Here is a 113,903-nt window from a genome sequence, read left to right on the forward strand (position 1 = left end):
TGATCGGGCGGCTGAAGGACGCGGGGGTGGTGGTCATCCCGTCGATCGGGGCCCGGCGGCACGCCGAGAAGGTGGCCGCGTGGGGCGCCGACGCGGTGATCGTGCAGGGCGGCGAGGGCGGCGGTCACACCGGGGACGTGGCCACGACGGTGCTGCTGCCGCAGGTCGTGGACGCCGTGGACATCCCGGTGATCGCGGCGGGCGGCTTCAGCGACGGGCGCGGCCTGGTCGCGGCCCTGTCGTACGGGGCCGCGGGCATCGCCATGGGCACCCGTTTCCTGCTGACCTCGGACTCCACCGTCCCGGACACCGTGAAGGCCGAGTACCTGAAGGCCACGGTCAAGGACGTCACCGTCACCACGGCCGTCGACGGGCTGCCGCACCGCATGCTCCGTACGGAGCTGGTCGACTCGCTGGAGCGGGCGGGCCGTACGCGGGCGCTGGTCCGGGCGGTGCGGCACGCGGCCGGCTTCCGGAAGCTGTCCGGCCTGAGCTGGTCGCAGATGGTCCGCGACGGGCTCGCGATGAAACACGGCAAGGACCTGTCCTGGAGCCAGGTCCTGCTCGCCGCGAACACCCCCATGCTCCTCAAGGCGTCCATGGTCGAGGGCCGTACGGACCTCGGCGTCATGGCATCGGGCCAGGTCGCGGGGGTGATAGACGATCTCCCGTCCTGCGCGGAGCTCGTCTCCCGCGTCATGGCCGAGGCACAACAGGCACTCGAAGCACTCGAAGCACTCGAAGCACTGCACATGCTCCGCACCCTGCCACCACCAGGGTGATCCCCCTTCTCCGTCACAGGAGTTGCCCATATGAGCCGTGCCCGCATCCGTCTGGCGAGAGCGGCGGCCGCCGCCGCTCTCGCCATCGGGATCCTGCCCGCCTCCGCGTACGCGGCGACGGCACCCGGAGCCGGGGTCAGTGCCCGGCACCACCAGCAGCAGGCCGAAACGATTCGCCAGATCCCCCTCCAGGGCGCCGTCAACCTCCGGGACCTCGGCGGCTACCGCACCTGGACCGGCGGCCAGGTCCGCCAGGGCCTGGTCTACCGCTCCGACGCACTGAGCAAGCTGACCGACGCAGACGTCACCACCGTCGCCGGTCTCGGCCTCAAGAAGGTCGTCGATTTCCGCATTCCGATGGAGCTCCAGTACGACGGCGCCGACCGGCTGCCCGCTGGCCTCTCCCCCACCGCACGCCCGGTCAGTGACCTCGGCCTCTACGGAACCCTCGTCGGCGCGATCGGCAGCGGCGATCCCGTGGTCCAGGAGCAGATGCTCGGCGGCGGCCGCGCCGAGGCCTACATGCGCGACATCTACCGCACCTTCGTGAGCAGCCCCGAGAACCGGGCGCAGTTCGCGGCGACCCTGCGGGAGATCGCCGACGGCCGGCAGGGCCCGGTCCTGTACCACTGCACGTCCGGCAAGGACCGGACCGGCTGGATGAGTTACGTCCTGCTGCGCGCCCTGGCCGTCCCCGAGGACACCGCGGAGCGCGACTACCTGGCGTCGAACACCTTCCGCGCCGCCTACGACGCCCGGGTGCGGGCGGGCCTGAAGCAGTCGGGCCGGATGCAGAACCCGGACCTGCTGATCCCGCTCCAGGAGGTCCGCCAGGACTACCTGGACTCGGCGACGGCCCAGCTGGAGGCCGACTACGGCAGCTTCTTCGGCTACCTGACGCAGGGCCTCGGCCTGGACCTGCGGACGCTGGCGAAGCTGCAGGACCGGATGGTCCGGTAGCGGGGGCGCCTGCCCCGGAGCGCACGATGCCGGGCAGCACGATGCCGGGCAGCGCGTCCTGCGCTGCCCGGCATCGTCGTGCCTGTGTCCTGCGGTGTGGCCGGTCAGACCGTCCGGCGGCGGCCCTGGCCACCGGAGCCGACCCTGCTGCGCGCGGAGGCCGCTGCCGCGCCACCGCCGGCGCCGCCCGTCCCGCGCCGGCTGCGCTCGCCGGTGCCGGTGGCCGCGCCACCGCCGCCCTGGCCGCCGCGACGGGCCTGGCCCGACCCGGAGGCCGCCGGGGCCTGCCCGGAGGCGCCCCCGCCGGAGCGGCGGGCACGGCCGCCGTTCGCCGGAGCGCTGCCCGTGGCGGCACCGGTGCGCGGTCCGCCCGAGCGGCGGCGCGAGCCGGAGCCCGTACCGGAGCCGGAGCGCTGCTTGGGCGCGGTCGGCTGCGGAACCTCCAGCACCACCGGGATGCCCGAGGGCTCCTTGGCGCCGGTCAGCCGGGCCAGTTCCTCGTCGGAGGACTTGATCTGCGCGGTGCGCGGGGAGATCCCGGCGTCCGACATCAGACGGGTCATGTCCCGCTTCTGGTCGGGGAGGACCAGGGTGACCACGCTGCCGGACTCACCGGCACGGGCGGTACGGCCGCCGCGGTGCAGGTAGTCCTTGTGGTCGCTGGGCGGGTCCACGTTGACCACGAGGTCGAGGTCGTCGATGTGGATGCCGCGCGCCGCAACGTTGGTGGCGACCAGCGCGGTGACCTCGCCCGTCTTGAACCAGTCCAGGGTGCGGTTGCGCTGCGGCTGGGAGCGGCCGCCGTGCAGGCCGGAGGCGCGCACGCCGTCGGCGAGCAGCTTCTTGACCATGCGGTCGACCCCGCGCTTGGTGTCGACGAACATGATCACCCGGCCGTCGCGAGCGGCTATGCGCGTCGCCACGGCCTTCTTGTCGGTCTCGTCCATGACGTACAGGACGTGGTGCTCCATGGTGGTGACCGCACCGGCCGACGGGTCGACGGAGTGGCCGACCGGGTCGGTCAGGAACATCTTGACGAGCTTGTCGATGTTCTTGTCCAGCGTCGCGGAGAACAGCATCCGCTGGCCGCCGGCCTCGACCTGCTTGAGCAGCGCCGTGACCTGCGGCATGAAGCCCATGTCGGTCATCTGGTCGGCCTCGTCGAGGACGGTGATCGAGACCTGCGAGAGGTCGGCGTCACCGCGGTCGATGAGGTCCTTCAGACGGCCGGGGGTGGCGACGAGCACCTCGGCGCCGCGGCGCAGGGCGCCCGACTGCCGGTTGATCGACATGCCGCCGACGACGGTCGCGATGCGCAGGTTGACAGCCGTGGCGTACGGGGCCAGCGCGTCGGTGACCTGCTGCGCGAGCTCACGGGTGGGTACGAGGACCAGCGCGAGCGGCGCCTTCGGCTGCGCGCGGCGGCCGGCAGTACGGGCCAGCAGCGCCAGGCCGAAGGCCAGCGTCTTGCCGGAGCCGGTGCGGCCGCGGCCGAGCAGGTCACGGCCGGCGAGCGAGTTCGGCAGCGTCGCGGCCTGGATCGGGAACGGCTCGGTGACGCCCTGGGCGGCGAGGGTCTTCAGCAGCGCCTCGGGCATGTCCATGTCGCCGAACGACTCGACCGGCGGCAGCGCCGGGGCGATCGGCTCGGGCATGGTGAATTCCTGGGGCCGGGCAACGGGCGCGGACTTCTGCCGTCCCGCGCCAGACTTCGGACGCCCCTGGGCCGCACCTCGACCCCGGGTGGGGCGGCGGCTGGGTCGTGCGGAGCTGGAGCTGGTCATGCGAGAAAGCCCTCCTGAAACCGGCAGGTAAAACAAAGGTCGAAACAGCAGACAAGCCGGGGCCCGCACCTCGCGGTGCGGACCCCGGCATGCTGAAGAACTTAGGCGGGGATGATGTTCTCCGCCTGGGGGCCCTTCTGGCCCTGGGTGACGTCGAAGGACACGCGCTGGCCCTCCTGGAGCTCACGGAAGCCCTGGGTGGCGATGTTCGAGTAGTGGGCGAAGACGTCCGGGCCGCCACCGTCCTGCTCGATGAAGCCGAAGCCCTTTTCCGAGTTGAACCACTTCACGGTGCCAAGTGCCATTTTAAATCTCCTGAATAGGCGGCAAAGGGCCCCATCCGGAGATTCCGGCAAAACAATAAAAGCGCCTGCGGAGCATTCCCGTCAGGCGCACATAAAGTTCATGGGTACCACAACTGCAACGAGCTCTAAGCTAGCACACCTCGCTGCGGGGAGTCCCGGGGCGAGGGGTGTGACCTGCACCCTCCGGCCCGTCGGCGGGGGTCCCGCCGGTGGCGCCGCGGGGCGGTCCGGGAGGCCGCAGGCCCGGTCCCCCTTGGGCCGTGGGCGGCCCGGTCCCGTCCGGACGCCCGCCCCGACCCCGGCGGCCCGATCCGCCCTGGGCGAAAAGATTCACCCCTACGGGTCGGACCGGGCCGGCCGGCGGGCGGCGGAAGTCCCTGGCGGTGGCCCGGCTGCCGGGCGTCCTGCGCGAGCCCGGCATACCGCGGGCTCCCTCCCTGCTCCCCTCGTGAGCGGTACCGCCGCTACAGCCGCTCGATGATCGTGACGTTGGCCTGGCCGCCGCCCTCGCACATGGTCTGCAGGCCGTAGCGGCCGCCGGTGCGTTCCAGTTCGTGCAGGAGGGTGGTCATCAGCTTCACCCCGGTCGCGCCCAGCGGGTGGCCCAGGGCGATCGCGCCACCGTTGACGTTGACCCGCTCCGGATCGGCGCCGGTCTCCTTCAGCCAGGCCAGCACCACCGGGGCGAAGGCCTCGTTGATCTCCACCAGGTCGATGTCGGCCAGCGACATGCCGGTCTTCTTCAGCGCGTACGCCGTGGCCGGGATCGGCGCGGACAGCATGCGGATCGGGTCCTCGCCGCGGACCGAGAGGTGGTGGATGCGGGCGCGCGGCCGCAGGCCGTGTTCCCGTACCGCCCGCTCGGAGGCGATCAGCATGGCCGCCGCTCCGTCCGAGACCTGGGAGGAGACGGCCGCGGTGATGGTGCCGCCCTCGACGACGGGCTTGAGGGTGGCCATCTTCTCCAGGGTCGTGTCCCGCCGCGGGCCCTCGTCGACGCTCACGTCGCCGTAGGCCACCGTCTCGCGGGCGAAGCGGCCCTCGTCGATGGCGCGGATCGCCCGCCGGTGGGAGCGGAGCGCGAACTCCTCCATGTCCTGCCGGGTGATCCCCCACTTCTGCGCGATGAGCTGCGCGCCGTGGAACTGGTTCACCGGGGCGTCCCCGTACCGGGCCCGCCAGCCCGCCGAGCCCGCGTACGGCCCCTCCGTGAGGCCGAGCGGCTCCGCCGCCTGCCGCGAGGCGAAGGCGATCGGGATCATCGACATGTTCTGGGTGCCGCCCGCGACCACGAGGTCCTGGGTGCCGGACAGGACGCCCTGCGCCGCGAAGTGCACCGCCTGCTGCGAGGACCCGCACTGGCGGTCGATGGTGACCCCGGGCACCTCCTCGGGCAGGCCGGCCGCCAGCCAGGCCGTCCGGGCGATGTCCCCCGCCTGCGGCCCCACCGTGTCGAGGCAGCCGAACACCACGTCCTCCACGGCGGCCGGGTCCGCCCCGGACCGCTCGATCAGTGCCTTCAGGACGTGTGCGCCCAGGTCGGCGGGGTGGACGGCGGCCAGGCCGCCCTTGCGCCGCCCCACGGGGGTGCGTACCGCATCGACTATGTAGGCCTCGGGCATCGGGACTCCTCAGACGGTCGGGTCTGTCACGTGGGGCGCAGGGCGATCCCGTCCAGCACCATCGACAGGTACTGGCGGGCGATCTCTTCGGGGCTGTGCTGTCCGCCCGGCCGGTACCAGGACGCCGCCACCCACACCGTGTCGCGCACGAAGCGGTAGGTGAGGCGGATGTCGAGGTCGGCGCGGAAGACCTTGGCGGCGACCCCCCGCTCCAGCGTCCCCAGCCAGGCCTTCTCGAACTTCTGCTGCGAGTCGGACAGGTAGTGGAAGCGGGGCTGGGCGGAGAGGGTGCGGGACTCCTTCTGGTAGATGGCGACGGCGGCGCGGTGCCGGTCGATCTCCCGGAAGGACTCGGTGACGAGGGCCTCGATGGTCTCCCTGGGGCCGAGGCCCGCGGCGAGGACGGTGTCGTACCCGTCCCACAGCTCGGTCAGGAAGGCCGAGAGGATCTCGTCGAGCATCGATTCCTTGGAATCGAAGTGGTAGTAGAGGCTGCCGGCGAGCATTCCGGCGGCATCGGCGATCTTGCGGACGGTGGTGGCGTTGTAGCCCTGTGCGGCGAAGACCTCGGCGGCGGTGTCGAGGAGTTCACGACGCCGTTCGGGGGAGGCCGTCACCTGTGGCTTCTTCTGGGATGTCGGCTTGTTCGTTGGCACGCGTCCATTCTCGGCCTACGCGTGCTGGCTGCTGACCGACACCGTCTCGCCGGTCATGTACGACGAGTAGGCGCTGGCCAGGAAGACGATGACGTTGGCGACCTCCCATGGCTCGGCGTACCGGCCGAAGGCCTCGCGGGCGGTGAGTTCGGCCAGGAGCTCCTCGCTGGTGACCTTCACCAGATGCGGGTGCATGGCCAGGCTCGGGGCGACCGCGTTGACGCGTACGCCGAACTCGGCGGCCTCCAGGGCCGCGCAGCGGGTCAGTGCCATCACCCCGGCCTTGGCGGCGGCGTAGTGGGCCTGGCCGGTCTGGGCGCGCCACCCGATGACGGAGGCGTTGTTGACGATCACTCCGCCGCCGCCGGAGGCCTTGAGGGCGCGGAGGGCGGCGCGGGTGCAGCGGAAGGTGCCGTTCAGGGTGACGTCGAGGACGCGGGACCACTGGGCGTCGGTCATGTCGACGAGGGCTGCGGTGCCGCCGAGGCCGGCGTTGTTGACGACGATGTCGAGGCGGCCGTGGGTCTGCTCGGCGAGCGCGAAGAGGGCCTGGACCTGGTCCTCGTCGGTGACGTCGCAGGGCAGGGAGGTGACGCGGTCCGCGCCGAACTCGGCGGCGAGCGTCTCCTCGGTCTCCTTCAGGCGGCGGGCGTGGGCGTCGCCGATGACGACGGCGGCGCCCTCTTCGAGGAGGCGGCGGGCGGTGGCTCCGCCGATCCCGGCCCCGGCGGCGGCGGTGACGACGGCGGTGCGGCCCTTCAGCAGTCCATGCCCGGGGACATAGTCGGGGGTGTTCACGCCCGTACCTCCTTGGGAAGGCCGAGGATCCGCTCGGCGATGAGGGTGCGCTGGATCTCGTCCGAGCCCGCGTAGACGGTGTCGGCGCGGGCCCGTAGCCACCCCCGGACCTCGGTGCGGAACTCCTCGACGCTGCTCATGGCCGTACGTTAACCTACCAAACACTTGTTAGGGAAGCTTCGCCCGTGAAGGATGGCAGCCGCATGCCCGACGACCGCACGCCCGACGACACACCCGTGCTCCACGAGCGCCGCGGCCCGGTCGCGTACGTGACCATGAACCGCCCCCGCTATCGCAATGCGCAGAACAGCGCCATGACGTACGCGCTGGACGACGCCTTCTACCGGGCCGCCGAGGACCCCGCGGTGAAGGTGATCGTCCTGGCCGGGGCCGGTGACCACTTCTCCGCGGGCCACGACATCGGCACCCCGCAGCGCGACGCCCACCTGCCCTTCGAGCGGCGGGCCGGCCTGTGGTGGGACCACACCGGGCGGCCGGGCGCCGAGTCCCGCTTCGCGCGCGAGTCGGAGGTGTACCTGGGGATGTGCCGGCGCTGGCGCGAGCTGCCCAAGCCGGTGATCGCCTCGGTGCGCGGGGCATGCGTGGCGGGCGGCCTGATGCTGGCCTGGGTCTGCGACCTGATCGTGGCGAGCGAGGACGCCTTCTTCGCCGACCCGGTCGTACGGATGGGCATCCCGGGGGTCGAGTACTTCGCGCACCCGTGGGCGATGCCGCCGCGGATCGCGAAGGAGTTCCTCTACACCGGCGACCGGATGTCCGCCCGGCGCGCGTACGAGGTCGGCATGGTCAACCGGGTCGTGGGGGCGGACGTGCTGGAGGCCGAGACCGAACGCCTCGCCCTGCGGATCGCCGAGATGCCGGCCTTCGGACTGGCGCTGGCCAAGCGGGCCGTCAACCAGGCCGAGGACCTCCAGGGCCTGCACACCGGAATGGACTCGGTGTTCGGCCTGCACCACCTCGCGCACGCGCACAACGCGGAGACCGCGGCGGACTCGCTCGGCGGGATGGACATATCCGCCATGAAGGAGGCGAACACCTGATGGACCCGACGATGAACCTGACCCAGACGGCCGAGGTGGAGGAGTTCCGGGCCGAGGCACGGGACTGGCTGGCCCGCCGGGTCCCCTCCTCCCCCCTCCCCTCCCTGGAGACGGCGGAGGGCTTCGCGGCGCACCGGGAGTGGGAGGCGCAGCTGCACGCGGACCGGTGGTCGGTGGTGTCGTGGCCCGAGGAGTACGGGGGCCGGGGCGCGGACATCGTGAAGTGGCTGGTCTTCGAGGAGGAGTACTGGGCGGCGGGCGCGCCCGGCCGGGTCTCCCAGAACGGCATCAACCTCCTCGCGCCGACCCTCTTCGACCACGCGAGCCCGCAGCAGCGGGCGCGGGTGCTGCCGTCGATGGCGAGCGGCGAGGTGATCTGGGCGCAGGCCTGGTCGGAGCCCGAGTCGGGGTCCGACCTGGCCTCGCTGAAGTCGCGGGCACGGCGGACGGACGGCGGCTGGCTGCTGTCCGGCCAGAAGACCTGGTCCTCACGGGCCGCCTTCGCGGACCGCGCCTTCGGGATCTTCCGCACCGACCCGGACACCCCGAAACCGCACCAGGGGCTGACGTACCTGATGTTCGACCTGCGGGCGCCGGGCGTGACGGTGCGGCCGATCGGTCGCCTCGACGGCAAGCCGGCCTTCGCGGAGCTCTTCCTGGACCGGGTCTTCGTCCCGGACGAGGACGTCATCGGGGAGCCCGGGGAGGGCTGGAGGATCGCCATGTCGACGACCGGGAATGAGCGCGGGCTGACCCTGCGCTCCCCCGGCCGGTTCCTGGCGGCGGCCGACCGGCTCGTCGGGCTGTGGCACGGGCACGGCGACCCGTCCGACACCGCGCTGCGCGACCGGGTGGCGGACGCGGTGGTCGGGGCCCGCGCCTACGAGCTGTTCACCTGGGCGAACGCCTCCCGCTTCGCGGCGGGGGAGACGATCGGCGCCGAGTCCAGCCTGAACAAGGTGTTCTGGTCGGAGTACGACATCGCCCTGCACGAGACGGCGCTGGACCTGCTGGGCCCGGACGCGGAGCTCGCGGACGGCGAGTGGGCCGAGCCGTGGGTGTTCTCCCTCGCCGGGCCGATCTACGCGGGGACGAACGAGATCCAGCGCGACATCATCGCCGAGCGGCTGCTCGGCCTCCCGAAGGGCCGCCGCTGATGCGTTTCCTGCTGACCGACGAACAGTCGGACTTCGCCCGGACGCTGCGCTCCCTGCTGGGTTCGGCGCAGGTCCCGGCGGCGGTACGGGCCTGGGCGGACGGCGACGCCGGGCCCGGGCGGGCGCTGTGGTCCCGGCTCGCGGCGACGGGTCTGTTCGCGCTGGCCGTGCCGGAGGCCCACGAGGGGGCGGGCCTGCTCCCGCTGGAGCTGTCCCTCGGCCTCGTGGAGCTGGGCCGGGCCGGGGTGCCGGGGCCGGTGGTGGAGAGCGCAGCCGCCTGCGTGCTGCTGTCGGAGCTGGCGGACGAGTCGCTCGCCAAGCGGTTCCTGCCGGGGCTGGCCCTGGGCGAGGCCTCGGCCACGCTGACCCTGCCGGGCGGGAGTCCGTACGCGCCGGACGCGGACGCGGCCACGTACTGCTTCACGGTGTCGCAGGCGGGCGTACTGCGGCTGGCGGGCGCCCCGGCCGGGCCGCTCAGGTCGACCGACCCCGCGCGCCGGCTGTCCCTCCCGCCGGCCGACGGGGGTGAACTGCTCGCGGAGGGCCCGGAGGTGACCCGGGCGGCCGGAGTTGCCGGGCGGTGGGCCCGGCTGCTGACGGCCGCCCAGTGCCTGGGCGTCGGTGAGGCGCTGCTGGCCCGGACGGTGGAGTACGCGAAGCAGCGCACGCAGTTCGGGACGCCGATCGGGTCCTTCCAGGCCGTGAAGCACCGGCTGGCGGACACCCTGCTCGCCCTGGAGTTCGCCCGGCCGCTGGTGTGGGCGGCGGCGCTGTCCCCGGGGCCGGGCGAGGTGGCGGCGGCGAAACTGGCGGCCGGCGAGGCGTCCTACCGGGCGGCGATGACGGCGCTCCAGCTCCACGGTGCGGTGGGCTACACCGAGGAGCTGGACCTGTCCCTGTGGCTGCGCAAGGCCCGGCCGCTGCGCGATGCCTGGGGTACGCCGTCGGCCTGCCGGGCCGAGGTCCTGCGGTCGCTCACACCACGGCGACGCTGAGGCTCACGACGTACTGCTCCTCGACGATGCCGTCCGGGAAGAGCGGGCCGAGCAGTTCCCGCTCCCCCTCGAGGTACGCGCGGGTCCGGACCTCGCCCAGGACCAGGAAGGCGGAGTGGCTGGCCAGGTTGGCGAGGTGATCGTCCAGCGTGATGCGCCGCGACCACGTCACCGACCGGGTGGCGAAATCACCGAGCCCCTCGGGCAGGGTGCGGCAGGGCTGGCCCTCGACCTCGAAGAAGGCCCGGAGCCGCTCCTCCTGTCCGGCGATCCACGGGACGGTGGCGTCCGTGTCGTTCCACCAGATCGCGAGCGCGCCGCCGGGGCGCAGCACCCGCCGGGCCTCGGGCACGGAGCGCGCCGGGTCGGTCCAGTGCCAGGCCTGGGCGTAGGTGAGCAGGTCGACGGAGCCGGTGGCCAGCGGCAGCCGGTCCCCGTCGCCGCGCACGATCGGGATGCCGGGGTGCGTCCGGCGGAATTCGGCGGCCATCCCGTCCCCGGGCTCCACCGCGACGACCTCGGCCCCGCGCTCGTGCAGGAGCGTGGTGGCGATCCCGGTCCCGGCTCCTACATCGGCCACCCGGGCCCCGGCGAGCGGCCGGCCGGTGAGGGACTCGACGGCGTCGAAGAGGGCCGGGGGGTAGCTGGGGCGGTGGGCCGCGTACAGAGCGGCTGCTGCGTCGAAGGAACGGGCACGTGTGGTCATGCGCCCATTCTTTTCGATCACGCAATCGGCAACAAGATCGCGGTACTTGCACCGTGCGGAGAGCGACCGTGGAGGGCTGCTCCTGCACGGTCGAGCGGCCGCGGCCCTCAGGGCCGGCGGCGCAGGGAGATCCGTACGACGAGGGCGGTCTGGAGCAGGATCAGAGCCCCGGTGCCGAGGGCCGGCCAGCGCGGCCGGTCCGGGCGTCCGCCGAGGGACCAGGCCGGTCCGTCGGGGTCCACGGTCACCTTCAGCCGGGCGCCGACCGGGAGGTCCGTCGCGACGGGGCCGGGCAGGTCCCGGCCCGCCTCCGTGCGCAGCCGGAGCGAGGGGGCCGGCGCCCCGCCGTCCTCCACCATCTTCCGCTCGGCGACGACCGCCAGCTCCTCGCGGCCGCGGTCGTGGAGGGTGTGCCGGTCCCAGGTGATCCCGCCGGCCACCGCGATCGCGACCGCGAGGAGCGCGACGGAGGTGCGGGCGACGAACTCGGCGTCGGTCCCGTGCGGTACGGCGGCGCCGACGACGAAGACGGCCAGCAGGACCGGGACCCAGGCGCCCTCGGGGCCCTGCAGGAACCAGATGGCACCGAACTCCACTGCCAGGAGCAGGCAGTTGCGCAGCACCGCGCCCGGCAGTCTCCGTATCAGTTCAGCCATGGACACATCATGCCTGGGAGGCCGGCGGGATCACCCCCCGGACCCCCGCCACCCAGGCCCCCGCCGCCCGCAGCGCGGCGGCGCCCGCCGGGAGGGGCAGGCCCAGGAAGCCGTGGAAGACGCCCGGGTGGATCTGGACCGTGCAGTCGACCCCGGCAGCCGCCAGCCGACGGGCGTACGCGAGGCCCTCGTCGCGCAGCACGTCGCAGTCCGCGAGGACGATGAGCGCGGGCGGCCGGCCGGCCAGGTCGGGGGCGCGCAGCGGCGAGACATACGGGTGTTCCGGGTCGCCGCCGTACTGGTCCCAGTACCAGGCCATGTGGGCGGCGGTGTGGAAGTAGCCCTCGGCGTACCTCTCCACGGAGGCGGATTCCATCAAGGCGTCCAGCGGCGGATAGAACAGCAGCTGTCCCGCGACGAGCCCGGGCGCGCGCAGGGCGGTCACGGCCGCGAGATTGCCACCGCTGGAGTCCCCCGCGAGCACCACGCGGCCGGGGGCGCAGCCGAGCGCGCGGGCCCGGTTCCGGGCCCAGAGCAGTACGGTCAGCGCGTCGTCGGGGGCCGCCGGCCAGGGGTGCTCCGGGGCGAGCCGGTAGTCCACCGAGACGACCACCGCGCCCGCGGCCACGGCCAGGGAGCGGCAGGTCGCGTCGTGGGTGTCCAGGCCGCACATCACCCAGCCGCCGCCGTGCAGGAAGACGACCAGCGGCCGGCCCTCCGGGCCGGGGGCGGGGGCGGGGGCGGGATCGTAGATCCGGACCGGGACCCCGCCCGCGACGGTGTCGGACACCGAGGCCATGGCCGGGCCCGCGCGGCCGGCCCCGGAGGCCGCCGCCGCCCGCAGGGCCTGCGTGTCGCCCGGCCCGGGGAAGGCCGCCGTCATCACGTCGCACAGCCGCCTGGCCTCCGGCGACAGCGGGTCCGTCGTCGAAAGGTCGCTCATGCCGCCGTCATCCCCCCGTCCACGGTGAACTCGGTGCCCGTCATGTACGAGGACGCGTCCGAGCAGAGGAAGAGGACGAGCTCCCCGACCTCCTCCGGGCGGCCCATCCGTCCCAGCGGCACGTGCGACCAGTCCCGGCCCGCGACCGCCTCGGCCACCATCGGGGTGTCGATGGCCCCCGGGTGCACCGAGTTGACCCGGATCCGGTCCCGGGCGAGGTCGAGGGCCGCCGACCGGGTCAGTCCGCGCAGCCCGAACTTGGTGGATCCGTAGGCCGCGTGGCCCGGTATCCCGACCAGTCCGGCGGTGGAGGAGATGTTGACGATCGAGCCGCCCCCGCCCGCCCGCAGCACCGGCGCCACCGCCTGGATGCCGAGGAACGGGCCGAGCAGGTTGACCCGCAGGAGTGCCTCGAAGTCCTCCAGCCGCTGCTCCTCCACGTGGGCCGTGCGCCACAGGGCCGCGTTGTTGACCAGCGCCGAGACCGTTCCGAAGGCGCGGACCGCCTGCTCCACGACCGTCGCCCAGCCCGCCGGGTCGGCCACGTCGTGGCGTACGTAGAGCCCCTGGTCGCCGAGTTCGGCGGCCACCGCCCGGCCCTCGTCCTCCCGTACGTCGGTGACGACGACCCGGGCTCCCGCCGCCGCGCACAGCCGGGCCCCGGCGGCGCCCTGGCCGCGCCCGGCGCCGGTGATCACGACGACCTTGCCGTCGAGCTGCTTCCCCATGGCTCAGCCCTCCAGGGCGCGGAAGTGCGGGATGACCTTCTCGCCCCACTGGCGGATGGTCTCCATGCACGCCTCCTGGGGGACGGTGCCCATCTGGATCAGGCACATCACCTCGTCGACGCCGATCTCGCGCAGCTGCTCGACGTAGGCGATGGCGGTCTCGGCGCTGCCGTACGCGTGCTCGGCGTTGTAGGTGCCGGTGTCGACGGGGCGGACGGGGATGCGGGCCTCGTGCAGCTTGGCGACGAGCTCCTCCCGGCCGCGTGCCAGGGCCGCCACATGGGTCTCGGCGCTCTCCTCCTCCGTGTACCCGGCCGGCTCGGGGCCGTTGCCGTACCAGTGGGCGATGGACTCGGCGAAGAAGCGCTGCCCGCGGGTGCCGAGGCGCAGGGCGCGCTCGGCGTCGTCGAGGACGATGGTCGGGCAGAGGGCGGAGAGATGGTCGTTGGGCTCGGCCCCGACCAGGCGCTCACCGCTGCGTGCCGCGATGGCCCCGTCGTAGACCTTCCGCATGGCGCGTACGTCGTCGGCGCCCGCGAAGCCCATCACCAGGGCCCCGATGCCGAGTTCGGCGGCCAGTTCGAGGGTGTCGTGCCTGGAGCAGGCCATGAACAGCGGCGGGTGCGGATCCTGGACCGGGCGGGGCAGGATCGCGCCGGGGCCGATGTCGATGGAGCCGTGCCATTCGAAGGTCTCCTCCTTCCAGGCCGAGGAGAAGATCCGCAGCGCCTCCTCCATCTGCGGGTAGGTGTCCTCGGGCCTGACCCCGTACATGGACATCTCCTGGCGGGTGGCGCCGCGACCGGCGCCGATGTCGACGCGCCCCCCGGAGAGGACGTCGAGCATGGCCGCGCGCTCGGCGACGCGCACCGGGTGCTGGTAGCCGAAGGGCATGGTGACGACGCCGTGGCCGATGCGGATCCTGCTGGTGCGGGCGGCGACCCAGGTCAGGAAGATCTCCGAGGCGCTCATGTGCGCGTACCGGGTCAGGGAGTGGTGCTCTACGGCCCAGATCCGGTCGAAGCCCATCTCCTCGGCATGGACGGCCTGTTCGACGCAGTCGTGGATGACCTGGCGTTCGCGTTCGGGGGTGGGGTCGGCGAGCTGCGCCTCGAAGATCATCGAGAACTTCACGGTGAGATCCCTCCGTCCGGTGTTTCGTGCCGGCGTTCAGAAGTGGAGTACTTCTAATAGGAATACTTCTAGCAGGCATACCCTTCAGGGGGAAGGGTTGCTGCGGGGACCGGTCGTAGACTGCGCTGCGTGGCAGACGAGACGAACAAGCGCGCGCTCCCCGCGACCAGCTGGGCGGTACTCGGGCTGCTCTCCTTCGGGGAGGAGCTCTCCGGTTACGACCTGAAGAAGTGGTCGGACCGGTCGCTGCGGTTCTTCTACTGGAGCCCGTCGTTCAGCCAGATCTACAGCGAGCTCAAGCGCCTGGAGAAGGCGGGCTACGCCTCCTCGCGGACGGTCGCCCAGGACACCGGGACGCGCGACAAGCGGGTGTACCGGATCACGGACGAAGGCATGACGGCCGTGCGGACATGGGCCCGCGAGGCCCCTGTCGACCCTCCCGTCCTCAAGCACGGGCCGATGCTGCGGCTGTGGCTGGGCCACCTGCTGGAGCCGGAGCAGATGCGTGAAGTCCTGGTCCAGCATCAGGAGTTCACGGAGATGATGCGCCGGCGCGCGGTGGCCGACGCGGAGGGCGCGAAGGACGAGAGCGCCTGGGCGTACCCGACGCTCACCCTCAAGTGGGCGGAGCGGTACTACGCCTCCGAGCGCGACCTCGCTGCCGCCATGCTCGACGACATCGACGCGCTGGCCGCCGGGCGGGGCGAGAGCGAGCCGCGCGGCACGCTCCCGTAGGACCGCCGGAAGTACAGCAGCGGCGGCGCGTCGTCGCGGTGCACGGTCTGGGCCGGTGACCCGGCCCAGCGCGATGTCGTGGTCCCCGCCGTCCAGTACGCAGCTGCACGGCGGCATCGGCATCACCTGGGAGCACCAGGCGCACGCGTTCTTCAAGCGCGCCCACGGCTCCGCCCTCCTGCTCGGCGCACCGGCCACGCACCGAGCCCGGCTGGCAGCCGATCCGGGTTTCACCGAGACGGGCTGACAGGCCGGCGCGCTCCCGTACGCTCGCCGCATGACGGGCAGTGCGATCAACCTCCGCAAGGTCGAGGAGACGGCTCCGGCGCTCGTGAGCCTCTACAAGAGCGCCGGGGTCTCCTTGCGCAAGTACGGCATGGAGGGCGGACGGGCCGCGGTCTACCTGGTCCTGGACTACTCCGGGTCGATGAAGCCGTACTACGCGGACGGCAGCGTGCAGGCCCTCGCGGACCGGGTGCTGGGGCTGTCCGCGCACCTGGACGACGACGCCCGCGTACCGGTGGTCTTCTTCTCCACCGAGGTCGACGCGGTGGAGGAGATCTCCCTGGCCGGACATGAGGGCCGGGTCACCGAGATCGCCTCGCGGCTGGGCCACATGGGCAAGACGGCCTACCACGCGGCGATGGACGCGGTCATCGACCACTACCTGGACTCGGGGTCAACCTCCCCCGCCCTGGTCGTCTTCCAGACCGACGGCGGGCCGATCAACAAGCTCGCGGCGGAAAAGTACCTGTGCAAGGCGGCCCGGCTGCCGCTCTTCTGGCAGTTCGTCGGCTTCGGCAACACGCGCAGCACGCAGTTCGACTTCCTGCGCCGGCTGGACGAACTGCCCGTTCCGGCGAAGCGGGCCGTGGACAACGCGGGCTACTTCCACGCGGGAGCGGACCCCCGCACCGTGCCGGACGGCGAACTCTACGACCGCCTGGTCGGGGATTTCCCGGCCTGGCTGGCTGCGGCGCGAGGTGCGGGCATCGTGCGCGCCTGACCGGCGACCACCGGGGCCACGCGCTTTGATGGGACGCATGACGACGAACAACTGGGCAGCGTTCGAGAAGGCGGAGCCGGAGTTCGCGGCAGCCGTCCAGGCCCGCTTCGCGCAGTACCCCCATCATGTCCTGGCCACCCTCCGCAAGGACGGCTCCCCCCGGGTGACGGGCCTGAATGTCGACATCCGGGGCGGGGAGCTGTGGCTCGGCATGATGGCGGGCTCCATGAAGGCAAGGGACCTCCAGCACGACCCGCGCTTCGCCCTGCACACCAACCCGGGCGAGGGCGAGAGCATGCCGGACGGGGACGTACGGATCTCCGGGCGCGCGGTGGAGCAGGTGGACCCGCCCGAACTGCACCGGTACGCGGAGGAGACCGACACCCCGCACCCGTTCCACCTCTTCCACGCCGACCTGACGGAGGTCGTCCGCGTCGAGGTGGAGGGCGACGACCTGGTGATCCGCACATGGACCCCGGCACACGGCATCCGCACCCTGCGCCGCGGCGACGACGACGAACCGCCCCGCGAGGACCCGGCCGAATAGTCCCCCTCGCCTAGGTCGTCTCTTTCGGATCTTGCCGGGCCCGCGTCGCCCGGCAAGATCCGAAAGAGACGGCCTAAGCCTGCGGCTTCTTGTCCTTCCGGGCGAGGACGGTCGGGTCGACGTCCACCCAGTTGCGGTCGATGTTGAGGGTGATGCCGCCGTAGGTGGCGTTGTGGTCGCCGCGGAACTGGTGGGCGCGGCGTCGGCCGGCCCACTTGGCGGTGCCCTTCTTCAGGCCCATCTCGGTGTCGGCGACCGAGGCCGAGAGGTTCCAGCGGGCGGCCCAGAGCACGTCCGGCATGACCTGCGGGGCCTGGTGGTAGTGGGCGCTCAGCGCCTTGACCCCCGAGCTCACGGAGACGTAGGCGGCGGAGCGGAAGCCCAGCTCGTGCAGGCGCTGCGTCCAGGCGGTCAGGTAGGCGACGACCGGGGCGTCCCAGGTGGCACGGTCCGAGTAGTTCTCCACGTCGTTGTAGAGCACCGTGCCCCGTGGCAGCCCCAGCGACCGGGCCGCGGCCACCGCGCCCTCGGCGGCCTCCAGGCCCTGCCCGTCGGCCTCGGAGGGGTCGGCGGACAGGCCGGTGCCGGCGTGGTGCCAGGGCTGCGGGCCCACCCAGATGGGCATCAGGTGCCAGCCCGCGGCGGCCTGCCGTTCGACCCAGCGGGCGGTGAGCCGCGGCTGGGCGCAGGCACGGGCCCGGCCGCCGATGTAGACGCCGACCGCGCCGAAGGGGGAACGGGCCCGCCAGGTGTCCATGGCCTTCTGGGTGGGCGCGGTGCAGGCGTCGAAGCCCTCGCCCTTGAAGGGTTCCTGTGGGCTACGGGGCTTCGGGCCGCCGGCGGTCGGCACGGCGACGGCGGGGGCCGGTGCGGGCGGGGGCGCCACGGCGCGCGCCTGCGCCAGTACCCGGCGTACGGCGTCGGGCGTGGCCCCGTAGGAGAGGGTGGCCATGACCGCGGGCCGGCGCAGGGCGTAGCGCAGCTCGTTGCTGTCGGAGCGGGGCGGGGCCTCGCGCAGCGCGCTCCAGGAGTCCACGGCGACGGTCGGGATGTCGGCGCGCTCCGGGGCTCCGTCGAGGGGTTCGAGATGCAGGGTGTCGGCGCGGCGGGCGACGGCGCGGCCGGTGCATTCGGCCTGGGTTCCGGCGTGGCCGAGGTACAGGGTGGGCAGGTCCAGGCGCACGCAGGCGTCGGGGTACCGGTCGAGGTCGACGATCCGCCAGCCGGCGGGGAGGGTCACGCGCAGCCCGCGGTAGTCGACGCGGGTGGGGGGCGGCCGGTCGTCCGCGGCGGCGGGCTGGAGGGGAAGGAGCAGGGCGGCGGCGAGCAGGCCGCTCAGCAGGGTTCGGACGGGAGCCATGATCCAGATGGGTACCAGACGCGGGCCGCCGTGAACTTCGCATGCGCCGATCGCAGTTGGCCCGTACGGCCCAGCCGGGTCCGGGCCGGCCCGTCGGGGTGCGTCACCTGCACGAGTGATGCGCTCCCGGGCCCGTCACGGCGGGCGACGGGCGGGCGACGGGCCCCCTTCCGCGGGCGAGTAGGGTCGAGGGGCGGCCGAAGCCAGTTGCGTTGGCTTCGGCCGCCCCTTTTTCCCCTCCCGGTCAGGCCGTACGGCGGCGCAGCCACCAGGTGCAGAACCCGGCCAGCAGGCCGGAGAGGGCGAGGAAGATCCCGGTCTCGATCCACTGGAAGGTCCAGTAGCGGTCGGCGGGCTGGTACTCGACCTCGATGTGAAGGTCCGAGGTGGCGAAGCAGCCGAAGGGGTCCGCCCTGGGATCGGCGCAGCCCTTGACCCCCCGGACCTCGTTGCCGGCCGGGTCGAGCACCGCACCCGGGTCGGACACGACCCAGACGCCGGGCTTGAGGACCCCGACCCGCAGATAGGTGTCGTCTCCGGAGCCCATCAGCTGGACGTGGTTCCCGTTCCAGCCCTCCGCCGGCGCGCCGGACGATCCGTCGCTTCCGATCGGCGCCATGACGAGGGAGCTGAGCGCGACCTCGGCGCGCTCCGGCGTCATGTAGTGCGGGCGGATCGCGAAGGGTACGAGGATCTGGACCGCGAGGAAGGCGACGAGGGTCGCGGCCATCGCGGGCACGGTGCGCCGGATCAGGAGTCCGGCGCAGGCGCCGAGGGTGAAGGCGAACGCCGCGTAGCCGAGGGGGACGATCGCCCGTCCGCTGAACATGAGGGCGGTGAACCGGTCCAGGTTGACCCGGTCGACGGGGCTCGCCCACCAGGTCACCAGGAGGCTGAGCAGCCCGGTGACGGCGACGGCGGTCAGGCCGACGCCCGCGAGCTTGACCAGGAGCCAGTGGCCTCGGGTGATGCTCTGGTTCCAGATGAGCCGGTGGGTGCCGGTCTCCAGTTCACGGGCGATCAGCGGGGCGCCCCAGAAGAGTCCGATGATGCCGGGGACGGCGAGCAGCAGGCTCGTGACGTAGTAGGTCAGGGTCCGGTACTCGACGACCAGCGCGCTCCGGGCCCTCTCACAGTCACCCTGGCAGTCGGCGACGGTGCTGTCGTAGAGGTCACGCATCTGGAGGCCGGTGACCGCGAGGAATATCGCGAGCGCGGCCAGGACGGCGAGCGCGGCGAGGGTCTGGACGCGGTACTGGCGCCAGGTCAGCCAGATCATCGCTGGTTCTCCCCGGTGGGTCGGAGGCCGGAGCCGGGCCTGGCCTGGCTCATGTAGGTGAGGACGAGGTCCTCCAGGTTGAGCTGCTCCAGAATCCAGGAGGCATCCTGGACCGCCTGGTCGGAGCGCACGATGAAGGTGCTCTGCCGCTCGGTGTGGGTCTCCAGGACGACCTGCATGCCCTGGGGCAGGGTGGCCGCCTCGCGCCGGGCGGTGATCAGCCGGAAGTGGGTGGAGAGCAGGTCGTCGACGTCGCCGGCGATCTGGACCCGGGAGGCGACCAGCGAGATGAGGTGGTCGCAGACCCGTTCCAGGTCGGAGACCAGGTGCGAGGAGAGCACGACGGTGGTCCCGTGCTCGGCCACGACCTCCATCAGGCTCTGCAGGAACTCCCGCCGGGCCAGCGGGTCCAGGGCGGCGACGGGCTCGTCGAGGATCAAGAGCTCAGGCCGTTTGGCCACGGCGACGGTCAGGGCCACCTGGGCGCGCTGGCCGCCCGAGAGCTTGCCCGCCTTCTGGGTGGGGTCCAGGCCGAGCTGCCGGATCCGGTCCGCCGCCAGCTGTGCGTCCCAGCCCGGGTTGAGCCGGGCGCCGAGGCGCAGGTGATCGGCGATGGACAGGCCCGCGTAGGTGGGGGTGTCCTGGGCGACGAAACCGACCTTGGCCAGCTGCCCGGGGCCGGACGCGGGGCGGCCGCCGAGCACCTCGATGGTGCCGGAGGTCGGGCCGATCAGCCCGCAGGCCAGCTGTAACAGGGTCGACTTGCCGGCCCCGTTGGGCCCGACCAGGCCGACGACCCGCCCTGACGGCACGCTCAGGGTGCAGTCGCTCAGCGCCTCTTTGCGGCCGTACCGCTTGCCCAGGGCGCGGGCTTCCAATATGGCGGTCATTTCTCCTCTTCGGTGTGCGTGTCCGTGCCGGTGCGGGCGCGGAAGGTGCTCAGGAACAGGGCCTCGATGCTCTCCTCGCCAAGCCCGGCGGCTCGCGCCCTGTCGAGCCACAGCTGCAACTCCCGCCGCAGCGGCTCGTGTTCGGCGATCGAGTCGTCGCCGAGCGTTCCGGAGATGAACGTGCCGACGCCGGGCTTCTTCGCGACCAGGCCCTCGTACTCCAGCTCCCTGTACGCCTTGAGCACGGTGTTGGGATTGATCGCGACGCCGGCCGCGACGTCCTTGACCGTCGGCAGCCGGTCCCCCTCGGACAGCAGCCCGAGCCGCAGGGCCTGACGCACCTGGTGGACGAGCTGCATGTACGGGGCGACGCCGGAACGGGCATCGAGGTGAAACTCGATCACTGTCCTCCTCTATTCATCTAGCTTCCTAGCACTATAGGACTATGCACATCCGATCACTGTCAAGCGAGTGGACGTCAACACGGCTGCGAGCAGCCCGAATTGATGACGGAGCGGACTGAGTACGCGTACTCAGGCAGATGTCGGTACCTCTGGGTAGCGTCGCGACTGTCCGGCGAACGGACGACACGACAACCTGGGGGACGACATGAAGAAGCGCACGACCGCCCTGGCGGCCCTGGCCCCGGCTCTCGCACTGGTCCTGGCGGCGAGCCCGGCCCAGGCCGCGCCGACGGGCGAGGTCATCGGCTACCCGGGCCCCGACGGCCTGATCTGGATCGCCGACCAGGCCGGTTCCAGCGGCTTCGTCTCGGGCGGCCTCTCCGAGCGACTGGACACGTTCATCACGTTCGGCTGCGCCGACGGCGGGAGCATCGAGGTGTCGTTCCGGCTCCAGGAGCACCCGGACCGCGACCCGGCCCCCTTCACGGTCGACTGCCCCGGCACGGACCCGACGGTCGTCACGGTCCCCCTCGGCACCGGCATCCACGGCGGATTCACCGCGTGGGTGACGGCCTCGACCCCGACCACCCGCTGGGGCGCCACGGTCACCCAGCCCGAGTAGCCCCGAACACACCGCAGCGACTTGAAGCCGGCTCCGTCGCATAGCGTGGAGTCGACGGAGCGGGCTTCAGGCGTGGGAGGCATGGTGAGCGGCGGCGAGTGGACCAGTAGGTCGATGCCGTATCTGACCGCCCGGCCGCCGGGCGCAGCGGACGCGTGGACGGAGGAGGCCGCGGAAGCCGGGCGGCGGGGCAGTCAGCGCATCCTGCATGCCGGAGAGGTGGTGGCCCCCGCCCGCGTCGCCCTCATGCTCGGGCTGGCGGCCGGAAGTACGGTCGTGACGCGACGCAGGCTCATCGAACTCGACGCCGAGCCGACGGAGTTGACCGACACGTACTACCCCCGGGACATCGCCGTCGGCACGGCTCTCACCGGCGCGGCGAAGATCCGCGGCGGCGCCGTGACGCTGCTGGCCGCCTTGGGGCACGTCGGCGCGCGGGTCGTGGAGGACGTGACGGCGCAGATCCCGCGCGAAGAGGAACGTGAGCGACTGCGTCTCGGGGCGGGTGAACCGGTCCTGCGCCTGACCCGCACCACCTACGACGCCACGGACCGCCCCATCCAGGCGGACGTGATGCTCATGCCGGCCGGACGCCAACAGTTGCGCTACGAGATCAGGCTCGGCCCTTCACAGCCCGGATGAACGGAGCCCATACGGCGGCGGGGAAGACCAGGACCGGGCCGACGGCCCCGAGCTTGGTGTCGCGGACCGGGACGAGGTCGGGGAGGTCGTCGGAGACCTCGACGCAGTTCCCACCCTCGGCGTTGGTGTAGGAGGACGTTCGCCAGGACAGACCGTTCACGTCTGCGCGCATCTCGCGTGCTCCTCTGCCACCGACTCGATCAAGGTCAGGGACACCTCCGGCGACAGTGCGGCAGCCCTGGCAAGATCGTAAGACTTCCAGTGGCGCCGAACCAGTGCCGGACAGTCGAGCAACTGCCCTGCATGAGGACCCTCGGTGTACGCCACATCGGGTGCATCACTGAACTGCATGATCCTCACGGACGCGTCCAGGACACCATGGGCTCCGGCGGAGAACGGAACCACCTGCATCGTGATCCGGTGGGCACGAATGCACGACGAGATGTGGCGCAGCTGAGCAGCCATCACAGCAGGCCCTCCAACTGCCGTCCGCAACACTGCCTCGTGCAGGACAACCCATACCTCAGGGGTCTCTGGATCAATCAGGAGCCGTGCGCGTTCAACACGTTCCGAAATGAGGGCATCGACGTGCTCCGCCAGAGCCGTGGGGCTGGCTGCTCGAATGAGGGCCCGTGCATAGTCCGCCGTCTGGAGCAGTCCAGGAACCAGTGTGGAGCCGTAGTCGAAGATGGCCGTCGCCAATCGTTCCAGCTCGGCGGCCTCCGCGAAGTACTCGACATGCTTGGACTTGAACGCTTTGGCCAGGCGAGTGAAGTAGTCACCGGTGCCGAACACCCCGTCGATCACCTCCGCGATCTCCGGCCGCAGCCGCCGCGTACCGCACTCCATCTGCCCGACGTACGCGCCGCTCGTGAAGATCCGCTCGCCCAGACCCTCCTGGGTCAGCCCGGCCGCTTCCCGGTGGCGCCGCAGCTCCTCGCGAGCGAACTCCTCCGGCGTCTGCGCCCCGCGCAGATCCTTCTGCTTGGCCACCAGCCAACTCCCCGCTTCCGCAGTGCCCTCGCTCCGCGAAAAGCGTAGTCCCGGCCGCACCGACGGTTCAGCGGAACGCATTGATACGACTACCCAACGCCACAGCGCCCGCCACCCCTGGTCGGGGACGTGGCGGGCGCTGTGTCGGAGTACCGCACACCGTTGTACGGACCGTATGAGGGGTCCCGCCCCTTCGCGGGGGCGGGGGTGCCGAGGGTGTTGTTACACCATCAGCGAGCGGTCCGTCGGCTTGACCGGGTACGGGAGGGCACTGCTGCCGGTCAGGAAGCGGTCCACGCCGCGGGCGGCCGAGCGGCCTTCCGCGATGGCCCAGACGATCAGCGACTGGCCGCGGCCCGCGTCGCCGGCGACGAAGACGCCGTCCACGTTGGTCGCGTAGGAGGCGTCGCGGTCGATGTTGCCGCGGGCGTCCATCTCCAGGCCGAACTGCTGGGTGAGACCGTTCTCCTGGTCGGTGCCCGTGAAGCCCATCGCCAGGGTGACCAGCTGCGCGGGGAGGACGCGCTCGGTGCCGGCCTTCTGGACGAGCTTGCCGTCCTCGAAGGCGACCTCGATCAGGTGCAGGGCCTGGACGTTGCCGTCCTCGTCGCCCTCGAAGTGGGTGGTGGAGACGGAGTAGACCCGCTCGCCGCCCTCCTCGTGGGCCGAGGTGACCTTGTAGAGCATCGGGAAGGTCGGCCAGGGCTGGTTGGCGTTCCGGTCCTCGCCCGGCTTGGGCATGATCTCCAGCTGCGTGACGGAGGCCGCGCCCTGGCGGTGGGCGGTGCCCACGCAGTCCGCGCCGGTGTCGCCGCCGCCGATGACGACCACGTGCTTGCCCTCGGCCGTGATGGGGGGCGCCATGAAGTCGCCCTCCTGGACCTTGTTGGCGAGCGGCAGGTACTCCATCGCGAAGTGGATGCCGTTCAGCTCGCGGCCCGGGACCGGCAGGTCGCGGGAGACGGTCGCGCCCGCCGCGATGACCACCGCGTCGAACCGCTTGCGCAGGTCGGTGGCGGTGATGTCGCGGCCGACCTCGATGCCGGTGCGGAACTTGGTGCCCTCCGCGCGCATCTGCTCGATGCGGCGGTTGATGTGCACCTTCTCCATCTTGAACTCGGGGATGCCGTAGCGCAGCAGGCCGCCGATGCGGTCGGCGCGCTCGTACACGACCACGGTGTGGCCGGCCCGGGTCAGCTGCTGGGCGGCGGCGAGGCCCGCCGGACCGGAGCCGATGACGGCGGCGGTCTTGCCGGACAGCCGCTCCGGCGCCTGCGGGGTGACGTCGCCGTTGTCCCACGCCTTGTCGATGATCGAGACTTCGACGTTCTTGATGGTGACGGCGGGCTGGTTGATGCCGAGCACGCACGCCGACTCGCACGGGGCCGGGCACAGCCGCCCGGTGAACTCCGGGAAGTTGTTCGTCGCGTGCAGGCGCTCCGAGGCGGCGGTCCAGTCCTCGCGGTACGAGAAGTCGTTCCACTCCGGGATCAGGTTCCCGAGCGGGCACCCGTTGTGGCAGAACGGGATGCCGCAGTCCATGCAGCGGCCGGCCTGCTTGCTGATGATCGGGAGCAGCGAGCCCGGAACGTAGACCTCGTTCCAGTCCTTCAGCCGATCGGCGACGGGACGGGAGCAGGCGGTCTCGCGCGGGGTGGTGAGGAAGCCCTTCGGGTCAGCCATGGGTCGCCGCCTCCATCATCTTCTCCGTGGTCTCGGATTCCGAGAGTCCGGCGAGCTCAGCGGCGTCCTTGGCGGCGAGCACTGCCTTGTACGTGGTGGGGATGATCTTGCTGAAGCGGTCCACCGCGACGGACCAGTCAGCCAGGAGCTTCGCGGCCACGGTCGAGCCGGTCTCCTCCTCGTGGCGGCGCACCACATCGTGCAGCCACTGCTTGTCGGTGTCGGACAGGGCCTCCACGGCGCCCGTGTTGCCGACGTTGACGTTGTGCGGGTCGAGGTCGATGACGTACGCGACGCCGCCCGACATACCGGCCGCGAAGTTGCGGCCCGTCTCGCCCAGGACGACCGCCTGGCCGCCGGTCATGTACTCGCAGCCGTGGTCGCCCACGCCCTCCGAAACGACCAGCGCACCCGAGTTGCGGACGCAGAAGCGCTCGCCGGTGCGGCCGCGCAGGAACATCTCGCCGCCGGTGGCTCCGTAGCCGATGGTGTTGCCGGCGATGGTGGAGTACTCGGCGAGGTGGTCGGCGCCGCGGTCCGGGCGGACCACGATGCGGCCACCGGAGAGGCCCTTGCCGACGTAGTCGTTGGCGTCGCCCTCCAGCCGGAGGGTGATGCCCTTCGGCACGAAGGCGCCGAAGGACTGGCCGGCGCTGCCCGTGAAGGTCAGGTCGATGGTGTTGTCGGGCAGGCCCGCGCCACCGAACTTCTTCGTGACGTGGTGGCCGAGCATGGTGCCCACGGTCCGGTTGATGTTGCGGATCGAGACCTGGGCGCGGACGGGCAGGGCCGCCTCGGCGGAGTCCGCGTTCAGCGCGTCGGCCGCGAGCTCGACGAGCTCGTTGTCGAGGGCCTTCTCCAGACCGTGGTCCTGCTCGATCAGGGCGTGGCGGACCGCGCCCTCGGGCAGCTCCGGCACGTAGAAGAGCGGCTCCAGGTCGAGACCCTGCGCCTTCCAGTGCGTGACGGCCTTGGTGGTGTCGAGGAGCTCGGCGTGGCCGACGGCCTCCTCGATCGTGCGGAAGCCCAGCTCGGCGAGGATCTCGCGCACCTCCTCCGCGATGTACTCGAAGAAGTTGACGACGAACTCGGGCTTGCCGGAGAAGCGACTCCGCAGGACCGGGTTCTGGGTGGCGATGCCGACCGGGCAGGTGTCCAGGTGGCAGACGCGCATCATGACGCAGCCGGAGACGACGAGCGGCGCGGTCGCGAAACCGAACTCCTCGGCGCCGAGCAGCGCAGCGATGACCACGTCGCGGCCGGTCTTGAGCTGGCCGTCCGTCTGGACCACGATGCGGTCGCGCAGCCCGTTGAGCAGCAGGGTCTGCTGGGTCTCGGCGAGGCCGAGCTCCCAGGGGCCGCCCGCGTGCTTGAGCGAGGTGAGCGGGGAGGCGCCCGTTCCGCCGTCGTGGCCGGAGATGAGGACGACGTCCGCGTGGGCCTTGGAGACACCGGCCGCGACCGTACCCACGCCGACCTCGGAGACCAGCTTCACGTGGATGCGGGCGACCGGGTTGGCGTTCTTGAGGTCGTGGATCAGCTGAGCCAGGTCCTCGATGGAGTAGATGTCGTGGTGCGGCGGCGGGGAGATCAGGCCGACGCCCGGGGTGGAGTGCCGGGTCTTGGCGACCCACGGGTAGACCTTGTGGCCGGGCAGCTGGCCGCCCTCGCCGGGCTTCGCGCCCTGCGCCATCTTGATCTGGATGTCGTCCGCGTTGACCAGGTACTCCGAGGTCACACCGAAGCGGCCGGAGGCGACCTGCTTGATGGAGGAGCGGCGCGCCGGGTCGTACAGGCGGTCCGGGTCCTCGCCGCCCTCACCGGTGTTGGACTTGGCGCCCAGCTGGTTCATGGCGATGGCGAGGGTCTCGTGCGCCTCCTTGGAGATGGAGCCGTACGACATGGCGCCGGTGGAGAAGCGCTTGACGATGTCGGCGACCGACTCGACCTCGTCGATGGAGATGGCTTCGCGCTCCGACTTGAAGCCGAACAGGCCGCGGAGCGTCATCAGGCGTTCGGACTGCTCGTTCACCCGGGCCGTGTACTGCTTGAAGATGTCGTACCGGCGGTTGCGGGTGGCGTGCTGGAGGCGGAAGACCGTCTCCGGGTCGAACAGGTGCGGCTCGCCCTCGCGGCGCCACTGGTACTCGCCGCCGATCTCCAGCGCGCGGTGCGTGGCCGCGATGCCGGAGACGGGGTACGCCTTGGCGTGGCGCGCGGCCACCTCCTTGGCGATGACGTCCAGGCCGGCGCCGCCGATCTTGGTGGCGGTGCCGTTGAAGTAGGTCTCGACGAACTCGTCGTTCAGGCCGACGGCCTCGAAGACCTGGGCGCCGCGGTAGGAGGCGACGGTGGAGATGCCCATCTTGGACATGACCTTCAGAACGCCCTTGCCGAGCGCGTAGATCAGGTTCTTGATGGCCTGCTCCGGCTCCAGGCCGGACAGGAAGGTACCGGCGCGCAGCAGGTCCTCGACGGACTCCATGGCGAGGTACGGGTTGACCGCGGCGGCGCCGTAGCCGATGAGCAGGGCGACGTGGTGGACCTCGCGGACGTCACCGGCCTCGACCAGCAGACCCACCTGGGTGCGCTGCTTGGTGGCGATGAGGTGGTGGTGCACGGCGGAGGTGAGCAGCAGCGACGGGATCGGCGCGTGCTCGGCGTCCGAGTGACGGTCCGAGAGGACGATCAGGCGGGCGCCGTTGGCGATGGCCGCGTCGGCCTCGGCGCGGATCTCCTCGATGCGGGCGGCCAGGGCCTCGCCGCCGCCGGAGACCCGGTAGAGGCCGGAGAGCGTGGCGGCCTTCATGCCGGGCATGTCGCCGTCGGCGTTGATGTGGATGAGCTTGGCCAGCTCGTCGTTGTCGATCACCGGGAAGGGCAGGGTGACGCTGCGGCAGGACGCGGCGGTCGACTCCAGCAGGTTGCCCTGCGGGCCGAGCGAGGACAGCAGCGAGGTGACGAGCTCCTCGCGGATGGCGTCCAGCGGCGGGTTGGTGACCTGCGCGAAGAGCTGGGTGAAGTAGTCGAAGAGCAGCCGGGGGCGCTCGGACAGGGCCGCGATCGGGGAGTCCGTACCCATGGAGCCGAGCGGCTCGCCGGCGGTACGGGCCATCGGCGCGAGGATGACGCGCAGCTCTTCCTCGGTGTAGCCGAAGGTCTGCTGGCGGCGGGTGACCGAGGCGTGGGTGTGCACGATGTGCTCACGCTCGGGCAGGTCCGACAGCTCGATCTCGCCGGTCTCCAGCCATTCGGCGTACGGAGCGGCGCCGGCCAGCTCGTTCTTGATCTCGTCGTCCTCGATGATCCGCTTCTGGGCGGTGTCGACGAGGAACATCTTGCCGGGCTGCAGGCGGCCCTTGCGGACGACCTTGGCCGGGTCGATGTCGAGCACGCCGACCTCGGAGCCGAGGACGACGAGGCCGTCGTCGGTGACCCAGTAGCGGCCGGGGCGCAGACCGTTGCGGTCGAGGACCGCGCCGACCTGGACGCCGTCGGTGAAGGTGACGCAGGCCGGGCCGTCCCAGGGCTCCATCTGGGTGGAGTGGTACTTGTAGAACGCGCGGCGGGCCGGGTCCATGGAGGTGTGGTTCTCCCACGCCTCCGGGATCATCATCAGCACGCTGTGCGGGAGCGAGCGGCCGCCGAGGTGGAGCAGCTCCAGGACCTCGTCGAAGGAGGCCGAGTCGGAAGCGTCCGGGGTGCAGATCGGGAAGATCCGGTCCAGGACGCCGTCACCGAAGGCCTCGGAGGCCAGCTGGGACTCGCGGGCCTTCATCCAGTTGCGGTTGCCCTTGACCGTGTTGATCTCGCCGTTGTGCGCGACGAAACGGTACGGGTGGGCGAGCGGCCACGACGGGAAGGTGTTCGTCGAGAAGCGCGAGTGGACCAGGGCGACGGCCGAGGCGAAGCGGCGGTCGGAGAGGTCGGGGAAGAAGGGCTCCAGCTGGCCGGTGGTCAGCATGCCCTTGTAGACGATGGTGCGGGCGGAGAGCGACGGGAAGTACACGCCGGCCTCGCGCTCGGCGCGCTTGCGCAGCACGAAGGCCTTGCGGTCCAGCTCGATGCCCGTGCTTCCGTTGCTGACGAACAGCTGCGAGAAGGCCGGCATGGTGGCGCGGGCGCCGTTGCCGAGCAGGTCCGGGGTGACCGGGACCTCGCGCCAGCCGAGGACCGTGAGGTTCTCCTCGGCGGCGATGGCCTCGATCTGCTCCACGGCGACGGCCTGTGCGGTGCCGTCGGCGGGGAGGAAGGCGATGCCGACGGCGTAGCCGCCGGCCTCGGGGAGCTCGAAGCCGGCCACCTCGCGCAGGAACGCGTCGGGGACCTGGCTGAGGATTCCGGCGCCGTCGCCCGAGTCCGGCTCGGAGCCGGTCGCGCCGCGGTGCTCGAGGTTCCGCAATACGGTCAGTGCCTGCTCAACGAGCGTGTGGGTGGCCTCGCCGGTGAGGTTCGCCACGAATCCGACGCCACAGGCGTCCTTCTCGTTGCGCGGGTCGTACATGCCCTGCTGGGCGGGGCGACCGTCCATGGGCGACCAGGCGGTGGTGCTGGGGCCGGTCGCGGAGTGCGTGGATGCGGAACGCATCGGCTCTCCCGTCGTCGTCGTGGCATATGTGCATAGCCGAGGGACGACGTTGGCCCTCTGCGAAATTTCGTGCAGATTACATGATGACGACAATCCCGAGAAGCGGATACGTCATTCCAGCATGCGGACACTGCACGGGGCAGGAAGAGGGGACTTTCGCGGCGCTCCACGAGGTGGCGCGGGGCGGAGGTCCCGGTGCAGGGCGGGCATCGTTGCCCGGAGTCCTGGTCTGATGCCCGGCGGACACAGGATCGAAACCGCCGAGTAATGAACTATTTATGTGGTGCTCTGCATAGTGTCTCACTCCAGCCGCGGTCAGCCTATGGCTCCACCGATCCAGGTTCCCAGGATGTACGTCACACCCGCGGCCGCGCCACCCAGCGCCAGCTGACGCAGGCCGCTGTACCACCAGGACCGCGCGGTGACCCGGGAGACGACCGCCCCGCAGGCGAAGAGCCCGGCCAGCGCGAGCAGCACCGCGGGCCACAGCGCCGTGGCGCCGAGCAGGTACGGCAGCACGGGGAGCAGCGCGCCCAGTGCGAACGAGCCGAAGGACGAGACCGCGGCGACGAGCGGCGAGGGCAGGTCGTCCGGATCGATGCCGAGCTCCTCGCGGGCGTGGATCTCCAGCGCCTGCTCGGGGTCGCGCGACAGCTGCATGGCGACCTCGCGGGCGAGCGGCGGCTCGACGCCGCGGGAGACGTAGAGCTCGGCGAGCTCCTCCATCTCGTCGACCGGATGCTTGCGCAACTGCTGTCGCTCCACATCCAGTTCGGCGAGGACCAGTTCGCGCTGCGAGGCGACGGAGGTGTATTCGCCGGCCGCCATCGAGAAGGCGCCGGCCGCGAGCCCCGCGAGCCCGGTGATGACCACGGTCTGCGGGGCGACGGCGCCGCCCGCCACGCCGGTCATCAGGGCGAGGTTGGAGACGAGCCCGTCCATGGCACCGAAGACGGCCGGTCGCAGCCATCCGCCGTTGACGTCCCGGTGGGTGTGGTTGTCGCGGTGGGCGGTGTGCAGCGGTGCTTCGATGTCGATGATGGACATGCGTGAAATCTCCCCAAATATGCGAACGGACGCCAGGACGCGCGCCGCTCCCCCTGAACACCTCGAAACTACGCACGATTTCTGTCGCCCGCCAGCAAGGAAGGCCGTACTTACCTGGGCTTTTACGGGTCGGCGACCGGGTGACGAGGGTGCGCGCGGGGTGTTTCGCGACAGGCGACAAACCACATGCCATGGCACAAATCCCCCAAGGGCTCATGATGAGCCCCATCCAATGTGGGAGAGGCGCGCCATGGAGCCGATGAAGCTGATTGCATGCAATCCGCAGGTCCTCCTCGAACGGGCCAGGGGCGCTCTTCTCGGACTCGCCGTGGGTGATGCGCTGGGCGCCCCCGCGGAGAACATGAAGCCGTCGGAGATCCGGGCGAAATGGGGCCGCATCGAGGGTTTCGTGTCGGAGGACCCGGCAGGCACGGACGACACCGAGTACGCGATCTTCTCGGGGCTGCTGCTGGCCCGCCACGGCTCGGCGCTCACCGTCTCCCACGTGGAACGGGCCTGGCACCACTGGATCGCCGATCTCGACGAAGGCCCGTTCCGCGGCGCCGGATTCTCGGAGCGCGGCACCCTGGAGAACCTCCGCAGGGGCCTGGCCGCACCCATCTCGGCCCAGCACCGGCACGCGTGGTCGGACGGTCTCGCCATGCGGGCGGCGCCGTTCGGCGTCTTCGCCGCGGGCCGGCCGGCGGAGGCCGCCCGGCTGGTCGCCATCGACGGCTCGGTCAGCCACGACGGCGAGGGCATCTACGGCGGCCAGGCGGTGGCCGCGGGCGTGGCGGCGGCCATGGCGGGCGGCTCCCCCGCCTCGGTGGTCTCGGCGGCCCTGTCCGTCATCCCGTCCGACTCGTGGACGGCCCGCTCCCTGCGCCGGGCGGTCACCGCCGCCCCGCGGGGCGAACGGGCGGTGCGCTCGGCGGTGGTCATCGGCGGCTACCCGTGGACGGACCTCGCCCCCGAGGCGGTGGGCCTGGCCTTCGGCGCCTTCGCCGCGTGCCGGGGGGACTTCCCGTCCTCCGTCCTCACCGCCGTGAACATGGGCCGCGACGCCGACACCACGGCCGCGGTGGCGGGCGCGCTGGCCGGTGCGCTGTCGGGCGCGGCCGCGATCCCCGCCGCCTGGTCCTCGGCCATCGGCCCCGTCCGCGGCAGCTGCCTCCCCTCGATGCGGGGCTATCACGTCCTGGACATCGCGGACCTCCTCACCCCCGAATGCGAGGCCCCCCGATGACCCTCTCCCCGGACGACCTGACCACGACTGCGCCGACCACCCACGAACCGGCTCCGGCCGGCCGGGCCCCGGCCGGAGCGGAACGAGGGATCGGCAACCCGGCCGGTACGGGGCCGGCGGAACCGAGGGCCGCAGACCTGGCCCCGGCCGGGCAGGACCCGGCCGGGCCGCCGTCGGCCCTGCGGCCGGTCGGTCCGGTACGCCTCCCGGCGGACCCGGCTCCGGCCAGGGCGGAGCGCGGACTCGAGGGCGCGACCACCGCTACGGGTCCGCCTCCGGCGAAGCCGGGGGCGGGAGACGGGAGCCCGGACCCCGGGGGGCCGGGCCCCGCCGGGGCACTGCCCGGCACGCCGGCGACGAGCCCGATCCCGGGTCCGGTGCCCGCGCCGGATTCGGCGGAGCGGGAGTCCAGGAGCCCCGCCGCGGGTGCGGGGCGGGACAGGGCGGCGGCCATCGCCGCCCTCGCCGCCACCGACCCGGGATCCCGCATCGTGATCCGTACCGGCCAGGCGGTCCCGGCCCGGGCAGGGACCGGGGTCGGGGTCGGGACGGGGACCGGCACCCGGGCCCAGGTCGCCGCCAGGGCCGAGGCCGAGGTCACGACCCGGGCCGGGGAGGAGTCTGCCGAGCGCCCCGCAGGGGTCCCGGCCGGGACCCGGCGGATCGAGGGCCTCCTCCTCGGGCTCGCCGCGGGCGACGCGGCCGGCTGGCCCGCCGCCCGCCACCGCGCCAGCCGGATGCCCGAGTGGACCCGCCGCCTCACCCGCGAGCTCGACACCTTCGCCGAGCAGAACGCCACCACCACCCTCCCCGTCCCCATCGCCCTCAACCAGCCCCCCGAACCGCTCCGCCTCGGCCCCTCCGACGACGCCGAATGGGCGGCCTTCGTCGCCGAGTCCGTGCTCACCGCCGCCGGGGTGCTGCTCAGCGACCTCTCCCGCTCCCGCCGCATGCGCGCCGCCATCGACCTCGCCTGGAACGCCCTGGCCTCCGAGGTCGCCGCGGCAGCGGAACGCGCGCCCGAGGTCGAGTCCGCCGTCCTGCCCCTGCGCGCCCGGATCTCCGTACGCGCCGGCCTCGGCAATCTCGCCACCGGCCTGCGCCCGCCCGCCACCGGCCACGACAACCCGCACTACTTCGACGACGCCGCCTGCGTCCGGGCCTGCGTCCTCGCCGTCGTGCACCCCGGCGACGCCCGGGCGGCGGCCGACCTCGCCGAGTTCGACGCCCGCTACACGCAGGACGGCGACGGGGTCCACGGAGCCCGCGCCATGGCCGCCGCCATCGCCACCGCCCTGAGCGCCGCCGGCGCCGACGACGCCGTCGACGCCGCCGTGGACGCCGCCCTCGCCCAGCTCCCCGAGACCACCGAGATCGGCCGCAACGCCCGCCACGCCGTCCGGCTCGCCCGCACCCACAAGGGCGGCGGCGCCTTCGCCATCGTCCCCACCCTCGAACACGAGATCGTGGACCACGTCTACAGCTACGGGATCGCCGCCGCCGAGACCGTCCCCGTGGCCCTCGCCCTCGCCACCGCCGCCCGCGGCAGGATGACCGAAGCCGTCCCGGCCGCCGCCTGCCTGTCCCGCGTCGCGGACTCCGCCCCCGCCCTGGCCGGCGCGCTGACCGGCGCGCTCGGCGGCGGCGACTCGATCCCCGCCGCCTGGCGCGAGGCCTGCCGCACCCTCTCCGGCTGCGCCCTCCCCCGCCTCGCCGGCACCGACCTCGTGGAACTCGCCGCGCTCCTCGCGGCCACGGAACTCACCTCACCCAAGGGATGATTCGGACATGACGCTCACGTTGGAGGACCGGGCCCGCGGCGCTCTCGTCGGGGCCGCCGTCGGCGACGCGCTCGGCGGCCCGGTGGAGGGCTGGACCCCGGACCAGATCGTGGAACGGCACGGCGGCCGCGTGCACGGCATCGTCGGCCCCTGGCACGAGAACTGGCGCACGGCCCGCCCCATCGCGCCGTACCACAAGGGCGACGGACACGTCACCGACGACACCTTGATGACGCACGCGCTGGTCCGCGTCTACGAGACCGTACGGGACCACCTCGACGCCTACGCCATCGCCGAGCACCTGGTCCCCGACCTCATGTCCACGCCCCGCTGGATCCCCGAACTGGAGGCCGAGGCACTGCCGTTGCAGCGGATCTTCCTCGCGGAGAAGTGGATCGTGACCCGGCTGCACTACGCGCACGCCGACCCCCGCGAGGCCGGCAGCGGCAACATCGTGAACTGTGGCGCGGCGATGTACATGGCGCCGGTGGGCATCGCCAACGCGGGCAACCCGGCGGGTGCGTACGCGGAGGCGCTGGACATCGCCGGTGCGCACCAGTCCTCGTACGGGCGGGAGGCGGCGGGCGTGTTCGCGGCGGCGGTGGCGGCCGCATGCGTGCCGGGGGCGACGGCCGCCTCGGTGGTGGACACGGCCCTGTCGCTGGCCAAGGACGGCACGCGCGCCGCGATCGCCGCCGTCCGCGAAGTCGCCTCCGCGCACCGGGACTTCGAGTCGGCGCTGGCTCCACTGCGGGCGGCGGTGGCCCCGTACGACTCCGTCGGCCCGGACTACCGCGCCCCCTCCCTCGACGCCCGCCGCCCGTCCCGCCTCCACGCGATCGAGGAACTCCCGGTCGCGCTGGGCATGCTGCTCGTCGCCGACGGGCGGTACGAGACCGCGGTGCTCGGCGCGGTCAACTACGGCCGGGACTGCGACTCCATCGCCACCATGGCGGGCGCGATCGCCGGGGCCCTGGGCGGCGAGGCCGTGGTCCCCGCCGCATGGGCCAAGCAGGTTGCCGAGGCCAGCCGCCTCGACCTGCACGCCCCGGCCGTGGCGCTGGCCGCGGTGGCCCGGGAGATCTTCGCACTCGACCGGTCCCGCCGCCGCTCCCACGAGTCGGCCTTCACCGCGATCGCGGCGGACCGGTGACGGGCGGCGCCGGGTCCGCCCCGGCCGCTCCCGCGCACCCGCCGGAATCCCTCGACGCCCCCGGCCCGGCCCGGCACCGCTCCCCGCGGGAGCGTGGGGCGGGCCCGGAGTCCGGACCGGCGTGCGGGCTCCTGCGGCTGACCTGGGCCCAGCCCGAGGACCTCGTCGGGCACGAGCTGCGCCAGGCCGCCGAGGACGGCCGGGACCCGGCCGGCGCCCTGCGGACCTGGCTCGCGGCGGGCGGCCGCCCCGCCCCCGAACGCGCCGGATCCTCCCCCGCCCCGGCCCCGCCGGGACTCCGCGCCCTGGCCAACCGCCTCCTCGACGACCTGGCGCAGCTCCCGCCTCCCTCCCCCACCGACGAACCCCAGTCCTGGCCGGACATCACCACGGCCTGCCGAACCGGCCACGTGCCACCCCGCGCAGCGGGAGCACCGCCCGCCGGACAGGAACCCCACCCACGAACCGGACCGGAAGCCGCACCGCACACCGGCCCGCAGGCCGCACCGCGAACCGGGCCGGAGGCCGCCCTGCGGACCCGGCTGGAAGCCGCCTGGCTGGGGCGGGCCGTCGGGTGTCTGCTCGGGAAGCCCGTCGAGAAGCTGCCGCTGTCCGGCATCCGCACACTCGCCCGCGCCGCCGGCAACTGGCCGCTGGACGACTGGTTCACCGCACGCGGCGTCCCACCGGAGGTGCTGGCCGCGTACCCCTGGAACCGCCGCTCCGCGCCCACCTCCCTCGCCGAGAACATCGACGGCATGCCCGAGGACGACGACCTCAACTACCCGCTCCTCGGACTGCTCCTGCTCCAGCGGCACGGCAAGCGCTTCACCACCGCCGACGTGGCCCGCCTCTGGCTCGACGAGCTGCCCGCCGGGCGTACCTTCACCGCCGAACGGATCGCCTACCGCAATCTGCTCCTCGGGCTGGAGCCGCCCGCCACCGCCACCCACCACAACCCCTTCCGCGAGTGGATCGGCGCCCTCATCCGCGCCGACGTCCACGGCTGGACCAACCCCGGCGACCCGGCCGCCGCCGCGGCCCAGGCCTACCGGGACGCCGCCCTGACCCACACCGGCAACGGCGTCTACGCCGCCCTCCTCGTCGCCGCCGCCACCGCCGAGGCGGCCACCGGACGGGCGGACGTCCACACCGCGCTCCGGGCCGGACTGGCCGTCGTACCGCCCCGCTCCCGCCTCGCCGAAGCCGTCCGCTTCGGGATCCGCACGGCCGGGCGGGAAACGGACTTCGAACTCGTCGTCGACCGGCTGCACGCCCGCTACGGGCACTACCACTGGGTCCACGCCGTCCCGAACACCGCCCTGATCGCCGCCGCCCTCACCCACGCCGACGGGGACTTCACCCACTCCGTCTGCCGTGCGGTGTCCGGCGGCTGGGACACCGACTCCAACGGGGCCACCGCCGGCGCCCTCGCCGGGCTCCTCGCCGGCTCCCCGGAACGGATCCCGCACCGCTGGACCGCCCCCCTCAAGAACCGCCTCGCCACCACCGTCCCCGGATTCGACGGCATCGGCTTCGACACCCTCGCCCACCTCACCGCACAGGAGGCAGCACGCTCATGACGGCCATCGCCGTGCTCGGCAGTACGAACATGGACCTCGTCGCCTACGTCCCCAAGGCCCCCCGCCTCGGGGAGACCGTCACCGGGCGCGCCTTCCGCACGGTCCCCGGCGGCAAGGGGGCCAACCAGGCCGTGGCCGCCGCCCGCTCCGGCGGAAAGGTGGTGATGATCGGCGCGGTCGGGGCCGACGAGTTCGGCGTACGGCTGCGCTCCGCGCTCACCGCGGCCGGCGTCGAGACGGCGTCCCTGCGCACCGTGGAGGGCGCCAGCGGCACCGCCCACATCACCGTGGACGACGAGGGCGGCAACAGCATCATCGTCATCCCCGGCGCGAACGCGGCCGTCACCGGCCTGGAGGCGGGGGACGAGGCCCGGATCACCGCCGCCCGCTCCCTCCTCCTGCAGCTGGAGCTGCCGATGCCCGCCGTCCTCGCCGGGGCCCGCGCCGCCCGCGCGCACGGCGTCCGTACGGTGCTCACCCCCGCCCCCGCCCAGCCGCTCCCCGCCGAACTCCTCGCCGCCACCGACCTCCTCGTCCCGAACGAGCACGAGGCGGCGGCCCTCACCGGGCTCACCGACCCCCTCCAGGCCGCCGAGGCGCTGCTGGCCGACGTGCCCGAGGTGGTGATCACCCTCGGCGCGGCCGGGGTGCTGTACGCCGCCCGCGACCGGGATCCGCTGACCGTGCCCGCGCCCCGGGTCCGGGCCGTGGACACCACCGCCGCCGGGGACACCTTCGTCGGCGCCCTCGCCGTCGCCCTGGGCGAGGGCCGGCCGATGCCCGTGGCCCTGCGCTGGGCCTCGGCGGCGGCCGCGCTGTCCGTGCAGCGTCCGGGGGCCCAGGACTCGATGCCGACCCGCGCCGAGACCGACGCCTTCGCCGCGGCGCAGCCCGGAGCCGCCTCGTGACGACCACCGGGCCGCTGGAAGGGCTCCGCGTGCTCGACCTCGCCACCCTCTTCGCCGGTCCGCTGGCCGCCACCCTGCTCGGGGACTTCGGGGCCGAGGTCGTCAAGGTCGAACACCCCGGCCGCCCCGACCCCTCCCGCGGGCACGGCCCCGCCAAGGACGGCATCGGCCTGTGGTGGAAGCTGCTCGGCCGGAACAAGCGGACGACGACCCTGGACCTGTCCACCCCGGGCGGCCGGGACACCCTGCTGCGCCTGGCCGCCACCGCCGACGTGGTCATCGAGAACTTCCGCCCCGGCACCCTGGAGAAGTGGGGGCTGGGCTGGCCCGAGCTGTCCGCCGCGAACCCGCGTCTGGTCCTGGCCCGTGTCACGGCCTTCGGCCAGCACGGCCCGTACGCGCACCGCCCGGGCTTCGGCACCCTCGCCGAGGCGATGAGCGGTTTTGCCGCGATCACCGGGGAGCCGGACGGGCCGCCGACCCTGCCGCCCTTCGGGCTCGCCGACTCGATCGCCGCGCTGACCTGCGCGTACGCGGTGATGACGGCCCTCGCCGGCCGGGACCGCACCGGGCACGGACAGGTCGTCGACCTGGCCATCGTCGAGCCGATCCTCACCGTGCTGGGCCCGCACCCGCTCTGGTACGACCAGCTCGGCTACGTCCAGCCCCGTACGGGCAACCGCTCCACCAACAACGCCCCCCGCAACACCTACCGCAGTGCCGACGGGCGCTGGCTGGCGGTCTCCGCCTCCGCGCAGTCCATCGCCGAGCGGGTCATGCGGCTGGTCGGCCGCCCCGAGCTGATCGCCGAGCCCTGGTTCGCGACGGGCGACGGGCGGGCCCGGCACGCGGACGTGCTGGACGAGGCGGTCGGCGGCTGGATCGCCCGGCACAAGGCCGACGAGGTGATCTCCGTGTTCGAGGACGCCGAGGCGGCCGTCGCCCAGGTCTACGACGTCCGGGACGTGATGGCCGATCCGCAGTTCGCGGCCCTCGACACGGTCACCGAGGTCGAGGATCCGGAGCTGGGCCCGCTGCGTATGCAGAACATCCTGTTCCGGCTCTCCGGGACCCCCGGCGGGATCCGCTGGGCGGGCCGCCCGCACGGCGCGGACACCGAGGAGGTCCTGGGCGAGCTCGGGCTCACCGACGCCGAGATCACCGCACTGCGGACGGAGGGGGCCCTGTGATCCTGACCTGGCTGTACGCGCCCGGAGACCGCCCGGAGGTCGTCGCCAAGGCCCTCGGCTGCGGGGCGGACGCCGTCATCATCGACCTGGAGGACGCCGTACCGGCCTCGCGCAAGGAGTACGCCCGCGCCGCGACCGCCGATCTGCTCGCCGAGCGGCCCCCGCTGCCCGTCCACGTCCGTGTCAACGCTCTCGACTCCCCCTGGGGCGGCGCGGACCTCACCGCGCTGGGCCGACTGCACGGCCTCGCCGGGCTGCGACTGCCCAAGATCAACGCCCCGGCACAGATCACCGCCGTCGCGGACCGCACCGGCGGCGTGAGCCTGCACGCCCTGCTCGAATCGGCCGTGGGCGTGGAACGGGCGTACGAGATCGCCCGCGCGCACCCCGCCCTGCGCGGGCTCTCCCTGGGCGAGGCGGACCTGCGGGCCGACCTGGCCGTCAGCGCGGAGACGGGCCTGGACTGGTGCCGCTCCCGGGTGGTGGTCGCGGCCCGCGCGGCGGGGCTGGCGCCCCCGGCGCAGTCGGTGTTCCCCGACATCCGGGACCTGGAGGCGCTGGCCGTCTCCTGCGTCCGGGGCCGCTCCCTGGGCTTCCTCGGCCGGGCGGCAATCCACCCGCGCCAGCTCCCGGTGATCGAGCGGGCCTACCTGCCGGCGCCCGAGGAGGTCAGCGCCGCCGTGGAGGTGCTGAGCGCGGCCCGGGCCACCCCGGGGGCGCTGGCCCTGCCCGACGGGCGGTTCGTGGATCCGGCGGTGGTGGCCGCGGCGCACCGCACGCTGGCGCTCGCGGCGCGCAAGGCCGTCCACTGAACCCGGCGCCGCCGGCCGGCGGCGGGTTCGGGCGGCGGAACGACGAAGAGGGGGCGCCGCGGTCTGCGCGGCACCCCCTCATGGACCGTGCGGTCAGCGCTTGCCGGCCTCCGGGGCCTCGGCCTCGGCCGGGGCGTCCTTCGTGAGGACGGGCGCCTTGGTCTCGGCCTGCTCCGGCTTCGCCGCGTCGGTGGACCCGGCGGCGGCGTCCGCGGGCTCGGCGCCGACGGCGGTGTCCGCGTCGGCCGGAGCCGCCTTGTCACCGTCCTTGGCGCCGGAGCCGTCCCGGTCCGGTTCGACGATCTCCTCGCGGCCCGGCCGCAGCTTCGCCGACAGCACCAGGTAGACGACCGCCAGGACGAAGACGACGATCGAGGTCCAGACGTTCAGGCGCAGGCCCAGGATGTGGTGGGCCTCGTCGACGCGCATGTACTCGATCCAGACGCGGCCCAGGCAGTAGGCGGCGACGTACAGGGCGAAGGCCCGTCCGTGACCGAGCTTGAAGCGGCGGTCGGCCCAGATCACCAGGAACGCGACACCGACGCACCACAGCGACTCGTACAGGAAGGTCGGGTGGTAGGTGCCGGCGTCCCGGTTCGGGCCCGCGGAGATCTCCACCGCCCACGGCAGGTCGGTGGCCCGGCCGTACAGCTCCTGGTTGAACCAGTTGCCCCAGCGTCCGCAGGCCTGGGCCAGCGCGATGCCGGGGGCCAGGGCGTCGGCCCAGGCCGGCAGCGGGATCCCGCGCAGGCGGCAGCCGATCCAGGCACCGACCGCGCCGAGCGCGATGGCGCCCCAGATGCCGAGTCCGCCCTCCCAGATCTTGAGGGCGTCGACCCAGTTGCGGCCCTCGCCGAAGTAGAGCTGGTAGTCGGTGATCACGTGGTAGAGGCGACCACCGACCAGGCCGAAGGGCACGGCCCACACGGCGATGTCCGCGACCGTGCCCGGCTTTCCACCGCGCGCGATCCACCGCTTGTTGCCGAGCCAGACGGCGACGAAGACGCCGATGATGATGCAGAACGCGTAGCCGCGGAGCGGGATCGGTCCGAGATGGATCACGCCGGTCGACGGACTGGGGATGTAAGCAATGTCCATGGCAGACATGACGCTACCTTGCCGGGCGGTACCAACGGCAACCCGCCCGGCAAGACGAAACCAAATCCACACATGGCGCGGGCGCCGGTCAGTCCTGCGAGGACCCGTTCGACGAGCCACCGGTGGACCGGTTCGAGGCCGTTCCGGACGATCCGCCGGAGCCCGTCCGCGACGCGGACGGTGAGGCCTTGGCCCCGTTCTTCCCTCCGGATCCGGGTGTCGCGCTGCCCGACGGTGACGGCTTCACGACCCCGCCCGCGGCTTCCACCTGCTCCTTCAGCTTCTGCGGGGTCACCGGGTTGGCCTGGTCGGAGAAGATGTCCTTGCCGTTCAGCAGCACGGTGGGCGTGCCCCGGAACTTTCCGGCCCTGAAGGCCTCCTGCGACTTGCCCACCCAGCTGTTGTGGGTGCCGTCCTCGACGCAGGCGCGGAACGCGGGGGTGTCGAGCCCTTCGACCTTGCCGGCGAGTTCCAGCAGCCTGGCGTTCTTGCCGTAGGCGTCGTCGACCTCCTGCGGCTGGTTCTGGAACAGGACGTCGTGGTACTCGGAGAACTTGCCGGCGTCCTGCGCGCAGGCCGCCGCGTTCGCCCCCTTCAGGGAGCCGCTGCCGCCCATGTTGCCGTCGATGAGGGTGACCAGGTGGTAGTCCACCTTGAGCAGGCCCTTGGCCTCCAGCTCGTGGACGATGTCCCGGTAGTTGTCCTCGAACGCCTTGCAGGCGGGGCAGCGGAAGTCCTCCCAGACGGTGAGGGTGGACTTGGCCTCCGGCCTGCCCGTCTGGATGGCGAGCGCGTCCTTGCCGGTGGCTCCGGAGGGGGCGACGACCGGGCCGCCCTTGGCGCTGCTGTCCTTGCCGGTGTTGGCCGCGATCACGCCGACGACGGTCGCCAGTCCGAGGACGCCGACCACCGCCGCCGTCACGACGAGGGTCCGCCGGCGCTTGTCCCGGGTCTTCTGCCGCTCGCGCTCCACGAGGAGTCGCTCCCGGGCCGATCGTTTCGTCGCATCGCGGTTCGCACCGTCGTTCTTCTCGCTCACGTTCCGCCAAACGAAGCAGGGAGGCACTCGCGTGCCTCCCTGCCCCCACTTCCACCCGATCGGGCTACAGAACCCGATCAGACATCCGTGCCCGTGCTCGAACGCGCGGTCAGCTCCGGCGTACGCCCTGCGCGAGCTCGCCCGCCAGCGCCCGCACGGCGTCCAGCCCGGCCGGCAGGTCCGGCGCGTCCAGCAGCAGCTTGACGAAGGCCGAGCCGACGATCACGCCGTCGGCGAAGCCCGCGACCTCCTTGGCCTGTACGGCGTTGGAGACGCCCAGGCCCACGCAGACCGGGAGGTCGCTGGTGGCGCGGGTGCGGCGGACCAGGTCCGCGGCCTCGTTGCCGACGGACTCGCGGGTTCCGGTGACCCCCATGAGGGAGGCCGCGTAGACGAAGCCGGAGCCCGCCGCCGTGATGGTGGCCAGACGTGCGTCCTTGCTGCTGGGAGCCACGACGAAGACGGTCGCCAGACCGTGCTTCTCCGCGTGCTCTCGCCACAGCGCGGACTCCTGCACCGGCAGGTCCGGCAGGATGCAGCCGGCGCCGCCCGCCGCGGCCAGCTCGGCCGTGAACCGCTCGACGCCGTAGCGGTCGATGGGGTTCCAGTAGGTCATCACCAGGACCGGGGCCCCGGTCGCCTCATGCGCCTCGCGGACCGTGCGGATCACGTCGGCGATCTTGACGCCACCGCGCAGGGCGATGTCGTCGGCGGTCTGGATGATCGCGCCGTCGAGCACCGGGTCACTGTGCGGCAGGCCGATCTCGACCACGTCCGCGCCGCCCTCGATGACGGCCTTGACCGCCTCGATGGCGCCGTCGACGGTCGGGAAGCCCGCCGGCAGGTAGGCGACGAGGGCCGCGCGGTCCTCGGACTTGGCCTTGGCGAGGGTGTCGCTCAGAAGCTGGATGCGCCCGGTCTTCTCACTGGCGGTGCTCACTGGTTCTCCCCCTTGCCGTCGTACAGCCCGAAGTAGCGGGCCGCCGTGTCCATGTCCTTGTCGCCGCGACCGGACAGGTTGACGACCAGCAGGCCGTCCTTGCCCAGCTCCTTGCCCAGCTCCAGGGCGCCCGCGAGGGCGTGCGCCGACTCGATCGCCGGGATGATCCCCTCGGTGCGCGACAGCAGGCGCAGGGCCTGCATGGCCGCGTCGTCGGTGACCGCCCGGTACTCGCCGCGGCCGGAGTCCTTGAGGTAGGAGTGCTCCGGGCCGATGCCCGGGTAGTCCAGGCCGGCCGAGATGGAGTAGGGCTCGGTGATCTGGCCCTCCTCGTCCTGGAGGACGTAGGAGCGGGAGCCGTGCAGGATCCCGGGCTCGCCGGCGGTCAGCGTGGCCGCGTGCTCGCCGGTCTCGACGCCGTGTCCGGCGGGCTCGAAGCCGACGAGGCGGACGCCGGCGTCCGGGATGAAGGCGTGGAACAGGCCGATGGCGTTGGAGCCGCCTCCGACGCAGGCCGCGACCGCGTCGGGCAGCCGGCCGGCGCGCTCCAGGATCTGGCGGCGGGCCTCGACGCCGATGACGCGGTGGAAGTCGCGGACCATGGCCGGGAAGGGGTGGGGACCCGCGACCGTGCCGAAGAGGTAGTGGGTCCGGTCGACGTTGGCGACCCAGTCGCGGAACGCCTCGTTGATCGCGTCCTTGAGCGTCCGGGAGCCGGACTTCACGGCGATGACCTCGGCGCCCAGCATGCGCATGCGGGCCACGTTGAGGGCCTGGCGCTGGGTGTCGACCTCGCCCATGTAGATGGTGCACTCGAGGCCGAAGAGGGCGCAGGCGGTGGCGGTGGCCACGCCGTGCTGACCGGCGCCGGTCTCGGCGATGACGCGGGTCTTGCCCATGCGCTTGGTGAGCAGCGCCTGGCCCAGCACGTTGTTGATCTTGTGCGAGCCGGTGTGGTTCAGGTCCTCGCGCTTGAGGAAGATCCGGGCGCCGCCGGCGTGCTCGGCGAAGCGGGGCACCTCGGTGAGGGAGCTCGGGCGGCCGGTGTAGTTGACCATGAGGTCGTTGAGCTCGGCCGCGAAGGCCGGGTCGACCTTGGCCTTCTCGTACTCGACGGCGACCTCGTCCACGGCGGCGACGAGCGCCTCCGGGATGAACTTGCCGCCGAAGTCACCGAAGTAACCCTCGGCGTTGGGAACGTGACCCTCCGGGTCCGGAAGGAAGAACTCGCTGGACATGTCCAGTGCTCCTACGGGTGCGAGATGCGGCGGGTGGATTCACCGTATTGCGCCGACCGCAAGTACCGCGCACACCCCGCTGGGGAATGTGCGTGCAGTACGTGCGGGCAGCCCGCGTCCGGAGCCGGCGGCCCGGGACGTCAGGCCGTACGGGAGCCGCTCGCGGCGCGGTACGTCTCGCGTACCGGGCCGGGGCAGCCCTCGTTACAGCGCGCCTCCGCGGCGCCATCGCATGCCGTTGACCTGACCGGGCTCCGAGCCGATCACGTACCGGACCCGCCGCCCGTGCACGCGCCGGGCCGGGGCGCGGCAGCCGCGGGGGCGGCAGCCGCGCGCCAGGGGCGCGTGCGTCGTCGACACCGCGGCCGGGCGGGAGCCGGGCCGGGTGCGGACGGAGGAGCGGTCGTGGGCCATGGTTTCGGGTCAGCTCCGCCCGTGGCGCAGGGCGGGGTGGGCGCCGGCGGCGACGAGGTCGGCCACGGCCGCCTTCGGGTCGCGGCCGGTCACCAGGGACTCCCCGACGAGGACGGCGTCGGCGCCCTCGTTCGCGTAGGCGATCAGGTCGTGCGGGCCACGGATGCCGGACTCGGCGATCTTGACGATGTGGTCCGGGATCTCGCCGACGACGCGCTCGAAGGTGGAGCGGTCGACCTTGAGGTCCTTGAGGTTGCGGGCGTTGACGCCGATGATCTTGGCGCCGGCGGCGACCGCGCGCTCCACTTCCTCCTCGTCGTGGACCTCGACGAGCGGGGTGAGACCGATGGACTCGGCCCGCTCGATGAGGGAGACGAGGGCCTCCTGCTCCAGGGCCGCGACAATCAGCAGGACGAGGTCGGCGCCGTAGGCGCGGGCCTCCCAGAGCTGGTACGCCGTGACGATGAAGTCCTTGCGCAGGATCGGGATGTCCACGCGGGCGCGGACGGCCTCCAGGTCGGCCAGCGAGCCGCCGAAACGGCGCTGCTCGGTGAGGACGGAGATGACCGCCGCACCGCCCGCCTCGTAGTCGGCGGCGAGCCCGGCCGGATCGGCGATGGCGGCCAGCGCGCCCTTGGAGGGGCTGGAGCGCTTGACCTCGCAGATCACCTTGACGCTGTCACCGCGCAGTGCGGCGACGCCGTCCTTGGCCTGGGGCGCCTTGGCGGCACGCTCCTTGAGCTCGTCGAGGCTCACGCGGGCCTGCCGTTCGGCAAGGTCTTCGCGGACCCCTTCGATGATCTCGTCGAGCACACTCACGCGAGCGGCCCCCTTCCGGGTCGATGACGTTCGGCCGCCTTGCAGACACGTACAAAAACAAGGTCGGCATTCAAATGGTATCCGCAGGACGCGTCGCCCTCCGCACCCGGTTGACGTCGTCCCAGTAACTGGACATTCGGAATCCGTGCTTCATAGGGCCTGCCCCGGGGGCTCAGGGCGCCAGTGCGGAGCCGAAAGAGAGATTTCGGACAATGACGAAAACCAGCGCCAGGGCGCCGATCGGCCACCAGTACCTCGGACGCAGGACGAACTTCGGGGTCGGCCCGCCGCGATAGGCGCGAACCAGCCACAGGGTCATGAAACCCGCGAAGACGAAGTAGCCCACGACCGCGAGCGCGTTCGCCCCGAATGCGGTCACCAGATCGCCGTGGGCGAACGCGTGCGCGCTGCGCAGGCCGCCGCAGCCCGGACACAGGACGCCCGTCAGCCGGAACAGCGGGCACACCGGGTAGTGGCCGGGCTCATTGGGATCCACGGCGCCCACGTACCCGAAGGCGGCCACGGCCCCGGCCAGGTAGAGCGCCGGGACGGCCAGCCGCCGGACCCGGGAGGGCCGCTCGGCGGGCGCCGCGGGCGGGACGGGCACGGGCACCGGGGTCGGCGCGGCATCGGGGGTACGAGAGGCGTCCACCTGCTGATTCTCTCCGCTCATGACAAAAGGCGCAGCCCGGCGGGGCCGCGCCTTTCGGCTGCGTTGCTTCGGCGCGCGTCGCTCCGGACCGCGTCGCTCGCGCGCTCAGACCTTGGCGGGAACCTTGGAAGCGGCGATGACCTCGGCGAGGTCCTTGTGCGCGGCCTTCGGCGCGCCCATGCCCGCGGCCCGCATGGCCATGCCGACGACACCGCCGAGCACGACGACGACGAGGCCGGCCCAGAAGCCCAGCGGGTTCGCGATCACCATGAAGGCGCCGGAGATGCAGAAACCGATGAAGGCGATGATGACACCGGTCCAGGCGGCCGGGGTGTGTCCGTGGCTAGTGCCCGCCATGAGTTGCTCCTCGTTGCTCTGTCGCGCTGCTGGGTCGAACGTGCGGTCTGTGTCGGACGCTCGGGGACATTGTCCCGCACCGGGCGGCCTCGCCGTCCAGGGGGGTCGGGTCAGTGGGCCCGGTCGGCGCCCGGGTCGGTGGTCGGGTCCTCGCCGCGGTCCAGAGCCTTCCACAGATCTTCCGGCCGGTCCGGATCCACCGCCGCGACAGTCCGCCGGCGCGGGCTGCCGTCACGCTCGTAGCGGCCCCCCATCGAGGGCCAGCTCCGGCCGAAGCGCAGGGCCAGCAGTCCGGCGGCCAGGATCAGGACCGCACCGGCGGCCGTCACGTAGGGCCACGTGGTCTGGGTCAGGCCGGCCACGTGCGCCGCGCTGTCGGCGGTCGTACGGACGGCCTGCGCGTCCAGGGCGCTGCGGCCGTCGCCGCCGAGGACCGCGGACAGCGCCGCACCGAGGCCGCTGAGCGCGAGCAGCCCCGACACCAGCAGCCGGCTCCTGCCGCGTACGGCGAAGACGGCGACCAGGGCGGCGAGGCCCACGATGGCCAGGGCCGCGGGGAGGCCGGTGACGGCCCGCCCGTCGGCGGCCAGCTGGAGCGAGTCGGTGCCGATGGCGGCGGTGCCCCGGGCCCAGGTCCGGCCGGAGGCGAGCAGGACGACAGTGGCGCCGAGGGCGCCGAGCAGCAGGGCGACGGCCACGCTGCGGCGGCCGCTGCGGCTGTCCGGGGCCTCGGGCTCGGCGTCGGGGTCGGCTTCGTTTCGGGGCGGGGGTACGGCACTCACGTACCCCACTATCCCCTACGCCCTCACGAGCCGTGGAGGCGGTTCGCCGCTCCCACCGCCCGCAGCACGGCGGCCGCCTTGTTGCGGCACTCGTTGTCCTCCAGTTCGGGCACCGAGTCGGCGACGACACCGGCTCCGGCCTGCACGTACGCCGTGCCGTCCCGCAGCAGCGCGGTACGGATGGCGATGGCCGTGTCGGAGTCCCCGGCGAAGTCCAGGTAGCCCACACAACCGCCGTACAGGCCGCGGCGGGAGGGCTCCAGCTCCTCGATGATCTGCATGGCGCGGGGCTTGGGCGCGCCGGACAGGGTGCCGGCCGGGAAGCAGGCGGTGAGCACGTCGAAGGCGGTCCGGCCCTCGGCGACCCGCCCGGTGACGGTGGACACGATGTGCATGACGTGCGAGTACCGCTCGACGCTCATGAAGTCCACGACCTCCACGGAGCCCGGCTCGCAGACCCGGCCCAGGTCGTTGCGGCCCAGGTCGACGAGCATCAGGTGCTCGGCGCGCTCCTTCGGGTCCGCCATCAGCTCCTCGGCGAGCTCGTGGTCCTCCTGCGGCGTCGCGCCGCGGTGGCGGGTGCCCGCGATGGGGTGGACCATGGCCCGGCCGTCCTCGACCTTGACCAGCGCCTCGGGGCTGGAGCCGACCACGTCGAAGCCGTTCTCGAAGCGGAAGAGGTACATGTACGGGGACGGGTTGGTGGCCCGCAGCACCCGGTAGACGTCCAGCGCGGAGGCGTGGCAGGGGGTCTCGAACCGCTGCGAGGGCACCACCTGGAAGGCCTCGCCGGCCCGGATCCGCTCCTTGATGTCCTCGACGGCCGCCTGGTACTTCTCGCCGCCCCACAGGGCGGAGAACTCGGGCAGCTCGGAGGCGGGCAGCGCGGCCGGCACGTACGGGGCGGGGCGCGCCAGGTCGGCCTCCATCGCGTCGAGGCGGGCCACGGCGTCCGCGTACGCCTCGTCGACCCCGGAGTCCAGGTCGTTGTGGTTGATGGCGTTGGCGATGAGCTGGACGGTGCCGTCCCAGTGGTCCATGACCGCCAGGTCGGAGGTGAGCAGCATGGTCAGCTCGGGGAGCTCCAGGTCGTCGCTGGTGTGCTCGCCGATGCGCTCCAGGCGCCGCACGATGTCGTAGCCGAGGTAGCCGACCATGCCGCCGGTGAAGGGGGGCATGGCGCCCGCGAGGTCGCGGGGGGTGTGCAGGGCCTCGACGGTGGCTCGCAGCGCGTCGAGGGGATCGCCGTCGGTGGGCACGCCGACGGGCGGGGTGCCGATCCAGTGCGCCCGGCCGTCCCGGGCGGTCAGGGTGGCGTTGCTGCGGACCCCGATGAAGGAGTACCGGGACCAGGAGCGGCCGTTCTCGGCCGACTCCAGGAGGAAGGTGCCGGGGCGTTCGGCTGCCAGCTTGCGGTAGAGCCCGACGGGGGTGTCCCCGTCGGCCAGCAGCTTGCGGCTCACGGGAATCACGCGGCGGTCGGCCGCGAGCTTGCGGAACGTCTCAAGATCCATTGCGTGGGACCCTACCTAGTCGGCTGCGCGGAGGAGGACATCGTCGTCGAAGCAGGTGCGTGCCCCGGTGTGGCAGGCCGCTCCGACCTGGTCGACCCGGACGAGCACAGTGTCGGCATCGCAGTCGAGCGCGACGGACTTCACGTGCTGGAAGTGGCCGGAAGTGTCCCCCTTCACCCAGTACTCCTGGCGGCTGCGGGACCAGTAGGTGCAGCGGCCGGTGGTCAGGGTGCGGTGCAGGGCCTCGTCGTCCATCCAGCCGAGCATGAGCACCTCACCGGTGTCGTACTGCTGGGCGATGGCCGGGATCAGGCCGTCCGCGGAGCGCTTGAGGCGCGCGGCGATGGCGGGGTCGAGGTTGCCGGGGCGGGGGGACGTACTCATGTGGACATTGTGCCGGGCCGGGGTGGGGGTATTGATCCCCGTCCGCCTGATGAGCGGGCGCTCGGCGTGTTACCGCCGTAGGCTGGCCCGCATGTCTACCCATGCGAAGCGTGAACGCCTGCTGTTGGCGGACCTGTTGGAGGCGGCCGGTCCGGAGGCCCCCACGCTGTGCGCCGGCTGGACCTGCCGTGAGCTGGCCGCGCACGTGGTGGTGCGGGAGCGGCGGCCCGACGCGGCGGGCGGCCTGCTGCTGAACGTGCTGAAGGGCCGCCTGGACCGGGCGATGGAGGAGTACGCGGCCAAGCCGTACGAGGAGCTGCTCCAGCTGATCAGGACCGGCCCGCCGAGGATGTCGGTGTACTCGCTGAAGCAGATCGACGAGGCGGCGAACGCCGTCGAGTTCTACGTGCACGCGGAGGACGTCCGCCGGGCGCAGCCGGACTGGTCGCCTCGGGAGCTGGACCCGGTGTTCTCGGACGCGCTGTGGTCCCGGCTGGAGAAGCTGGCCCGGCTGACGGGCCGCCGCTCGCCGGTGGGCCTGGTGCTGAGGCGCCCGAACGGGCAGACGGCGGTGGCGCACAAGGGCGCGCCGGTGGTCACCGTGACCGGCGAGCCGGGTGAACTGACGCTGTTCTGCTTCGGCCGGCAGGAAGCGGCGGCGGTGTCGCTCGACGGTGAGAAGGAGGCGGTCGCCAAGCTGACGGTGGCGGCCCTCGGCATCTGACCCCGGCCGCCTTTGCCCTGGCCGGGCGGTGCGGGTGCGGGCCGGTGCCCGCCTTTGCCCTGGCCGGGCGGTGCGGTTGCGCTCCCGGGTGCGGGCCGGTGCCCGCACCCGGAAAGACACCGGCACCGCCCGGGAGGGGAAGCCGCACCACCCGGGAGGGGGTCAGCGGACGGGGTGGCCCGCTTCGCGGAGGGCGGATTTGACCTCGGCGATGCGCAGGTCGCCGAAGTGGAACACCGACGCCGCGAGCACCGCATCCGCCCCCGCCTCGATCGCCGGGGCGAAGTGCGCCAGCTTCCCCGCGCCGCCCGAGGCGATCACGGGCACCGTGACGTGCTTGCGGACCGCCGCGATCATCTCGACGTCGTAGCCGTCCTTGGTGCCGTCCGCGTCCATCGAGTTGAGCAGGATCTCGCCCGCGCCCAGCTCCGCGGCCCGGTGCGCCCACTCGACCGCGTCGATGCCGGTGCCCTGGCGGCCGCCGTGCGTGGTGACCTCGAAGGTCCCGGCGGCGGTGCGGCGCGCGTCCACGGACAGGACGAGCACCTGCCGGCCGAAGCGCTCCGCGATCTCCTGGATGAGCTCGGGGCGGACGATGGCGGCCGTGTTCACGCCCACCTTGTCCGCGCCGGCCCGCAGCAGCTTGTCCACGTCGTCGGCCGTGCGGACGCCGCCGCCCACCGTGAGCGGGATGAAGACCTGCTCGGCGGTGCGGCGCACCACGTCGTAGGTGGTCTCGCGGTTCCCGGAGGACGCGGTGATGTCGAGGAAGGTCAGCTCGTCGGCGCCCTCGGCGTCGTACAGCTTGGCCATCTCCACCGGGTCACCGGCGTCGCGCAGGTTCTGGAAGTTGACGCCCTTGACGACCCGGCCGTTGTCCACGTCCAGGCAGGGGATCACGCGTACGGCGAGGCTCATGCGGTCACCGCCTTGAACGCCTCGACCTCCACCTCGACGACCATGCCGGGGTCGACGAAGCCGGAGACGATGAGCATGGTCGCGGCGGGCCGGACCGCGTCGAAGAGCTGCTTGTGGGCGCGGCCCACCTCTTCGACGTCCCGGGCGTGCGTGAGGTACATCCGGGTGCGGACGACGTCCTCGGGGCCCATGCCGGCCTCGGCGAGGGCCTTGAAGGCGACCTCGAAGGCCTTGACCGTCTGGTCGTACGGGCCGCCCGCGTCGGCGGCGGTGCAGCCGGAGACCAGGACCAGGCCGTTGGAGAGGGCCACCGCGCGCGAGTAGCCGATCACGTCCTCGTAGGCACCGCCGGAGGAGATGCGGCGTACGCCGGCCGTGGAGTCGGGGGAGATGCTCATGCGGAGACCACCTTCAGGGCTTCTTCCAGGGTGAAGGCCTTGGCGTACAGGGCCTTGCCGACGATCGCGCCCTCGACGCCGAGGGGGACCAGCTCGGACAGCGCCCGCAGGTCGTCGAGCGAGGAGATGCCGCCGGAGGCGACGACGGGCCGGTCGGTGGCGGCGCAGACGTTCTTCAGCAGCTCCAGGTTGGGGCCGGTGAGCGTGCCGTCCTTGCCGATGTCGGTGACGACGTAGCGGGCGCAGCCCTCGGAGTCCAGGCGGGCGAGGGTCTCGTAGAGGTCGCCGCCCTCGCTGGTCCAGCCGCGGCCCTTGAGGGTGGTGCCGCGGACGTCGAGGCCGACGGCGATCCTGTCGCCGTGCTCGGCGATGGCCTTCGCGGCCCACTCGGGGGTCTCCAGGGCGGCGGTGCCCAGGTTGACGCGGGTGCAGCCGGTGGCGAGGGCCGCCGCGAGCGAGGCGTCGTCGCGGATGCCGCCGGAGAGCTCGACCTTGATGTCCATGGCGCCGGTGATCTCGGCGACCAGGGCTCGGTTGTCGCCGGTGCCGAAGGCGGCGTCCAGGTCGACCAGGTGCAGCCATTCGGCGCCGGAGCGCTGCCAGGCGAGGGCCGCCTCCAGGGGGGAGCCGTAGGAGGTCTCGCTGCCGGACACCCCGTGCACGAGGCGGACGGCCTGCCCGTCGCGGACGTCGACCGCGGGGAGGAGTTCGAGCGTGGGTGCGGTCATCACAGGGTCTCGATCCAGTTGGTGAGGAGCTGGGCGCCGGCGTCACCGGACTTCTCGGGGTGGAACTGGGTGGCCCACAGGGCCCGGTTCTCCACCGCCGCCACGAACCGCTCGCCGTGGGTGGCCCAGGTGACCTTGGGGGCGCGGATCAGCGGGTTGGTGATCTCCAGGCTCCAGTCGCGCGCCGCGTAGGAGTGCACGAAGTAGAACCGCGCGTCGTCGTCCAGGCCCTTGAAGGCCTGGCTGTCGGCCGGGGCCTCGACGGTGTTCCAGCCCATGTGGGGAACGATCGGGGCCCTGAGCGGGCCGACCGTGCCGGGCCACTCGTCCAGGCCCTCGGTCTCGACGCCGTGCTCGATGCCGCGCTCGAAGAGGATCTGCATGCCGACGCAGATGCCCATGACGGGGCGCCCGCCGGAGAGCCGGCGGCCGATGATCCAGTCGCCGCGCGCCTCCTTGAGGCCCTGCATGCAGGCGGAGAAGGCGCCGACGCCGGGGACGAGGAGTCCGTCGGCGTCCATGGCCTTGTCGTAGTCGCGGGTGATCTCGACGTCGGCGCCGACGCGGGCGAGGGCGCGCTCGGCGGAGCGGACGTTGCCGAAGCCGTAGTCGAAGACGACGACCTTCTTGGTGGGGCGGACTGCGCTCATTCCCAAATTCCCTGGATTCGCAGGACTCCGGCGACCAGACACATCACGGAGCCGAGGGCGAGCAGGACGATGACCGACATGGGCATCTTCTGCTTCTGGAAGGAGTAGACGCCGCCGGCCAGGAACAGGCCGACGACGATCAGGACGGTGTTGAGGCCGTTCACGGCTAGAGGGCGCCCTTCGTGGAGGGCAGGATGCCGGCCGCGCGCGGGTCGAACTCGGCGGCGTAGCGCAGGGCGCGGGCCAGCGCCTTGAACTGGCACTCCACGATGTGGTGGGCGTTGCGGCCGTACGGGACGTGGATGTGCAGGGCGATCTGGGCCTGCGCGACGAAGGACTCGAAGATGTGCCGGGTCATCGTCGTGTCGTACGTGCCGATCATCGGCGCCATGTTCTCGGGCTCGGTGTGCACGAGGTAGGGGCGGCCGGACAGGTCGACGGTCACCTGGGCGAGGGACTCGTCGAGCGGCACGGTGCAGTTGCCGAAGCGGTAGATGCCGACCTTGTCGCCGAGGGCCTGCTTGAAGGCGGCGCCCAGCGCGAGCGCGCTGTCCTCGATGGTGTGGTGGCTGTCGATGTGCAGGTCGCCCTCGGTCTTGACGGTGAGGTCGAAGAGGCCGTGGCGGCCGAGCTGGTCGAGCATGTGGTCGTAGAAGCCCACGCCCGTCGAGACGTCGACCTGGCCGGTGCCGTCGAGGTTTATCTCGACGACGACCGAGGTCTCCTTGGTGGTCCGTTCGACCCGTCCGATGCGGCTCATGCGTGCTGCTCCTTCTTCAGTGCGCGAACCGCTTCCAGGAACGCGTCGTTCTCCGCCGGGGTGCCCGCGGTGACCCGCAGCCATCCCGGTACGCCGTTGTCCCGGACCAGGACGCCCTGGTCGAGGATCTTCTGCCAGGCGGTGTGCGAGTCCTCGAACTTCCCGAACTGGATGAAGTTCGCGTCGGATTCGGTGACCTCGAAGCCGATGGCCCGCAGTTCCACGACCAGGCGGTCGCGCTCGGCCTTGAGCTGCTCGACGTAGCCGAGCAGGGTGTCGGTGTGCTCCAGGGCGGCCAGCGCGGTGGCCTGGGTGACGGCCGACAGGTGGTACGGCAGGCGCACCAGCTGGACGGCGTCGACGACGGCGGGGTGCGCGGCCAGGTAGCCCAGGCGCAGACCGGCCGCTCCGAAGGCCTTGGACATGGTCCGGGAGACCACCAGGTTCGGGCGGCCCTCGATGAGGGGCAGCAGCGAGTCCCGGTGGCTGAACTCCACGTACGCCTCGTCCACGATCACCAGGGACGGCTTGGCCGCCTGCGCGGCCTCGTAGAGGGCGAGGACCGTCTCGGCCTCGACCGCGGTGCCCGTGGGGTTGTTGGGCGAGGTGATGAAGACGACGTCGGGGGCGTTCTCGCCGATGGCCTGCTCCGCCGCCTCCACGTCGATCGTGAAGTCCTCGCGGCGCGGCCCGGAGATCCAGCCGGTGCCGGTGCCGCGGGAGATCAGCGCGTGCATCGAGTAGGAGGGCTCGAAGCCGAGGGCGGTGCGGCCGGGTCCGCCGAAGGTCTGCAGCAGCTGCTGGATGACCTCGTTGGAGCCGTTGGCCGCCCATACGTTCTCCCGCGCGACCGGGTGCTTGCCGGTACGGGTGAGATAGGCGGCCAGCTGGGTGCGCAGCTCGACCGCGTCCCGGTCGGGGTAGCGGTTGAGGGTGCGGGCGGCCTCGGCGACTCGCTCGGCGATGCGCGCGACGAGCTCCGGGGGCAGCTCGTACGGGTTCTCGTTGGTGTTCAGCTGGACGGGCACGTCGAGCTGCGGGGCGCCGTAGGGGCTCTTGCCGCGCAGCTCGTCCCGGATGGGGAGGTCGTCGATGCCGATGCCGGCGGTCATACGGTGGGCACCTTCCATCCGAAGCGCGCCTTCAGGGCGGCGCCGTGCGCGGGCAGGTCCTCGGCCTCGGCCAGCGTCACCACGTGGTGGGTGACCTCGGCGAGGGCGTCGCGCGTGTAGTCCACGATGTGGATGCCGCGCAGGAAGGACTGCACGGACAGGCCGGAGGAGTGGCAGGCGCAGCCGCCGGTGGGCAGCACGTGGTTGGACCCGGCGCAGTAGTCGCCGAGGGAGACCGGGGCCCACGGGCCGACGAAGATCGCGCCGGCGTTGCGGACCCGGGCGGCCCAGGCGGCCGCGTCGGCGGTCTGGATCTCCAGGTGCTCGGCGCCGTACGCGTCGACGACCTTGAGGCCGTCCTCCAGGCTGTCGACCAGCACGATCGCGGACTGCTTGCCGGCCAGCGCGGGCTTGATCCGGTCCTCGACGTGCTTGGTCGCGGCGACCTGGGGCTCCAGCTCCTTCTCGACGGCGTCCGCGAGCTCCGCGGAGTCCGTGACGAGCACGGCCGCGGCCAGCGGGTCGTGCTCGGCCTGGCTGATCAGGTCGGCGGCGACGTGCACCGGGTCGGCGGTGGAGTCGGCGAGGACGGCGATCTCGGTCGGGCCGGCCTCGGTGTCGATGCCGATCCTCCCGGTGAAGTAGCGCTTGGCTGCGGCGACCCAGATGTTGCCGGGGCCGGTCACCATGTTGACCGGCAGGCAGTCCTCGGTGCCGTACGCGAACATGGCGACGGCCACGGCGCCACCGGCCGCGTACACCTCGTCCACGCCGAGCAGCGCGCACGCGGCGAGGATCGTCGGGTGGGGCAGCCCGTCGAACTCCTTCTGCGGCGGGGACGCGAGCGCGATCGACTCGACGCCCGCCTCCTGGGCCGGGACGACGTTCATGACGACGGAGGACGGGTACACCGAGCGGCCGCCCGGGGCGTACAGCCCCACGCGCTCCACCGGAACCCACTTCTCGGTCACCGTGCCGCCGGGGACCACCTGGGTGGTGTGCTCGGTGCGGCGCTGGTTGCGGTGCACGATCCGGGCGCGCCGGATCGACTCCTCGAGGGCCGCGCGGACGGCCGGGTCCAGCTGCTCCAGGGCGGCCTTGATGGCCTCCTCGGGCACCCGGACCTGCGAGAGCTCGACCCCGTCGAACTTCTGCGCGTACTCGATCAGCGCCGCCGTGCCACGATGATGGACGTCCTCGCAGATGGGCCGCACCTTCTCCAGGGCAGCTTCTACGTCGAACTCGGCACGGGGCAGCAGATCGCGCAGGGCGCCGCCCTCGGGGAGGGCGTCACCGCGCAGGTCGATACGAGAGATCACCTCACAATTCTCTCAGACCGCTTCGCGCCACCGTTCGCCCGTATCACTGGCTGATACGGGCCCCGGATGTCACAGGCGCCCGTTAGCGTTCCCCTACACGTAGATGACAGCGGAGGGGGGCCGCCGTGACCGAGGCGCGCACGGACGAGGAACCGGCGGATCTGACCGCCGCCGAACGGCGCATGTGGGAGGCGTACCGCACGGGCAGCGTCTGCGATCTCAGCACCCGCGTCGCCGACCGCGACGATCCGCACGCCGAGCACGTCTGGGGGCCCGAGCGCAGCGTCCGCGCCCGGGTGGTCGCACGGCTGCTGCTGCACGGGCCGCCGCCGGTGCCGGGCCGGGTGGCCTCCCTCAAGCTGCGCGGGGTGCGGATCAGCGGGCGGCTGGAACTGTCCGGCGGCGCGGTGGCCCCGTACGTGGAGGTCCAGTCCTGCCGCTTCGACAGCGAGATCCAGCTGTCCGAGGCCCGCTTCGGCACGCTGCGCCTGATCAACTGCGCGATACCGCGGCTGGAGGCCGCCCGGCTGCACACCGAGGGCGATCTGCATCTGCCGCGCTGCCGGGTGGCGCGCGGGATCCGGCTGACCGACGCGCAGATCGGCACCGACCTGCTGGTCAGCCAGGCCGTGGTGCAGCGGGACAGCAAGGGGCGGGCGATCGCCGCGGACGGGATGTCGGTCGCACAGGACTTACAGGGCGAGCTGTTGGAGACGTACGGCGAGGTGAGCCTGCGCGGGGCCAAGGTCGGCGTGTCGATGAACCTGCGCGGGGCCCGCCTGCGCAATCCGTACGGGCGGTACGCGATGAACGCCCCGCAGCTGACCGTCGAGCGGACCCTGTACCTGACCTCGATCGCGCTGGACTACGCGGCGGGCGGGGGCTCCTCCACTCCCCCGTACGGGCTGGGGGCGACGCCCACGCGCGGTCAGCGGGCCCGGCCCTTCGAGTGCCGGGGCGGGCTCCGGCTGGACGACGGCCGTTTCGGGGACGCCATCGACTTCTACGGCGCGCGCTTCACGCTCACGGCCGATCAGGAGATCTCCCTGCGCCGGATCCAGACCCCCGAGTTCCGTTTCGTCGGCGAGCGGCCGGAGCGGGGGCGGGTGGTGGTGTCCGGGGCCAAGGTGGTCAAGCTCGTCGACACGTCCACGGCCTGGCCTGGCCCGGGCGGGGTGTCCATCGAAGGGTTCGTCTACGAGACCCTCGCGCCCCGGGGACACTTCCCGCTCTCCCGGCGCCTGGAGTGGGTGGCTGCGGCGACTCCCGAGTACTCGCCGGAGCCGTACGAGCGGCTGGCCGCCGTACTGCGGGCGAGCGGCGAGGACCAGGACGCCCGGGAGGTGCTGCTGGCCAAGCAGCGCCGGCGCCGGGCCACGCTGCCGCCGGCGCCGAAGGCGTGGGGGTACCTCCAGGACTGGACGGTGGTCTACGGGTACCGCCCGGGCCGGGCCGCGCTGTGGATGGCGGTGCTGTGGGCGGCGGGGGCGCTGATGTTCTCACAGCTCGACCCGCCGGCGATCAAGCAGGACGAGCACCCCGAGTGGAGCGCCGCCCTGTACGCGCTGGACCTGCTGCTCCCGGTGATCGACCTCGGTCAGCAGGGCCAGTGGAAGCTGGCGGGCGGCTGGCAGTGGGGGGCGGCGGGCCTCGTGATCATGGGCTGGATCCTCGCCACGACGGTGGCGGCGGGAGCCTCCCGGCTGCTGCGGCGCGGCTGACGGCGGCGGGGGTCGTCCGGCCGATCGCGGACGTGCCGCCGTCCGCCCCTCAAACGCCGGACACCCTCCGGGTCCCGGGCGATTACCCTGTGCCAGGTGACCACCGTTCGCCTGCCCCTCTTCCCGCTGAACTCGGTGCTGTTCCCGGGACTCGTCCTCCCGCTGAACATCTTCGAGGAGCGTTATCGCGCCATGATGCGCGAGCTGCTGAAGACGGGCGAGGACGAGCCGCGACGCTTCGCGGTCGTCGCGATCCGCGACGGCCGGGAGGTCGCGCCGACCGCGCCCGGCCTGCCGGACCAGACGGCCCTGCCCGAGCGCGGCCCGGCGGCGGGCTTCGGCCCCGACCCGATCCAGTCCTTCCACCGGGTGGGCTGCATCGCCGACGCGGCGACCGTCCGGGAGCGGGAGGACGGCAGCTTCGAGGTCCTGGCGACCGGTACGACGCGGGTCCGTCTGGTCTCGGTCGACGCCTCGGGTCCCTTCCTGACGGCGGAGCTGGAGGAGCTGCCGGAGGACGCGGGCGACGGTGCGGGCGTCCTGGCCGAGGGGGTGCTGCGGGCCTTCCGCACCTACCAGAAGCGGCTGGCCGGGGCCCGGGAGCGGTCCCTGACCGGCGCGGAGCTCCCCGACGAGCCCTCGGTGGTCTCCTACCTGGTGGCCGCGGCGGCGGTACTGGACATCCCCGCGAAGCAGCGGCTGCTCCAGGCCCCGGACACCGCGACCCGGCTGGCGGAGGAGCTGAAGCTGCTGCGTACGGAGACGGCGGTGATCCGCCACCTCCCGTCCCTGCCGGCGGTGGACCTGACCCGTGCCCCGACGAGCCCGAACTGAGCGCACCCCGATGGCGAAGAAGACCAAGCAGGCGGCAGGCACCCCGGCGATCGTCGCCCTGACGGCGGCGGGCGTCGCCTTCACCACGCACGCCTACGAGCACGACCCGGCGCATCCCTCGTACGGGGAGGAGGCCGCGCAGGCGCTCGGCGTCTCGCCCGCCCAGGTGTTCAAGACCCTGGTCGCGGACGTGGACGGGGTCCTGACGGTGGCGGTGGTCCCGGTGTCGGGATCACTGGACCTCAAGGCCCTGGCGACGGCGGTGGGCGGCAAGCGGGCGGCGATGGCCGACCCGGCCCTGGCAGAGCGCACCACGGGCTACGTCCGCGGCGGCATCTCCCCGCTGGGACAGCGCAAGCGGCTGCGTACGGTGATCGACACCTCGGCCTCGGAGCACGCCACGGTCTGCTGCTCGGCGGGCCGCCGCGGACTGGAGATCGAACTCTCCCCGTCGGACCTGACCACCCTCACCGCAGCCACCCTGGCCCCGATCGCCCGCGCCTGAGCCGTCTCCTTCGGGTCGTGCCGGGGCGGAGCCCTGCGGGATCAGGCGCGGGGGGTCTCCGGGGCCGAGGAGGCGGAGCCGGCGGGCGGCGGCGCCTGGTAGTACCCGCTCCAGCCGTGCACGGGCTCGGGATCGGGCTCCCGCGGCGACCACAACGCGGTCAGCCCGAGGTGCAGCAGCACGGCGGTCATCGGCCACGCCAGCAGCGCCCCGTGCGCGAGCAGCTCCAGCGGCGCGTCGAACGGAACCCCCTTGCCCGCCGCCTTCGCGGCGGCGACCAGGTCCGACGACGGTCCCAGCCACAGCCCGAACCGCCACCCCACCAGCGCGCCGAACACGGCCCCGAGCCCGAGCCCGATCACCAGCGGCACGCCACCGGCCCGGCGCCACAGGAAGGTGCCGACGGCGCTCAGCACGCCCAGCCCGAGCGACAGCAGGAAGAAGGTGCCGTCGGAGGCGATCCGCGCCTCGCTCTCGCTGTCGCGCAGGAACACGGCCTCCCCGTTGGAGACGTACTGCACGCGGGGCGCCAGCCACACCCACAGCAGGCCGAGGAGCAGTCCGGCCAGCCCGACGAGCAGGGCGACGACGGCCCCGTCACGGATGTCCTCCGGGGTGATCGCCCCGGCGGCGGCGCCCGGCTTCTCGGGCGGGAGCGGCGGCGGGTCGAGGGGGGAGGGCGGGGTCACGGCTTCGGTCACCCCCACATCGTGCCAGGTGTGCCCGGCAGCGGCGTCGGCGGACCGCTTCAGCGGACGGCCGCCCGGCGGTACGCCCAGGTCGCGACGGTCAGCGAGAGGACGCCCACGGCCCCGCACACGCCCAGGTCGAAGGCGACGGCGGCCCAGTCCGGTTCCGGGGCGAAGGTACGGGCGAACGCCTCGACGCCGTACGTGGACGGCAGCAGGTCGCGGGCCCACACGATCACGTCCGGCATCCGTTCCGGCGGCAGCACCCCGAGCAGCAGCGCCGCCGACATGCCGAGCTGCCCCGCGAGGGTGGCCAGCTCCTGCCGCGGTGCCAGCAGCCCCAGCGCCGCGCCGAGTCCGGCCAGTGCGGCCCCGGCCAGCGGAACGACGGCGGCCAGGATCCACAGCCCGCTCATCGGCAGCCCGAAGAGCAGACAGCCGAAGACGGCGGTGACGAGGGTGCCGGGCAGCGTGAAGGAGGCGTACGCGGCGGCCGCGCCCAGCACCACGGACGCGGGCGGCACCGGCAGGGTGGCGTAATGGTCGAGCCCGCCGCCGGCCCGCAGCTGCCCGAAGTACTGGGCGAGCAGGTTCAGCGCGACGAAGGCGACGACGAGCACCGAGGACCCGGCGACGACGGCGCGGGCCTCGGATCCCCCGTCGACGACGCCCCGCATCAGGATCATGATCCCGACGGACTGGAAGGTCGCGACGAACAGCAGCGGGATGCGTGCCACCCGGGCGCGGGACAGCTGGGCCCGGTACACGGCGGCCAGGGCGGGGAAGAAGCGCGCGCGGGGCGCCAGCGGTGCGGGCTGCGGTGCCTGGGCACGGCCGTCGTCCGCGGCCGCCGGCGCGGCGCCCACGGCCGGTGACGGCGCGGTACCGGGCTCGAGCACGGCCCGGACGGCTCCCGTGGAACGGTCGCTCACGACTTCACCAGCCCTTTCGTCCTACCGCCGAGGGCCAGGTACACGTCTTCCAGGCTGGGGGTCGCCAGGGTGAAGTCGTCGAGCGCGGCGAATGCGGGGCTCCCGGTGACCGAGGCCACCGCCGCCCTCGCCTGGTCCGGCGCCAGCCGGAGCACCCAGCGGCGCCCGGACTCGACGGCCAGGTCGCGCAGCCGGGCGACCTCCGGCACCTCCAGCGGAGCGTCCTCGCGCCACACCAGCTCCAGCCGGACCTCGCCCGAGACGGTGGCCTTGAGCCCGGCGGGCGTGTCGCAGGCGATGACCTTGCCCTGGTCGACGACGGCGACCCGGTCCAGGACGGTCTCGGCCTCGATGACGTTGTGGGTGACGAGCAGCACCGTCGTGCCGTGCTGCGCGCGCCGCCGGTCGACGGCGGACCACACGGCCCGCCGGGCCAGCGGGTCCATCCCGGTGGTGGGCTCGTCGAGGACGAGTACGGGCCGCTCCCCCACCAGTGCGGTGGCGAAGCAGGCGAGGCGGCGCTGGCCGCCGGAGAGTTTCTTCAGGGCCCGTCCTGCGATCGCGGTCAGCCCGAGTTCCTCGAGCACGGCGTCGCGTGCGGCGCGGGCGGCGCGGACGCCCTGCCCGCGCAGCCGTCCGGTGGTCTCGACGGCAAGCGCCACGGTGAGCTCGTCCAGGGCGGTGGATTCCTGCCCCAGGTAGGCCAGGAGCCGCGCGGCCCGCTCGGGGTGGCGTACGAGGTCGTGGCCGAGCAGGGTCACCGAGCCGGAGTCGGGCCGCATCAGGCCGGTGAGCTGGCGGACCAGCGTGGACTTGCCGGCGCCGTTGGGGCCGAGCAGGCCGAAGATCTCGCCGCGCCGGACGTCCAGGCAGATCCCGTCGTTGGCGCGGGTCTCGGGCAGGGCGGGGGCCCCGCGCCGGCCGCGTACCGCGGGATACGTCTTGACCAGGTCACGCACCGCGCAAATCACGTCCGGCGCCGCTCCTGCGGCTGCCGCCGTGCCTTCTCGCGCCTGTGCTGTGCCCGTACTCACGAGGGAGCAGCCTACGGGGTTCCCGCCCCTACTCGGCCGTCGGGGTCAGCGGGGCGGCGAGGTCGCCGGGGCCGGCTCCGGGCGCGGAGGCCGGTACGGCGGCCACGTGTTCGGCGGCGGCGCGGACGTCGATCTCCCGCCAGAACCCGGCCCTGATGGCGTAGCGGTCGTGCTCGTCGATCTGGTCGTCCTTGTGCGCGAGCAGCCCGAACCGGGCGGCGTAGCGCAGCAGTTCGCCGTCGATCCGGTGCGGGATCCGCGGGTACATCGTGGCCAGCTTCTGCAGGTGCACGGTCTCCGGGAGGCGTTCCATCCAGCGCCGGGCGAACACCTGTCCCACCTCGAACGGGTCGCCGCCGACGGTGGTGATGTCCTCCTCCCGGTCCGCCCAGCGCTGTTCGGCGCTGGTGAGCTGGGCGAGGGTGGGCAGCGAGGCGGTCTCGGCGGGCTCGCCCAGCGGTCCGGCCCGGTCGATCCAGCCCTTGTCGGAGGACCAGCGCAGGGCGCTGGCGGGGGCGTGGGCGCCGCTCGGCGCGGCCTGCGGGCCGCCCTGCTGTCCGGGGGCGCGCAGGGCTCCGGCGAGGTCCTTGGGGGTCGGTACGGGTTTGCCGCCGGGGGTGGTGGGCGCCGGTACGGGGACCCCGCCCGGCTCCTCCTCGCCGGTGACGGCGGCGCCGTTGCGGGCGGCCTCGGCGAGCGCGGCCTCGGGCAGCGGCGCCGAGAGGATGGCGGCGATGTCGGGGCGGGGTGCGGGCGGCGGGGAGCACAGTCCGGTGAGGTCCTTGGCGCGGACGGCCCGGGTGATCCAGGCCCGGTCCAGGACGCGGCGTTCGTCGGCCTCGGCGACGAGGTCCTCGGACTGGTTGTAGTCCCCGTCGGCGGCCTGGACGGCCCACAGGTGGACGGCGACGCCGTGTTCCTTGGCGGACATCAGGCCGGGCAGCAGGTCTCCGTCGCCGGTGACGAGTACGACGTCGGAGCAGGCCCGGTTGCGGGCGAGCTCGGTGAGCTCGGCGTGCATGGCGGCGTCGACGCCCTTCTGCGCCCAGCGGCCGTCGCTCCGGGTCAGGGCGCCCAGGCGGACGGTGACGCGCGGCATGACGCGCAGCCGCCGGTGCTCGGGCTGGGGCACCCGGTCGGGCGCGCCGTCGAACCAGTAGATGCGCAGCAGGGGCTGCTCGGTGTCGGCCTCGGCCCGCTCGCGCAGGCCCTGGATGAGGGCGGCATGGTCGATGGTGATCCGGGAGCGGGAGGGCTCCCCGGCGAGAAGGCTGGCGGCGGCACCCAGCAGGTAGCCGGCGTCCACCAGGACGACGCAGCGGTCCACGCGTTCCACCCTCTTCCCTGGGGGTCCTCTGTGCTTTTCGGCGGGTTCCCCGAGTCTGCCCGACCCCAAGGGCGTTGAAGGCCGGAACTCGATCATCGGCGTGGCGGATCTCACTCCCGACGGGGCGGGGGGCACCGGCTACGCGCAGTAATGATCCAAAATGCGCGGTTTCTGGCCCTGTGTGAGTGTGAAGGCGGTCCTGGCCCCTAGACCCTCACGGAGGTTCCACCATGGCCAAGAACAAGAACCAGAAGCAGCCCGCCAAGCAGCAGCCCCGGTCGGGGCAGGATCCGACCAAGGGCACGTCGGAGACCGAGTCGATGCCCTCCTCGGCGCCGAGCCCGATGGACATGGCGCACAAGCGCAAGGAGAAGAAGTTCGGCCACAACTGACGGCCGTACTCGAACGCGGAAGGGCCCGCCCGGTGACACCGGGCGGGCCCTTCCGCGCGTACTGCCGCTCTCGTGCCCGGGATGCTATCCGGCCAGGCAGGACGGCCCGAGCAGCACCTTGAGGTCGCCGAAGAGGGCGGGGTCGGGCTTGACCCGGTGCTTGTCGAGACGCAGCACGGTGGTGGTGCGGGGTCCCTGGAGCTTGATGCGGACTTCGCTGTTGCCCTGGTGGTGGCGCAGGATCTCGCCCAGACGGGTCACCATCGGCGGGGTGACCTTCACGGTGGGGATGGTGAGGACCACCGGGGCGTTGGTGCCGGCGGAGGAGAGGTCGGGGACCATCATCTCCATGGCGACCAGGCGGGGGACGTCCTCGCGCTTGTCGAGGCGGCCCTTGACGAAGACCACGGTGTCCTCGACCAGCTGGGTGGAGACGAGCTGGTAGGTCGCGGGGAAGAACATGCATTCGATGGAGCCGGCCAGGTCCTCGACGGTGGCGATGGCCCAGGCGTTGCCCTGCTTGGTCATCTTGCGCTGGAGGCCCGAGATGATGCCGCCGATGGTGACGACCGCGCCGTCGGAGTGCTCGCCGCCGGTCAGCTGGGAGATTCCGGCGTCGGTCTTGTCGGAGAGCACGTGCTCCAGGCCGAAGAGCGGGTGGTCGGAGACGTAGAGGCCGAGCATCTCGCGCTCCTGGGCGAGCAGGTAGGACTTCTCCCACTCGACGTCGGAGAACTCCACGTCGAGGCCGAAGCCGGGCTCGTCGCTCGCGTTCTCGTCACCCATTCCGCCGAAGAGGTCGAACTGTCCCTCGGCCTCCTTGCGCTTGACCGCGACCACGTTGTCGATCATCGGCTCGTGGTGCGCGACCAGGCCCTTGCGGGTGTGGCCCATCTCGTCGTAGGCGCCGGCCTTGATCAGCGACTCGACGGTGCGCTTGTTGCAGACGACGGCCTCGACCTTGTCCAGGAAGTCGGGGAAGGAGGAGAACTTCCCCTTCGCCTTCCTGGTCCTGATGATCGACTCCACGACGTTCGTGCCGACGTTGCGCACCGCGGTGAGGCCGAAGAGGATCACGTCGTCGCCCTGGGCCGCGAAGTTCGGCTCGGACTCGTTCACGTTCGGCGGCAGGACCTTGATGCCCATCCGGCGGCACTCGTTCAGGTAGATCGCGGACTTGTCCTTGTCGTCCTTGACCGAGGTGAGCAGGCCGGCCATGTACTCGGCCGGGAAGTTCGCCTTGAGGTAGGCGGTCCAGTAGGAGACCAGGCCGTACGCGGCCGAGTGGGCCTTGTTGAAGGCGTAGCCGGCGAAGGGGACCAGGACGTCCCACAGCGCCTTGATCGCCTGGTCGCTGAAGCCCTTCTTCTTGGCGCCTTCCTCGAAGATGACGAAGTTCTTCGCCAGCTCCTCGGGCTTCTTCTTGCCCATCACGCGGCGCAGGATGTCGGCCTCGCCGAGCGAGTACCCGGCGATGATCTGGGCGGCCTTCTGGACCTGCTCCTGGTAGACGATCAGGCCGTAGGTGACCGCGAGCACCTCTTCGAGCGGACCCTCCAGCTCGGGGTGGATCGGGGTGATCTCCTGCTGCTTGTTCTTGCGCAGGGCGTAGTTCGTGTGCGAGTTCATGCCCATCGGGCCCGGCCGGTACAGGGCCGAGACGGCGGAGATGTCCTCGAAGTTGTCGGGCTTCATCAGGCGCAGCAGGGAGCGCATGGGCCCGCCGTCGAACTGGAAGACGCCGAGGGTGTCGCCGCGGCCGAGCAGTTCGAAGGTCTTGGGGTCGTCGAGCGGGAGGCCGAGGAGATCGATGTCGATCCCCTTGTTGGCCTTCACCATCTTGACGGCGTCGTCCATGATCGTGAGGTTGCGCAGGCCGAGGAAGTCCATCTTCAGCAGGCCGAGCGACTCGCAGCTCGGGTAGTCCCACTGGGTGATGGTGACGCCGTCGGTGTGCCGCACCCAGACGGGTACGTGGTCGGTGATCGTCTCGCTGGACATGATCACGCCGGCGGCGTGCACGCCCATCTGGCGGACCAGGCCCTCGACACCGCGGGCGGTGTCGATGACCTTCTTCACGTCCGGCTCGTTCTCGTACATCCCGCGGATCTCGCCGGCCTCGCCGTAGCGGGGGTGCTGCGGGTCGAGGATGCCGGAGAGCGGGATGCCCTTGCCGAGGACGTCGGCGGGCATGGCCTTGGTGAGCCGGTCGCCCATGGCGTAGGGGTAGCCCAGTACACGGGCCGAGTCCTTGATCGCGTTCTTGGCCTTGATGGTGCCGTAGGTGCCGATCATGGCGACCTTGTCGGCGCCGTACTTCTCGGTCACGTACCGGATCACCTCGACGCGCCTGCGCTCGTCGAAGTCGATGTCGACATCGGGCATGGAGACGCGCTCGGGGTTCAGGAAGCGCTCGAAGATCAGACCGTGGGTGAGCGGGTCGAGGTCGGTGATGCCCATGGCGTACGCGACGATCGAGCCGGCCGCGGAGCCTCGGCCCGGGCCCACCGCGATGCCCTGGTTCTTGGCCCACATGATGAAGTCGGCGACCACGAGGAAGTAGCCGGGGAAGCCCATCGAGATGATCGTGTCCATCTCGTACTCGGCCTGCTGCATCCGGTCCTCCGGAATGCCTCCGGGGTAGCGGCGGTGCATGCCGCGCATGGTCTCCTCGCGGAACCAGCTGACCTCGGTGTGGCCGTCCGGGATGTCGAACTTCGGCATCAGGTTCCGGAACTTGAACATGCCTTCGGTCTCGATCTGGTCCGCGACCAGCCGCGTGTTGGCGCAGCCCTCCTGCCAGGCGTCCGAGGAGTCGATCGCGTACATCTCGTCGGTCGACTTCAGGTAGTAACCGGTGCCGTCGAAGCGGAAGCGGTCCGGGTCCGAGAGGTTCTTGCCGGTCTGGATGCAGAGCAGGGCGTCGTGGGCGCCGGCCTCGCTGGCGTACGTGTAGTGGGAGTCGTTCGTCACCAGCGGCGGGATGCCGAGCTTCTTGCCGATCTCCAGCAGGCCGTCGCGGACCCGGCGCTCGATCTCGATGCCGTGGTCCATCAGCTCCAGGAAGTAGCGCCCCTCGCCGAAGATGTCCTTGTAGTCGGAGGCGGCCTGCACGGCCTCGTCGAACTGGCCGAGCCGCAGCCTGGTCTGCACCTCGCCGGACGGGCAGCCGGTGGAGGCGATCAGGCCCTCGGACCACTTGGAGATGGTCTCCTTGTCCATCCGCGGCCACTTCGTGAGCCAGCCCTCGGCGTACGCGTCGGAGGACAGCCGGAAGATGTTGTGCAGGCCGGTGGCGTTCGACGCCCAGATGGTCTTGTGGGTGTAACCGCCGGAACCGGAGACGTCGTCGCGCTTCTGGTGCGGCTGGCCCCACTGGATGCGCCGCTTGTTGCGCCGGGACTCGGGGGCGACGTACGCCTCGATGCCGATGATCGGCGTGACCCCGGCCTTCTGCGCCGTGTGGAAGAAGTCATAGGCGCCGTGCAGATTGCCGTGGTCGGACATCGCGATGTGCGTCATGCCCATTTCGTTGCACGCGTTGAACATGTCCTTCAGCCGCGCGGCACCGTCCAGCAGGGAGTACTGGGTGTGGACGTGCAGGTGCGTGAACGGCGGCTTTGTCACGGCGCGGGTCCTCCGGGGGCGGGGGTGAGGGGGCAGCTTCGAATCCTACGTCGGCCGGGTGACAGATCGCGGGCACTGAGCGGTACGGTCGGGCGTTGCAGAACCAGGAGGACCGGTCCGGCGTCCAGTCGGTCGGAACCTGAAACAGCACGTGCACCAGGAGGCACCCGCCATGGCGGTCCCCGAGACGACCGACGAGCAGCGCGCCGAGGAAATCCTCGATGTGTTCGACACCGCGTTCGGTGAGCTCCTCGCCGCCGACCCCGCTGCCTTCCAGGTCAAATTCCGCAAGATGGCGGCCTCGGCCTTCGCCTTCTACCGGGGCACGGCCTGCCTCTTCTACTCCGACCTGGAGCGGGACCGGCACGGCGGGCCGTTCCTGGACGAGCGGACGGGCCGGGTGTGGATCCACGGTGACCTGCACGCCGAGAACTTCGGCACGTACATGGACTCCAACGGCCGGCTGATCTTCAACGTCAACGACTTCGACGAGGCCTACGTCGGCCCCTTCACCTGGGACCTGAAGCGGTTCGCCGCCTCCGTCGCCCTGATCGGCTACACCAAGGCGCTCAGCGACGACCAGATAAGCGAGCTGGTGCGGATCTACGCCGGCGCCTACCGGGAGCGGATCCACCGCCTGGCGGCCGGCGCCAAGAACGAGGAAGTACCCTCCTTCACCCTGGACACCGCCGAGGGCCCGCTGCTGGCCGCCCTGCGCTCGGCCCGCTCCCGGACCCGCTTCTCCCTCCTGGACTCCATGACGGAGATACGGGACTACGAGCGCCGCTTCGCCTCCGGCGGGGGCTCCATCGAGCTGGACGCCGCCACCCGCTACAAGGTGCTGGCCGCCTTCGACGGGTATCTGGAGACCCTCCCCGACGAGTCGCTCGTGCGGCCGGACTCCTACCGGGTCAAGGACGTGGTGGGGCGCCGCGGCGTCGGGATCGGTTCGGCGGGCCTGCCCTCCTACAACATCCTGCTGGAGGGGCACAGCGACGCCCTGGAGAACGACGTCGTGATCTACCTCAAGCAGGCGCAGACCCCGGCGGCCTCCCGGCACATCACGGACCGGGCGGTGCGGGAGTACTTCCGGCACGAGGGGCACCGTACGGTCATCTCCCAGCGCGCCCTGCAGGCCCACGCCGACCCGTGGCTGGGGTGGACGGAGCTGGACGGCAGCGGCCAGCTGGTCGCGGAGGTCTCCCCCTACGCGGTGGACCTGGACTGGTCCGACCTGGACGACCCGGAGGAGATCGCGGCCGTCGTCGCGGACCTGGGCCGGGCGACGGCGACCATGCACGGGGCCGCCGACGCGGACGAGAGCGGGCAGACCCTGGTCCCCTTCTCCACCGAGCGGGCCATCGACGCGGCGATCGCCGCCGACGAGAAGGGCTTCCCGGAGCTGCTCGTGGACTTCGCCCACGCGTACGGGGCCCGGGCGCGCGCCGACCACCAGATCTTCGTGGACCTGTTCCGTAACGGGCGTCTCACTCCCTGAACGTCTGTTCCACAGGAACGCATGGCACACTCGCGAGGATGGACGTTTCGGGGACGGGACTCAGAGGGCTGCGGGCCGCGCTGTTCAGCGCGCTCGTCGTGCTGCTCTCGTCCGGCTCGCACGTCCTGATGTCCCGGGTCCCGCTGCCGCCCGCGCTGGTGGCCGGGGCCTTCGCGGGTGTGTTCGCGATCACCTACGCGCTCGCCGGCCGCGAGCGGGGCTTCGGCCCCATCGCCGCGCTGCTCGTCCCGCTGGAGCTGGCCGCCGACACCGTCTTCACCGCCGGGCAGCACCTCTGCTACGGCCCGGCCGGCGGTCCCGTCGCGGGCCCGCTGCGCGCCATCGGTCTGGACGCGCTGTGCGGCGGCACGCCCGTGGGCGGGCCGCTGACCGAGGTCACCGGGCCCGCCGCCGATGCGGCCGCGCTGCTGGCCGCGCCCGGCCCGTACACACCGTGGCTGCTGCTCGGCGCCCACGTCTCGGTGGGACTGCTGGCCGCCGGCTGGCTGCGCCACGGCGAGCGGGCGCTGGGCCGGCTGCTGCGGGCCATGGCCGCCTTCGCGTTCCGGCCGCTGCTGCTGGCCGCGGCTTCGGTGGCGGTGGCCGGCCGGCCGGCGCGGGAGCTGCTGCGGTCGGTGCTCTCGGGCACCAGGGCGCGCACCCGGTTCCCCGCACACTCCGTGGGACGGCGGGGACCCCCCGTGCTCGGCGCGCTCGCCCGCGCCTGACGCACGTACGGCAGTCCCTTCCACACGTCACACCCCACGGAGATCACGATGAGTTCACGCAACAGCCAGGCGAACAAGGCAGCGGCCCGCGAGCGGCTGCGCGCCGAGCGCGAGGCACAGGCCAAGAAGGACAAGGTGCGCCGCCAGGTGACAGTGGCGGGCGGGGTCCTGGTCGCGCTCGGCGTGATCGGCGCCATCGCCTACGGGGTCATGCAGGCCAACCAGCCCTCCTACTGGGAGAAGGCCGCCAAGGCCGAGCTGGTCAAGCCGAAGAACACCGAGGGCGAGGACGGCACCACGGTCGTCGTCGGCAAGGCCGACGCGAAGAAGACCCTGGAGCTGTACGAGGACTCGCGCTGCCCGGCCTGCGCCTCCTTCGAGCAGGCGGCCGGTGAGCAGATCAAGAAGGACGTCGACGCCGGCAAGTACAAGCTCCAGTACATCGGTGCCACCTTCATCGACAACGCCGTCAAGGGCGAGGGCTCGAAGAACGCGCTGAGTGCCCTGGGTGCCGCGCTGAACGTCAGCCCGGAGGCCTTCTTGCAGTACAAGGCCGCGCTCTACTCCAAGGACCTGCACCCGGAGGAGACCGTCGACAGCTTCGCCAAGGACGACTACCTGGTGAAGGTCGCGGACACGGTCCCGGCGCTCAAGGGCAACGCCGAGTTCAAGAAGGCCGTCGAGGACGGCACGTACGACCGGTGGGCGCTGGAGATGTCGAAGACCTTCGACAAGTCCGGGGTGAAGGGCACGCCGACCCTGAAGATGGACGGCAAGAAGATCGAGACCCCGTCGACGGCGGAGCAGTTCACGGCGGCGATCGACAAGGCGCTGCAGGGCTGATCCCTGGACAATCCGGGACGAGCTTTCCGGACGGGCCGCGTCAACAGGCGGGCGAACTCCCAGAGTTCGCCCGCCTGTTGCATTCCCACATCTGTTCCCGCGGGTGTACCCGTCGGTAATATGATCATCCGTGACCAGTCATCTCACCCCCTCCCGGACCACGGCGACTCCCGGTCGCCGTACGGTCGTTCTCGCCGCCGCGGCCACCGCCGCGCTGGCCCCCCTGACCTCGCTGGGCGCCGGGGCCGCCCACGCGGCAGGCACCGCACCCGCCTTCCTGCACGGCGTCGCCTCGGGCGACCCGCTGCCCGACGGGGTCCTGCTGTGGACCCGGGTCACCCCGACGCCGGAGGCCGTACCCGGCTCCGGCCTCGGCCCGGCCACCCAGGTGGGCTGGGAAGTGGCCTCCGACAAGGCCTTCTCCCGTATCGTCGCCTCCGGCTCGGTGACCGCGAGCGCCGCCACCGACCACACGGTCAAGGTGGACGTGCGCGGGCTCCAGCCGCAGACGCCGTACTGGTACCGGTTCACCGCCGGCGCCGCGGCCTCCCCCGTCGGGCGCACCCTGACCACCCCGGCCCACGAGGCGACGACCGAAGGGGTCCGCTTCGGCGTGGTCTCCTGCGCCAACTGGGAGTCCGGCTACTTCTCCGCCTACCGCCACCTGGCGGCCCGCACGGATCTGCACGCGGTCCTGCACCTGGGCGACTACATCTACGAGTACCAGTCCGGGGGATATCCGGAGGCGAAGTACGTCGTACGTCCGCACGAGCCGAAGCACGAGATCGTCTCGCTGGCCGACTACCGCACGCGGCACGGCAAGTACAAGACGGACACCGATCTCCAGGCCCTGCACCACGCGCACCCGGTCATCGCCATCTGGGACGACCACGAGTTCGCCAACGACACCTGGGCCGGCGGCGCCGAGAACCACACGCCGGGCGCCGAGGGCGAGTGGGCGGCCCGCGCGGCCGCAGCCAAGCAGGCGTACTTCGAGTGGATGCCCGTACGCGCCTCCATCGCGGGGACCGTCTACCGGCGGCTGCGCTTCGGCACCCTCGCCGACCTGCACCTGCTGGACCTGCGGTCCTTCCGTTCGCAGCAGGTCAAGGTCGGCAGCGGCGCGGTGGACGACCCGGAGCGCACCATCACCGGGCGCGCCCAGCTGGACTGGCTCAAGTCGGGGCTCGCGGGCTCGGCCGCGACGTGGAAGCTGGTCGGCACCTCGGTGATGATCTCGCCGGTGGCCTTCGCCTCGCTGCCCGCGCACCTGCTGAAGCCGCTGGCCAAGCTGCTCGGCCTGCCCGAGGGCGGCCTCGCGATCAACGTGGACCAGTGGGACGGCTACACGGACGACCGCAAGGAGCTGCTGGGCCACCTGCTGGAGCGCAACGTCAAGAACACCGTGTTCCTGACCGGCGACATCCACATGGCCTGGGCGAACGAGGTACCGGTGAACATGGCCACGTACCCGGGCTCGGGGACGGCGGCGACCGAGTTCGTCGTCACCTCGGTGACCTCGGACAACCTCGACGACATCCTGCACGTCCTGCCGGACACCGTCTCGCTGGTCGCCGAGTCGGCCGTCAAGGCCGCCAACTGGCACGTGAAGTGGCTCGACATGGACGCGCACGGCTACGGCGTGCTGGACGTGACGGCGGAGCGCTCGCAGATGGACTACTACGTGGTGTCCGACAAGCGGCAGCCGGGTGCCACGTCCGCGTGGACGCGGTCGTTCCGGACGCTGAACGGGACCCAGAAGGTGGAGAGGGTCCATCAGCCGGTTCGCTGATTGACCGTCAAATTTCCTGCCACATGGGGCGCCTGGTACATACCAGGCGCCCCATGTGCATCAGAAGCAACAAATCTTTTACGTAGAGCACTTGACCTGAATATGTCATGCACACATAAGCTTCCCGCCAGCTGAAGAAGATCCTTCAGGCCACCACCCTCACAACCCCCCACGCGAGGAGCACACGTGCGCGCAGTTGCCCGCATATCCCCCCTTCTCCGCCGCCGCCTGATGGGCACGGCGGTTCTGGCCGGAACCCTGGCCTTCACTCCGCTCGCGTCCCCCACCACGCTCGCGGCCGCCAAGTCCCCCGCCGAGGTCTGCGCCGACCAGCCCGCCGCCTCCGGCGCCGCGAACGCCCGTGTGGCGCGCGCCCACGACGAGCACGCGGACGAGCCCAACGCCGTCAGCGACGCGCAGGCGAAGGCCATGGACGCCGACCTGAGAGCCAAGCTCGACAAGGCCCTCAAGAACCAGCCGCAGCGCAGCCTCGCCGCTGCCGAGGCCGTCGTGAACATCCCCGTGTACTTCCACGTCGTGCACTCCGGCACCACCGGAAAGCTGACGGCCACGGACGTCAGCAAGCAGCTGGCGGTCCTCAACGCGGCCTACGGCGGCCAGGGAACCGGAAACGTCAACACGAACTTCCAGTTCACCCTGGCGGCCACCGATTACACGGACAACGCCTCCTGGTACAACCTGGCCTCCGGCTCCCAGGCCGAGAAGGACATGAAGAACACCCTGCGCAAGGGTGGTCCGGGCGCGCTCAACTTCTACACCGCCAAGCTCTCCGGCGGCCTGCTGGGCTGGGCGACCTTCCCGACCTCCTACGCCTCCAGCCCCAAGATGGACGGCGTGGTCGTGCTCGACAGCTCGCTGCCGGGCGGCTCCGCGGCCAACTACAACGAGGGTGACACCGCCACCCACGAGGTCGGCCACTGGCTGGGGCTGTACCACACCTTCCAGGGCGGCTGTAACGGCAACGGCGACTACGTCTCCGACACCCCGGCCGAGAAGAGCGCCGCGTACGAGTGCCCGACCGGGCGCGACAGCTGCGCGAGCAAGCCCGGTGCGGACCCGATCCGCAACTTCATGGACTACACGTACGACTCGTGCATGTACCAGTTCACCGCCGGCCAGGTGGCTCGCATGTCGAGCAGCTGGACCGCGTACCGGGCGGGCTGACCCTCCCCTGCGACAAGGGCCCGGTCCGGCATCCGCCGGGCCGGGCCCCTTCGTTCTCCGCGCCTACGCGCCCGGCTGCAGGTCGTCGAGGAAACCGACCGCGACCTTCCAGACCTGCTCGGCGGCCTCGGCGTCGTAGTCGTCCAGCTCCGGGTCGGTGAACAGGTGCCCGGCCCCCGGGTAGCTGTGGACCTCCACGTCGGCGCCCGCCCGTTGCATCCGCAGGTACCAGGCGGTCAGCCAGTCGTGCGGCTCGAAGGGGTCCGGGTCGGCGATGTGCAGCTGCACGGGCAGGTCGTCCACCGAGGCGCCGTCCTCCAGGTCCGCCGTCCCGTGCAGGAGCAGCAGCCCGCGCGCCTTCTCGTCGGCCATCGCCAGGTGCTGGGCGACCGAGCCGCCGAAGGAGAAGCCCGCGTAGACCAGCCCCTGGTCCGAGTAGGGGGCGGAGGCCAGCACCGCGCGCTTCAGCAGTTCGTCACGGCCGATCTCGTCCCGGTGGGCCATGCCCTCCTCGACGGTCCCGAAAGTGCGTCCCTCGAAGAGATCCGGCACCTGGACCTGGTGCCCGGCCGCGCGCAGCCGGTCGGCCGCCGCGTGCACCGCGGGCCGCAGCCCGTACGTCGAATGGAAAAGCATGATGTTCATGCCTCCATCGTGCCAGCTACGTTCATCCCCATGGAGATGGAGAACGTCCTGCGCCCCGTCACGGTCATCGGCGGCGCACTGGTCGCCACCCTGATCGCGGGATGGCTGCTGGACCTGCTGCTGCGCCGGGCCGACGCCCGGCACACCGAGACCCCTCTGTGGGGCCTGCTGCGCCGCTGCCGGTTGCCCTTCCAGGTGGTGCTGTGCACCTCGCTGCTCAGAGCCTCGTACCGGCAGGCCGGGATCCTCCCCGGCCATCACCTCGGCGTCGGCCGGTTCCTCACCCTCGTACTGATCGCGTCCGCGGCCTGGCTGGCGGTGCGCATCGCGACGGCCGCGGTCGACTCCACCTACGCGCGCTACGCCGCCGTGACCGAGGACGACGCCCGGGTCCGCCGGGTCCGCACCCAGGTCACGCTGATCCACCGGGTGGTCACGGCGCTGGTGGTCGTGGTCGCGGTGGCTGCGATGCTGCTGACCTTCCCGCCGATGCGTGCGGTCGGCGCCTCGCTGCTGGCCTCGGCGGGCGTCCTCGGCATCGTGGCGGGCATCGCCGCCCAGGCCTCCCTGAGCAATCTCTTCGCAGGCCTGCAGATCGCCTTCGGCGACACCGTCCGCATCGGCGACACGGTGGTGGTGGACAAGGAGTGGGGCCGGGTCGAGGAGATCACCCTGACCTTCCTGACGGTCCGCACCTGGGACGAGCGGCGCATCACGATGCCCGTCTCGTACTTCACGAGCAAGCCCTACGAGAACTGGTCGCGCGGCGGGGCGCAGATGACCGGAACGGTCTTCTGGCACCTGGACCACAGCGCGCCGATCGGCTTGATGCGGGACCGCCTCCAGGACATCTTGAAGGAGATCCCGGAGTGGGACGGCCGCGGGGGCGGGCTGGCCGTGACGGACACCACACCGCACACGGTCCAGGTCCGCGCCGTGGTCACGGCGAAGGACGCCGACGACCTCTGGACGCTGCGCTGCGCGGTGCGCGAACGCCTGATCACCTGGCTGGTGGCCCACCACCCGTACGCCCTCCCCCACATCGCCACCGCCCCGGCCGCGGAGGGCCCGGCGGGCGGCTAGGCGGCGGCGGTGGGGGCGGCGAGGAGCGCCGCCGCGCTCTCCTCGGCGAGGTCCTCGGCGTGCGGCGGCAGCGGCTCGCTGGCGCGCAGGTGGCGGCGGACGACCGAGAGCGGCAGGTCGACCAGCGCCAGTGTGATGCGGTCCAGGTCCTGGGGCTCCGTCGCGCCGAGGGACGCGGCGAGGGTGTGGAGGGCGCCGTACACGCGCCGGTTGCCGGAGTCCGCGCGTCCGGTGTGCTCCTCGGACCAGTCGGCGCGGCCGAACTCCCACGGGCCGTGCAGCAGCAGGGCCGCCTCCTCGGGGTGGGCGCGGCTCCAGCCGACGACGTGCCGGGCCGCCGCGCGGGCGGCCAGCCGGGGGTCGGGGTCGCTGTGCAGGCAGGCGAAGTAGCCCTCCTGGAACCGCTCGACGGTACGCAGCCACACCTCGGCGAGCAGCGCGCTGCGCCCGGCGAAGCGGTGGTACATGGAGCCGCTGGGCGCGCCGATCGCCTGGGCGACGGCGGACATGCTCACGCCGCCCGGGCCGCCGGAGGCTGCCAGCCGGACGGCGGCGTCGAGGATCTGGTCGGTGTCGAAGCGGGGTGGTCTCGCCATGAATCAGAGAGTACCCTCCAGATTATTAGAGACCTATCTCTAATAATGCGAAGGGGAGAACCGGGCCATGGGCGTCTACAACGTGCACGAGCGTCTGATCACGGCGAAGGAGAGCAAGGTCGGCGCACTCATCGACACGCTGGCCTGCGGGGAGGACGACCGGCTGTGGCCCGGACGGCTGTGGGAGGAGATGGAGTTCGACCGCCCCCTGGGCGTCGGGGCGGTGGGCGGACACGGACCGGTGCGCTACACCGTGGCCGCCTACGTGCCGGGGACCTGGGTCCGCTTCACCTTCACCGGGCCACGCGGATTCCACGGCTTCCACGAGTTCACCGTGCTGCCCGTCGACGCCGAGCGCACCGCCCTGCGGCACACCATCGCGATGCGGATCACCGGCCTCGCCCGCATCACCTGGCCGCTGGCCTTCCGCTCGGCGCACGACGCCGTCCTGGAGGACTGCCTGGACCTCGCCGAACTGGCGTGCACGGGCACGATCGCCCGAAAAGCCCGCTGGTCCCCTTACGTCCGCCTCCTGCGCGCCGTGGAACGCCTCTCCCTGCGGCTCGCCCCCGCCGGCACCTGAGGGGGCACGGGCACACAGCCCCGTTCAGGGAGCGCGCAGGCTCCGTACGTCCAGATGTCGCAGCACCCGGTCCACGATCTCCGGATCGGAGCCGGGTTCGCTGCGGGCGGCCAGGACCTCGTGGCGGGCGGCCGACATCATCTCCCGCTGGATCCGCTGGATGTCGTGGAGCCGCTCCACCCGCTTCGCGTACGCCTCGCGCCGCTCCTCGTCCACCATGTCGGGGCTGATCCTGGCCCCCACCTCGTACGCCCGCCGGTAGAGCTGCTCGACCAGGTCCTCCGGCAGCTCCTCCGCCTCCTGGATCTCCTTCAGGCGCTGCTTCGCGGCCTTCGCGGCGCGGATCGCCAGCTGCCGCTCGGCGTCCCGGTAGGCGTCCGTGTCGGCCTCCACTCCCAGCCGCCGCACGAGCCACGGCAGCGTCAGCCCCTGGCACACCAACGTCGTCATGATCACCGCGAACGCGATGAAGATGATCTGGTCCCGCCCGGGGAACGGCTCCCCTGCGTCCGTCCGCAGCGGAATGGCCAGCGCCAGGGCCACCGAGGCCACGCCGCGCATCCCGGCCCACCACATCACCACGCTCTCCCGCCAGCTCAGCGGGATCTCCTCGTCGTAGTCGCGCAACTGGTGCAGCTTCTTGGTGAGCCAGCCGGCCGGCAGCAGCCACACCAGCCGTACTCCGACCACCACCGCGACCACGACCGCCGCCCAGCCGGCCATCTCCCAGAGCCGGTCCTCCGCCGTGCCGAAGACGTTGTGCAGCTCCAGCCCGATCAGTCCGAAGGCCACGCCGGTGACCAGCATGTCGACGACCTCCCAGAAGGTGTGCCCCGCGAGGCGCCCGAGCACGTCGTCGGCGTCGCTCGCGTACTCGGCGAGGAACAGGGCAGTCGTCAGCACGGCCAGCACCCCCGACCCCTGGAGCTCCTCCGCCACCACGTACGAGACGAAGGGCACCAGGAGCGTCAGCCCGATCTGCAGGGTGGCGTCGCCGAGCAGTCCCATGAGCCGGTTGGTGACCCAGCCGAGCGCGAGCCCGACGGCCACGGCCACCACGGCGGACAGTACGAATTCCCCGAGCGCGTCGGGCCAGGAGAAGCTGCCGCTGACGACGGCGGCGACGGCCACGTGGTAGAGCACGATCGCCGTCACGTCGTTGAAGAGACCCTCGCCCTCCAGGATCGACACCATGCGGCGGGGCAGTCCGAGCGATCCGGCGACGGCGGTGGCGGCCACCGGGTCGGGCGGGGCGACGAGCGCGCCGAGGGCCACGGCGGCGGCGATCGGCAGCCCGGGCACGACGGCGTTGGCGACGGCGGCCACGGCCGCGGTGGTGACGAACACCAGGGCCACGGCCAGCAGCAGGATGGGCCGGACGTTGGCCGCGAACTGCCGCCAGGAGGTGCGCTGCACGGAGGCGTACAGCAGCGGCGGCAGCACCAGCGGCAGGATGAACTCGGGCGGCACCTCGACGCTCGGCACGGCCGGCACCAGGGCGAGGACCACCCCGCCGATGGTCATCAGCACGGGCGCGGGCAGTCCGAGCCGGTCCCCGAGCGGCACCGTGACGACGGCCCCGAGCAGGAGGACGAACAGCAGAGCAAGCTGATCCACTCCCCCACCCTGCCAGTCCGCTGCGCTTGGCCGGTGCGGTGACGGGCCCGCGGCTCCGTGTCGGGCTCCGCCCCGAACCCCCTACGGCGCTCCGCGCCCGCGCCTCGATCGCCGGCGGGGCTGGATTTTCCGGCCCCGGCAGCGGCGGCTACGTGAGCGGGCGGCGCATCGCGCGGTGCGGGATGCGCGCGTCCTGGAACTCCGGGCCGTAGGCCACGTACCCGAGCCGCTCGTAGAAGCCCAGCGCGTGCGTCTGCGCGCCCAGATCGACCGCGGCCAGCCCCCTCCGGGCCGCCTCCGCCTCGATCGCGCGCACCAGCGCCACACCCACGCCCAGCCCGCGCGCGGACTTGGCCACGGCCAGCCGGCCCAGCGAGCCGACCGTCAGGTCGCCCGTCTTGCCGAGGGCCACCGGCCCGTGCAGCAGCCGGCCCGTGCCCAGCGGCACACCGTCCGCGCCCACGGCCAGCACGTGCACCGCGTCCGCGTCGTACGCGTCGTACTCGATCGACTCCGGCACCGACTGCTCGACCACGAAGACCTCGGACCGCACCGCGAAGCACGCCTTCAGGTCCTCCTCCGAGGCGGCGACCCGGACCTCGACCGTGCCCGGGACCGGCGAGGTCACTCGCTCTCCGCCCGGATCACGTCCAGCGCGTGCTGGAGGTCCGCCGGGTAGGTGCTCTCGAACTCGACCCACTGCCCGTCCGACGGGTGCTCGAAGCCGAGCCGCACCGCGTGCAGCCACTGCCGGGTGAGGCCGAGCCGCTTCGCGACGGTCGGGTCGGCGCCGTAGGTCAGGTCGCCGACGCAGGGGTGCCGGTGCGCGGACATGTGCACGCGGATCTGGTGCGTACGGCCGGTCTCCAGCTTGATGTCCAGCAGCGAGGCGGCGCGGAAGGCCTCGATCAGGTCGTAGTGGGTGACGGACGCCTTGCCGTCCTGGATCACCGCCCACTTGTAGTCCGCGCTGGGGTGCCGGCCGATCGGCGCGTCGATCGTGCCGCTCATCGGGTCCGGGTGGCCCTGGACCAGCGCGTGGTAGCGCTTGTCGACGACGCGCTCGCGGAACTGGTTCTTCAGTGAGGTGTAGGCGCGCTCCGACTTCGCGACGGCCATGAGGCCGGACGTACCGACGTCGAGGCGGTGCACGATGCCCTGGCGCTCGGACGCGCCGGAGGTGGAGATGCGGTAGCCGGCCGCGGCGAGGCCGCCGATGACGGTGGTGCCGGTCCAGCCGGGGCTCGGGTGGGCGGCGACGCCCACCGGCTTCATGATGACGACGATGTCGTCGTCGTCATGGACGATCTCCATGCCGGGGACCGGCTCGGCGACGAGCTCGACCGGACGCGGCGGTTCGGGCATCTCGACTTCGAGCCAGGCGCCACCGTGCACACGCTCGGACTTCCCGACGACACTGCCGTCGACCGACACCTTCCCCGCGGCCGCGAGATCGGCCGCCTTCGTCCGGGAAAATCCGAACATACGGGCGATGGCGGCGTCGACGCGCTCGCCCTCGAGGCCATCGGGAACGGGCAGGGTGCGGATCTCGGGAATCGTACTCACCCGTCGAGTATGCAGGACGGGGCGGACGGGCCGTCCCGCGATCAGTCCTTGTGGACGGTCCCGTCCGGGTCCAGACCCTTGAAGGACAGCAGGACGATCAGGATGCCGCCGCACACGATCGCCGAGTCGGCGATGTTGAAGACGGCGAAGTGGGCCGGCGCGATGAAGTCGACGACCGCACCCCGGAACACGCCCGGCGAACGGAAGATCCGGTCGGTCAGGTTGCCCAGCGCACCGCCCAGCAGCAGGCCGAGCGCGATCGCCCACGGCAGGCTGTAGAGCTTGCGGGCCAGCCGCACGATCACCACGATCACGGAGGCCGCGATGCAGGTGAAGATGATGGTGAAGGCCTCGCCGAAGCCGAAGGCGGCGCCCGGGTTGCGGACCGCCTCGAACCTCAGCAGGTCACCGATGATCTCGATCGGCGGCTGGTGCTCCAGCTTCGCCACGACCAGCATCTTGGTGCCGAGGTCGATCAGGTAGGCGAGGACCGCCACGACGAGCAGAGCCGCGATCCGCCGGCGCCCCTTGGGCCCGGCGGACTCCGGCTGGGCGTCGTCCCCGACCTCCGGCGTACCGATGATGCGCTCCGCCTCTGCCACGTGAGTCCCTCGAACTAGCTCGAACAGGCTCCTCCTGGACCCTGACGGACACGAGGGTACGTCAGGGCCCCCGCGGACCGCCTGCCCCACCTCCCCGAATCCGGCCGGGACCCGCCTGCCGGGCCCGCCGGACCCGGCAGGACACCGGCTAGTGGCGCCGTTCCTGCTTCTGCTTGCAGTCCACGCACAGCGTGGCCCGCGGGAAGGCCTGCATCCTGGCCTTGCCGATGGGCTGCCCACAGCTCTCGCAGAGCCCGTACGTGCCCGCCTCCAGCCGTTCCAGGGCCCGCTCGGTCTGCTCCAGCATCGAGCTGGCGTTCGCCGCGAGGGCCAGCTCGGACTCCCGGGTGATGTTCTTGGTGCCCGTATCGGCCTGATCGTCGCCCGCACCGTCCCCGGAGTCCCGCATGAGGCCGGAGATGGCCACCTCGGAGGCGTCGAGCTCGGCCCGCAGCCGCAGCACCTCCGACAGGAGCTCCGTACGGGCGTCCTCGACCTCCTTGGGGGTCCAGGGGTCCTCCCCGGGCCGTACGGCGAGCTCGCCCGGGGCCAGGGCCGCCGTGGCCCGTGCCTTGGGGAGCCCGCTGGTGGCGGCCGCGGCCGTCTTCCTCGCCGTACCTGCGCTCTTCTTGGCAACCACTTTCCGGACTCCCGTCTTCTTCGCGGCATGCGCCGCCCCCTCGGCCGCGGCCTTCTTGGCCGTGGCCGTCCGCTTCTCGACGGCGGTCGTCTTCTTGACGGCGGTCGCCTTCCCGTCCGGAGCCGACGCACCGGCAGCGGTCTTCCGGGCAGCGGCCGCCTTCTTGGCGGGAGCCGCTTCCTCGGAGCCCTCCGCCTTCCCGGCGGCCTTCCCGACAGCCTTCTTGGCAGTACTCCCGGCGGTCTTCTTCGCCACCATGGCCGCGGCCCCTTCACATACTGTGATCTTTGCTCGCGAATCGTGCCGGAACGATAAATCGACACCGGCCCCGCGGCAACGGGGCACGCATCCATCGAGGTCAACCTGCATCCGTTGTGCCCATCAGGAGCCCCGGTAATCCGCCACTCCCGCCCCACCCGATCCGCAAGCGGCTGCGCAGGCCCATTCGGGTCACGCCGTGGTCCCGTGCGGACCCTGCGCGCGCCCCCGCCACGCCGGGGCGTCGGCCCCCGCACGGGCCCCCGAAAACCGGTCTGCCGCGCGCCCTGCGGGCCCGTACACTGGGCCCAGCGAAAGGCATGGACGGGGACGAGTAGCGTCGTACGCAGCCAGGAGCGACCCGGGGACGGTGAGAGCCCGGGGGCGAGCGCGATGTGAAGGATCACCCCTGAGCCGCCGGAAGAAAGCCCGCACGGCATCCCCGTACGGCGAGTAGAACCGGCTTCGCACCCCAATGAGGGGGCCACCGGATCCGTCCGGCGGCCAAGGAGGGTGGTACCGCGGGAGCAAGGCGTCCTGGATTCCCAGGAACGGCTCTCGTCCCTCCGGACGGAAGTGACACCCCGCCGGAGGAAGAGTTCAGCCTCATGACCACACCGCCGCAGTACCGCCCGGTACCCGCCCAGGTCGACCTGCCTGCCCTCGAGCACGCCGTCCTCGACTTCTGGCGCGAGAGCAAGACCTTCGCCAAGACCCTGGAGCAGTCCGAGGGCCGCCCCGAGTGGGTCTTCTACGAGGGCCCGCCCACCGCGAACGGCATGCCCGGCGCGCACCACATCGAGGCCCGCGTCTTCAAGGACGTCTTCCCCCGCTTCCGCACCATGCGCGGCTACCACGTGGCCCGCAAGGCCGGCTGGGACTGCCACGGCCTGCCCGTCGAGCTCGCCGTCGAGAAGGAGCTGGGCTTCAACGGCAAGCAGGACATCGAGGCGTACGGCATCGGCGAGTTCAATGCCAAGTGCCGCGAGTCCGTGACCCGCCACACCGACGCGTTCACCGAGCTCACGACCCGGATGGGCTACTGGGTCGACCTGGACGACGCCTACCGGACCATGGACCCCGAGTACGTCGAGTCCGTGTGGTGGTCGCTGAAGGAGATCTTCAACAAGGGTCTGCTCACCCAGGACCACCGCGTCGCCCCCTGGTGCCCCCGCTGCGGCACCGGCCTGTCCGACCACGAGCTCGCCCAGGGCTACGAAACGGTCGTCGACCCCTCCGTCTACGTCCGCTTCCCGCTGACCTCCGGCCCCCTCGCCGGCGAGGCGGCGCTGCTGGTCTGGACGACGACCCCGTGGACCCTGGTGTCCAACACGGCCGTGGCCGCGCACCCCGAGGTCACGTACGTCGTCGCGACCAATGGTGAAGAGAAGCTGGTCGTCGCCCAGCCGCTGCTCGAGAAGTCCCTCGGCGAGGGCTGGGAGGCCACCGGCCGGACCTTCACGGGCAAGGAGATGGAGCGCTGGACGTACGAGCGCCCCTTCTCCCTCGTGGAGTTCCCGGCCGAGGCCCACTACGTCGTGAACGCCGAGTACGTCACGACCGAGGACGGCACCGGTCTGGTCCACCAGTCCCCCGCCTTCGGCGCCGACGACCTCGCGGTCTGCCGCGCGTACGGCCTGCCCGTCGTGAACCCGGTCCGCCCCGACGGCACCTTCGAGGAGGAGGTCCCGATGGTCGGCGGCGTCTTCTTCAAGAAGGCCGACGAGAAGCTGACCGCCGACCTCGACGCGCGCGGCCTGCTCTTCAAGCACATCGCCTACGAGCACAGCTACCCGCACTGCTGGCGCTGCCACACGGCCCTGCTCTACTACGCGCAGCCGTCCTGGTACATCCGCACCACCGCCGTCAAGGACGCGATGCTGCGGGAGAACGAGAAGACCAACTGGTTCCCGGACTCCGTCAAGCAGGGCCGCTTCGGCGACTGGCTGAACAACAACATCGACTGGGCGCTCTCCCGCAACCGTTACTGGGGCACCCCGCTGCCGATCTGGCGCTGTGAGGAGAACCACCTCACCTGCGTCGGCTCGCTCGCGGAGCTGTCGGACCTGACGGGCACCGACCAGTCGAACCTGGACCCGCACCGTCCGTACATCGACGACGTGACCTTCACCTGCACCCACGAGGGCTGCTCCCTGCCCTCGGTCCGCGTGCCGGAGGTCATCGACGCCTGGTACGACTCGGGCTCGATGCCGTTCGCGCAGTGGGGCTACCCGCACAAGAACAAGGAGATCTTCGAGAAGCGCTACCCGGCGCAGTTCATCTCGGAGGCCATCGACCAGACGCGCGGCTGGTTCTACACGCTGATGGCGGTCGGCACCCTCGTCTTCGACAAGTCCTCCTACGAGAACGTGGTCTGCCTGGGCCACATCCTCGCCGAGGACGGCCGCAAGATGTCCAAGCACCTGGGCAACACCCTGGAGCCGATCCAGCTCATGGACACGCACGGCGCCGACGCCGTGCGCTGGTTCATGGCGGCCGGCGGCTCCCCGTGGGCGGCCCGTCGCGTGGGCCACGGCACGATCCAGGAGGTCGTCCGCAAGACCCTCCTCACGTACTGGAACACGGTGGCCTTCCAGGCCCTGTACGCCCGTACGTCGAACTGGGCGCCGTCCGCCTCCGACCCGGCCCCGGCCGACCGCACGGTCCTCGACCGGTGGCTGCTCTCCGAGCTCCACACGCTCGTCGCCGAGGTCACCGAGGCCATGGAGTCGTACGACACCCAGCGCGCGGGCAAGCTCCTCTCCGCCTTCGTGGACGACCTGTCGAACTGGTACGTCCGCCGCTCGCGCCGCCGCTTCTGGCAGGGCGACGCGGCCGCGCTGCGCACCCTCCACGACGTGGTGGAGACGGTCACCCGGCTCCTCGCCCCGCTGACCCCGTTCATCACGGAGCGGGTGTGGCAGGACATGGTCGTCCCGGTGACCCCGGACGCCCCCGAGTCGGTGCACCTGTCGTCGTGGCCGGTGGCGGACCGGGCGGCGATCGACCCGGCCCTGTCCCAGCAGATGCAGCTGGTCCGCCGGCTGGTGGAGCTGGGCCGGGCGACGCGCGCCGAGTCCGGCGTCAAGACCCGCCAGCCGCTGTCGCGCGCGCTGGTCGCGGTCTCGGGCTTCGAGTCCCTCTCCCCCGAGCTGCACTCGCAGATCACGGAGGAGCTGAACGTCTCCTCCCTGGCCTCCCTCTCGGAGGTCGGCGGGTCCCTGGTGGACACGACGGCGAAGGCGAACTTCCGGGCGCTGGGCAAGCGCTTCGGCAAGGGCGTCCAGGACGTGGCGAAGGCGGTGGCCGCGGCCGACGCGGCGGCGCTGTCCCTGGCCCTGCGGTCGGGCTCGGCGGTGATCTCGCTGAACGGTGAGGAGATCTCCCTCTCTCCGGAGGAGGTCATCATCACGGAGACCCCGCGCGAGGGCTGGTCGGTGGCGTCCGACTCGGGCGCGACGGTCGCCCTGGACCTGGAGATCACGCCGGAGCTGCGGCTGGCGGGCCTGGCCCGTGACGCGATCCGCCTGATCCAGGAGGCCCGGAAGAACTCCGGCCTCGATGTGGCCGACCGCATCGCGCTGCGGTGGTCCTCGGCGGACCCGGAGGTCGTCACGGCCCTCACGGACCACGCGGGCCTGATCGCGGACGAGGTCCTCGCCACGGACTTCGCGTCCGGCGATGCCGATGCGGCCTACGGTGACCCGTTCACGGACGAGCCCCTCGGCCTGACGTTCCGCCTCCGCAAGGCGTAACCCGGCCCCGAGCGGCCCGTACCTCCCCTCGCCGGGAGGTACGGGCCGCTTCCGTCTGCCCCGCCGTTTCCCGGGCTCCGCCCGGACCCGCGCCTCAAACGCCGGCGAGGCTGGATCCCCCAGGAGCGGGGTTCGGGGCGGAGCCCCGGTCTTTCAGCCTCGCCGGCGTTTGAGGCGCGGGGGCTCGGGGGCGGAGCCCCTGCGACGGCGACGCACGCGGGCAGCAGAACGGGCCGGGCCCGGTGCCCCCGAAGGGGAACCGGGCCCGGCCCGTAGAGCGCGGCTGCCGACCGCAGAACGGCGGCGGCGCCTAGTTGTCGTCCTCGTCGATCAGGAAGCCCCGCATCGGCGACGGCGCCTGCATCGGCTGCGGCGCGGCCGGCCGCACCGGAGCCATCGGCTGGGTCATCGCCGGGGACATCTGCTGCTGGCCGCCGTAGGACGGACCGGCGCCCATCGGGGAGGGACCGCCCATGGGGGACGGGCCACCCATCGAGGGACCGCCCATGGAGTGGCCCATCGCACCGGCCGGAGCCATCGAGGGGGACGGCGACGGCGGAAGCGCGGGACCGGCCGGCCCACGCGGCGGGGCCAGGGAGTCGTCGGCCTGGGTCTCCAGCTGACGCAGCTGGGACTCGAGGTACGACTTCAGACGCGTGCGGTACTCACGCTCGAAGCCCCGCAGGTCCTCGACCTTGCGCTCCAGTGTGGCGCGGGCGGACTCCAGGGAGCCCATCGCGACGCGGTGCTTCTCCTGCGCGTCCCGCTCCAGCGCGTCGGCCTTGGCGCGGGCGTCCCGCTCCAGGCCCTCGGCGCGCGACCGGGCCTCGCCGACGATCTTGTTGGCCTCGGAGCGGGCCTCCGCGATCGCCTGGTCGGCGGTCTGCTGCGCCAGCGACAGGACGCGGGCGGCGCTGTCGCCACCGGGGCCCTGCTGCGGAAGCTGCGGCTGCTGCTGGTGCATCTGCTGCATGGGCTGCATCTGCTGCCCCATCTGCTGCATCTGCTGGCCCATGGGCTGCATCTGCTGCCCCATGGGCTGCATCTGCTGGCCGAGGGGGTTCTGGCCGCCCATCGACTGCTGCTGCATGGGCTGGCCCATGCCCTGCGGTCCGCCCATGGGGTGCTGCTGCATGGGGCCGCCCATCGGGCCCGGACCCTGCGGTCCGTTTCCGCCGGGACCGGCCGGGAGCTGCGGCGGGCCGCCCGGGAGCTGCGGCGGGCCCATCTGCGGCTGCTGCTGCTGCGGCGGGCCGGATATGGCCGCGGGCACGGGGGCGCCGGGGCCGCGCTGGTCCTGGGGCTCAGGCTTGCGCATGCCCTGCTGCTGCTGGTTCTGCGCGGCGGCACGCGTAGCGGCGGCCAGCTTGGCGCGCAGGTCCTCGTTCTCGCGCAGCAGGCGCGTCAGTTCGGACTCAACCTCGTCGAGGAAGGCGTCGACCTCGTCCTCGTCGTAGCCTTCTCGAAGGCGGACGGTCGTGAACTGCTTGTTCCGCACGTCCTCGGGAGTCAGCGGCATGTCTTCTTCACCTCTACGTAGTCGTCGGCAGTCGGCAGGACCGTATCGGGACTGTCCCCGCGCGTGCGGGGGAGCTCATCGTTCACACGCTTCTCGCAGCGGTGCTCACGAAACTGATGAGGATGTAAACGATGATCATCAGAACGAAGAAGGACAGGTCGAGTGCCACGCCCCCGAGACGCAACGGCGGAATGGCCCGCCGAAGAAGCTTGAGCGGTGGATCGGTGACAGTGTAGGTGGCCTCCAGAACGACCACCATCGCCTTGCCGGGTGTCCATGAACGTGCGAACTGGAACACATAGTCCATGACCAGTCGGAAGATCAGCACGATGAGGAAGCACATCAGCGCGATGTAGACCACTTGCAGTGCGACGCCCATCCCGCGCTTCCCTCTCCCCGTTCTACGTTCTGTTCCCGGCCCCGTGTCTGACGGATCGGTCTAGCTTTGGTTGAAGAACCCGCCCTCCGCGATGCGGGCCTTGTCCTCCGCCGTGACATCGACGTTAGCAGGCGACAGCAGGAACACCTTCTGTGTCACCCGTTCAATGCTGCCGTGCAGACCGAAGACGAGTCCGGCGGCGAAGTCCACGAGACGCTTCGCATCCGTGTCGTCCATCTCCGTGAGATTCATGATCACCGGAGTGCCCTCACGGAAGTGTTCCCCGATGGTACGGGCCTCGTTGTAGGTCCGGGGGTGCAGCGTCGTGATGCGGTACGGCTCCCGCTCGGAGACGACCTTGGGCATGATCACGGGGGCGTTCTTCTCCAGGTTCGTGCGATCAGGTGTGATGGATGCCACGGGGGCGATTCGCGCAGGACGTCCGTTTTCCACCGGAATTGGGATGGGTTCACGCTGCGCCGGAGGCTGTACGGCTCGTACCGGTTCGTCCGATACGGGCGATTGGTGCACGGGCTGCTGTCGGCGATCCCGTTCCCGAGCCCGCTCCATCTCCGGCTCGGGCTCGAACTCGTCGTCGGGGTCGTACCCCGGGTTGTCGTACCGGTCGTCCTCCACGAGGCCGAGGTAGACCGCCATCTTGCGCATCGCGCCGGCCATTCTCCGAGTCCTCCGCTCTGTGGTGGATCGCCCTGTCGCAGGTGCCGCCGTGTCACGAATGTCACCAACTGCCCGCGATCCACTTGGTCTGCCCGCCCATCAGCGGGAATGACCATATTTTCTGCTGTGGTCCGACTTTCTTCGCGACGTTACCCGAGCCGGGGTCTCGCGCCGAGTACCGCAGTGCCGACGCGTACATGTGTCGCACCGGCCGCCACGGCCTGTTCCAGGTCTGCGCTCATCCCGGCCGACACCATCGTGGCAGCCGGATGGTCCACGCGCACGCGGGATGACAATTCCATCAACCGCTCGAAAGCGGCCTGTTCGCGTCCCGCGTACCGGCCGGACAGCGGAGCGACCGTCATCAGGCCGTCGAAGCGCAGTCCCGGGGCCCCGGCGACGAGGTCCGCCAACTCCGCGAGCTGCTCCGGCGCCGCGCCGCCGCGGGTCCCGCGCTCCCCCGACTCGGCGTCGAGGGCGATCTGCACGAGGCACCCGAGTTCCCGGCCGGCGCTCACCGCGGCCGCCGAGAGGGCGGTCACGAGTTTCGGTCGGTCGACCGACTGCACCACTTGCGCGTATCCCGCCACGGAACGGACTTTGTTCGTCTGCAACTGACCGACGAAGTGCCAGCTGAGCGGCAGATCCGCGCAGGCCGCGGCCTTGGGGGCGGCGTCCTGGTCACGATTCTCCGCAACATGACGGACACCCAGGTCCGCCAGCAGTCGTACGTCGCTCGCGGGGTAGGTCTTGGTGACCACGATGAGCGTCACCTCGTCCCGCCCCCGCCCCGCCGCCGCGCAGGCGGACGAGATACGTTCCTCCACCCGCGCCAGGTTCTCGGCGAGCTCCGACTTACGATCCGTCATTCTTCTTTTCCCCCGGGGGTCCGGGGGTCTCCCCCCGGGAAAGCTCTGTCAACCAGACATATCCGGCAAGGCGGCCGGTCACCCGGTCGCGGCGGTACGAGAAGTGGTCCCGCGACTCCAGTGTGCAGACCGGGGAACGGCCGGTGTTCACCACCCCCACCCCCGCGAGCTGGGAGTGCACTCCCGCGACCACGTCGACCGCCGGTGTCCCCCAGCTCGTCTCGGCCCGGGCGGCGGGCACCACTTCGGCCACCGCCTCCCGCATGTCGGCCGGCACCTCGTAGCAGTGCCCGCAGACCGCCGGTCCCGTACGGGCCACGATCCGTCCGGGCTCGGCCCCCAGGGCGACCATCGCCTCCACGGCGGCGGGCACCACCCCCGCGACCAGTCCCGGCCGCCCGGCGTGGGCGGCCGCGACGACCCCGGCGACCGGGTCGGCCAGCAGGACCGGCGTGCAGTCGGCGGTGAGGACCGCGAGGGCGAGCCCGCGACGGGCGGTCACCACCGCGTCCACCGCGGGGACCTCCGCGTCCGCTCCCCAGGGACCGTCCACGACCGCCACGTCCCGGCCGTGCACCTGGTTCATCCAGACCACCCGGTCCGGCGCCAGCCCCAGGGACTTCGCCGCCCGTGCCCGGTTCGCGAGAACGGCGGCCGGGTCGTCTCCGACCGCGCCGCCGAGATTGAGCTCCTCGTACGGAACGGCGCTCACTCCGCCCCACCGGTCGGTGAAGGCGAAGTGGGCGCCGCCCACGTGATGCTGCTCTGGTGTCACTTCAAGAAGTCCGGGACATCCAGCTCCTCGGCCGGGCTGTCCTGGTACGGCCGGGCCGTGGGGACCTGCGGCGCGGGGGCCTGGACCTCGACCGGGGCCGCCTCGACCGGAGCCGGGGGCTCCTCGCGCGGGGTGACCGAGCCGAGACCGCCGAAGGCCGGGCGGACCGGCTCGGCGGCACGGACCGGAGCCGGTGCCGGCTCCTCGCGCTTGGTGGACGCGGCGCCGATGACGTTGTCCCGGCGGGCCGGGGGCTGTCCGCCGTCGAACCCGGCGGCGATGACGGTGACCCGTACCTCGTCGCCGAGCGCGTCGTCGATGACGGCGCCGAAGATGATGTTCGCCTCGGGGTGCGCGGCCTCGCTGACCAGCTGCGCGGCCTCGTTGATCTCGAAGAGACCGAGGTCCGAGCCACCGGAGATGGAGAGCAGCACGCCACGGGCGCCGTCGATGGACGCCTCCAGCAGCGGCGAGGAGATCGCCATCTCGGCCGCGGCCACCGCGCGGTCGTCGCCGCGGGCCGAGCCGATGCCCATCAGGGCCGAGCCCGCCTCGGACATCACGGACTTGACGTCGGCGAAGTCGAGGTTGATCAGACCCGGGGTGGTGATGAGGTCGGTGATGCCCTGGACGCCGGACAGCAGGACCTGGTCGGCCGACTTGAAGGCGTCCAGCACGCTGACCTGGCGGTCCGAGATGGACAGCAGTCGGTCGTTGGGGATGACGATGAGGGTGTCGACCTCTTCGCGGAGCTCGGCGATGCCGTCCTCCGCCTGGTTCGCGCGACGCCGGCCCTCGAAGGTGAACGGCCGGGTGACCACACCGATCGTCAGGGCGCCGAGCGAGCGCGCGATGTTGGCGACGACAGGTGCGCCGCCCGTGCCGGTGCCGCCGCCCTCACCGGCGGTGACGAAGACCATGTCGGCCCCCTTGAGGACCTCCTCGATCTCCTCGCGGTGGTCCTCTGCCGCCTTGCGACCGACGGCCGGGTTGGCGCCGGCGCCGAGGCCACGGGTGAGTTCACGGCCGACGTCGAGCTTGACGTCGGCGTCGCTCATCAACAGCGCCTGGGCGTCCGTGTTGATGGCGATGAACTCGACGCCCTTGAGACCGACCTCGATCATTCGGTTGATGGCATTGACACCACCGCCGCCGACACCGATGACCTTGATGACTGCGAGGTAGTTCTGCGGTGCTGCCACGTCGAAGGCCTCTCGCCTCGAGTTACGTGTCGCCGCCTCGCGGGCCTGCGTTGCGACGACTGATGCCGAAATAGGGACGGTCCGAACACGCCGACCCGAACCCTCACCCTGAAGTTTAGGGTTAGGGGTGTGTCTGTTCCTCGGACTCTTCCGAACAGGACACTAAGTCGACAAGTAGCGCGTGTTCAACGAACACGCCGAACCTCCCGTTTTTCTTTTCACCCTATGTGATCACCCGTATCGCTGGCCAACCAGGGTGCGCCGCTGTTGGACCGGACGTCAACTCCCGGACGCAGCAGGGGCGGTGGGGACGCTCACGTCGAAGTGAACAGCCTTGGGCGCGGCTTTCAACAAAGCGTTCAAAGCACGCCCCTTCGCATCGCTCTGTTCACCGCTCCCCCACGTCACGGACCGCCCCCGGGTGAGCTCCAGGACCACCGAATCATAGGAACCCACCTTGACCTGCACGGTTTCCTTGGCGATCGACTCCGGGAGGGCGCCCGCGACGAGAACGGCCTCGTGCAGCAGCCGCTCCTCGTCGAAGCGGCGGGCGCTCGGCGATCGACCGGCGTTCAATTCGAGGACCGGAACACCCGCGGGTGCTTTCGGAACCGTGTCGAATCGCACACCCGATGCGTCCACTTCGACGAAGTTGGCGCCCTTTTTGATGAGCAGGACGGGTTTGCGTTCCGTCACTTTCAGACCGATGCCGTGCGGCCAGGCGCGCACCACGTCGACCGTGTCGATGCGGGGCAGCCTGCCGCGGACGCGGCCCTCGATCTCCTCGGTGTCGACGCTCATCAGGGGGGCGCCGACCGGGACCGCCGCGGCGCCGAGGACCTGCTCGGAGGTGAGCACGTCCATGCCGGTGGCGGCGACCTTCTCCACGCGCAGCCAGGAGGAGCCGTAGAGCACCCAGGTGCCGCCTCCCACGAGGAACACGGCGGCGGCCAGGGACGCCAGCACGGGGCCCCGGCGCAGGCGTGCACCGGGGCCCTGTGGGCGGGGTCCCTTCGCCGGCTCGGAACCCTTCGGGACCTTGGGGCCTTTGGGGCCCTTCGGTGGCCTGGGAGCGCCGCTGCCCTTGCGGGCAGACGGGCCGGACCGATCAGAAAACGGTGTCCCGCGCTGTGCGGTCGTCCCTCCGGCCACTCCTGTGCCTCCTGCGTCTGCGCTACCCGCCTCAGCGGGACCTGTGGGCCGCGATCGCCTCGTAGACCATGCCGACCAGGAGCTCGTCGGCGTCCCGGCGGCCGAACTCACCGGCGGCGCGGGACATCTCGTACAGGCGGTGCGGGTCGGACAGCACCGGGAGGATCTGGCCCAGCACCCAGTCGGGCGTCAGTTCCGCGTCGTCCACGAGCAGGCCGCCGCCGGCCTTGACCACCGGCTGGGCGTTGAGCCGCTGTTCGCCGTTGCCGATCGGCAACGGGACGTAGGCGGCGGGAAGCCCGACGGCGGAGAGTTCGGCGACGGTCATCGCGCCCGCGCGGCACAGCATCATGTCGGCGGCGGCGTACGCGAGATCCATCCGGTCCACGTACGGTACCGGCACATACGGCGGCATCCCGGGCATGTTGTCGACACGCGGCAGTTCGTTCTTCGGTCCGACGGCGTGCAGGATCTGGATCCCGGAGCGCTGGAGGGTCGGCGCGACCTGCTGGATCGTCTCGTTGAGGCGGCGGGCGCCCTGCGAGCCGCCGGAGACCAGCAGCGTGGGCAGGTTGGGGTCCAGGCCGAAGGCGGCGCGCGCCTCGGGGCGGACGGCGGCCCGGTCGAGGGTGGAGATGGAGCGGCGCAGCGGGATGCCCACGTAGCGGGCCCCGCGCAGCTTGCTGTCGGGGGTGGAGACCGCGACGGCGTGCGCGTACCGGGAGCCGATCTTGTTGGCCAGTCCGGGCCGGGCGTTGGCCTCGTGGACGATGATCGGCACCCCGAGCCGCTTGGCCGCGAGGTAGCCGGGCAGGGCCACGTAGCCGCCGAATCCGACGACGCAGTCGGCCTTGGTGCGCAGGAGGATCTCCTCCGCGGCCTTGATGGTGCCGCGCAGCCGTCCGGGGACGGTGATCAGTTCCGGGGTCGGCTTGCGGGGCAGCGGCACGGCGGGGATCAGTCCCAGCTCGTACCCGCGTTCCGGCACCAGGCGGGTCTCAAGTCCGCGCTCCGTGCCGAGGGCGGTGATGCCCACTGAAGGGTCCTGCCTGCGCAGGGCGTCCGCGAGGGCGAGCGCCGGCTCGATGTGGCCGGCGGTCCCCCCACCGGCGAGTACGACATGCACCGAAATTCACCGCTCTCCGGACGGACGCTTCTTGACGCGCCGTCTCATCGACTTCCATCTCACCCCGGTCCGCCACCAGCCGGTCTTCGGCTGTCGCATCGCGAGGGCCGCGCGCGCCGCCGGTTCCTCTCGCGCGAAGGCGATGAGCAGTCCGACCGCGAACATGGTCGGGAGCAGGGCCGACCCCCCGTAGGAGAACAGCGGGAGCGGGACTCCGGCGATCGGCAGCAGGCCGAGTACCGCACCGATGTTGATCACGGCCTGGGCCGTGATCCAGGTGGTCACACCTCCCGCGGCAAACCGTACGAAGGAATCCTCCGTGCGTCCGGCCACGCGGATACCCGCATAGCCTAGAGCCGCGAACAGGGCGAGCACCGACAGCGTCCCCGCCAGACCCAGTTCCTCCCCGGTGATGGCGAAGATGAAGTCGGTGTGGGCTTCGGGTAGTTGCCCCCATTTTTCCACACTTGCACCGAGGCCGGAACCGAACCAGCCGCCCGATGCGAGGGCGTAGATCCCGTGAACGGCCTGCCAGCAAAGGTCGTTCTTGCCCGGTTCTGTCGCACCGAGGCATTCCAGCCGGTCCATCCGGTGCGGGCTCGTCTTGATGAGCAGTGCGACGATCGCACCCGCGAAGACGAGCACCCCGACGAACATCCGGGTCGGGGCCCCGGCCAGCCAGAGCAGTCCGAACAGGATGGCGCCGAGGATCATCGCGGTGCCCATGTCCCCGCCCAGCATGATCAGCCCGAGCAGCAGGAAGGCCACCGGGACCAGCGGGACCAGCAGGTGCTTCCACTGGCTCAGCAGCCCCTTGTCGCCCTTGCGCGCCAGCAGGTCGGCGCCCCACAGGATCAGTGCCAGCTTGCCGAACTCGCTGGGCTGGAGCATGAACGGACCGCCGAGGGAGATCCAGTTCTGGTTGCCGTTGATCGAGACGCCTATCCCCGGGACCTGGACCAGGACCATCAGGAAGAGCGTGCCGGCGAGCACCGGATAGGAAAGCGCCCGGTGCAGTTTGACCGGCATCCGGGAAGCGGCCAGCAGGAGTACGCCGCCGATGAGGGCGGCGAGGAACTGCTTCTTGAAGAAGTACGCGTCGCCGAGGCCGAGCTGGAGGGCCTTGATCATCGAGGCGGAGTACACCATCACCAGACCGAGCACGGTGATGAGCAGCGAACTGCCGAAAATCAGGTAATAGGCAGTGAGCGGGCGGTCCCACGCCTTCTCCAACTGCCGCTGCGTACGGCGCAGCCGGGCCAGCGGCCCGCGCCCGGCGGGCCGCTTCGAACTCACCGCGGGGCGTTTGCGGCCCTGCGCCTTGACGGCGGACGGCCGCCGCCCCGGCAGCATCTGCTTGGCCGGCATCTGTGATCTTCCCCTCCACTCGTACGAGGCGAGCAGCCGGCCGGAGGGAACCTGTCCCGGAGCCCCCGGCCTAGGCCGTGTCCGCAGCGTTCTCGGCGGCCAGTTCGCGCACCGCGTCGGCGAATGCGTCCCCACGCTTGTTGTAGTTCGCGAACATGTCCATCGAGGCGCAGGCAGGTGCCAGCAGGACCGTGTCGCCGGGCTCGGCGAGCGCGGCGGCTTCCCGGACCGCTGCGAGCATCGCCCCAGTGTCGGTCCGGTCGAGGTCGACGACCGGGACCTCGGGCGCGTGTCGCGCCAGCGCCTCGGCGATCAGCGCCCGGTCGGCGCCGATCAGCACGGCGCCGCGCAGCCGCTTCGCGGACTTCGTGACGAGCTCGTCGAAGGTCGCGCCCTTGGCGAGACCGCCGGCGATCCAGACGACCGGCTCGAAGGCCGCGAGCGAGGCCTCGGCCGCGTGCGTGTTGGTGGCCTTGGAGTCGTCGATGTAGGTGACCGAGCCGATCTCGTCCACGTACGCGACGCGGTGGGCGTCCGGGCGGAAGTCGCGCAGCCCGTCGCGGACCGCGCGCGGCTCGACGCCGAAGGCGCGGGCCAGGGCTGCGGCGGCGAGCGCGTTGGCGATGTTGTGCGGGGCCGGCGGGTTGACGTCCTTGACCTCGGCGAGCTCCTGGGCGTTCTTCTGCCGGTTCTCCACGAAGGCCCGGTCGACGAGGATGCCGTCGACGATGCCGAGCATGGAGGGGCCGGGGGCGCCGAGGGTGAAACCGATGGCCCGGCAGCCCTCTTCGACGTCGGCCTCCACGACCAGGCCCTCGGTGGCCGGGTCGGCGACGTTGTAGACGCAGGCCACCGTGTTGCCCTCGTAGATCCGGCCCTTGTCGGCGGCGTACGCCTCCATCGAGCCGTGCCAGTCGAGGTGGTCCGGGGCCAGGTTGAGCACGGCCGCCGAGTGGACGCGCAGCGAGGGCGCCCAGTGCAGCTGGTAGCTGGAGAGTTCGACGGCGAGGACGTCGTACTCCTCCTCGCCGAGCACCACATCGATGATCGGGGTGCCGATGTTGCCGACGGCTGCGGTGCGCAGGCCCGCTGCCCTCAGGATCGACGCCAGCATCTGCGTGGTCGTGGTCTTGCCGTTGGTGCCGGTGATGGCGAGCCAGGGCGCAGCGGCCCTCGGGGCTCCGCCGGCCGCGGCGGCCCGGCGCTCCTGGCCGACCTCGCGCAGCAGCCAGGCGATCTCGACGTCGCCGACCACGTCCACACCGGCCGCGGCGGCGGCCTCGAACAGGGGGCTGTCGGGCTTCCAGCCGGGCGAGGTGACGACCAGCTCGGTGCCCTCGGGCAGGGTTTCGGCGTCCCCGAGGCGCACGCTGATGCCCAGCTCGCCCAGTTCGGCGGCGCGGGCCCGGTGGCCCTCGCTGTCGCCGCCGTCGACGACGGTCACCGATGCGCCGAGGCCGGCCAGGGCGCGGGCGGCACTGATGCCGCTCACGCCGAGACCGGCGACGGTGATGTTCTTGTCCTGCCAGGACGTCACTTGTCGGCTGCCCATCCCGCGTAGAAGAGACCGAGACCCACGATCACGCACATGCCCTGGATGATCCAGAAGCGGACGACGACGAGGACCTCGGACCAGCCCTTGAGTTCGAAGTGGTGCTGCAGCGGTGCCATCCGGAAGACGCGCTTGCCGGTCATCTTGAAGGAACCGACCTGGATGACGACCGACATCGTGATGAGCACGAACAGGCCGCCGAGGAGCGCCATCAGGAACTCCGTGCGGGAGCAGATGGCGAGGCCCGCGAGTGCGCCGCCGAGGGCGAGCGAGCCGGTGTCACCCATGAAGATCTTGGCGGGCGAGGTGTTCCACCACAGGAAGCCGAAGCAGGCGCCCATGAGGGCGGAGGCGACCACGGCGAGGTCGAGGGGATCTCGTACCTCGAAGCAGGCGTTCGGGTTCGTGAGGTCGGCGGCGAAGGCGCAGGACTCCTGGAACTGCCAGACGCCGATGAAGGTGTAGGCGCCGAAGACCATCACGGCGGCGCCGGTCGCGAGACCGTCCAGGCCGTCGGTGAGGTTCACGCCGTTGGACATCGCCAGGATCATGAACAGCGCCCAGACCACGAACAGCACCGGTCCGATCGACCAGCCGAAGTCCGTGACGAAGGACAGCCTGGTGGAGGCCGGGGTGAGCCCGCGCGAGTCCTTGAACTGGAGGGCCAGCACCGCGAAGGCGATGCCGACGATCAGCTGGCCGGACATCTTCGCCTTGGCCCGCAGACCCAGCGAACGCCTCTTGACGATCTTGATGTAGTCGTCCAGGTACCCGACGAGGCCCATGCCCGCCATCAGGAACAGCACGAGCAGGCCCGAGAAGCTCGGTTCGCTGCCGGTGAGGATCTTCGTCAGGGCGTACGCGATGAGCGTCGCCAGGATGAAGGAGATACCGCCCATGGTGGGCGTGCCCTTCTTCCCGGCGTGGCCGCGGGGGCCGTCGTCGCGGATGAACTGGCCGTAGCCCTTGCGGGCCAGCAGCTTGATCAGCAGCGGGGTGCCGACGACGGTGAGGAACATGCCGATGACGCCGGCGAACAGAATCTGCCTCATCGGTCGGCGACCTCGCCCTCGACAGTGCTGTCGAGAAGGCCCTGGGCCACCCGCTCCAGACCGGCCGACCTGGAAGCCTTCACCAGCACGACGTCACCCGGGCGCAGTTCACTGCGCAACAGGTCGACAGCCGCCTGCGCGTCGGACACGTGCACCGACTCCTCACCCCACGAACCCTCGTTATATGCGCCCAGTTGCAGCCAGGATGCTTCCCTGCCCCCGACTGCGACGAGCTTGCTCACGTTGAGCCGGACGACAAGACGTCCGACCGCGTCGTGCTCGGCGAGAGCGTCGTCTCCGAGCTCGGCCATCGGGCCGAGCACCGCCCACGTGCGCCCCCCGTTCGCCCTGCCGGCACCGCCCATCGCGGCAAGCGCGCGCAGTGCGGCCCGCATGGACTCGGGGTTCGCGTTGTAGGCGTCGTTGACGATCGTCACACCGTCCGCCCGCTCGGTGACCTCCATCCGCCACCGGGACAGCGTGCCCGCCCCGGAGAGCGCCGTGGCGATCTCCTGTGCGGACATGCCCAGGACATGAGCGACGGCGGCCGCGGCGAGCGCGTTCGACACGTGGTGCTCACCGTACAGCCGCAAGGTCACGTCACTGCACCCGGTCGGTGTGTGCAGTGTGAAGGAAGCCTGCCCCCTGTCCGTCATGCGGACTTCGGTGGCCCGGATTTCGGCGTCCTCGGCCTCTCCGAAGAGGACCGTACGGGCCTTCGTGCGCGCGGCCATCTCGCGAACCAGCAGGTCATCGGCGTTGAGGACGGCGACGCCGCCCTCCGCCTCGGCCGGCAGGGCCTCGACGAGCTCCCCCTTGGCCTGCGCGATCTGCTCGCGGCCGCCGAACTCGCCGATGTGGGCGGTGCCGACGTTGAGGACCAGACCGATGCGCGGGGGCGTCAGTCCGGTGAGGTAGCGGATGTGGCCGATGCCGCGGGCGCCCATCTCCAGGACCAGGTGCTGGGTGTCCTCGGTGACGCGCAGCGTCGTGATCGGCAGGCCGATCTCGTTGTTGAGGTTCCCGGGGGTCCACACGGTCGGCGCGTGGTGCTGCAGCACCTGCGCGATCAGGTCCTTGGTGGAGGTCTTGCCGGCGGACCCGGTGAGGGCCACGACGTCGGTTCCCAGGCGGGTGACCACGGCCCGGGCGAGTGCTCCGAGGGCGGCCACCACATCGGGGACGACGATGGCCGGCACCCCGACGGGCCGGGTCGCGAGGACGCCCACGGCGCCGGCGGACACCGCGCGTTCGGCATAGTCGTGGCCGTCGACCCGCTCGCCGACGAAGGCGGCGAACAGGCTGCCGGCCCGGACCTCACGGGAGTCGTAGACCACGGGACCGGTGACCTGGACGGACGTATCCGGTATGTCATGGGGCCGCCCGCCGGTGATGTCGGCGATCTCGGCCAGGGAAAGGGCGATCACTGGTTCACCTCGGCCTGTCGGACCTGGGTCGTTCGGTCGAGCACGGCCTGGTGCTCGATCGCGGCACGGAGCACCGTGCGGTCGTCGAAGGGACGTACGACACCGGCGGTGTCCTGGCCCTGCTCGTGGCCCTTACCGGCCACCAGCACGGTGTCGCCGGGCCGGGCGCGGGCGACGGCTGCGGCGATGGCCGCGGCCCGGTCGGCGTCGACCAGGACCGTGCCCCGCTCCGCGGCCGGTACGGACACGGCGCCCTCGAACATCGCGGCGAGGATCGCGAGAGGGTCCTCGGAGCGCGGGTTGTCCGAGGTCAGGACGGCCACGTCGGCGTACCGGGCGGCCGCGGCGCCCATCGGGCCGCGCTTGGTGGTGTCACGGTCGCCGCCGCAGCCGAGCACGATGTGCAGCTTGCCCTCGGTGACCTCGCGCAGCGCGCGCAGCACCGATTCCACGGCGTCCGTCTTGTGCGCGTAGTCGACGACGGCGAGGTACGGCTGTCCCGCGTCCACCCGCTCCAGCCGGCCGGGGACCCCGGGGACCGCGGCGACGCCGTCGGCGGCGGTCTGCGGGTCGAGGCCGGCGGCGGCGAGCGTGACGATCGCGGCGACGGTGTTGGCGACGTTGAACGGGCCGGGCAGCGGCGCGGTGGCCCGTACGCGCTGTCCGTCGGGGCCCAGCAGGGTCAGGGTGGAGCTCGCCGGTCCGAAGACCACGTCCTCGGCACGCCAGTCGGCGGCCGGGTCGCCCGCGGCGGAGAAGGTGACGACCGGGATCGTCGCCTCCTTGGCCAGGCGGCGGCCGTACTCGTCGTCGAGGTTGAGCACGCCCAGGCGGGCCCGGCGGGCGGTGAACAGCCCCGCCTTGGCCTGGAAGTAGTCCTCCATGTCGGAGTGGAACTCCATGTGCTCCGGGCTCAGGTTGTTGAAGACGGCGACGTCGAAGACACAGCCGTCGACCCGGCCGAGCACGAGCGCGTGGCTGGAGACCTCCATGGCCACGGCCTCGACCCCGCGTTCGCGCATGACCGCGAAGAGGGCCTGGAGGTCGGTGGCCTCGGGGGTGGTCCGCTCGGACTTGATGCGCTCGTCCCCGATGCGCATCTCCACGGTGCCGACCAGTCCGGTGCTGCGGCCCGCCGCGCGCAGGCCGCCCTCGACGAGGTACGCCGTGGTGGTCTTGCCGGAGGTACCGGTGATGCCGATCCGGAGGAGGTCCTCGCCGGGGCGTCCGTAGATCTCGGCGGCCAGCTCTCCCATCCGGCCGCGCGGATCGTCGACGGTCAGGACCGGCAGGCCGGTCGCCGCGGCGCGCTCCGACCCCGCGGGGTCGGTCAGCACGGCGACGGCGCCGAGGCCGGCCGCCTGGGCGGCGAAGTCGGCGCCGTGCGTCCTGGCTCCCGGCAGAGCCGCGTACAGGTCACCGGGGCGCACCGCACGGGAGTCGTGCGTGATGCCGGTGATCTGCGCGGCGCCGGGGGCCGGGATGCCCAGCAGGGCGGCCAGCTCGCCCAGCGGGCTCGGGCTGGCGGACGCGGGCCGGGGCGCTCCCGGCGGCGTTGCCGGGGCTTTCTGGGCGGTTCTGGGCTGATCAGCGTGGGGCACGGCGGTGAGCGTACCGGGCGCGGCGGGCCGCCCGCGAAGTGAGGGCCCGGCCTCGGCTTCGCCGGTCGTACGGTTCCCGGGTTTCGGGGTGATCGTTGTCACGGATGGTGCCTCACGCTTTTCTGGCGGGCCGGCCGGGCTGTGGGTCACTGACCGGGCTGCGGACTGGGCTGCGGGGCGGGCTGAGGAGCGGCGTCATAAGTGACGGGAAGCCCGGCGGGTGCGGTTCCCGTGGGGGCCACCTGGAGGGTCTTGAGCGCGAACTCCATGACCTTCTTGTAGATGGGGCCGCAGATCTGGCCGCCGAAGTAGCTGCCCTTCGTGGGGTTCTGGATGGCGCAGTAGACGGTGATGCGCGGGTTGTCCGCAGGTGCGAATCCGGCGAACGAGGCGGTGTAGCCCTTGTAGCGGCCGGTGGCCGGATCCACCCGGTTGGAGGTGCCGGTCTTGCCGCCGACCCGGTAGCCGGGGATACGGGCCTTGGTACCGGTGCCCTCCTGGTCGTCGACCACGGATTCGAGCATCGCGGCGAGGGTCTTGGCGGTCTCCGCGCTGACCACGCGGGTCCGCTCGGGGGCCGGGGCCGGGGTGAAGCGGCCGTCGGGTCCCTTGGTGCGGCGCACCAGCGTCGGCTCGATGCGCACCCCGCCGTTGGCGATGGTCGAGTACACGGAGGCCGCCTGCATGGCGTTGAGGGAGAGTCCCTGGCCGAAGGGGATCGTGTACTGCTGCGAGGTCGACCAGTCCTGGGGATCGGCGAGGATGCCGCGGGACTCGCCGGGGTAGTTCAGGCCGGTGGGCCGGCCGATGCCGAACTTGGTCAGGTAGGAGTGCAGGACCTTGTTGGCCTCGGGCTGGGTGGGTCCGAGCTGGCCGGTGGCCAGGATGGTGCCGATGTTGGAGGACTTGGCGAGGACCCCGTTGAGGGTCAGGTACCAGGTCGGGTGGTCGATGTCGTCCTTGAACAGCCGGTCGCCGCGGTGCAGTCGGTTGGGGACCTCGACCCGGGTCTCCGGGGTGGCCTTCTTCTCCTCGAGCACGGCGGCCATCGACATCACCTTGGCGGTGGAGCCGGGCTCGTACACGTCCTGGAGCGCGGCGTTGCCCATGGCTGCGGAGCTGGCCCGGGTCAGGTCGTTGGGATCGAAGCCGGGGGCGTTGGCCATGGCCAGGATCTCGCCGGTGCCGGTGTCCTGGACGATGACGTAGCCGCGGTCTGCCTCGGACTTCTGGACCTGCTCGGCGATGGCGCTCTGCGCCGCCCACTGGATGTCCCGGTCGATGGTCAGCTCGATGTCGTCGCCGGGGACGGCGGGCTTGCCGTCGGAGCCGGCCGTGGGGACCTGGCGGCCGCCGGACTGGGCGTAGGTGATCTCGCCGTCCTTGCCGGACAGCTTCTTGTCGAGGGAGGACTCCAGACCGCCGCCGCCCTTGCCCTCGGCGTTGACGTAACCCAGTATCCCGGCGGCGAGGTCGCCGTTCGGGTACACGCGCTTGCTGCTGGTCTCCTTGAACACGCCGGCGAGGACGTTGGCGCCGGGGCCGTTGCCCCGCTTGTCGGCCTGCGCCTTCTCCGCGAAGACCCGCTTGAGGTCCTTGATCTGGTTCCAGACCTGCGGGGTCTGGCGCTGGGCGAGGACGACGTACCGGGAGTTCTTGGTGCTCAGCCGCTGGGCGAGCTCCTTGGCGTCCTTGCCGAGGATGGGCGCGAGGAGGGCCGCGGCCTGCTGGGGGGCGTCCGGAGCCTTGCTGTCCTGCGGGGTGAACATCTTCGGGTCGGCGGTGATGTCGTACGCATCGACGCTGGTGGCGAGTGCCACGCCCCTGCGGTCCGTGATCTCACCGCGCTCGGCCGCCAGCTTGACGCTGGTGTAGCGGTTCTTGGAGGCCTCGGCGGAGAACGCCGAGGCGTCGACGGCCTGCACCTGGAGCAGGCGGACCACGAAGGCCAGCATGACGAGGGTCAGGCCGACGCCGACCAGGCGCAGCCGGGGCCGCGGGCTGCCGAGCCGGATCGTGTGCGGGGTGCGGGGGCCCGTCGGCCTGCGGGTCGCCGGGCGCGAGGCCGGGCGGGCGCCCGCCCTGGCCCGGTCGCCGGGCCGGGCTGCTCCTCTGGCCGGACCGGGCACCCGCCGCCGGGGCGGTTCCTGCGGGCTCACGCGGCCACCGCCGGGGCGGCGGGGCTCCGCCCCGGACCCCGCACCTCGAACGCCGGAGGGGCTGGATGGGAACGGTGGATCACGGCGTCACCTTCCGGGGGTCTGGTCGGGCTGCGGGGAACCACTGGCCGCGGGGGGCGCGGCGGAGGGCGCCGGCTGGCCCGGAGCCGGGGCCGACGCAGCGGGTGCGCCCGCGGGGCCGGCCGGCGGAGCGGCCGGGGCGGTCGGGCTCGGGGTCGGCGACGGCGGGGCCTCGGCCGGTGCGGCGCTGCCGGAGATCTTGCCGTCCGGGCCCATGAAGACCGGGCTGCCGCCGGGCACCAGGCCCAGCTCGTGCGCACGGCGCTGGAGCGCGTCGGGGGCCGAATGGGCGTCCACGTCCCGCTGCAGCGCCTGCTCCTCGTCGGTGAGGGCGGTGGTCTCCTTCTTCAGCTTGGACAGCTGGAAGGAGCCTTCGTTGAGTGCCGAGTTCAGCAGCAGCAGGCTGATCAGGCCGCCGCCGAGCAGGGCCACGACCAGCAGGACGAACGGCATCCGGGCCGCCTGCCCCCCGGAACGCGGGCGGGCCGGGCGGCCGCCGAGCGCCCGGCCGAGGCGGGCCGCCTGCCCGCGGGTCAGCGTGGCGACCTTCCCGGCCTTGGTCACAGCCGCGCCTCCCGGATGCGTTCGACCCCGCGGAATCTCGCCGGGGCGGCCCGCCGGTTCTCGGCGATCTCCTCCTCGGTCGGCAGTTCGGCTCCGCGCGTGAGCAGTTTCAGCTTGGGCTGGTACTTCTCCGGGACCACCGGCAGGCCGGGCGGGGCCGTGGACGTCGCGCCGGCCGCGAAGACCTGCTTGACCAGGCGGTCCTCCAGCGAGTGGTACGAGAGCACCGCGATGCGGCCGCCGACCGCGATCCGGTCCACCGCCGCCGGAATGGCCCGCTCCAGGCCCGAGAGCTCCCCGTTGACCTCGATCCGCAGCGCCTGGAAGGTTCGCTTCGCCGGGTTTCCGCCGGTCCGCTTGGCGGCCTGCGGCAGGGAGTCGCGGATCAGCTCGACCAGCCGGGCGCTGTTGGCGAAGGGCTCCTTCTCCCGCTCCCGGACGATCGCGGACACGATCCGCTTGGCCTGCTTCTCCTCGCCGTACTGGCGCAGGATCCGGACGAGCTCGCCCGGCGCGTAGCTGTTGAGGACCTCGGCGGCGCTGATGCCCGTCGTCTGGTCCATGCGCATGTCCAGCGGCGCGTCCTGGGCGTACGCGAACCCGCGGTCGGCCTCGTCCAGCTGCATGGAGGAGACGCCCAGGTCGAAGAGGATGCCCTGGACCGCCGGGATGCGCAGCCCGTCCAGGACCTCGGCGAGGTCGGCGTAGATCGCGTGGACGAGGGTGGCCCGGTCGCCGAAGGGCGCGAGCCGCTCGCCGGAGAGCCGCAGGGCCTCCTTGTCGCGGTCGAGGCCGATCAGGTGCGCCTCGGGGAACCGGGTCAGCAGGGCCTCACTGTGGCCGCCGAGGCCGAGGGTGCAGTCGACGACGACGGCCCCGGGCCTCTCCAGCGCCGGGGCCAACAGGTCCAGGCACCGCTGGAGCATCACCGGGACATGTCGGGACTCGCTAGTCAAAGCGCCCTCTCAGATAACGGCGCGGCAGGCGTACGCACCACCGGGTCCCCGCATCCGCGGCCGGCGCCGGGGAAGATGGCGCCGGCCGGCCGGTGAGCGGGAGAGGGCCGGGCCGTACGTACGCGCCGCGCACGCGGAGTGTTCATCGGGGGCCGGGCGGCCGGTCAGGGCCGGGCTCCGGCCGGTTCGCGTCACTTTAGTGCAACGGTCGCCGCGGTCAACGAACCGCCCCGCGCGCCGTGCGCAGCTCTCGGAGCGAACCGGCAAATGCCGCGAATCACCCGGACGGCCGCCTCTCCCCCACCCCTGTGGGTTAGCTCACAACAAGCCTTGTTGACGTTCTTTGTCCGCTCTCACGCGAGGCCTCAACCAGCGGTGACCATTAACGTCGTACCCATGACGACTTCCGCATCCCTGCCTGCCGAGTCCGCGTCCGAGGCATCCGCCGGCGGATCCGTCACCGACCGACTGGTCGAGGCGAATAAGCGTTACGCCGCGCAGTTCTCCGATCCCGGCATGGACGCCCGGCCCGTTCTGCAGGTGGCCGTCGTGGCCTGCATGGACGCCCGCCTCGACCTGCACAAGGCCCTCGGCCTCGAACTCGGTGACTGCCACACGATCCGCAACGCGGGCGGTGTGGTCACCGACGACACCATCCGCTCCCTCACCATCAGCCAGCGGGCACTGGGCACCCGCACGGTGATACTCATCCACCACACCGGCTGCGGTCTGGAGAACCTGACCGAGGACTTCCGGCACGAGCTGGAGGACGAGGTCGGCCAGCGTCCCGCCTGGGCCGTCGAAGCCTTCCGGGACGTGGACCAGGACGTTCGCCAGTCCATGCAGCGGGTTCGCACCAACCCCTTCCTGCCCCACAAGGACGATGTGCGAGGCTTCGTCTTCGATGTGCACACCGGGCTCCTGCGGGAGATCGATCCCAGCTCTTGAGTGACACAAGGCCTTAACGCCGTCAAGAATGCGGGGTGGCACCACCCGGGATCCCCCGGGACGGTGTCCGTGTTTCGGGGTGGGCCGGTTCATGCGCCAAGAGCGTCGGCCCTGGAAATGGGCCGAGGAGAACCAGGTGACGACGTACGACGACCGAGCGAGCCTCGCGGATCTGACCAGCACGGCGGAGCGGGTGCGCCAGTCGGTCGAGAGCGTGATCGAGGGCAAGCCCGAGGTCGTCCGCCTCGCGCTGACGGTTCTGCTCGCCGAGGGGCACCTGCTGATCGAGGACGTGCCCGGCGTCGGCAAGACGATGCTCGCCAAGACGCTCGCCAAGTCCATCGACTGCTCGGTGCAGCGCATCCAGTTCACCCCGGACCTGCTGCCCTCCGACATCACCGGTGTCAGCATCTACGACCAGCAGCGCCGCGAGTTCGAGTTCAAGCCGGGCGCGATCTTCGCGCAGATCGTCATCGGTGACGAGATCAACCGCGCCTCGCCGAAGACCCAGTCCGCGCTACTGGAGTCGATGGAGGAGCGCCAGGTCACCATCGACGGCACCACGTACACGCTGCCCAGCCCCTTCATGGTCGTCGCCACCCAGAACCCGGTGGAGATGGAGGGCACGTACCCGCTGCCCGAGGCCCAGCGCGACCGCTTCATGGCCCGGGTCTCCGTCGGCTACCCCAGCCCCGAGGCCGAGCTCCAGATGCTCGACGTGCACGGCGGGGTCTCCCCGCTCGACGACCTGACGTCCGTCGCGCACTCCCACGAGATCGTCAAGCTCATCGAGGCGGTCCGCGAGGTGTACGTGGCCGCGCCCGTCCGGCGCTACGTCGTGGACCTGGTCTCCGCCACCCGCAGCCACCCCGACCTGCGGCTCGGCGCCTCCCCCCGGGCCACCCTGCACCTGCTGCGCGCCGTGAAGGCCTCCGCCGCGCTGGCCGGCCGGGACTACGTCCTGCCCGACGACGTCCAGGCCCTGGCCGCCCCGGTCCTCGCGCACCGGCTGCTGCCCACCGCGCAGGCCCAGCTGAACCGCCGCAGCGCCGAGCAGGTCGTCGCCGAGATCCTGCAGCGCACCCCCGTCCCGGCCGCGCACGCCCGCGGCGAGATGCCGCCCGGCGCGGGCATCCGGGGCTTCTGATGAGCACCGGTGCCCCGCGCGGCGCCGGTGGCCCGGGGGACGGCGGCGGACTGCGCGCATCGCTGTCCGGGCTGACCACCCGCGGCCGCTCCTTCCTGGCCGCCGGGATAGCCGCCGCGGCGTGCGCGTACGTCCTGGGCCAGGGCGAACTGCTGCGGGTCGGCATCCTGCTCGCCCTCCTGCCGCTGATCTGCGTCTACGCCCTGCACCGGACCCGCTACCGGGTCTCCGGCAGCCGCCGGCTCAGCCCGGCGCGGGTCCCCGCGGGCGCCGAGGCCCGCGTACAGCTGCGCATGGACAACGTCTCCCGGCTGCCCACCGGTCTGCTGATGCTCCAGGACCGGGTGCCCTACGTCCTGGGCCCGCGCCCGCGCTTCGTACTGGACCGGGTCGAGCCCGGCGGACGCCGCGAGGTGTCCTACCGCGTCCGCTCCGACCTGCGCGGCCGCTACCCGCTCGGACCGCTCCAGCTGCGCCTCTCCGACCCCTTCGGGCTGGTCGAGCTGACGCGCTCCTTCAGCACCTACGACACCCTCACCGTCATCCCGCGCACCGAGCCCCTGCCGCCGGTCCGCCTGGCCGGCGAGTCCAACGGCTACGGCGACGGCAGCCGCCGCTCCCTGGCCCTGGCCGGCGACGACGACGTGATCCCGCGCGGCTACCGGCGCGGCGACGACCTGCGCCGCGTGCACTGGCGCTCCACCGCCCGCTACGGCGAGCTGATGGTCCGCCGCGAGGAACAGCCGCAGCGCAGCCGCGCCACCGTCCTGCTGGACACCCGGCGCCTGGGCTTCGACGGCGCCGGCCCCGACTCCGCCTTCGAGTGGGCCGTCTCGGCAGCCGCCTCCAGCCTCCTGCACGTCCTGGAGCAGGGCTTCTCCGCACGGCTGCTCACCGACACCGGCAACTCGGTGCCCGGTGAGGGCGGTGGCGGCTTCTCCTCCGGCGGGCAGGAGTCCGCGGAGGCCGCCGGGCTGATGATGGACACCCTCGCGGTCATCGGGCACTCCGACGGCGCCGGGCTCTCCCGCGCCTACGACGCGGTGCGCGGCGGCGGCGCCGACGGCTTCGGCGGAGGCGGCGGCGACGGGCTCCTCATCGCCTTCTTCGGCGACCTGGACGACGTACAGACAGAACTGGCGGCCAGGATGCGCCAGCGCGCCTCGGGCGCGGTGGCCTTCGTACTGGACTCCGCGAGCTGGGGCGGACAGCCCGCCCCCGGCCATGCCGTGCCCCCGCTGGAGGAACGGCTGCGCAGGCTGCGCGACGCGGGCTGGACGGCACTGGCCGCCCCGCCCGGAGTGCCCTTCGGCGAGCTGTGGCGCCGGGCCGGGAGCGCTCGCGCAGGTACGGGAACCTCCGGAGGTCGGGAATGAGCGGGCGCGCAAAACTGACGCTGTTCGCGGCACTGGCGACGCTGCTCACCTCGTGGTCGCTGAGCCCGCTGGTGGACTCGCAGGCCTGGCTGCTGCAGGCGGGGCTGCTGCTGATCGCGCAGAGCGCCGTGGGCGCCGCTGCCCGGCGGGTGCCGCTGGCCCGGACGCTGACGGTGGCCGCGCAGGTACTGGTGTCGCTGCTGCTGCTCGCGTTCCTCTACGCCGGCAAGGGCGAGTCCCAGGGCGACGGGCCGCTGGCCTACCTGGTCACGGACTTCGGCGCACTGTTCGGTCAGGGCGTCCGGGACGTGGGCGAGTTCGCGATCCCGGCTCCGCTGACGGACGGCATCAAGCTGCTGCTCGTCTCCGGCGTACTGCTCATCGGACTGCTGGTGGACCTGCTGGCGGTGACCGTACGCACGGCCGCCGCGGCCGGGCTGCCGCTGCTCGCGCTGTACTCGGTGGCCGCCGGCCTGTCGGGCGGCGGCGACGCCTCCTGGATCGCCTTCCTGCTGGCGGGCTGCGGCTACCTGATGCTGCTGCTGTCCGAGGGCCGGGACCGGCTCGCCCAGTGGGGCCGGGTCTTCGGCGCGGCCCCCCGCCGGGGCGCCGCCGACTCCGGTCTCGCCGGCGCGACGGGCGGTCAGGCGACGGCTCCCGTGAAGTTCGGCCGACGGATCGGCGTGGTGGCCCTGGGCCTCGCGCTGGCGGTGCCGGCCGTACTGCCCTCGCTCGGCGGCGGGCTGCTGGGCGGCACGCAGGACGGTGACGAGAGCGGCAGCGGGCCGGGCGGGACGATCACGGCGGTCAACCCGCTGGTCTCCCTGCAGAGCAACCTGAACGCGCAGGACAACCGCGTGATCCTGCGCTACCGGACGAACAATCCGCAGCAGGGCGAGCAGTACCTGCGGATCCTGGCGCTGGACGAGTTCAACGGCGTCAAGTGGGAGGCCTCCGGGCGGGCCCTGGTCGACGTGCCGGAGCAGCTGCCGGAACCGCCGGGCCTCGGCTCCCAGGTCCGCGGCACCGCGGCGGAGGTCAGCACCAGCATCGTCGCGGCGGACAACTACACCCAGCGCTACCTGCCCATGCCGTACCCGGCGACATCGGTGGCCATCGGCGGAAAGTGGCGGTTCGAGCCGGCCGGCCGGACCCTGGTCGGCGACCAGCTGGGCAGGGACAAGTTCCAGAACGTCCAGGGCGCGGAGTACACGGTCCGCAGCCTGCTGCTGAAGCCGACGGCCCAGCAGCTGCAGAAGGCCGGGGTGCCCGACCCCGCGGTCCGGGAGGAGTACACGAAGTTCCCGGACAACCTGCCGCCGGTGGTCGCCGAAACGGCCCGCCAGGTGACGCAGGGCGCGAAGGACGACTACTCGCGGGCCGTGAAGCTTCAGGACTACTTCGCCGTGAACGGCGGGTTCCGCTACAACACGAAGACGGCCTCGGGCACGGGTCCGCAGGCGGTCGCCCGGTTCCTCGCCGACAAGGAGGGCTTCTGCGTCCACTTCGCCTTCTCGATGGCGGCGATGTCCCGTTCCCTGGGCATTCCGGCCCGGGTCGCGGTGGGCTTCACCCCCGGTGAGAAGCAGTCGGACGGCAGCGTGACCGTGTCGATGCGCGACGCGCACGCCTGGCCCGAGCTGTATTTCCAGGGCGTGGGCTGGACCCGCTTCGAGCCGACGCCCCGCGCCGGCATCAACATCCCGGAGTACTCGCGGCCGCAGGCCCCGGCCGCCCAGCCGTCGGCGCCGGCTCCGCTGCCCTCGCAGGGTGCGGCCCAGCCGTCGACGGGGCCGACGGCGACCCCCGAGTGCCCGCCGGCGCTGAAGAAGCTCGGTGAGTGCGGTGCCGCTGCGCCCGCGCAGAACGGTCCCCACGACGACGGGCCGTCGGTGGCGGCGATCCTCGGCTGGGTGGCGCTGGCCGTGGCGGTACTGGGCCTGCCCCTGCTCCCGCTGCTGTGGCGGACCCGGCTGCGGGCCCGGCGCCTGGCGACCCGGGAGGTCCTGACGGCCTGGCGGGAACTGGGCGACACGGCCTGGGACGTGGGCGTGGTCCCGGACGAGGCGCTGTCCCCGCGCCGGGCGGCGAGCCGGATCGTGGAGCTCGGCCGCCTGGAGCCGGAGCCCGCGGCGGCCGTGCACCGGGTCGCCGGTGCGGTGGAACGTGCCCTGTACGCGCCCCCGGGCGCGGAGGTCTCGTACCCGGAACTGGCGGACGACGTACTGCTGGCCCGTACCGGCCTGCTGGCGGCTGTGGACCGGCTGCCGCGACTGCGCGCCCTGCTTCTGCCGCGCTCGGCGGCCCGTATCTCCTGGGCCCTGGCCGCCCGCTGGGCGACGGCGTCGGGGGCGGTCTCGGCCCGGGCGACGGCCCTGCGCCTGCGCCTCCCCCTCCGCAACCGCGGCTGAGTCACGCCCCCGCCCCGCTCCTCCAGCCAGTCGGCGTTCGAGGCGCGGGGTCCGGGGCGGAGCCCCGGCTGCGGCGGAGCGGACGACCGCGGCACCCGCCGAACCCGCGGACGCGAAACGGCGAGGCTCGATCCCCCCGAGCCCCGCCGTTTCGCGTACCGCTTCACCGGGTCGCCGATCCCCCGTCGTTCCCCCGTCCCGGTCACGGCAGGAGGTACCCGGTCCGCTCCGCAGCCCCGTGTCGGCGGTGCGGACCGGGCCTCCTGTCCGTTGCTCCCAGTCTGGCGTCCGCCCAGGTGGGAGCCCATCCGCGCACGTACTCATTTCCGCGCCTAGGTACGGATACTCAGCCGTCGCGGCAGGCCCCACCAGTTCTACGGGGCGGCGCGCCCGCACGGCACCGCCGACTGGGGGGTGGTGCCGGGCCGCCGGGACTCAGCGGTTGCCGCTGACCCGGCCCCGCAGGAGCAGCGACAGCGCCGAGTGCACGTCGTCCAGGGACCGTTCGCTCTGGAAGGACTGCCAGTCCAGAGCGGCCACCAGCACCATCCCGACCATCGCGGCGGCCGTCAGCGGCACATCGATCTCGGCGCTCAGCTCACCGCGCTCGACGCCCTCGCGCAGCACCTTCTCCACGACGGCCACGGCCTCCTGCCGGACCACCATCAGCGTGGACTGCCAGGCCCGGTTGGTGCGCCACAGCTCGGCGACGTACAGCTGGGTGAAGGCGGGGTAGCGGTCGATGAAGACGAGCCCGGCGCGGATCATCGCGTCGAGCGCCTCAACGCGGCTGCCGCCGCGGGCCTCCGTCTCCTCGGCCGCCGTCCTCAGCGAGGCCGTCAGCAGGCCGACGCCGTGCCGCAGCAGCTCTTCGAAGAGGTCGTTCTTGCTCGCGAAGTTGTAGTAGACGGTGCCCTTGGCGACGCCCGCCCGCTCGGCGATCTCATCGACCGTGGTCGCGGAGAACCCCTTCTCGGCGATGAGGGTCACGGCCGCTTCGTAGAGCTTCTGCCGGGTGGCCGCACGACGGCCCCCGCCGGTACCCGTACCGGTGCTGCTGCTTTCCATGGCGCTGATTGTCACAGGTCAACACGTCCCTACAGGCTCAGTTCGGGGTGCAGTCGGTCCATGGTCCACACCTGCTTGCCGCGGGCTGCGAGCGCGGTGAGGGCGAGGGCACCGACGGTGAAGGCGAGCAGGACCGCGCTCCCCTGCCAGACCGGGCCGAGGCCGCCGCCGGTGATGAGGCGGCGCAGGCTCTCGACGATGTACGACATCGGCAGGTACGGGTGGATCCAGTTGAAGAAGTCCGGACTGGTCTGGACGGGATACGTGCCGCCCGCCGAGGTCAGCTGGAGCATCAGGACGGCGAGCACCAGGATGCGGCCGGCGGCGCCGAACTTGGCGTTGAGCCACTGGACGATCGCCGCGAAGCAGCCGGTGACCAGTATCAGGAAGCCGATGGTGAGGGCCGGGTGGGCCATCTTCAGGCCGAGGCCGGGCGCCCAGTGGAGTACGGACATCAGCAGGACCACCTGCGCCGTGCCGAGGCCCGCCACGGGCAGCCAGCCTGCGAGGGCGACCCGCCAGGGCGAGGCGCCGGCGGCCAGGGCCCGCCGGTTCATCGGGGCGATCAGCATGTAGGCAACCATCGCGCCGACCCAGAGGGAGAGCGGGATGAAGTAGGGGGCGAAGCCGGTGCCGTAGTTGGGCGCCTTGTGCAGGGACTGGTTGGCGAGCTGGACCGGGTCGGCCATGGCCTCGGTGCGCTCGTCGCGCTGCTGCTGGTCGTAGTCGGGGATCTTGCCGGCGCCGTCGTGCAGGCCGCCGGCGAGTTCGCCGGTGCCGTCGACGAGCTTGTACATGCCGCCGTCGAGGCGGTGGGCGCCGTCGCCGAGCTTGCCGACGCCGTCGGAGAGGGCACCGGAGCCGGTGGTGGCGGTGCCGAGGCCGGTGTGCAGCTGGGCCATGCCGGTGGAGACCTTGTGGGCTCCGCTGTTGAGGGCGTTGACCTTGGCGACGGCCGCGTCGAGGTCGCCCGCGAGCTGGGGAGCCTTGACGACGAGCTCGCGGGCCTTCTTCTCCAGGTCGGTGAGCTGGGTGCGGAGCTTGGCGACGTCCCCGTTCGCGTTCTTGACCAGGGCGTTGACGTCCCCGCTGAGCTCGGCGGCCTCGGCCGCGCTGTCCCTGACCTTCTTCAGGTCGGGGCAGGAGGCCAGGTGCGGTTCGCCGCCGGGGGTCACGCAGTGCTTGGTGTAGTAGGCGTCCGCCCCGGTCGCGGCCTTCTTCGCGGCGGCCGCGGCGGCCGGGGCCTTCTCCGCGAAGGTGCCGAGGTGGTTGTTGACCACCTTGGCGCTGTCGGCGACGAGTTCGGCGGTGTCCGCCAGGTTCTTGGGGTCCTTGACGAAGGGACGGGCCTTGTCCGCGGCCCCGTTGACCTTGTCGGCCAGCGCCTGGGTACCGTCCGCGACGTCCTTGGAGCCGGTCTCCAGCTTGCCGGCCGCCGTGTTCAGCTTCCGCAGACCGCTGTTGAGTTCGCCGGACTTCTCCTGCGCCGTGTCGAGGCCGTCGGCGAGCTCCTTGGCGCCTTCCTGGGCCTTGCCCGCGCCGTCCTTGAGCTTGTCGGCGCCGTCGGCCGCCTCGGAGGTCTTGTCGTGCAGGTCGGAGAAGTTGACGAAGATCCTGTCGAGGAACTTGCGGGAGGCATTGGTGGACGCCGCCGAGCGGACCTCGGCGAAGACGGTGCGCGAGATCGAGCCGACGATGTAGTTGTTGGCGTCGTTCGTACGGACCTGGAGGGCCCCGGTGGTGGGGTCGTCGCCCGAGCTGGAGGCGATCTTCGCGCTGAAGTCGGCGGGCATGGTCAGGGTCAGGTAGTACGTACCGTTCTCCAGACCCTCGGCCGCCTCCTTCGCGCTCACGTCGTGCCACTCGAAGGACTTCTTGCTGTCATGCAGCTTCTTGGCGATCTCGGCGCCGGCGTCGAAGCTCTCCCCGCCGACGGTCGCGCCCTTGTCGGCGTTGACGATGGCGACGGGCACCTTGTCGAGGCGGCTGTACGGGTCCCAGAAGGACCACAGGTACAGGGCTCCGTAGAGCAGCGGCAGCAGGAGCAGCGCGACGAGAGCGGCCCGGGGCAGCTTCCCCCGCCCGAACCGCTTCAGCTCAAGCGCGGCCAGCTTCGGCGAGCGCATCGTCCGCCCCCTTCGTGTCGTCGTTCTCGGAGTCGTTCTTCGTGTCGTTCTTCGTGCCGCTCCCGGCGTCGGCGTCGCCCTCCGCGACGGCGGGCGCGTCCTGGCCCTGCGCCTCGTCCGGGTCCTTGGGACAGGTCCGCAGGACGACCGCGTCGGCGGGTGCCTCGCTGCACACCGCGAGGACGGTGATCCCGCGGGCGGCGACCGAGCGGAGCAGGGCCCAGGCCTCGGCGCGTTCGCTGTCCGACAGCTTGAGGTCGAGGTCGTCGAGTGCCAGCAGCCCCGGGGAGCCCAGCAGCGCGATGGCGACGGAGAGGCGTACGGACTCCAGCCGTTCCAGGTCCCGTACGGAGGTCCGCCCGGCCTTCGGCAGCGTGGCGAGGTCCAGTCCGGCGGCCGCCAGGGCGGAGGCGATCCGCGCCTCGGCGGCGGCGCGGCGCTCGGCCCGGGGCCGGAGCATCGCGCGGACCGGAGCGCCGTAGTGGCGCTGGAGCAGAGCGCCCTCGCGCAGCTGTTCCGCGACGGTGAGGGCCTGGTCGAGGTCGTTGACCCCGGAGACGGGGCCGAGGGCCGCGAGGCGGCGGACCGCCGCCATCTTCTTCGGCAGCCGGTGGCCGCCGACCTCGGCGTGCCCCGCAGTCGGCTTCATCCGTCCGGTGAGGGCGAGGAGCAGGCAGGTCCGACCGCTGCCGGAGGGGCCTTCGACCGCGATGAGCGAGCCGGGCTCCGCGTCGATGCCGACTCCCCGGAAGGCCCAGCCGCGCGGTCCCTTGAGTCCGAAGTCCTCGGCCTTGACGGCCGCGCCGTGCGGGCTGTCCACGCCGTCCCCCTTCTTTTTGAACTGACCGGTCAGTTCAAAAACTAGCATCCTTCTGCGCACCTGGTGTGCAGGAGGGGGGAGTTGCCCGGTTCGTGGGCGTAAATCCGCAGGTCAACGCGATTGTCAGTGGTGACCGTCACGATGGGGGCAACGCATCGACAGGAGGTTCGTCATGGCCACACCGTCCCCGTCCCCTGTCCACCCCGTCCTACGGAAGTCGACGGCCCCTCCGGCCGCCCTCGACCTGCTCGCCAAGGCCCACAGCGGCCTGGCCGAGGCCGCCCGGCTGACCCGCCCCAACGAGCGCTACGCCACCGCCCACCTCGCCGCACTGCGCACCGCCGCGGCCGTGCTGGCCGCGCGCGGCCGGCCCGAACCGGTGAACCCGCGGCGGCGGCCCCGGATCCGCAGCGCGTGGGAGTTGCTGCCGGAGATAGCGCCGGAGCTGACCGAGTGGAGCGCGCTCTTCGCCTCCGGCGCCGCCCGCCGGGCCAGGGCCGAGGCGGGGATAGCGGACGCGGCCAGTGGCCGGGACGCGGACGATCTGGTCCGCGCGGCCTCGATGTTCCTTCGCCTGGTCGAGCGGATGCTCACCGTCCGGACGGCGCCCCAGCAGCCGTCGCAGAGCCTGCCGCAACCACGTCCGGAGCATCCGGACGCGGGATGAGCTGCCCGGCCGCGGAAGGCAATAGGGTGGGCGCAGACCGCTCACCTTTACCGCGCCGAGGAGCCATCAGCCGTGTCGGACACTTCCCGCCCCCGTGCCTCCCTCCGCACCGCCGTGGTGTGGGAGGTCCTCAAGGAGGCACTCGACCGCCGGGTGAAGGCGACCGGGCGGGATGTGCTGGACGTGCTCGACACCGGCGGCGGCACCGGTAAGTTCGCCGTCCCGGTGGCCCGTCTGGGCCACCGGGTCACCGTCGTCGACCCCAGCCCGAACGCCCTGTTCGGGCTGGAGCGCCGGGTGGCCGAGGCCGGTGTCGCCGATCTGGTGCGCGGCGTCCAGGGCGACGCCCAGGGCCTGTTGGACGTCGTCGAGCAGGACGCGTACGACGTGGTGCTCTGCCACGGCGTGCTGGAGTACGTGGACGACCCGGCCGAGGGCGTGGCCAACACGGTGGCCGCGCTGCGCGCCGGCGGCACGCTCAGCCTGCTGGCCGCCGGCCTCGGCGGGGCCGTGCTCGCCCGCGCGCTCGCGGGGCACTTCACCGAGGCCCGGACCGCCCTCACCGACCCGGCCGGCCGCTGGGGCTCCGGCGACCCGGTACCGCGCCGCTTCACCGCCGAGCAGCTCTCCGAGCTGGTCGGCGGCGCCGGCCTCGCGGTGGGCGCGGTGCACGGCGTGCGGATCTTCGCCGACCTCGTGCCCGGGGTCCTGGTGGACACCGAGCCCGGCGCGGTGGAGGCGCTGCTGCGTCTGGAGGAGGCCGCGGCCGAGCTGCCCGCCTTCCACGCGGTAGCCACTCAGCTGCACGTCCTGGGCGAGAAGCAGGCCTGAACTGCGACCTTCCGCGCCCGGAGTCGGCCACAGGCCCTCCGTTCCGACGGTCGGCCACGTATGATCAGGTGCAGTGACCGGCATGGCGGGTGGACCATTGGGGAATAAGGGCCTCAGTGACCGCCCCCTCGGCGGTACGGTTTTCGCGCAGCGCTTTCACCGGCTGCGTCTTTTCTGCGCCGTGTGTTTTTGGAACGTGGCGCAGAGGGCGGGTGTCACGGGGGCGATTCCCCGCCTATCCTGAAGGGGACCCCTGGTCGCTACCCCCGCGACCGACGGATGAGGAGGACTCCCGTGCCGCTCTCGGAGCACGAGCAGCGAATGCTCGAGCAGATGGAGCGAGCGCTGTACGCCGAAGATCCCAAGTTCGCGACAGCGCTTGAGGGAAGCGGACTGCGTACGTACACCCGGCGACGGGTCTACCAGGCAGTCGCAGGCATTGTGGTGGGTATCGCGCTCCTCATGACCGGTGTGATCATTCCGAACGTGCTCTGGATCAGCGTGGTGGGGTTCCTCGTCATGCTGGGATGTACGGTCCTGGTGGTCACCGGTTGGCGCAAGGCACCCAAGCCTGGCGAGCAGCCCGTCTCCGGTAGTACTGGCGGTTCGGCCCACGGCCGCAGCCGGCAGCGTCGGTCGATGATGACCCGTATCGAGGAACGGTGGCAGCGCCGCCGTGACGAGCAGGGGCACTAGCCCCGGACGACGTGGGTGAGGGGATGACCGCCGTGCGGCCGTCCCCTCACTTTTCTGCGTTCCCGTACGGCATGATGATCCGATGAGTGTGCTCCCCCTGGTCTTCACCAGCGGCTGGGCCAGTGGGATCAACGCTTACGCCGTGGTCCTCCTGCTCGGCATCTTCGGCCGTACCGGCCTGACCGAAGAGGTCCCCGCGTCGCTGCAACGCACGGACGTGCTGGCCGTCGCGGCCGTGCTGTTCCTGTGCGAGGCGATCGCCGACAAGGTCCCGTACATGGACTCGATATGGGACACCG

108 protein-coding genes and 1 pseudogene (2 of these 109 only partly in view) are annotated in these 113,903 nt (G+C 72.0%); 39 read left to right on the forward strand and 70 right to left on the reverse strand.

Features of this window, described 5'->3' with window-relative positions; genetic code table 11:
• On the forward strand, positions 1-782 hold the 3' portion of the coding sequence (locus OG753_RS13155; protein WP_327266732.1) for a nitronate monooxygenase. The gene continues 310 nt to the left of window position 1, outside the view; only the last 782 of its 1,092 coding nucleotides appear in the window; the start codon falls outside the window, past its left edge; its stop codon occupies positions 780-782.
• Between the two features lie 30 nt (positions 783-812).
• Positions 813-1,742 carry a tyrosine-protein phosphatase gene (locus OG753_RS13160; protein WP_327261985.1) on the forward strand — a complete coding sequence of 310 codons (930 nt, stop codon included), beginning with the start codon at positions 813-815 and terminating at the stop codon, positions 1,740-1,742.
• A 104-nt stretch (positions 1,743-1,846) separates the two neighbouring features.
• On the opposite strand, the gene OG753_RS13165 is transcribed toward OG753_RS13160, so the two are convergent.
• The 6 genes and pseudogenes from OG753_RS13165 to OG753_RS13190 all read right to left on the reverse strand — a co-directional run.
• Positions 1,847-3,526, reverse strand: a complete 1,680-nt coding sequence (locus OG753_RS13165) for a DEAD/DEAH box helicase (RefSeq protein WP_327261986.1) — start codon at positions 3,524-3,526, stop codon at positions 1,847-1,849.
• A 101-nt stretch (positions 3,527-3,627) separates the two neighbouring features.
• Positions 3,628-3,831: a cold-shock protein gene (locus tag OG753_RS13170; protein WP_030010141.1), complete on the reverse strand. Its 204-nt coding sequence runs from the start codon at positions 3,829-3,831 to the stop codon at positions 3,628-3,630.
• Positions 3,832-4,295: 464 nt separating this feature from the next.
• Positions 4,296-5,453: an acetyl-CoA C-acetyltransferase gene (locus tag OG753_RS13175; protein ID WP_327261987.1), complete on the reverse strand. Its 1,158-nt coding sequence runs from the start codon at positions 5,451-5,453 to the stop codon at positions 4,296-4,298.
• Positions 5,454-5,479: 26 nt separating this feature from the next.
• Positions 5,480-6,109, reverse strand: coding sequence for a TetR/AcrR family transcriptional regulator (locus tag OG753_RS13180; RefSeq protein ID WP_327261988.1), 630 nt, complete (start codon positions 6,107-6,109; stop codon positions 5,480-5,482).
• A gap of 15 nt (positions 6,110-6,124) precedes the next feature.
• Positions 6,125-6,907 carry an SDR family oxidoreductase gene (locus OG753_RS13185; RefSeq protein ID WP_405788536.1) on the reverse strand — a complete coding sequence of 261 codons (783 nt, stop codon included), beginning with the start codon at positions 6,905-6,907 and terminating at the stop codon, positions 6,125-6,127.
• Positions 6,904-7,008: pseudogene (locus tag OG753_RS13190) on the reverse strand (hypothetical protein); the annotation flags it as partial. The gene OG753_RS13185 and the pseudogene OG753_RS13190, both read right to left, overlap by 4 nt.
• Before the next feature lie 102 nt (positions 7,009-7,110).
• Between OG753_RS13190 and OG753_RS13195 the strand changes: the two are divergent.
• The 3 genes from OG753_RS13195 to OG753_RS13205 are packed head-to-tail and all read left to right on the forward strand — an operon-like array spanning position 7,111 to position 10,120.
• Entirely contained in the window at positions 7,111-7,968 is an 858-nt protein-coding gene (locus OG753_RS13195) for an enoyl-CoA hydratase (protein ID WP_405788538.1), read from the forward strand.
• 11 nt (positions 7,969-7,979) lie between these two features.
• A complete protein-coding gene (locus OG753_RS13200; protein ID WP_405792648.1) occupies positions 7,980-9,125 on the forward strand; it encodes an acyl-CoA dehydrogenase family protein in 1,146 nt (381 codons plus the stop codon).
• Complete coding sequence (locus OG753_RS13205; protein ID WP_405788539.1) at positions 9,125-10,120, forward strand: acyl-CoA dehydrogenase family protein; 996 nt, start codon at positions 9,125-9,127, stop codon at positions 10,118-10,120. The genes OG753_RS13200 and OG753_RS13205 overlap by 1 nt, the downstream gene beginning before the upstream one ends.
• Here OG753_RS13205 and OG753_RS13210 read toward each other — a convergent pair.
• The 5 genes from OG753_RS13210 to OG753_RS13230 all read right to left on the reverse strand — a co-directional run bounded on the left by OG753_RS13210 (position 10,101) and on the right by OG753_RS13230 (position 14,287).
• Positions 10,101-10,826, reverse strand: coding sequence for a class I SAM-dependent methyltransferase (locus OG753_RS13210; RefSeq protein ID WP_405788540.1), 726 nt, complete (start codon positions 10,824-10,826; stop codon positions 10,101-10,103). The two genes, OG753_RS13205 and OG753_RS13210, sit on opposite strands and share 20 nt — an antisense overlap.
• 107 nt (positions 10,827-10,933) lie before the next feature.
• Positions 10,934-11,482, reverse strand: a complete 549-nt coding sequence (locus OG753_RS13215) for a hypothetical protein (protein ID WP_405788541.1) — start codon at positions 11,480-11,482, stop codon at positions 10,934-10,936.
• Between the two features lie 7 nt (positions 11,483-11,489).
• Positions 11,490-12,425, reverse strand: coding sequence for an alpha/beta hydrolase (locus tag OG753_RS13220; RefSeq protein ID WP_405788542.1), 936 nt, complete (start codon positions 12,423-12,425; stop codon positions 11,490-11,492).
• On the reverse strand, positions 12,422-13,153 hold the full coding sequence (locus tag OG753_RS13225) for a glucose 1-dehydrogenase (protein ID WP_383204986.1): 732 nt from the start codon (positions 13,151-13,153) through the stop codon (positions 12,422-12,424). The genes OG753_RS13220 and OG753_RS13225 overlap by 4 nt, the downstream gene beginning before the upstream one ends.
• A 3-nt stretch (positions 13,154-13,156) precedes the next feature.
• The gene (locus OG753_RS13230; protein ID WP_405788543.1) at positions 13,157-14,287 is read right to left on the reverse strand and encodes an LLM class flavin-dependent oxidoreductase; all 1,131 of its coding nucleotides are present in this window, start codon (positions 14,285-14,287) and stop codon (positions 13,157-13,159) included.
• Between the two features lie 129 nt (positions 14,288-14,416).
• Here OG753_RS13230 and OG753_RS13235 point away from each other — a divergent pair, with 129 nt between their 5' ends.
• Genes OG753_RS13235 through OG753_RS13250 form a run of 4 tightly spaced genes read left to right on the forward strand, consistent with a single transcriptional unit; the run spans position 14,417 to position 16,575 of the window.
• Positions 14,417-15,022 carry a PadR family transcriptional regulator gene (locus OG753_RS13235; RefSeq protein ID WP_327261998.1) on the forward strand — a complete coding sequence of 202 codons (606 nt, stop codon included), beginning with the start codon at positions 14,417-14,419 and terminating at the stop codon, positions 15,020-15,022.
• A gap of 55 nt (positions 15,023-15,077) precedes the next feature.
• On the forward strand, positions 15,078-15,269 hold the full coding sequence (locus tag OG753_RS13240) for a hypothetical protein (protein ID WP_405788545.1): 192 nt from the start codon (positions 15,078-15,080) through the stop codon (positions 15,267-15,269).
• A gap of 30 nt (positions 15,270-15,299) precedes the next feature.
• Positions 15,300-16,028 carry a VWA domain-containing protein gene (locus OG753_RS13245; protein WP_383204997.1) on the forward strand — a complete coding sequence of 243 codons (729 nt, stop codon included), beginning with the start codon at positions 15,300-15,302 and terminating at the stop codon, positions 16,026-16,028.
• A 37-nt stretch (positions 16,029-16,065) separates the two neighbouring features.
• Positions 16,066-16,575 (forward strand): pyridoxamine 5'-phosphate oxidase family protein, encoded by a 510-nt coding sequence (locus OG753_RS13250; protein WP_327262000.1) that lies wholly within the window; start codon positions 16,066-16,068, stop codon positions 16,573-16,575.
• Positions 16,576-16,648: 73 nt separating this feature from the next.
• On the opposite strand, the gene OG753_RS13255 is transcribed toward OG753_RS13250, so the two are convergent.
• From OG753_RS13255 to OG753_RS13270, 4 genes are all read right to left on the reverse strand, one after another.
• On the reverse strand, positions 16,649-17,935 hold the full coding sequence (locus tag OG753_RS13255; protein ID WP_405788547.1) for a DUF1906 domain-containing protein: 1,287 nt from the start codon (positions 17,933-17,935) through the stop codon (positions 16,649-16,651).
• A 244-nt stretch (positions 17,936-18,179) separates the two neighbouring features.
• Entirely contained in the window at positions 18,180-19,214 is a 1,035-nt protein-coding gene (locus tag OG753_RS13260; protein ID WP_405788549.1) for an ABC transporter permease, read from the reverse strand.
• Positions 19,211-20,104, reverse strand: a complete 894-nt coding sequence (locus tag OG753_RS13265; RefSeq protein ID WP_405788551.1) for an ABC transporter ATP-binding protein — start codon at positions 20,102-20,104, stop codon at positions 19,211-19,213. Before OG753_RS13265 ends, OG753_RS13260 begins: the two co-directional genes overlap by 4 nt.
• Positions 20,101-20,508, reverse strand: coding sequence for a GntR family transcriptional regulator (locus tag OG753_RS13270; RefSeq protein WP_327262004.1), 408 nt, complete (start codon positions 20,506-20,508; stop codon positions 20,101-20,103). Before OG753_RS13270 ends, OG753_RS13265 begins: the two co-directional genes overlap by 4 nt.
• Before the next feature lie 205 nt (positions 20,509-20,713).
• Here OG753_RS13270 and OG753_RS13275 point away from each other — a divergent pair, with 205 nt between their 5' ends.
• Together OG753_RS13275 and OG753_RS13280 are read left to right on the forward strand one after the other, a co-directional pair.
• On the forward strand, positions 20,714-21,130 hold the full coding sequence (locus OG753_RS13275) for a hypothetical protein (protein WP_405788553.1): 417 nt from the start codon (positions 20,714-20,716) through the stop codon (positions 21,128-21,130).
• Between the two features lie 84 nt (positions 21,131-21,214).
• Entirely contained in the window at positions 21,215-21,772 is a 558-nt protein-coding gene (locus OG753_RS13280) for a UTRA domain-containing protein (RefSeq protein ID WP_405792650.1), read from the forward strand.
• Here OG753_RS13280 and OG753_RS13285 read toward each other — a convergent pair.
• From OG753_RS13285 to OG753_RS13305, 5 genes are all read right to left on the reverse strand, one after another.
• Positions 21,744-21,944 carry a DUF397 domain-containing protein gene (locus OG753_RS13285; RefSeq protein ID WP_327262007.1) on the reverse strand — a complete coding sequence of 67 codons (201 nt, stop codon included), beginning with the start codon at positions 21,942-21,944 and terminating at the stop codon, positions 21,744-21,746. The genes OG753_RS13280 and OG753_RS13285 overlap by 29 nt on opposite strands.
• The gene (locus tag OG753_RS13290) at positions 21,929-22,765 is read right to left on the reverse strand and encodes a helix-turn-helix domain-containing protein (RefSeq protein ID WP_405788555.1); all 837 of its coding nucleotides are present in this window, start codon (positions 22,763-22,765) and stop codon (positions 21,929-21,931) included. Before OG753_RS13290 ends, OG753_RS13285 begins: the two co-directional genes overlap by 16 nt.
• Positions 22,766-22,987: 222 nt before the next feature.
• Positions 22,988-24,448, reverse strand: coding sequence for a glutamate synthase subunit beta (locus OG753_RS13295; RefSeq protein ID WP_327262009.1), 1,461 nt, complete (start codon positions 24,446-24,448; stop codon positions 22,988-22,990).
• A complete protein-coding gene (gltB, locus tag OG753_RS13300) occupies positions 24,441-28,979 on the reverse strand; it encodes a glutamate synthase large subunit (protein WP_405792652.1) in 4,539 nt (1,512 codons plus the stop codon). The genes OG753_RS13295 and gltB overlap by 8 nt, the downstream gene beginning before the upstream one ends.
• Before the next feature lie 372 nt (positions 28,980-29,351).
• On the reverse strand, positions 29,352-30,083 hold the full coding sequence (locus OG753_RS13305) for a VIT1/CCC1 transporter family protein (RefSeq protein ID WP_327262010.1): 732 nt from the start codon (positions 30,081-30,083) through the stop codon (positions 29,352-29,354).
• A gap of 259 nt (positions 30,084-30,342) precedes the next feature.
• On the opposite strand from OG753_RS13305, the gene OG753_RS13310 reads away from it, so the two are divergent.
• From OG753_RS13310 to OG753_RS13340, 7 genes are all read left to right on the forward strand, one after another.
• The gene (locus OG753_RS13310; protein ID WP_327262011.1) at positions 30,343-31,329 is read left to right on the forward strand and encodes an ADP-ribosylglycohydrolase family protein; all 987 of its coding nucleotides are present in this window, start codon (positions 30,343-30,345) and stop codon (positions 31,327-31,329) included.
• 338 nt (positions 31,330-31,667) lie between these two features.
• Positions 31,668-33,110: an ADP-ribosylglycohydrolase family protein gene (locus tag OG753_RS13315; protein ID WP_405792654.1), complete on the forward strand. Its 1,443-nt coding sequence runs from the start codon at positions 31,668-31,670 to the stop codon at positions 33,108-33,110.
• 7 nt (positions 33,111-33,117) lie between these two features.
• A complete protein-coding gene (locus OG753_RS13320) occupies positions 33,118-34,263 on the forward strand; it encodes an ADP-ribosylglycohydrolase family protein (protein WP_327262012.1) in 1,146 nt (381 codons plus the stop codon).
• A gap of 131 nt (positions 34,264-34,394) precedes the next feature.
• A complete protein-coding gene (locus OG753_RS13325; RefSeq protein ID WP_405792656.1) occupies positions 34,395-35,846 on the forward strand; it encodes an ADP-ribosylglycohydrolase family protein in 1,452 nt (483 codons plus the stop codon).
• Positions 35,843-36,754: a ribokinase gene (gene rbsK / locus OG753_RS13330; protein ID WP_405788557.1), complete on the forward strand. Its 912-nt coding sequence runs from the start codon at positions 35,843-35,845 to the stop codon at positions 36,752-36,754. The genes OG753_RS13325 and rbsK overlap by 4 nt, the downstream gene beginning before the upstream one ends.
• Positions 36,751-37,944 carry a CaiB/BaiF CoA transferase family protein gene (locus OG753_RS13335; protein ID WP_405788559.1) on the forward strand — a complete coding sequence of 398 codons (1,194 nt, stop codon included), beginning with the start codon at positions 36,751-36,753 and terminating at the stop codon, positions 37,942-37,944. Before rbsK ends, OG753_RS13335 begins: the two co-directional genes overlap by 4 nt.
• On the forward strand, positions 37,941-38,756 hold the full coding sequence (locus OG753_RS13340) for a CoA ester lyase (RefSeq protein WP_327262015.1): 816 nt from the start codon (positions 37,941-37,943) through the stop codon (positions 38,754-38,756). Before OG753_RS13335 ends, OG753_RS13340 begins: the two co-directional genes overlap by 4 nt.
• A gap of 93 nt (positions 38,757-38,849) precedes the next feature.
• On the opposite strand, the gene lgt is transcribed toward OG753_RS13340, so the two are convergent.
• The 11 genes from lgt to hisI all read right to left on the reverse strand — a co-directional run bounded on the left by lgt (position 38,850) and on the right by hisI (position 47,993).
• The gene (gene lgt / locus OG753_RS13345) at positions 38,850-39,854 is read right to left on the reverse strand and encodes a prolipoprotein diacylglyceryl transferase (protein ID WP_327262016.1); all 1,005 of its coding nucleotides are present in this window, start codon (positions 39,852-39,854) and stop codon (positions 38,850-38,852) included.
• An 88-nt stretch (positions 39,855-39,942) separates the two neighbouring features.
• Positions 39,943-40,893, reverse strand: a complete 951-nt coding sequence (locus OG753_RS13350; protein WP_327262017.1) for a thioredoxin domain-containing protein — start codon at positions 40,891-40,893, stop codon at positions 39,943-39,945.
• Between the two features lie 109 nt (positions 40,894-41,002).
• Positions 41,003-41,833, reverse strand: a complete 831-nt coding sequence (gene trpA / locus OG753_RS13355; RefSeq protein WP_327262018.1) for a tryptophan synthase subunit alpha — start codon at positions 41,831-41,833, stop codon at positions 41,003-41,005.
• Complete coding sequence (gene trpB / locus OG753_RS13360; protein WP_327262019.1) at positions 41,830-43,071, reverse strand: tryptophan synthase subunit beta; 1,242 nt, start codon at positions 43,069-43,071, stop codon at positions 41,830-41,832. The genes trpA and trpB overlap by 4 nt, the downstream gene beginning before the upstream one ends.
• 204 nt (positions 43,072-43,275) lie before the next feature.
• Complete coding sequence (gene trpM, locus OG753_RS13365; RefSeq protein ID WP_327262020.1) at positions 43,276-43,485, reverse strand: tryptophan biosynthesis modulator TrpM; 210 nt, start codon at positions 43,483-43,485, stop codon at positions 43,276-43,278.
• Between the two features lie 9 nt (positions 43,486-43,494).
• On the reverse strand, positions 43,495-44,304 hold the full coding sequence (gene trpC, locus OG753_RS13370) for an indole-3-glycerol phosphate synthase TrpC (protein ID WP_030012837.1): 810 nt from the start codon (positions 44,302-44,304) through the stop codon (positions 43,495-43,497).
• 172 nt (positions 44,305-44,476) lie between these two features.
• Positions 44,477-44,977 (reverse strand): DUF2752 domain-containing protein, encoded by a 501-nt coding sequence (locus OG753_RS13375; protein WP_405788562.1) that lies wholly within the window; start codon positions 44,975-44,977, stop codon positions 44,477-44,479.
• Between the two features lie 84 nt (positions 44,978-45,061).
• Positions 45,062-45,313, reverse strand: a complete 252-nt coding sequence (locus OG753_RS13380) for an HGxxPAAW family protein (RefSeq protein ID WP_327262022.1) — start codon at positions 45,311-45,313, stop codon at positions 45,062-45,064.
• Positions 45,314-45,423: 110 nt separating this feature from the next.
• Positions 45,424-46,104: a TIGR02234 family membrane protein gene (locus tag OG753_RS13385; protein ID WP_327262023.1), complete on the reverse strand. Its 681-nt coding sequence runs from the start codon at positions 46,102-46,104 to the stop codon at positions 45,424-45,426.
• A 14-nt stretch (positions 46,105-46,118) separates the two neighbouring features.
• Positions 46,119-47,609 (reverse strand): anthranilate synthase component I, encoded by a 1,491-nt coding sequence (locus OG753_RS13390; protein WP_327262024.1) that lies wholly within the window; start codon positions 47,607-47,609, stop codon positions 46,119-46,121.
• Positions 47,610-47,624: 15 nt separating this feature from the next.
• A complete protein-coding gene (gene hisI, locus OG753_RS13395) occupies positions 47,625-47,993 on the reverse strand; it encodes a phosphoribosyl-AMP cyclohydrolase (protein WP_327262025.1) in 369 nt (122 codons plus the stop codon).
• A gap of 91 nt (positions 47,994-48,084) precedes the next feature.
• Here hisI and OG753_RS13400 point away from each other — a divergent pair, with 91 nt between their 5' ends.
• Entirely contained in the window at positions 48,085-48,717 is a 633-nt protein-coding gene (locus tag OG753_RS13400; protein WP_327262026.1) for a TIGR03085 family metal-binding protein, read from the forward strand.
• A 162-nt stretch (positions 48,718-48,879) separates the two neighbouring features.
• On the opposite strand, the gene hisF is transcribed toward OG753_RS13400, so the two are convergent.
• From hisF to hisD, 8 genes are read right to left on the reverse strand one after another with little or no spacing between them, the layout of a single operon-like run.
• On the reverse strand, positions 48,880-49,635 hold the full coding sequence (gene hisF, locus OG753_RS13405; RefSeq protein ID WP_327262027.1) for an imidazole glycerol phosphate synthase subunit HisF: 756 nt from the start codon (positions 49,633-49,635) through the stop codon (positions 48,880-48,882).
• Positions 49,632-50,033: a RidA family protein gene (locus OG753_RS13410; RefSeq protein WP_327262028.1), complete on the reverse strand. Its 402-nt coding sequence runs from the start codon at positions 50,031-50,033 to the stop codon at positions 49,632-49,634. The genes hisF and OG753_RS13410 overlap by 4 nt, the downstream gene beginning before the upstream one ends.
• Positions 50,030-50,761, reverse strand: coding sequence for a bifunctional 1-(5-phosphoribosyl)-5-((5-phosphoribosylamino)methylideneamino)imidazole-4-carboxamide isomerase/phosphoribosylanthranilate isomerase PriA (gene priA, locus OG753_RS13415; protein ID WP_327262029.1), 732 nt, complete (start codon positions 50,759-50,761; stop codon positions 50,030-50,032). Before priA ends, OG753_RS13410 begins: the two co-directional genes overlap by 4 nt.
• Positions 50,761-51,411, reverse strand: coding sequence for an imidazole glycerol phosphate synthase subunit HisH (hisH, locus tag OG753_RS13420; protein ID WP_327262030.1), 651 nt, complete (start codon positions 51,409-51,411; stop codon positions 50,761-50,763). Before hisH ends, priA begins: the two co-directional genes overlap by 1 nt.
• The gene (locus OG753_RS13425) at positions 51,408-51,575 is read right to left on the reverse strand and encodes a hypothetical protein (protein ID WP_327262031.1); all 168 of its coding nucleotides are present in this window, start codon (positions 51,573-51,575) and stop codon (positions 51,408-51,410) included. The genes hisH and OG753_RS13425 overlap by 4 nt, the downstream gene beginning before the upstream one ends.
• A gap of 2 nt (positions 51,576-51,577) precedes the next feature.
• Positions 51,578-52,171 (reverse strand): imidazoleglycerol-phosphate dehydratase HisB, encoded by a 594-nt coding sequence (hisB, locus tag OG753_RS13430; RefSeq protein WP_030009963.1) that lies wholly within the window; start codon positions 52,169-52,171, stop codon positions 51,578-51,580.
• Entirely contained in the window at positions 52,168-53,283 is a 1,116-nt protein-coding gene (locus tag OG753_RS13435; protein WP_327262032.1) for a histidinol-phosphate transaminase, read from the reverse strand. The genes hisB and OG753_RS13435 overlap by 4 nt, the downstream gene beginning before the upstream one ends.
• The gene (gene hisD / locus OG753_RS13440) at positions 53,280-54,602 is read right to left on the reverse strand and encodes a histidinol dehydrogenase (protein ID WP_405788568.1); all 1,323 of its coding nucleotides are present in this window, start codon (positions 54,600-54,602) and stop codon (positions 53,280-53,282) included. The genes OG753_RS13435 and hisD overlap by 4 nt, the downstream gene beginning before the upstream one ends.
• Positions 54,603-54,727: 125 nt before the next feature.
• Between hisD and OG753_RS13445 the strand changes: the two genes are divergently transcribed.
• From OG753_RS13445 to ybaK, 3 genes are all read left to right on the forward strand, one after another.
• On the forward strand, positions 54,728-56,323 hold the full coding sequence (locus OG753_RS13445) for an oxidoreductase (RefSeq protein WP_405788570.1): 1,596 nt from the start codon (positions 54,728-54,730) through the stop codon (positions 56,321-56,323).
• Positions 56,324-56,419: 96 nt separating this feature from the next.
• Complete coding sequence (locus tag OG753_RS13450; protein ID WP_327262034.1) at positions 56,420-57,157, forward strand: LON peptidase substrate-binding domain-containing protein; 738 nt, start codon at positions 56,420-56,422, stop codon at positions 57,155-57,157.
• Between the two features lie 10 nt (positions 57,158-57,167).
• Positions 57,168-57,662 carry a Cys-tRNA(Pro) deacylase gene (ybaK, locus tag OG753_RS13455; RefSeq protein ID WP_327262035.1) on the forward strand — a complete coding sequence of 165 codons (495 nt, stop codon included), beginning with the start codon at positions 57,168-57,170 and terminating at the stop codon, positions 57,660-57,662.
• 41 nt (positions 57,663-57,703) lie between these two features.
• Here the strand turns inward: ybaK and OG753_RS13460 are convergent, their stop codons facing one another.
• From OG753_RS13460 to OG753_RS13475, 4 genes are all read right to left on the reverse strand, one after another.
• On the reverse strand, positions 57,704-58,363 hold the full coding sequence (locus OG753_RS13460) for a hypothetical protein (protein WP_327262036.1): 660 nt from the start codon (positions 58,361-58,363) through the stop codon (positions 57,704-57,706).
• A gap of 47 nt (positions 58,364-58,410) precedes the next feature.
• Positions 58,411-59,217, reverse strand: a complete 807-nt coding sequence (locus OG753_RS13465; RefSeq protein WP_327266739.1) for an ABC transporter permease — start codon at positions 59,215-59,217, stop codon at positions 58,411-58,413.
• 62 nt (positions 59,218-59,279) lie between these two features.
• Positions 59,280-60,317 carry an ABC transporter ATP-binding protein gene (locus OG753_RS13470; protein WP_405788572.1) on the reverse strand — a complete coding sequence of 346 codons (1,038 nt, stop codon included), beginning with the start codon at positions 60,315-60,317 and terminating at the stop codon, positions 59,280-59,282.
• A 28-nt stretch (positions 60,318-60,345) separates the two neighbouring features.
• Complete coding sequence (locus OG753_RS13475) at positions 60,346-61,653, reverse strand: NYN domain-containing protein (RefSeq protein ID WP_327262037.1); 1,308 nt, start codon at positions 61,651-61,653, stop codon at positions 60,346-60,348.
• Between the two features lie 221 nt (positions 61,654-61,874).
• Between OG753_RS13475 and OG753_RS13480 the strand changes: the two genes are divergently transcribed.
• Positions 61,875-62,036, forward strand: coding sequence for a hypothetical protein (locus tag OG753_RS13480; protein ID WP_181382758.1), 162 nt, complete (start codon positions 61,875-61,877; stop codon positions 62,034-62,036).
• 84 nt (positions 62,037-62,120) lie between these two features.
• On the opposite strand, the gene dnaE is transcribed toward OG753_RS13480, so the two are convergent.
• A complete protein-coding gene (dnaE, locus tag OG753_RS13485) occupies positions 62,121-65,663 on the reverse strand; it encodes a DNA polymerase III subunit alpha (protein WP_327262038.1) in 3,543 nt (1,180 codons plus the stop codon).
• Between the two features lie 172 nt (positions 65,664-65,835).
• On the opposite strand from dnaE, the gene OG753_RS13490 reads away from it, so the two are divergent.
• From OG753_RS13490 to OG753_RS13510, 5 genes are all read left to right on the forward strand, one after another.
• Complete coding sequence (locus OG753_RS13490; RefSeq protein WP_327262039.1) at positions 65,836-67,161, forward strand: DUF2252 domain-containing protein; 1,326 nt, start codon at positions 65,836-65,838, stop codon at positions 67,159-67,161.
• A 38-nt stretch (positions 67,162-67,199) separates the two neighbouring features.
• The gene (locus OG753_RS13495) at positions 67,200-67,889 is read left to right on the forward strand and encodes a hypothetical protein (protein ID WP_327262040.1); all 690 of its coding nucleotides are present in this window, start codon (positions 67,200-67,202) and stop codon (positions 67,887-67,889) included.
• A 48-nt stretch (positions 67,890-67,937) separates the two neighbouring features.
• Complete coding sequence (locus OG753_RS13500) at positions 67,938-68,732, forward strand: DsbA family protein (protein ID WP_327262041.1); 795 nt, start codon at positions 67,938-67,940, stop codon at positions 68,730-68,732.
• A 130-nt stretch (positions 68,733-68,862) separates the two neighbouring features.
• Positions 68,863-70,524 carry an alkaline phosphatase D family protein gene (locus tag OG753_RS13505; protein WP_327262042.1) on the forward strand — a complete coding sequence of 554 codons (1,662 nt, stop codon included), beginning with the start codon at positions 68,863-68,865 and terminating at the stop codon, positions 70,522-70,524.
• Positions 70,525-70,755: 231 nt separating this feature from the next.
• Positions 70,756-71,709, forward strand: a complete 954-nt coding sequence (locus tag OG753_RS13510; protein ID WP_327266741.1) for a zinc metalloprotease — start codon at positions 70,756-70,758, stop codon at positions 71,707-71,709.
• A gap of 63 nt (positions 71,710-71,772) precedes the next feature.
• On the opposite strand, the gene OG753_RS13515 is transcribed toward OG753_RS13510, so the two are convergent.
• Complete coding sequence (locus OG753_RS13515) at positions 71,773-72,354, reverse strand: dienelactone hydrolase family protein (RefSeq protein WP_327262043.1); 582 nt, start codon at positions 72,352-72,354, stop codon at positions 71,773-71,775.
• A 36-nt stretch (positions 72,355-72,390) separates the two neighbouring features.
• Here OG753_RS13515 and OG753_RS13520 point away from each other — a divergent pair, with 36 nt between their 5' ends.
• The gene (locus tag OG753_RS13520) at positions 72,391-73,437 is read left to right on the forward strand and encodes a mechanosensitive ion channel domain-containing protein (protein ID WP_327266742.1); all 1,047 of its coding nucleotides are present in this window, start codon (positions 72,391-72,393) and stop codon (positions 73,435-73,437) included.
• On the opposite strand, the gene OG753_RS13525 is transcribed toward OG753_RS13520, so the two are convergent.
• Positions 73,434-74,033, reverse strand: a complete 600-nt coding sequence (locus OG753_RS13525) for a TetR/AcrR family transcriptional regulator (protein ID WP_405788575.1) — start codon at positions 74,031-74,033, stop codon at positions 73,434-73,436. The genes OG753_RS13520 and OG753_RS13525 overlap by 4 nt on opposite strands.
• A 67-nt stretch (positions 74,034-74,100) precedes the next feature.
• Here OG753_RS13525 and OG753_RS13530 point away from each other — a divergent pair, with 67 nt between their 5' ends.
• Positions 74,101-74,616: an SRPBCC family protein gene (locus OG753_RS13530; protein ID WP_405788577.1), complete on the forward strand. Its 516-nt coding sequence runs from the start codon at positions 74,101-74,103 to the stop codon at positions 74,614-74,616.
• Between the two features lie 24 nt (positions 74,617-74,640).
• Here OG753_RS13530 and OG753_RS13535 read toward each other — a convergent pair whose 3' ends face one another.
• The 5 genes from OG753_RS13535 to OG753_RS13555 all read right to left on the reverse strand — a co-directional run bounded on the left by OG753_RS13535 (position 74,641) and on the right by OG753_RS13555 (position 79,299).
• Complete coding sequence (locus tag OG753_RS13535; RefSeq protein WP_327262046.1) at positions 74,641-76,233, reverse strand: Na+/H+ antiporter; 1,593 nt, start codon at positions 76,231-76,233, stop codon at positions 74,641-74,643.
• A 148-nt stretch (positions 76,234-76,381) separates the two neighbouring features.
• On the reverse strand, positions 76,382-76,861 hold the full coding sequence (locus tag OG753_RS13540; protein WP_405788578.1) for a GNAT family N-acetyltransferase: 480 nt from the start codon (positions 76,859-76,861) through the stop codon (positions 76,382-76,384).
• Positions 76,858-77,799 carry an RluA family pseudouridine synthase gene (locus OG753_RS13545; RefSeq protein ID WP_327262048.1) on the reverse strand — a complete coding sequence of 314 codons (942 nt, stop codon included), beginning with the start codon at positions 77,797-77,799 and terminating at the stop codon, positions 76,858-76,860. The genes OG753_RS13540 and OG753_RS13545 overlap by 4 nt, the downstream gene beginning before the upstream one ends.
• Positions 77,800-77,840: 41 nt before the next feature.
• Positions 77,841-78,401, reverse strand: a complete 561-nt coding sequence (lspA, locus tag OG753_RS13550; RefSeq protein WP_327262049.1) for a signal peptidase II — start codon at positions 78,399-78,401, stop codon at positions 77,841-77,843.
• Between the two features lie 148 nt (positions 78,402-78,549).
• A complete protein-coding gene (locus tag OG753_RS13555) occupies positions 78,550-79,299 on the reverse strand; it encodes a TraR/DksA family transcriptional regulator (RefSeq protein ID WP_327262050.1) in 750 nt (249 codons plus the stop codon).
• A gap of 608 nt (positions 79,300-79,907) precedes the next feature.
• Here OG753_RS13555 and ileS point away from each other — a divergent pair.
• Positions 79,908-83,054, forward strand: a complete 3,147-nt coding sequence (gene ileS / locus OG753_RS13560; protein ID WP_327262051.1) for an isoleucine--tRNA ligase — start codon at positions 79,908-79,910, stop codon at positions 83,052-83,054.
• Positions 83,055-83,364: 310 nt separating this feature from the next.
• On the opposite strand, the gene OG753_RS13565 is transcribed toward ileS, so the two are convergent.
• The 16 genes from OG753_RS13565 to rsmH all read right to left on the reverse strand — a co-directional run bounded on the left by OG753_RS13565 (position 83,365) and on the right by rsmH (position 101,484).
• Positions 83,365-84,573, reverse strand: a complete 1,209-nt coding sequence (locus OG753_RS13565; protein WP_327262052.1) for a DivIVA domain-containing protein — start codon at positions 84,571-84,573, stop codon at positions 83,365-83,367.
• Positions 84,574-84,655: 82 nt separating this feature from the next.
• Positions 84,656-84,952 (reverse strand): YggT family protein, encoded by a 297-nt coding sequence (locus tag OG753_RS13570; RefSeq protein ID WP_030385571.1) that lies wholly within the window; start codon positions 84,950-84,952, stop codon positions 84,656-84,658.
• A gap of 60 nt (positions 84,953-85,012) precedes the next feature.
• Positions 85,013-85,630: a cell division protein SepF gene (locus tag OG753_RS13575; RefSeq protein ID WP_030031797.1), complete on the reverse strand. Its 618-nt coding sequence runs from the start codon at positions 85,628-85,630 to the stop codon at positions 85,013-85,015.
• Positions 85,631-85,779: 149 nt separating this feature from the next.
• A complete protein-coding gene (locus tag OG753_RS13580) occupies positions 85,780-86,499 on the reverse strand; it encodes a YggS family pyridoxal phosphate-dependent enzyme (RefSeq protein WP_327262053.1) in 720 nt (239 codons plus the stop codon).
• Positions 86,486-87,274: a peptidoglycan editing factor PgeF gene (gene pgeF / locus OG753_RS13585; protein ID WP_401703153.1), complete on the reverse strand. Its 789-nt coding sequence runs from the start codon at positions 87,272-87,274 to the stop codon at positions 86,486-86,488. Before pgeF ends, OG753_RS13580 begins: the two co-directional genes overlap by 14 nt.
• Positions 87,271-88,476, reverse strand: coding sequence for a cell division protein FtsZ (gene ftsZ / locus OG753_RS13590; protein WP_030385574.1), 1,206 nt, complete (start codon positions 88,474-88,476; stop codon positions 87,271-87,273). The genes pgeF and ftsZ overlap by 4 nt, the downstream gene beginning before the upstream one ends.
• Positions 88,477-88,755: 279 nt before the next feature.
• The gene (locus OG753_RS13595) at positions 88,756-89,628 is read right to left on the reverse strand and encodes a cell division protein FtsQ/DivIB (RefSeq protein WP_405788583.1); all 873 of its coding nucleotides are present in this window, start codon (positions 89,626-89,628) and stop codon (positions 88,756-88,758) included.
• Between the two features lie 31 nt (positions 89,629-89,659).
• On the reverse strand, positions 89,660-90,754 hold the full coding sequence (murG, locus tag OG753_RS13600) for an undecaprenyldiphospho-muramoylpentapeptide beta-N-acetylglucosaminyltransferase (RefSeq protein ID WP_327262056.1): 1,095 nt from the start codon (positions 90,752-90,754) through the stop codon (positions 89,660-89,662).
• Positions 90,755-90,760: 6 nt separating this feature from the next.
• Positions 90,761-92,122 (reverse strand): putative lipid II flippase FtsW, encoded by a 1,362-nt coding sequence (gene ftsW, locus OG753_RS13605; RefSeq protein WP_327262057.1) that lies wholly within the window; start codon positions 92,120-92,122, stop codon positions 90,761-90,763.
• 70 nt (positions 92,123-92,192) lie between these two features.
• Positions 92,193-93,674: a UDP-N-acetylmuramoyl-L-alanine--D-glutamate ligase gene (murD, locus tag OG753_RS13610; protein WP_327262058.1), complete on the reverse strand. Its 1,482-nt coding sequence runs from the start codon at positions 93,672-93,674 to the stop codon at positions 92,193-92,195.
• Positions 93,656-94,726 (reverse strand): phospho-N-acetylmuramoyl-pentapeptide-transferase, encoded by a 1,071-nt coding sequence (mraY, locus tag OG753_RS13615; protein ID WP_327262059.1) that lies wholly within the window; start codon positions 94,724-94,726, stop codon positions 93,656-93,658. Before mraY ends, murD begins: the two co-directional genes overlap by 19 nt.
• Entirely contained in the window at positions 94,723-96,153 is a 1,431-nt protein-coding gene (murF, locus tag OG753_RS13620; RefSeq protein WP_327262060.1) for a UDP-N-acetylmuramoyl-tripeptide--D-alanyl-D-alanine ligase, read from the reverse strand. The genes mraY and murF overlap by 4 nt, the downstream gene beginning before the upstream one ends.
• A complete protein-coding gene (locus OG753_RS13625; protein ID WP_405788585.1) occupies positions 96,150-97,856 on the reverse strand; it encodes a UDP-N-acetylmuramoyl-L-alanyl-D-glutamate--2,6-diaminopimelate ligase in 1,707 nt (568 codons plus the stop codon). The genes murF and OG753_RS13625 overlap by 4 nt, the downstream gene beginning before the upstream one ends.
• A gap of 44 nt (positions 97,857-97,900) precedes the next feature.
• Positions 97,901-99,913 (reverse strand): penicillin-binding protein 2, encoded by a 2,013-nt coding sequence (locus OG753_RS13630; protein WP_327262062.1) that lies wholly within the window; start codon positions 99,911-99,913, stop codon positions 97,901-97,903.
• An 87-nt stretch (positions 99,914-100,000) separates the two neighbouring features.
• Positions 100,001-100,558 (reverse strand): hypothetical protein, encoded by a 558-nt coding sequence (locus tag OG753_RS13635; protein WP_383197805.1) that lies wholly within the window; start codon positions 100,556-100,558, stop codon positions 100,001-100,003.
• A complete protein-coding gene (gene rsmH / locus OG753_RS13640) occupies positions 100,555-101,484 on the reverse strand; it encodes a 16S rRNA (cytosine(1402)-N(4))-methyltransferase RsmH (protein WP_329102898.1) in 930 nt (309 codons plus the stop codon). The genes OG753_RS13635 and rsmH overlap by 4 nt, the downstream gene beginning before the upstream one ends.
• A gap of 363 nt (positions 101,485-101,847) precedes the next feature.
• Here rsmH and OG753_RS13645 point away from each other — a divergent pair, with 363 nt between their 5' ends.
• The 4 genes from OG753_RS13645 to OG753_RS13660 all read left to right on the forward strand — a co-directional run bounded on the left by OG753_RS13645 (position 101,848) and on the right by OG753_RS13660 (position 107,396).
• Entirely contained in the window at positions 101,848-102,462 is a 615-nt protein-coding gene (locus OG753_RS13645; RefSeq protein ID WP_327262064.1) for a carbonic anhydrase, read from the forward strand.
• Between the two features lie 136 nt (positions 102,463-102,598).
• Positions 102,599-103,609 carry a MoxR family ATPase gene (locus tag OG753_RS13650; RefSeq protein WP_327262065.1) on the forward strand — a complete coding sequence of 337 codons (1,011 nt, stop codon included), beginning with the start codon at positions 102,599-102,601 and terminating at the stop codon, positions 103,607-103,609.
• Positions 103,609-104,985 carry a DUF58 domain-containing protein gene (locus tag OG753_RS13655; RefSeq protein WP_405788587.1) on the forward strand — a complete coding sequence of 459 codons (1,377 nt, stop codon included), beginning with the start codon at positions 103,609-103,611 and terminating at the stop codon, positions 104,983-104,985. The genes OG753_RS13650 and OG753_RS13655 overlap by 1 nt, the downstream gene beginning before the upstream one ends.
• On the forward strand, positions 104,982-107,396 hold the full coding sequence (locus OG753_RS13660; RefSeq protein WP_405788588.1) for a transglutaminaseTgpA domain-containing protein: 2,415 nt from the start codon (positions 104,982-104,984) through the stop codon (positions 107,394-107,396). Before OG753_RS13655 ends, OG753_RS13660 begins: the two co-directional genes overlap by 4 nt.
• Before the next feature lie 435 nt (positions 107,397-107,831).
• Here OG753_RS13660 and OG753_RS13665 read toward each other — a convergent pair whose 3' ends face one another.
• The 3 genes from OG753_RS13665 to OG753_RS13675 are packed head-to-tail and all read right to left on the reverse strand — an operon-like array spanning position 107,832 to position 111,410.
• Entirely contained in the window at positions 107,832-108,464 is a 633-nt protein-coding gene (locus tag OG753_RS13665; RefSeq protein ID WP_327262068.1) for a TetR/AcrR family transcriptional regulator, read from the reverse strand.
• 29 nt (positions 108,465-108,493) lie between these two features.
• Positions 108,494-110,590, reverse strand: a complete 2,097-nt coding sequence (locus tag OG753_RS13670) for a YhgE/Pip family protein (protein ID WP_405788591.1) — start codon at positions 110,588-110,590, stop codon at positions 108,494-108,496.
• Entirely contained in the window at positions 110,562-111,410 is an 849-nt protein-coding gene (locus tag OG753_RS13675; protein ID WP_327262070.1) for an ATP-binding cassette domain-containing protein, read from the reverse strand. Before OG753_RS13675 ends, OG753_RS13670 begins: the two co-directional genes overlap by 29 nt.
• 172 nt (positions 111,411-111,582) lie before the next feature.
• Between OG753_RS13675 and OG753_RS13680 the strand changes: the two genes are divergently transcribed.
• The 4 genes from OG753_RS13680 to OG753_RS13695 form a co-directional block, all read left to right on the forward strand.
• Positions 111,583-112,077: an SAV_6107 family HEPN domain-containing protein gene (locus OG753_RS13680; protein ID WP_405788592.1), complete on the forward strand. Its 495-nt coding sequence runs from the start codon at positions 111,583-111,585 to the stop codon at positions 112,075-112,077.
• Positions 112,078-112,149: 72 nt separating this feature from the next.
• Entirely contained in the window at positions 112,150-112,908 is a 759-nt protein-coding gene (locus OG753_RS13685; protein WP_189736241.1) for a methyltransferase, read from the forward strand.
• Positions 112,909-113,202: 294 nt separating this feature from the next.
• Positions 113,203-113,604 carry a DUF3040 domain-containing protein gene (locus tag OG753_RS13690; RefSeq protein ID WP_189963543.1) on the forward strand — a complete coding sequence of 134 codons (402 nt, stop codon included), beginning with the start codon at positions 113,203-113,205 and terminating at the stop codon, positions 113,602-113,604.
• An 82-nt stretch (positions 113,605-113,686) separates the two neighbouring features.
• Positions 113,687-113,903 carry the start of a DUF4126 domain-containing protein gene (locus OG753_RS13695; RefSeq protein ID WP_383200914.1) on the forward strand. The gene runs 410 nt beyond the window's last position, so only the first 217 of its 627 coding nucleotides appear in the window; the start codon lies at positions 113,687-113,689; its stop codon lies beyond the right edge, outside the window.

The sequence above is a fragment of the Streptomyces sp. NBC_00029 genome (genome assembly GCF_045160505.1).
Lineage (GTDB): Bacteria > Actinomycetota > Actinomycetes > Streptomycetales > Streptomycetaceae > Streptomyces.

Bases quoted from the DNA above. Each gene is read 5' to 3' on its own strand.
- OG753_RS13160 (WP_327261985.1), top strand. From the start codon at position 813: ATGAGCCGTGCCCGCATCCGTCTGGCGAGAGCGGCGGCCGCCGCCGCT.
- OG753_RS13165 (WP_327261986.1), bottom strand. From the start codon at position 3,526: ATGACCAGCTCCAGCTCCGCACGACCCAGCCGCCGCCCCACCCGGGGT.
- OG753_RS13170 (WP_030010141.1), bottom strand. From the start codon at position 3,831: ATGGCACTTGGCACCGTGAAGTGGTTCAACTCGGAAAAGGGCTTCGGC.
- OG753_RS13175 (WP_327261987.1), bottom strand. From the start codon at position 5,453: ATGCCCGAGGCCTACATAGTCGATGCGGTACGCACCCCCGTGGGGCGG.
- OG753_RS13195 (WP_405788538.1), top strand. From the start codon at position 7,111: ATGCCCGACGACCGCACGCCCGACGACACACCCGTGCTCCACGAGCGC.
- OG753_RS13200 (WP_405792648.1), top strand. From the start codon at position 7,980: ATGAACCTGACCCAGACGGCCGAGGTGGAGGAGTTCCGGGCCGAGGCA.
- OG753_RS13205 (WP_405788539.1), top strand. From the start codon at position 9,125: ATGCGTTTCCTGCTGACCGACGAACAGTCGGACTTCGCCCGGACGCTG.
- OG753_RS13210 (WP_405788540.1), bottom strand. From the start codon at position 10,826: ATGACCACACGTGCCCGTTCCTTCGACGCAGCAGCCGCTCTGTACGCG.
- OG753_RS13215 (WP_405788541.1), bottom strand. From the start codon at position 11,482: ATGGCTGAACTGATACGGAGACTGCCGGGCGCGGTGCTGCGCAACTGC.
- OG753_RS13220 (WP_405788542.1), bottom strand. From the start codon at position 12,425: ATGAGCGACCTTTCGACGACGGACCCGCTGTCGCCGGAGGCCAGGCGG.
- OG753_RS13225 (WP_383204986.1), bottom strand. From the start codon at position 13,153: ATGGGGAAGCAGCTCGACGGCAAGGTCGTCGTGATCACCGGCGCCGGG.
- OG753_RS13245 (WP_383204997.1), top strand. From the start codon at position 15,300: ATGACGGGCAGTGCGATCAACCTCCGCAAGGTCGAGGAGACGGCTCCG.
- OG753_RS13250 (WP_327262000.1), top strand. From the start codon at position 16,066: ATGACGACGAACAACTGGGCAGCGTTCGAGAAGGCGGAGCCGGAGTTC.
- OG753_RS13255 (WP_405788547.1), bottom strand. From the start codon at position 17,935: ATGGCTCCCGTCCGAACCCTGCTGAGCGGCCTGCTCGCCGCCGCCCTG.
- OG753_RS13260 (WP_405788549.1), bottom strand. From the start codon at position 19,214: ATGATCTGGCTGACCTGGCGCCAGTACCGCGTCCAGACCCTCGCCGCG.
- OG753_RS13265 (WP_405788551.1), bottom strand. From the start codon at position 20,104: ATGACCGCCATATTGGAAGCCCGCGCCCTGGGCAAGCGGTACGGCCGC.
- OG753_RS13275 (WP_405788553.1), top strand. From the start codon at position 20,714: ATGAAGAAGCGCACGACCGCCCTGGCGGCCCTGGCCCCGGCTCTCGCA.
- OG753_RS13285 (WP_327262007.1), bottom strand. From the start codon at position 21,944: ATGCGCGCAGACGTGAACGGTCTGTCCTGGCGAACGTCCTCCTACACC.
- OG753_RS13295 (WP_327262009.1), bottom strand. From the start codon at position 24,448: ATGGCTGACCCGAAGGGCTTCCTCACCACCCCGCGCGAGACCGCCTGC.
- gltB (WP_405792652.1), bottom strand. From the start codon at position 28,979: ATGGACGGTCGCCCCGCCCAGCAGGGCATGTACGACCCGCGCAACGAG.
- OG753_RS13305 (WP_327262010.1), bottom strand. From the start codon at position 30,083: ATGTCCATCATCGACATCGAAGCACCGCTGCACACCGCCCACCGCGAC.
- OG753_RS13310 (WP_327262011.1), top strand. From the start codon at position 30,343: ATGAAGCTGATTGCATGCAATCCGCAGGTCCTCCTCGAACGGGCCAGG.
- OG753_RS13320 (WP_327262012.1), top strand. From the start codon at position 33,118: ATGACGCTCACGTTGGAGGACCGGGCCCGCGGCGCTCTCGTCGGGGCC.
- rbsK (WP_405788557.1), top strand. From the start codon at position 35,843: ATGACGGCCATCGCCGTGCTCGGCAGTACGAACATGGACCTCGTCGCC.
- lgt (WP_327262016.1), bottom strand. From the start codon at position 39,854: ATGGACATTGCTTACATCCCCAGTCCGTCGACCGGCGTGATCCATCTC.
- trpB (WP_327262019.1), bottom strand. From the start codon at position 43,071: ATGTCCAGCGAGTTCTTCCTTCCGGACCCGGAGGGTCACGTTCCCAAC.
- trpM (WP_327262020.1), bottom strand. From the start codon at position 43,485: ATGGCCCACGACCGCTCCTCCGTCCGCACCCGGCCCGGCTCCCGCCCG.
- OG753_RS13375 (WP_405788562.1), bottom strand. From the start codon at position 44,977: ATGAGCGGAGAGAATCAGCAGGTGGACGCCTCTCGTACCCCCGATGCC.
- OG753_RS13380 (WP_327262022.1), bottom strand. From the start codon at position 45,313: ATGGCGGGCACTAGCCACGGACACACCCCGGCCGCCTGGACCGGTGTC.
- OG753_RS13390 (WP_327262024.1), bottom strand. From the start codon at position 47,609: ATGGATCTTGAGACGTTCCGCAAGCTCGCGGCCGACCGCCGCGTGATT.
- hisI (WP_327262025.1), bottom strand. From the start codon at position 47,993: ATGAGTACGTCCCCCCGCCCCGGCAACCTCGACCCCGCCATCGCCGCG.
- OG753_RS13400 (WP_327262026.1), top strand. From the start codon at position 48,085: ATGTCTACCCATGCGAAGCGTGAACGCCTGCTGTTGGCGGACCTGTTG.
- hisF (WP_327262027.1), bottom strand. From the start codon at position 49,635: ATGAGCCTCGCCGTACGCGTGATCCCCTGCCTGGACGTGGACAACGGC.
- OG753_RS13410 (WP_327262028.1), bottom strand. From the start codon at position 50,033: ATGAGCATCTCCCCCGACTCCACGGCCGGCGTACGCCGCATCTCCTCC.
- priA (WP_327262029.1), bottom strand. From the start codon at position 50,761: ATGACCGCACCCACGCTCGAACTCCTCCCCGCGGTCGACGTCCGCGAC.
- hisH (WP_327262030.1), bottom strand. From the start codon at position 51,411: ATGAGCGCAGTCCGCCCCACCAAGAAGGTCGTCGTCTTCGACTACGGC.
- hisB (WP_030009963.1), bottom strand. From the start codon at position 52,171: ATGAGCCGCATCGGACGGGTCGAACGGACCACCAAGGAGACCTCGGTC.
- OG753_RS13435 (WP_327262032.1), bottom strand. From the start codon at position 53,283: ATGACCGCCGGCATCGGCATCGACGACCTCCCCATCCGGGACGAGCTG.
- ybaK (WP_327262035.1), top strand. From the start codon at position 57,168: ATGGCGAAGAAGACCAAGCAGGCGGCAGGCACCCCGGCGATCGTCGCC.
- OG753_RS13480 (WP_181382758.1), top strand. From the start codon at position 61,875: ATGGCCAAGAACAAGAACCAGAAGCAGCCCGCCAAGCAGCAGCCCCGG.
- OG753_RS13490 (WP_327262039.1), top strand. From the start codon at position 65,836: ATGGCGGTCCCCGAGACGACCGACGAGCAGCGCGCCGAGGAAATCCTC.
- OG753_RS13495 (WP_327262040.1), top strand. From the start codon at position 67,200: ATGGACGTTTCGGGGACGGGACTCAGAGGGCTGCGGGCCGCGCTGTTC.
- OG753_RS13500 (WP_327262041.1), top strand. From the start codon at position 67,938: ATGAGTTCACGCAACAGCCAGGCGAACAAGGCAGCGGCCCGCGAGCGG.
- OG753_RS13510 (WP_327266741.1), top strand. From the start codon at position 70,756: ATGGGCACGGCGGTTCTGGCCGGAACCCTGGCCTTCACTCCGCTCGCG.
- OG753_RS13515 (WP_327262043.1), bottom strand. From the start codon at position 72,354: ATGAACATCATGCTTTTCCATTCGACGTACGGGCTGCGGCCCGCGGTG.
- OG753_RS13520 (WP_327266742.1), top strand. From the start codon at position 72,391: ATGGAGAACGTCCTGCGCCCCGTCACGGTCATCGGCGGCGCACTGGTC.
- OG753_RS13525 (WP_405788575.1), bottom strand. From the start codon at position 74,033: ATGGCGAGACCACCCCGCTTCGACACCGACCAGATCCTCGACGCCGCC.
- OG753_RS13530 (WP_405788577.1), top strand. From the start codon at position 74,101: ATGGGCGTCTACAACGTGCACGAGCGTCTGATCACGGCGAAGGAGAGC.
- OG753_RS13555 (WP_327262050.1), bottom strand. From the start codon at position 79,299: ATGGTGGCGAAGAAGACCGCCGGGAGTACTGCCAAGAAGGCTGTCGGG.
- ileS (WP_327262051.1), top strand. From the start codon at position 79,908: ATGACCACACCGCCGCAGTACCGCCCGGTACCCGCCCAGGTCGACCTG.
- OG753_RS13565 (WP_327262052.1), bottom strand. From the start codon at position 84,573: ATGCCGCTGACTCCCGAGGACGTGCGGAACAAGCAGTTCACGACCGTC.
- OG753_RS13570 (WP_030385571.1), bottom strand. From the start codon at position 84,952: ATGGGCGTCGCACTGCAAGTGGTCTACATCGCGCTGATGTGCTTCCTC.
- OG753_RS13575 (WP_030031797.1), bottom strand. From the start codon at position 85,630: ATGGCCGGCGCGATGCGCAAGATGGCGGTCTACCTCGGCCTCGTGGAG.
- OG753_RS13580 (WP_327262053.1), bottom strand. From the start codon at position 86,499: ATGACGGATCGTAAGTCGGAGCTCGCCGAGAACCTGGCGCGGGTGGAG.
- ftsW (WP_327262057.1), bottom strand. From the start codon at position 92,122: ATGCCGGCCAAGCAGATGCTGCCGGGGCGGCGGCCGTCCGCCGTCAAG.
- murD (WP_327262058.1), bottom strand. From the start codon at position 93,674: ATGGGCAGCCGACAAGTGACGTCCTGGCAGGACAAGAACATCACCGTC.
- mraY (WP_327262059.1), bottom strand. From the start codon at position 94,726: ATGAGGCAGATTCTGTTCGCCGGCGTCATCGGCATGTTCCTCACCGTC.
- rsmH (WP_329102898.1), bottom strand. From the start codon at position 101,484: ATGCTCCAGCGGTGCCTGGACCTGTTGGCCCCGGCGCTGGAGAGGCCC.
- OG753_RS13655 (WP_405788587.1), top strand. From the start codon at position 103,609: ATGAGCACCGGTGCCCCGCGCGGCGCCGGTGGCCCGGGGGACGGCGGC.
- OG753_RS13660 (WP_405788588.1), top strand. From the start codon at position 104,982: ATGAGCGGGCGCGCAAAACTGACGCTGTTCGCGGCACTGGCGACGCTG.
- OG753_RS13665 (WP_327262068.1), bottom strand. From the start codon at position 108,464: ATGGAAAGCAGCAGCACCGGTACGGGTACCGGCGGGGGCCGTCGTGCG.
- OG753_RS13670 (WP_405788591.1), bottom strand. From the start codon at position 110,590: ATGCGCTCGCCGAAGCTGGCCGCGCTTGAGCTGAAGCGGTTCGGGCGG.
- OG753_RS13680 (WP_405788592.1), top strand. From the start codon at position 111,583: ATGGCCACACCGTCCCCGTCCCCTGTCCACCCCGTCCTACGGAAGTCG.